This window comes from Tropicimonas sp. TH_r6, assembly GCF_033101155.1.
GTDB lineage: Bacteria > Pseudomonadota > Alphaproteobacteria > Rhodobacterales > Rhodobacteraceae > Tropicimonas.
The window spans coordinates 1-115343 of the sequence record NZ_JAWMPX010000011.1 but is presented as its reverse complement, the minus strand read 5'-3'; the positions used below and the strand labels follow the sequence as shown (position 1 = coordinate 115343).

General features: G+C 61.5%; 101 protein-coding genes and 2 pseudogenes (1 of these 103 running past the window's edge). 51 read left to right on the top strand and 52 right to left on the bottom strand.

Translation table 11 applies throughout. The features are described from left to right. Positions 1–316: the start of a response regulator transcription factor gene (locus R3X27_RS12660; RefSeq protein ID WP_317709226.1), read on the bottom strand. 350 nt of this gene lie to the left of the window's left edge; only the first 316 of its 666 coding nucleotides appear in the window; its start codon is at positions 314–316; its stop codon lies off the left edge, out of view. A 283-nt stretch (positions 317–599) separates the two neighbouring features. On the opposite strand from R3X27_RS12660, the gene R3X27_RS12655 reads away from it, so the two are divergent. Further along, on the top strand, positions 600–1478 hold the full coding sequence (locus tag R3X27_RS12655) for a hypothetical protein (RefSeq protein ID WP_317709225.1): 879 nt from the start codon (positions 600–602) through the stop codon (positions 1476–1478). Between the two features lie 67 nt (positions 1479–1545). Here R3X27_RS12655 and R3X27_RS12650 read toward each other — a convergent pair. Next, positions 1546–1665 (bottom strand): annotated as a pseudogene (locus R3X27_RS12650) (DUF2312 domain-containing protein); the annotation flags it as partial. Positions 1666–1776: 111 nt separating this feature from the next. Here R3X27_RS12650 and R3X27_RS12645 point away from each other — a divergent pair. The 6 genes from R3X27_RS12645 (at position 1777) to R3X27_RS12620 (ending at position 10388) form a co-directional block, all read left to right on the top strand. Further along, positions 1777–3159 carry a hypothetical protein gene (locus tag R3X27_RS12645; protein WP_317709224.1) on the top strand — a complete coding sequence of 461 codons (1383 nt, stop codon included), beginning with the start codon at positions 1777–1779 and terminating at the stop codon, positions 3157–3159. Beyond that, positions 3156–6608: a hypothetical protein gene (locus R3X27_RS12640; protein ID WP_317709223.1), complete on the top strand. Its 3453-nt coding sequence runs from the start codon at positions 3156–3158 to the stop codon at positions 6606–6608. Before R3X27_RS12645 ends, R3X27_RS12640 begins: the two co-directional genes overlap by 4 nt. Then, the gene (locus tag R3X27_RS12635) at positions 6596–7336 is read left to right on the top strand and encodes a hypothetical protein (protein WP_317709222.1); all 741 of its coding nucleotides are present in this window, start codon (positions 6596–6598) and stop codon (positions 7334–7336) included. The genes R3X27_RS12640 and R3X27_RS12635 overlap by 13 nt, the downstream gene beginning before the upstream one ends. Next, entirely contained in the window at positions 7333–7782 is a 450-nt protein-coding gene (locus tag R3X27_RS12630; RefSeq protein ID WP_317709221.1) for a hypothetical protein, read from the top strand. Before R3X27_RS12635 ends, R3X27_RS12630 begins: the two co-directional genes overlap by 4 nt. Continuing rightward, positions 7775–9970, top strand: coding sequence for an AAA family ATPase (locus R3X27_RS12625; protein WP_317709220.1), 2196 nt, complete (start codon positions 7775–7777; stop codon positions 9968–9970). The genes R3X27_RS12630 and R3X27_RS12625 overlap by 8 nt, the downstream gene beginning before the upstream one ends. Positions 9971–10169: 199 nt before the next feature. Beyond that, entirely contained in the window at positions 10170–10388 is a 219-nt protein-coding gene (locus R3X27_RS12620) for a hypothetical protein (RefSeq protein WP_317709219.1), read from the top strand. A gap of 78 nt (positions 10389–10466) precedes the next feature. Here R3X27_RS12620 and R3X27_RS12615 read toward each other — a convergent pair whose 3' ends face one another. Continuing rightward, positions 10467–10724, bottom strand: a complete 258-nt coding sequence (locus R3X27_RS12615) for a helix-turn-helix transcriptional regulator (protein ID WP_317709218.1) — start codon at positions 10722–10724, stop codon at positions 10467–10469. Positions 10725–10807: 83 nt separating this feature from the next. Between R3X27_RS12615 and R3X27_RS12610 the strand changes: the two genes are divergently transcribed. Beyond that, positions 10808–11425 (top strand): hypothetical protein, encoded by a 618-nt coding sequence (locus R3X27_RS12610; RefSeq protein WP_317709217.1) that lies wholly within the window; start codon positions 10808–10810, stop codon positions 11423–11425. 178 nt (positions 11426–11603) lie between these two features. On the opposite strand, the gene R3X27_RS12605 is transcribed toward R3X27_RS12610, so the two are convergent. Both R3X27_RS12605 and R3X27_RS12600 read right to left on the bottom strand, forming a co-directional pair. Next, positions 11604–12137 carry a hypothetical protein gene (locus tag R3X27_RS12605; RefSeq protein ID WP_317709216.1) on the bottom strand — a complete coding sequence of 178 codons (534 nt, stop codon included), beginning with the start codon at positions 12135–12137 and terminating at the stop codon, positions 11604–11606. Continuing rightward, positions 12092–13027, bottom strand: a complete 936-nt coding sequence (locus tag R3X27_RS12600; protein ID WP_317709215.1) for an SMODS domain-containing nucleotidyltransferase — start codon at positions 13025–13027, stop codon at positions 12092–12094. Before R3X27_RS12600 ends, R3X27_RS12605 begins: the two co-directional genes overlap by 46 nt. A 523-nt stretch (positions 13028–13550) precedes the next feature. On the opposite strand from R3X27_RS12600, the gene R3X27_RS12595 reads away from it, so the two are divergent. From R3X27_RS12595 to R3X27_RS12580, 4 genes are read left to right on the top strand one after another with little or no spacing between them, the layout of a single operon-like run. Further along, positions 13551–16781 (top strand): ATP-binding protein, encoded by a 3231-nt coding sequence (locus R3X27_RS12595; protein WP_317709214.1) that lies wholly within the window; start codon positions 13551–13553, stop codon positions 16779–16781. Beyond that, a complete protein-coding gene (locus R3X27_RS12590; protein ID WP_317709213.1) occupies positions 16778–17386 on the top strand; it encodes a hypothetical protein in 609 nt (202 codons plus the stop codon). Before R3X27_RS12595 ends, R3X27_RS12590 begins: the two co-directional genes overlap by 4 nt. Before the next feature lie 18 nt (positions 17387–17404). Then, positions 17405–20623, top strand: coding sequence for a DUF1156 domain-containing protein (locus R3X27_RS12585; protein ID WP_317709212.1), 3219 nt, complete (start codon positions 17405–17407; stop codon positions 20621–20623). After that, the gene (locus tag R3X27_RS12580) at positions 20620–24489 is read left to right on the top strand and encodes a helicase-related protein (RefSeq protein WP_317709211.1); all 3870 of its coding nucleotides are present in this window, start codon (positions 20620–20622) and stop codon (positions 24487–24489) included. The genes R3X27_RS12585 and R3X27_RS12580 overlap by 4 nt, the downstream gene beginning before the upstream one ends. Before the next feature lie 476 nt (positions 24490–24965). Here R3X27_RS12580 and R3X27_RS12575 read toward each other — a convergent pair whose 3' ends face one another. After that, complete coding sequence (locus tag R3X27_RS12575; protein WP_317709210.1) at positions 24966–25226, bottom strand: DUF2312 domain-containing protein; 261 nt, start codon at positions 25224–25226, stop codon at positions 24966–24968. A 119-nt stretch (positions 25227–25345) separates the two neighbouring features. Next, a pseudogene (locus R3X27_RS12570) lies at positions 25346–25510 on the bottom strand (DUF2312 domain-containing protein); the annotation flags it as partial. A 154-nt stretch (positions 25511–25664) separates the two neighbouring features. On the opposite strand from R3X27_RS12570, the gene R3X27_RS12565 reads away from it, so the two are divergent. Next, on the top strand, positions 25665–25880 hold the full coding sequence (locus R3X27_RS12565; RefSeq protein WP_317709209.1) for a hypothetical protein: 216 nt from the start codon (positions 25665–25667) through the stop codon (positions 25878–25880). A gap of 181 nt (positions 25881–26061) precedes the next feature. Here R3X27_RS12565 and R3X27_RS12560 read toward each other — a convergent pair whose 3' ends face one another. Both R3X27_RS12560 and R3X27_RS12555 read right to left on the bottom strand, forming a co-directional pair. After that, on the bottom strand, positions 26062–28086 hold the full coding sequence (locus R3X27_RS12560) for an enoyl-CoA hydratase-related protein (RefSeq protein ID WP_317709208.1): 2025 nt from the start codon (positions 28084–28086) through the stop codon (positions 26062–26064). An 84-nt stretch (positions 28087–28170) separates the two neighbouring features. Beyond that, positions 28171–28500 carry a TraR/DksA family transcriptional regulator gene (locus R3X27_RS12555; RefSeq protein WP_317709207.1) on the bottom strand — a complete coding sequence of 110 codons (330 nt, stop codon included), beginning with the start codon at positions 28498–28500 and terminating at the stop codon, positions 28171–28173. A 119-nt stretch (positions 28501–28619) separates the two neighbouring features. On the opposite strand from R3X27_RS12555, the gene R3X27_RS12550 reads away from it, so the two are divergent. Further along, positions 28620–29045 (top strand): TIGR01244 family sulfur transferase, encoded by a 426-nt coding sequence (locus tag R3X27_RS12550; protein ID WP_317709206.1) that lies wholly within the window; start codon positions 28620–28622, stop codon positions 29043–29045. A gap of 240 nt (positions 29046–29285) precedes the next feature. Here the strand turns inward: R3X27_RS12550 and R3X27_RS12545 are convergent, their stop codons facing one another. The 6 genes from R3X27_RS12545 to R3X27_RS12520 form a co-directional block, all read right to left on the bottom strand. After that, positions 29286–30449 carry a FliM/FliN family flagellar motor switch protein gene (locus R3X27_RS12545; protein ID WP_317709205.1) on the bottom strand — a complete coding sequence of 388 codons (1164 nt, stop codon included), beginning with the start codon at positions 30447–30449 and terminating at the stop codon, positions 29286–29288. A 109-nt stretch (positions 30450–30558) separates the two neighbouring features. Beyond that, positions 30559–33267, bottom strand: coding sequence for an ATP-binding protein (locus tag R3X27_RS12540; RefSeq protein ID WP_317709204.1), 2709 nt, complete (start codon positions 33265–33267; stop codon positions 30559–30561). Positions 33268–33271: 4 nt separating this feature from the next. Then, positions 33272–33697 (bottom strand): hypothetical protein, encoded by a 426-nt coding sequence (locus tag R3X27_RS12535; protein WP_317709203.1) that lies wholly within the window; start codon positions 33695–33697, stop codon positions 33272–33274. Continuing rightward, the gene (locus tag R3X27_RS12530) at positions 33694–34077 is read right to left on the bottom strand and encodes a response regulator (protein ID WP_317709202.1); all 384 of its coding nucleotides are present in this window, start codon (positions 34075–34077) and stop codon (positions 33694–33696) included. The genes R3X27_RS12535 and R3X27_RS12530 overlap by 4 nt, the downstream gene beginning before the upstream one ends. 183 nt (positions 34078–34260) lie before the next feature. After that, positions 34261–35844 (bottom strand): hypothetical protein, encoded by a 1584-nt coding sequence (locus R3X27_RS12525; protein ID WP_317709201.1) that lies wholly within the window; start codon positions 35842–35844, stop codon positions 34261–34263. Between the two features lie 187 nt (positions 35845–36031). Further along, positions 36032–37345 carry a short-chain fatty acyl-CoA regulator family protein gene (locus R3X27_RS12520; protein ID WP_317709200.1) on the bottom strand — a complete coding sequence of 438 codons (1314 nt, stop codon included), beginning with the start codon at positions 37343–37345 and terminating at the stop codon, positions 36032–36034. A 218-nt stretch (positions 37346–37563) separates the two neighbouring features. Here R3X27_RS12520 and R3X27_RS12515 point away from each other — a divergent pair, with 218 nt between their 5' ends. The 6 genes from R3X27_RS12515 (at position 37564) to R3X27_RS12490 (ending at position 43802) form a co-directional block, all read left to right on the top strand. Then, positions 37564–38913: a substrate-binding protein gene (locus R3X27_RS12515; RefSeq protein ID WP_317709199.1), complete on the top strand. Its 1350-nt coding sequence runs from the start codon at positions 37564–37566 to the stop codon at positions 38911–38913. Between the two features lie 111 nt (positions 38914–39024). After that, positions 39025–40047, top strand: coding sequence for a branched-chain amino acid ABC transporter permease (locus R3X27_RS12510; protein ID WP_317709198.1), 1023 nt, complete (start codon positions 39025–39027; stop codon positions 40045–40047). 4 nt (positions 40048–40051) lie between these two features. Further along, positions 40052–41284, top strand: a complete 1233-nt coding sequence (locus R3X27_RS12505) for a branched-chain amino acid ABC transporter permease (protein ID WP_317709197.1) — start codon at positions 40052–40054, stop codon at positions 41282–41284. Positions 41285–41297: 13 nt separating this feature from the next. After that, positions 41298–42053, top strand: a complete 756-nt coding sequence (locus R3X27_RS12500) for an ABC transporter ATP-binding protein (protein WP_317709196.1) — start codon at positions 41298–41300, stop codon at positions 42051–42053. 71 nt (positions 42054–42124) lie between these two features. Then, the gene (locus R3X27_RS12495; protein WP_317709195.1) at positions 42125–42880 is read left to right on the top strand and encodes an ABC transporter ATP-binding protein; all 756 of its coding nucleotides are present in this window, start codon (positions 42125–42127) and stop codon (positions 42878–42880) included. Positions 42881–43052: 172 nt separating this feature from the next. Further along, complete coding sequence (locus tag R3X27_RS12490) at positions 43053–43802, top strand: DUF4886 domain-containing protein (protein WP_317709194.1); 750 nt, start codon at positions 43053–43055, stop codon at positions 43800–43802. 102 nt (positions 43803–43904) lie between these two features. On the opposite strand, the gene R3X27_RS12485 is transcribed toward R3X27_RS12490, so the two are convergent. Beyond that, on the bottom strand, positions 43905–44795 hold the full coding sequence (locus R3X27_RS12485) for a 2-hydroxy-3-oxopropionate reductase (protein ID WP_317709193.1): 891 nt from the start codon (positions 44793–44795) through the stop codon (positions 43905–43907). 185 nt (positions 44796–44980) lie between these two features. On the opposite strand from R3X27_RS12485, the gene R3X27_RS12480 reads away from it, so the two are divergent. After that, on the top strand, positions 44981–45781 hold the full coding sequence (locus R3X27_RS12480) for a FadR/GntR family transcriptional regulator (protein WP_317709192.1): 801 nt from the start codon (positions 44981–44983) through the stop codon (positions 45779–45781). Between the two features lie 177 nt (positions 45782–45958). Further along, positions 45959–47044, top strand: coding sequence for a polyamine ABC transporter substrate-binding protein (locus R3X27_RS12475; protein WP_317709191.1), 1086 nt, complete (start codon positions 45959–45961; stop codon positions 47042–47044). Positions 47045–47062: 18 nt separating this feature from the next. Here the strand turns inward: R3X27_RS12475 and R3X27_RS12470 are convergent, their stop codons facing one another. Next, positions 47063–47653, bottom strand: coding sequence for a TetR/AcrR family transcriptional regulator (locus R3X27_RS12470; RefSeq protein ID WP_317709190.1), 591 nt, complete (start codon positions 47651–47653; stop codon positions 47063–47065). A 263-nt stretch (positions 47654–47916) separates the two neighbouring features. On the opposite strand from R3X27_RS12470, the gene R3X27_RS12465 reads away from it, so the two are divergent. The 4 genes from R3X27_RS12465 (at position 47917) to aat (ending at position 51654) form a co-directional block, all read left to right on the top strand. Then, positions 47917–48936 (top strand): alcohol dehydrogenase catalytic domain-containing protein, encoded by a 1020-nt coding sequence (locus R3X27_RS12465; protein ID WP_317709189.1) that lies wholly within the window; start codon positions 47917–47919, stop codon positions 48934–48936. A 149-nt stretch (positions 48937–49085) separates the two neighbouring features. Next, a complete protein-coding gene (gene accB, locus R3X27_RS12460) occupies positions 49086–49571 on the top strand; it encodes an acetyl-CoA carboxylase biotin carboxyl carrier protein (RefSeq protein WP_317709188.1) in 486 nt (161 codons plus the stop codon). Then, positions 49571–50917 (top strand): acetyl-CoA carboxylase biotin carboxylase subunit, encoded by a 1347-nt coding sequence (gene accC / locus R3X27_RS12455; RefSeq protein ID WP_317709187.1) that lies wholly within the window; start codon positions 49571–49573, stop codon positions 50915–50917. Before accB ends, accC begins: the two co-directional genes overlap by 1 nt. Positions 50918–51018: 101 nt before the next feature. Next, on the top strand, positions 51019–51654 hold the full coding sequence (aat, locus tag R3X27_RS12450) for a leucyl/phenylalanyl-tRNA--protein transferase (protein ID WP_317709186.1): 636 nt from the start codon (positions 51019–51021) through the stop codon (positions 51652–51654). Here the strand turns inward: aat and R3X27_RS12445 are convergent. From R3X27_RS12445 to R3X27_RS12430, 4 genes are all read right to left on the bottom strand, one after another. Beyond that, positions 51618–51980 carry a DUF2155 domain-containing protein gene (locus tag R3X27_RS12445; RefSeq protein ID WP_317709185.1) on the bottom strand — a complete coding sequence of 121 codons (363 nt, stop codon included), beginning with the start codon at positions 51978–51980 and terminating at the stop codon, positions 51618–51620. The genes aat and R3X27_RS12445 overlap by 37 nt on opposite strands. Then, complete coding sequence (gene mlaD, locus R3X27_RS12440; RefSeq protein WP_317709184.1) at positions 51980–52429, bottom strand: outer membrane lipid asymmetry maintenance protein MlaD; 450 nt, start codon at positions 52427–52429, stop codon at positions 51980–51982. The genes R3X27_RS12445 and mlaD overlap by 1 nt, the downstream gene beginning before the upstream one ends. 57 nt (positions 52430–52486) lie before the next feature. Beyond that, entirely contained in the window at positions 52487–52873 is a 387-nt protein-coding gene (locus R3X27_RS12435) for an NADH:ubiquinone oxidoreductase subunit NDUFA12 (RefSeq protein ID WP_317709183.1), read from the bottom strand. 175 nt (positions 52874–53048) lie between these two features. Further along, positions 53049–53429, bottom strand: coding sequence for a RidA family protein (locus tag R3X27_RS12430; protein ID WP_317709182.1), 381 nt, complete (start codon positions 53427–53429; stop codon positions 53049–53051). Between the two features lie 167 nt (positions 53430–53596). Between R3X27_RS12430 and R3X27_RS12425 the strand changes: the two genes are divergently transcribed. The 8 genes from R3X27_RS12425 to clpX all read left to right on the top strand — a co-directional run bounded on the left by R3X27_RS12425 (position 53597) and on the right by clpX (position 61234). Continuing rightward, a complete protein-coding gene (locus R3X27_RS12425; protein ID WP_317709181.1) occupies positions 53597–54784 on the top strand; it encodes an OmpP1/FadL family transporter in 1188 nt (395 codons plus the stop codon). A gap of 316 nt (positions 54785–55100) precedes the next feature. Next, positions 55101–56621: an AMP-binding protein gene (locus R3X27_RS12420; RefSeq protein WP_317709180.1), complete on the top strand. Its 1521-nt coding sequence runs from the start codon at positions 55101–55103 to the stop codon at positions 56619–56621. Continuing rightward, entirely contained in the window at positions 56618–57421 is an 804-nt protein-coding gene (locus tag R3X27_RS12415) for a 3-hydroxybutyrate dehydrogenase (protein ID WP_317709179.1), read from the top strand. The genes R3X27_RS12420 and R3X27_RS12415 overlap by 4 nt, the downstream gene beginning before the upstream one ends. Before the next feature lie 309 nt (positions 57422–57730). Next, a complete protein-coding gene (locus tag R3X27_RS12410) occupies positions 57731–58033 on the top strand; it encodes a hypothetical protein (RefSeq protein WP_317709178.1) in 303 nt (100 codons plus the stop codon). 14 nt (positions 58034–58047) lie between these two features. Further along, positions 58048–58683: a hypothetical protein gene (locus tag R3X27_RS12405; protein ID WP_317709177.1), complete on the top strand. Its 636-nt coding sequence runs from the start codon at positions 58048–58050 to the stop codon at positions 58681–58683. Between the two features lie 60 nt (positions 58684–58743). Continuing rightward, a complete protein-coding gene (locus tag R3X27_RS12400; protein ID WP_317709176.1) occupies positions 58744–58917 on the top strand; it encodes a hypothetical protein in 174 nt (57 codons plus the stop codon). Positions 58918–59174: 257 nt separating this feature from the next. Continuing rightward, positions 59175–59807 (top strand): ATP-dependent Clp protease proteolytic subunit, encoded by a 633-nt coding sequence (locus R3X27_RS12395; protein ID WP_317709175.1) that lies wholly within the window; start codon positions 59175–59177, stop codon positions 59805–59807. 167 nt (positions 59808–59974) lie between these two features. Next, complete coding sequence (gene clpX / locus R3X27_RS12390; RefSeq protein WP_317709174.1) at positions 59975–61234, top strand: ATP-dependent Clp protease ATP-binding subunit ClpX; 1260 nt, start codon at positions 59975–59977, stop codon at positions 61232–61234. Between the two features lie 121 nt (positions 61235–61355). Here the strand turns inward: clpX and R3X27_RS12385 are convergent, their stop codons facing one another. Further along, complete coding sequence (locus R3X27_RS12385; protein ID WP_317709173.1) at positions 61356–62120, bottom strand: AraC family transcriptional regulator; 765 nt, start codon at positions 62118–62120, stop codon at positions 61356–61358. Between the two features lie 91 nt (positions 62121–62211). Here R3X27_RS12385 and R3X27_RS12380 point away from each other — a divergent pair, with 91 nt between their 5' ends. From R3X27_RS12380 to R3X27_RS12365, 4 genes are all read left to right on the top strand, one after another. Next, positions 62212–62748, top strand: a complete 537-nt coding sequence (locus tag R3X27_RS12380; protein WP_317709172.1) for a peroxiredoxin-like family protein — start codon at positions 62212–62214, stop codon at positions 62746–62748. A 169-nt stretch (positions 62749–62917) separates the two neighbouring features. Continuing rightward, a complete protein-coding gene (gene yghX / locus R3X27_RS12375; protein ID WP_317709171.1) occupies positions 62918–63805 on the top strand; it encodes a YghX family hydrolase in 888 nt (295 codons plus the stop codon). A gap of 160 nt (positions 63806–63965) precedes the next feature. After that, a complete protein-coding gene (locus R3X27_RS12370; RefSeq protein WP_317709170.1) occupies positions 63966–64442 on the top strand; it encodes a twin-arginine translocation pathway signal in 477 nt (158 codons plus the stop codon). A 20-nt stretch (positions 64443–64462) separates the two neighbouring features. After that, positions 64463–65080: a ferric reductase-like transmembrane domain-containing protein gene (locus R3X27_RS12365; RefSeq protein WP_317709169.1), complete on the top strand. Its 618-nt coding sequence runs from the start codon at positions 64463–64465 to the stop codon at positions 65078–65080. A gap of 28 nt (positions 65081–65108) precedes the next feature. Here R3X27_RS12365 and R3X27_RS12360 read toward each other — a convergent pair whose 3' ends face one another. Continuing rightward, the gene (locus tag R3X27_RS12360; RefSeq protein ID WP_317709168.1) at positions 65109–65789 is read right to left on the bottom strand and encodes a phosphoribosyltransferase; all 681 of its coding nucleotides are present in this window, start codon (positions 65787–65789) and stop codon (positions 65109–65111) included. Between the two features lie 47 nt (positions 65790–65836). Here R3X27_RS12360 and R3X27_RS12355 point away from each other — a divergent pair, with 47 nt between their 5' ends. Further along, entirely contained in the window at positions 65837–66994 is a 1158-nt protein-coding gene (locus R3X27_RS12355) for an amidohydrolase (RefSeq protein ID WP_317709167.1), read from the top strand. Here the strand turns inward: R3X27_RS12355 and R3X27_RS12350 are convergent. From R3X27_RS12350 to R3X27_RS12305, 10 genes are all read right to left on the bottom strand, one after another. Next, the gene (locus tag R3X27_RS12350) at positions 66986–68749 is read right to left on the bottom strand and encodes an adenine deaminase (protein WP_317709166.1); all 1764 of its coding nucleotides are present in this window, start codon (positions 68747–68749) and stop codon (positions 66986–66988) included. The genes R3X27_RS12355 and R3X27_RS12350 overlap by 9 nt on opposite strands. Beyond that, a complete protein-coding gene (locus tag R3X27_RS12345; RefSeq protein WP_317709165.1) occupies positions 68746–69636 on the bottom strand; it encodes a nucleoside hydrolase in 891 nt (296 codons plus the stop codon). The genes R3X27_RS12350 and R3X27_RS12345 overlap by 4 nt, the downstream gene beginning before the upstream one ends. Further along, positions 69636–70601 carry an ABC transporter ATP-binding protein gene (locus R3X27_RS12340; RefSeq protein WP_317709164.1) on the bottom strand — a complete coding sequence of 322 codons (966 nt, stop codon included), beginning with the start codon at positions 70599–70601 and terminating at the stop codon, positions 69636–69638. Before R3X27_RS12340 ends, R3X27_RS12345 begins: the two co-directional genes overlap by 1 nt. Before the next feature lie 168 nt (positions 70602–70769). Continuing rightward, the gene (locus R3X27_RS12335) at positions 70770–71549 is read right to left on the bottom strand and encodes an ABC transporter permease (RefSeq protein WP_317709163.1); all 780 of its coding nucleotides are present in this window, start codon (positions 71547–71549) and stop codon (positions 70770–70772) included. After that, entirely contained in the window at positions 71546–72373 is an 828-nt protein-coding gene (locus tag R3X27_RS12330) for an ABC transporter permease (protein WP_317709162.1), read from the bottom strand. Before R3X27_RS12330 ends, R3X27_RS12335 begins: the two co-directional genes overlap by 4 nt. 4 nt (positions 72374–72377) lie before the next feature. Further along, positions 72378–73397 (bottom strand): ABC transporter substrate-binding protein, encoded by a 1020-nt coding sequence (locus tag R3X27_RS12325; RefSeq protein WP_317709161.1) that lies wholly within the window; start codon positions 73395–73397, stop codon positions 72378–72380. Continuing rightward, positions 73394–74398 (bottom strand): LacI family DNA-binding transcriptional regulator, encoded by a 1005-nt coding sequence (locus R3X27_RS12320; RefSeq protein WP_317709160.1) that lies wholly within the window; start codon positions 74396–74398, stop codon positions 73394–73396. Before R3X27_RS12320 ends, R3X27_RS12325 begins: the two co-directional genes overlap by 4 nt. 446 nt (positions 74399–74844) lie before the next feature. Continuing rightward, complete coding sequence (locus R3X27_RS12315; protein ID WP_317709159.1) at positions 74845–75879, bottom strand: trans-3-hydroxy-L-proline dehydratase; 1035 nt, start codon at positions 75877–75879, stop codon at positions 74845–74847. Then, the gene (locus tag R3X27_RS12310) at positions 75879–77924 is read right to left on the bottom strand and encodes an NADH:flavin oxidoreductase (protein ID WP_317709158.1); all 2046 of its coding nucleotides are present in this window, start codon (positions 77922–77924) and stop codon (positions 75879–75881) included. Before R3X27_RS12310 ends, R3X27_RS12315 begins: the two co-directional genes overlap by 1 nt. 24 nt (positions 77925–77948) lie before the next feature. Continuing rightward, a complete protein-coding gene (locus R3X27_RS12305; RefSeq protein WP_317709157.1) occupies positions 77949–79505 on the bottom strand; it encodes a trimethylamine methyltransferase family protein in 1557 nt (518 codons plus the stop codon). A gap of 117 nt (positions 79506–79622) precedes the next feature. Here R3X27_RS12305 and R3X27_RS12300 point away from each other — a divergent pair, with 117 nt between their 5' ends. Further along, complete coding sequence (locus tag R3X27_RS12300) at positions 79623–80249, top strand: TetR/AcrR family transcriptional regulator (RefSeq protein WP_317709156.1); 627 nt, start codon at positions 79623–79625, stop codon at positions 80247–80249. 152 nt (positions 80250–80401) lie between these two features. Here R3X27_RS12300 and R3X27_RS12295 read toward each other — a convergent pair whose 3' ends face one another. Then, entirely contained in the window at positions 80402–81250 is an 849-nt protein-coding gene (locus R3X27_RS12295) for a sulfite exporter TauE/SafE family protein (protein WP_317709155.1), read from the bottom strand. An 80-nt stretch (positions 81251–81330) separates the two neighbouring features. Then, positions 81331–82017 carry a fumarylacetoacetate hydrolase family protein gene (locus tag R3X27_RS12290; RefSeq protein WP_411572491.1) on the bottom strand — a complete coding sequence of 229 codons (687 nt, stop codon included), beginning with the start codon at positions 82015–82017 and terminating at the stop codon, positions 81331–81333. Positions 82018–82178: 161 nt separating this feature from the next. On the opposite strand from R3X27_RS12290, the gene R3X27_RS12285 reads away from it, so the two are divergent. Continuing rightward, positions 82179–82865: a FadR/GntR family transcriptional regulator gene (locus R3X27_RS12285; protein ID WP_317709154.1), complete on the top strand. Its 687-nt coding sequence runs from the start codon at positions 82179–82181 to the stop codon at positions 82863–82865. A 137-nt stretch (positions 82866–83002) separates the two neighbouring features. Here the strand turns inward: R3X27_RS12285 and R3X27_RS12280 are convergent, their stop codons facing one another. Next, positions 83003–84172, bottom strand: coding sequence for a pyridoxal-phosphate-dependent aminotransferase family protein (locus tag R3X27_RS12280; protein WP_317709153.1), 1170 nt, complete (start codon positions 84170–84172; stop codon positions 83003–83005). Between the two features lie 138 nt (positions 84173–84310). On the opposite strand from R3X27_RS12280, the gene R3X27_RS12275 reads away from it, so the two are divergent. Together R3X27_RS12275 and R3X27_RS12270 are read left to right on the top strand one after the other, a co-directional pair. Continuing rightward, a complete protein-coding gene (locus R3X27_RS12275; RefSeq protein WP_317709152.1) occupies positions 84311–87184 on the top strand; it encodes an FAD-binding and (Fe-S)-binding domain-containing protein in 2874 nt (957 codons plus the stop codon). A 9-nt stretch (positions 87185–87193) separates the two neighbouring features. Next, positions 87194–87889, top strand: a complete 696-nt coding sequence (locus R3X27_RS12270; protein WP_317709151.1) for a GntR family transcriptional regulator — start codon at positions 87194–87196, stop codon at positions 87887–87889. A 27-nt stretch (positions 87890–87916) separates the two neighbouring features. On the opposite strand, the gene R3X27_RS12265 is transcribed toward R3X27_RS12270, so the two are convergent. Genes R3X27_RS12265 through R3X27_RS12245 form a run of 5 tightly spaced genes read right to left on the bottom strand, consistent with a single transcriptional unit; the run spans position 87917 to position 92600 of the window. Continuing rightward, positions 87917–88993, bottom strand: coding sequence for an Ldh family oxidoreductase (locus R3X27_RS12265; RefSeq protein ID WP_317709150.1), 1077 nt, complete (start codon positions 88991–88993; stop codon positions 87917–87919). Continuing rightward, positions 88983–89849, bottom strand: coding sequence for an ABC transporter permease (locus tag R3X27_RS12260; RefSeq protein WP_317709149.1), 867 nt, complete (start codon positions 89847–89849; stop codon positions 88983–88985). Before R3X27_RS12260 ends, R3X27_RS12265 begins: the two co-directional genes overlap by 11 nt. After that, positions 89846–90655 carry an ABC transporter ATP-binding protein gene (locus R3X27_RS12255; RefSeq protein ID WP_317709148.1) on the bottom strand — a complete coding sequence of 270 codons (810 nt, stop codon included), beginning with the start codon at positions 90653–90655 and terminating at the stop codon, positions 89846–89848. Before R3X27_RS12255 ends, R3X27_RS12260 begins: the two co-directional genes overlap by 4 nt. After that, positions 90655–91680: an ABC transporter substrate-binding protein gene (locus R3X27_RS12250; protein WP_317709147.1), complete on the bottom strand. Its 1026-nt coding sequence runs from the start codon at positions 91678–91680 to the stop codon at positions 90655–90657. The genes R3X27_RS12255 and R3X27_RS12250 overlap by 1 nt, the downstream gene beginning before the upstream one ends. A gap of 59 nt (positions 91681–91739) precedes the next feature. Continuing rightward, complete coding sequence (locus R3X27_RS12245) at positions 91740–92600, bottom strand: fumarylacetoacetate hydrolase family protein (protein WP_317709146.1); 861 nt, start codon at positions 92598–92600, stop codon at positions 91740–91742. 209 nt (positions 92601–92809) lie between these two features. Between R3X27_RS12245 and R3X27_RS12240 the strand changes: the two genes are divergently transcribed. The 4 genes from R3X27_RS12240 to R3X27_RS12225 all read left to right on the top strand — a co-directional run bounded on the left by R3X27_RS12240 (position 92810) and on the right by R3X27_RS12225 (position 96331). Beyond that, a complete protein-coding gene (locus R3X27_RS12240; protein ID WP_317709145.1) occupies positions 92810–93484 on the top strand; it encodes a FadR/GntR family transcriptional regulator in 675 nt (224 codons plus the stop codon). A 141-nt stretch (positions 93485–93625) separates the two neighbouring features. Continuing rightward, positions 93626–94318: a phosphatidylserine decarboxylase gene (locus tag R3X27_RS12235; protein WP_317709144.1), complete on the top strand. Its 693-nt coding sequence runs from the start codon at positions 93626–93628 to the stop codon at positions 94316–94318. A 3-nt stretch (positions 94319–94321) separates the two neighbouring features. Continuing rightward, positions 94322–95074: a CDP-diacylglycerol--serine O-phosphatidyltransferase gene (gene pssA / locus R3X27_RS12230; protein ID WP_317709143.1), complete on the top strand. Its 753-nt coding sequence runs from the start codon at positions 94322–94324 to the stop codon at positions 95072–95074. Between the two features lie 222 nt (positions 95075–95296). Next, entirely contained in the window at positions 95297–96331 is a 1035-nt protein-coding gene (locus R3X27_RS12225) for a fatty acid desaturase (protein WP_317709142.1), read from the top strand. 135 nt (positions 96332–96466) lie between these two features. Here the strand turns inward: R3X27_RS12225 and R3X27_RS12220 are convergent, their stop codons facing one another. From R3X27_RS12220 to R3X27_RS12210, 3 genes are all read right to left on the bottom strand, one after another. Then, positions 96467–97528 carry a patatin-like phospholipase family protein gene (locus R3X27_RS12220; protein ID WP_317709141.1) on the bottom strand — a complete coding sequence of 354 codons (1062 nt, stop codon included), beginning with the start codon at positions 97526–97528 and terminating at the stop codon, positions 96467–96469. Positions 97529–97779: 251 nt separating this feature from the next. Beyond that, a complete protein-coding gene (locus R3X27_RS12215; protein ID WP_317709140.1) occupies positions 97780–99303 on the bottom strand; it encodes a phospholipase D family protein in 1524 nt (507 codons plus the stop codon). Between the two features lie 253 nt (positions 99304–99556). Continuing rightward, positions 99557–100255 carry an RraA family protein gene (locus R3X27_RS12210; RefSeq protein ID WP_317709139.1) on the bottom strand — a complete coding sequence of 233 codons (699 nt, stop codon included), beginning with the start codon at positions 100253–100255 and terminating at the stop codon, positions 99557–99559. A 28-nt stretch (positions 100256–100283) separates the two neighbouring features. On the opposite strand from R3X27_RS12210, the gene R3X27_RS12205 reads away from it, so the two are divergent. Then, positions 100284–101846, top strand: a complete 1563-nt coding sequence (locus tag R3X27_RS12205) for an efflux transporter outer membrane subunit (RefSeq protein ID WP_317709257.1) — start codon at positions 100284–100286, stop codon at positions 101844–101846. A gap of 165 nt (positions 101847–102011) precedes the next feature. Here R3X27_RS12205 and R3X27_RS12200 read toward each other — a convergent pair whose 3' ends face one another. Genes R3X27_RS12200 through R3X27_RS12175 form a run of 6 tightly spaced genes read right to left on the bottom strand, consistent with a single transcriptional unit; the run spans position 102012 to position 107263 of the window. Then, positions 102012–102674, bottom strand: a complete 663-nt coding sequence (locus tag R3X27_RS12200; protein ID WP_317709138.1) for an RraA family protein — start codon at positions 102672–102674, stop codon at positions 102012–102014. Position 102675: 1 nt separating this feature from the next. Next, on the bottom strand, positions 102676–103425 hold the full coding sequence (locus R3X27_RS12195; RefSeq protein ID WP_317709137.1) for a FadR/GntR family transcriptional regulator: 750 nt from the start codon (positions 103423–103425) through the stop codon (positions 102676–102678). Next, the gene (locus R3X27_RS12190; protein WP_317709136.1) at positions 103419–104237 is read right to left on the bottom strand and encodes an SDR family oxidoreductase; all 819 of its coding nucleotides are present in this window, start codon (positions 104235–104237) and stop codon (positions 103419–103421) included. Before R3X27_RS12190 ends, R3X27_RS12195 begins: the two co-directional genes overlap by 7 nt. A gap of 42 nt (positions 104238–104279) precedes the next feature. Continuing rightward, positions 104280–105785: a tripartite tricarboxylate transporter permease gene (locus R3X27_RS12185; RefSeq protein WP_317709135.1), complete on the bottom strand. Its 1506-nt coding sequence runs from the start codon at positions 105783–105785 to the stop codon at positions 104280–104282. Between the two features lie 17 nt (positions 105786–105802). Then, the gene (locus R3X27_RS12180; protein WP_317709134.1) at positions 105803–106273 is read right to left on the bottom strand and encodes a tripartite tricarboxylate transporter TctB family protein; all 471 of its coding nucleotides are present in this window, start codon (positions 106271–106273) and stop codon (positions 105803–105805) included. Positions 106274–106285: 12 nt separating this feature from the next. Then, entirely contained in the window at positions 106286–107263 is a 978-nt protein-coding gene (locus R3X27_RS12175; RefSeq protein ID WP_317709133.1) for a tripartite tricarboxylate transporter substrate binding protein, read from the bottom strand. Between the two features lie 612 nt (positions 107264–107875). On the opposite strand from R3X27_RS12175, the gene R3X27_RS12170 reads away from it, so the two are divergent. Both R3X27_RS12170 and R3X27_RS12165 read left to right on the top strand, forming a co-directional pair. Beyond that, positions 107876–110560 (top strand): SH3 domain-containing protein, encoded by a 2685-nt coding sequence (locus R3X27_RS12170; RefSeq protein ID WP_317709132.1) that lies wholly within the window; start codon positions 107876–107878, stop codon positions 110558–110560. A gap of 228 nt (positions 110561–110788) precedes the next feature. Next, positions 110789–111619 (top strand): ATP-grasp fold amidoligase family protein, encoded by an 831-nt coding sequence (locus R3X27_RS12165; RefSeq protein ID WP_317709131.1) that lies wholly within the window; start codon positions 110789–110791, stop codon positions 111617–111619. A gap of 206 nt (positions 111620–111825) precedes the next feature. On the opposite strand, the gene R3X27_RS12160 is transcribed toward R3X27_RS12165, so the two are convergent. Beyond that, positions 111826–113307, bottom strand: coding sequence for a DUF1254 domain-containing protein (locus R3X27_RS12160; protein WP_317709130.1), 1482 nt, complete (start codon positions 113305–113307; stop codon positions 111826–111828). Positions 113308–113812: 505 nt separating this feature from the next. On the opposite strand from R3X27_RS12160, the gene R3X27_RS12155 reads away from it, so the two are divergent. Beyond that, entirely contained in the window at positions 113813–114730 is a 918-nt protein-coding gene (locus R3X27_RS12155; RefSeq protein ID WP_317709129.1) for a LysR family transcriptional regulator, read from the top strand. Between the two features lie 164 nt (positions 114731–114894). On the opposite strand, the gene R3X27_RS12150 is transcribed toward R3X27_RS12155, so the two are convergent. Then, positions 114895–115343 (bottom strand): AraC family transcriptional regulator (locus R3X27_RS12150; protein WP_317709128.1); only part of this gene is annotated, 449 nt, incomplete at its 5' end.

Sequence of the window (115343 nt, the reverse complement as noted above, 5' to 3'; positions counted from 1 at the left end):
AGAAATCGAAGGGCTTGGTCAGGTAGTCATCGGCGCCAAGATCCAGCAGCGTGACGCGGTCGGAGACTTCCGAGCGCGCGGTCAGCACGATCACCGGCGTCTCGTCGCGGGCGTCGCGGCGTTCGTCGAGGAAGCTGCGCCCGTCGCCATCGGGCAGCATGATATCGAGCAGCACGAGGTCATATTCGGTCGTCGCGGTGAAATCGCGCGCCGATTGCAGGTCCGCGGCATGATCGACGACATGACCGTCCAGCACCAGCCGTTCGACCACTGCCGAGGCCAGCCCCAGATTGTCCTCGATCAACAGAAACCGCACACATTTCCCCCTCGCCTGAACCGCCCCACTCTGCCGGATCGCGCGGGGCAAGCGCAAGCAGCCGAGGCGTCGCATTGCAGCGGGATCGGCGGGAGGTCCGAACCAGTCAGACAGAGGCAGAGGCAGCGTCGCTGTGATCATGACCTCGCGGGACCGCGACCGAGAGTCCACAACCAACCCGGCCTTTCCTGTCCCGGCGTCATCCCGTTTGCCACCTCCTGCGGGCGTCTGTAGGGTGCCGGCAACACGAGGTCAGCTCGGATACCAAAGGCAGGCGGCGCTCATGAAGGTCGTATATCATATCGGGCTCCACTCGACGGACGAGGATCGCGCCCTGCGATGTCTGCTGCGAAATGACGAGATGCTGCAACACCGCGGAATTGTCGCTGCCCAGCCGGGCCGTTTTCGCCCCGTCCTCCGCGAAGCGATGATCCAGCTCAAGGGGCAACCGGCCAACGAGGAGATGCAGGATCATATCCTCGAGGAGATCATCGACCTCGACACGCCCGAACGGGTGATCTTCTCGAACGATTCCTTCCTCTGCGTGCCGCGCCGGGCGATCATGGGCGACACGCTTTACCCGCTGGTCGGCGAGCGCGTGCCCTGGATCCGAAATCTCTTCCCCAGCCATGTGGCCGAGTTCGCCTTCGCCCTGCGCAATCCCGCCACGATGATCCCCGCCATGCATGCGCGGTTCGCCGACCAGGAGAGCTTCGGGGAGTATATCGGCCGGATAAACCCCGAGGCGCTGTCCTGGGTCGATATGGTCACGCGCCTGCGGATCGCTGCGCCTGACAGCCCGGTCACGATCTGGTGCAACGAGGACTCGCCGCTGATCTGGCCGGAGATCCTCGAAACGCTTTCCGGCGTCGAGGATGCCATGGAACTGGACGGCATCGACGATTTCGTCTCGGAACTGATGAGCGATGAAGGCGTTCTGCGGATGAATGACTATCTCGAAGCCCATCCGCCAGCCAGCGCCGAACACCGCCGGCGCGTCGTTTCGGCTTTTCTCGACAAATATGTGTGCGAAGAAGCCGTGGAGATGGAACTGGACCTGCCGGGATGGACCGGCGCGCGCATCTCCGCGCTGACGGAGAAATACGAAGCGGAGGTCGAGCAGGTCGCCGCGATGGACGGTGTGACCCTGCTCGCGCCCTGATGCCGCTCAAGGATGGCCGACCTGCCTCCGGGGAAGCTCCGGCCTCCCCGTGGCAGCGCCCGCCCGATCACGACATCCCGAGCGCTTCCTTGTACATGTCCAGAACCGCTTCCTCTTCGGCGATATCGTCGGGCTCGCGCTTGCGCAGGGCGATGACCTTGCGCATGACCTTCGTGTCGTAGCCTTTTACCACCACTTTCATTTTGTTCCCCGAGTGCTTGACCAGTCACAAGAACGCGCATAAGTTCGATTCACCACCATAGACATAGTGTGCCTCGTGACGAACACAACATTCCCCTTGGCAGTCGAAGTGATGCTCCCAATCCATGGGGACGGTCACGACTTCCTACCGGTGATCTTCACGCAGCAAGAAAAAGACGCGACCTTGGACCTAAAGGCACTTATCTGGGCAAGGGAGTTAACCCTCGCTTATGGGCTTCCCTCAATCCAACAGCGCATCAAGACCATAACACGCTTCATGAACTTTTACGGCCTGTTTGCGGCGGGAGAACGCTTCGGAATAGAAGAGCAAACCCAAGCAATCTACGCATACCTGGATTGGCGTATCAATGGCACCAAGTCACTCCCATCACACGACAAACTTCACTTATTGGATTGGCCGCCCGTGCAGAAGGCAACGGTCAGGAACGAATTTAGACATATAGTTGAATATTTCACTTTTCTTGAAGAGGAATACAATGGCGGGCGAATGCTAAACGAGCGCAGCCTGTCCATTCCATCAAAGACAATAAAATCACTCACCCTTTCCAAAAGTACTGACTTTTTTAGCCACCTCGCAAAGTCGAGGAGATACTGGAAAGATCATCGTCCGGGGTCGTCACACGTACCGAGATGGGTACGTCCGGACTCACAGAAACCGCAGTTTCGACCATTCGCTCCGCTGGAGGAGGTCAGAGAAATTGTTTTCGCGGAGCGAAACCCAGTGTTTCGCGCAATATGGCTCGCCGCAGCATTCGGATCACACAGGATCAGCGAGCTTCTTCATGTGTGGCAGATAGACATCCTTCCAGGAAGCTATCGGAGTGAATTTTTTGGCCCAGGTCTAAAGGATGAAACAACCCTTCTACTTATGGCGCACCCCTCTGACAGTACTTACTTGGACCAATCAAACTCAACACAAAAGATCACCCGACAAACGTACCTCGATGAAAAATACAACATGACGCCTCGAAATCTGTTGCCAGAACGCCACCCAATGCGGTCAGGTTGGAAGTCAAAATTACTTCATGGCTACCAACTGACGGGAAATACCTTCTGGCTCGACCGATCGGCAGAAAGATGCTTTAGAGAGTGTGTAGAAGAAATACAGCAATTCCACCTGTCAAATCGAACCAGCCGAAGGCATCCATATTTTTTTGTTAACATGCTATCGAAAGACAACACCTTCGGGGAACCCCTAAGAATGGCAAGGATACAAAAGGCATGGGTCGCCGCTTGCCATCGCGTAGGTATAGCACCTCACGTAAGAGGCAGGAACATTCACGGCCTAAGGCATTTAGCGAAATGGATTGCGGAAACAATAATGAACCTTGGACCATCTGACATTCAAATAATACGAGGCGATAGAAGCGTCAAATCCCAAAACGACTACGCTCGATGCGCGCAGTCCGTGCACGACCACCTCGCGGAAAACCTACTCACCGACGGCAACCGATCATGACAGACGATCGATCCCTTCTCTCTACAACTGAAACAGGTCGGTTCTTTGCGAACACCACTGATCAAGTGTTCTTGCTTCAGAATATAACAACGGAGCAATTACTCGGCGAACTTGATGATCTCGAAGATGAGTACCGACGAGCCATTGCGGAAACACTGTCTCTGACACCAAGAGCCGCTTTCGAGCACCCACTGGTTCACTCAGCCATCGAACCAGACCATGACAAGTGGGAGTCCGAACATGGCAATCTGCCCCTTTTTTTCAAGGGAACGCTGGACAAGAATTCCAATGCCTACAAGTTCTTGTTCCTACGTCGCTCTCTGGTTCTAAGAAGTTGGCTCCAAGAAAATGGGCACTGGCCCCGGACTACCGACAAGGCTGGAGGCGTCATCTTTGCAAGGCGACTCAAACACCCTGCCCTGCACGAGATATTGTTTGATTTCAGTCCCCAAAACTTTTCCGACATGATGGCAGGAGTATTAGTGAACAAGGAGAGCCGAGTCGACTTAGACGACAACTGGGCAATGCCAATCCGAGCAGACTTTCCCAAAATTAGAACTTACCTGCAACAGAATCAACACCTTGATGCTCACGAGAAGCTTCAGAGGCTGCTTGAAGATCACCTGTCCGTAAAGTCCAGGAGGGCAGATGGATTTGGTGGCGACCGTCGAGCAGCACTGCTGTTCCTGATGTGGCTCTCCAAGAGAAATCTCATCCTACTGCCAATCCACATGATACAGAGAGACAAATCGGCAGTTGCAAGACTCCTTTCATCTGCATTTCGCAACACCACCCTCAAATTTCTGCTGCCCAAAGAAAGGTACGAGGAGCTGATTTCGTGCGAGAAATACGACTACTCAAGAAGCCAAACAGCCAAAACCGGACGGAAGGATCGTCGAATACAAGAAGTCGATCTTTTCACTCTGTACTTTGGGACAAACTATTGCACGTCGACGACGTTTGAGCCAACCTGCATAGACTTGGCCAGAGCCGTGTCGGCCTCGCAGGGCAAAAATGGGCTTAGAGTCTTTTTTTACGGAAGCCTTGATCACTTCGACATTCAAGGAGAAGAGCGTCGAAATTGGGAAGGCGTTTTTTCCGCAAGGAGCTCCGCAGCAACAATCTCAAAAGATCCATTCGCTCTTTTTCGGTCTCCGACCGTTACAGTTAGCCAAGCCCTCAAGGTTCAAGTTTCGAACTTTGAACGGCGATCTGGAAAGCCGTATCCTCAAGACGGGTTCGATGATGGAATTTTGGCGTGGGTCGAACTTCTCGAAAATACCATTAAATCCGTCACCTCCCGTAAACTAACCAACGAATATTACACAAGCTCTATTTGCTGGATTACGTACCTATTTACATTACCACCTGAACAACGGCCTTCAGACTTCCAAGATATCAGCCGCCAACTTCACATCCGTGATCTAAGAAGTGCGGACACTCCTACTTTTGCAAACTTTCTTAAACGACATGGATATAGGCGAAGAGGTTTTCTGCGACCGCTATATCAGCTCTTTGTGCAATGGTCGAGTGAGCATTCACCGGACATCGACAGCCCAATAAAGCCGAAGATCGATTGGGAGAATGACACAAAGGAGTACCGGACAAGACGCAAATCGATTCCCGCCCTGATTGTTGAGACTTTGATTGAGGAGAACGCCTTTGCCGCCACTGACGGAACGCCATACAAACTGTTTCAGCAACTCAAGGATGAGAGTCGATCTACCACAATTAAGAAAGTCGACGGAAGACCGGTCGACAGCGTTGTGCCGGTCCAACCGGCGGTAATTGATTGCATCCTAACATTCGGAATGCGTAGTTCATCGGCTCGCTGGCTGGACAGCGGCCAGGGTGACGAATTTCTGATTGATGTGGCATCAAAGCGTAGGATCACAAACCCATCAAACCAGGCCACCGCAGATATTCGCCAAGGGGCTATTCAGCTACTTCAGATTGGTGTCGATCACGAAGTTCTTTCGATGCGGATCCTTAAAAGCAAAACAGTCAACCAACAGGAAATTCCATACCTACCAGAACCTTTTGCCCTCCGACTTCAAGCAGTTAAAGATCTACAAGAGAGGCACAACCCAATAGAGCACCCGGTGCCAGCAATTGAGACCAAAGCCATTACAAATGATGAGAACGCCTTCCCTATAGTTTATCCTCTGTTACGCGATCCAACATCCTCAAAGGTTACTGCAGTCAGTGCGGACAAGGTAAATAGATATTGGATTTATCTACTGCGTCACTGCGAACCGATTGTGCACGCCAAGCGTCAGGACCACCTCGGAGTAGACGTTCCTAAGTATCATTTTTTTGACAAACTTGGAAATCCGATTTGGGACGTGCACTCGATACGTGTGGCAGTTATTACTGCGCTGCTTGAGTTGGGCGTGCCCCCAACTATTGTGCAACTACTTGCAGGCCATGGAAGTCCTATCATGACGCTGCATTACGAGGCCGTGGATTTTCGGAAAACCCACGAAGCAATTGCAAAGGGATTCGAAGAGCGCCGACTGGAGGCTGTTCGGGCAATGTCCCTGGCTAAGGACGAAAATGAGCTGGACGATGCAATTTCCAGGATTATGGGCGGCCTTGTGTCTGTCGGAGAGAGCGAAGCACTGGACCTGGCAACCCAAACACTTAGAACGAGTCCCAATCTGGCGAACTCAGCAGGTTCCTTTTCAGTGTTCTCTCATGGTGTTTGCCCCGGCGGAACTTGCGGTGATGGAGGAGTGAGGAAGGGATCCACACACTATGGCGTTCACCGGGACAAAGCCTGCTCACGCTGCCGATTTCGCATCACCGGACCAGCGTTTCTCAACGGTCTAATATTGAACGCGAACATCCTAATGTCGGAAATCGGCGCTTCCACCAAAAAGGAACAGGAATTGAATTCCGAGATTCGTTCCACCCGAGGTTCAGGAAGGGCGGTTGCGGTTCTTGAAGCAAGATTAAACCAAGAGCGGGACTTCCGAGATGAGTTGTGGTCAGATTGGGCCGCAGAGTATCAGACAATCCAAAAGTGCTTAGAACTGTTGAAGTTTGATGAGAACTCAGAAAACCTACCTGCCCTGCCGAGCAAGGTCTCCACTCAAATTAAAGAGGAACACCACTTCAGCCTTCTTCAACATATTATGACTGAGTCGAAGACGATCGCCGGCTCGTCGATGGATGTTCCGAGTGGCCTCAGGGAGAGTCGAAACGAAGTTCTTTGGGATATCGCCGCGAACAACGGGGATGTTGCCAAGTATCTTCTTGGATTGCCTAAGGCTCAACGAGACAGTGCCATGAACGAGTTTGGCGATCTCGTAGCTCGCTTGGAGCGTGAAAGTTCAGACGATGAAGGAATCATTCCCGGTCTGCTTGACGGCACTAAAACCCTTCCGAGTGGTCCTTGGGACCAAAATCCGGCTCGAGCATTGGAGGAAAGCAAGTGGACCAGGTAGTGACATCTAAGTTGGTTCTTGATCGACTTATGGTAGACGCTCAGCAGTTTGCAAAACCTGAGGTCCGCGTCGCTACGATTGATAGACTGGTTGCGGCCTGCGACGCCGTAGAGAACGGCGAAGCGGCAAAGGCGGTCCACAATCCAAGTAGTATGTTGCGCAGAAGAGCGATCAACGCAACCAACGTCGACAAATATATCCGAGCAATGAATTGGAGGGGACCAACCAGAACCACCATTGCAAAGGACATCGATGGCCTCCAAGCCTACGTCAAAGCCCGGGAGGAAGAACGGTCCAAACCTAAGACCAAGGGAAAGCCTCTGATCAACTCTCAAATTGAAGCACGTTTGGCAGAAATTGAATCTCTCGAGCTTCGTCAATTTTTTCGATCTGAAATCGAGAAACGACGCATTGCTGATCAAAAGTTGAAGCTGCTGGTGAGTGGCTTGCTCAAAATCCCTGGGATAGACGTACAAGTATTGCTGGAGCCAGGTAGAGATGACAGGCATAAAATTCTACCGACACCGTCCAACGAATTCGTTAGTGAAATGAATCGGTCCAAGGTGTTGAACTTCCTGAAGCGACTAAGCGATGAAGACGAATTGCGACACCTTGGGCTTCGAAAGGAAGGAGAGGATATCCTCTCACTCACCGGAGCCGACATTATACTTGGAGACGAGTTGCAAGCTCTACATGAAATCAGCCGAAGCGTGGGAGAGCAAAGGTGAGCCGACCTTTAGGCGAAAAGAATGCCGCGAGCTTTCGAGCGTGGGTTGCGGAACGTGAAGCCGAAGGCGATATGTATGAATACGTACATAACGGAGTTTTATTTCGACGGGCGATAATGGAGGAACTCGGGTTCTCAAGAAGCGTCTTTACTCAGAACCCTGATGTAAAACTACTTTTGGAGGAATGTGACCGGAAATGGGGCAACCCGAAAACTGAAAGGGGCAGTCAGTCAAATGAAGCGCGCGAGGAAGGTGCGGCGCGAGAACGTGCAGTCAGAAAGGCCCATCGGGCAGAATCTGCCAACTACGAACTTCTTGAGAGATTGGCGGTGTTAGAGGAACAGAACCGACAACTTCGTATCGAGTTAGCCAATCTAAAAGAGTTCGCGGCAGCCAAGGAGGCTTTTGACGAGACTGGCGCGGTTCTTCGGGTTCTTGATGACTGAAACGAAGCTGATCCAGATAAAGAAACGGCGCTCCAACGGCCAATTCAGCGCGAGATCCCTCTCGGAAGATGGCAGAGTCATTGATGCAGCCAAGAGTCTTGTAGTCTCTGTCCCCAAATCTCTGAGAGAACTTGCCCGCCCTGGTACCATTTGGCGTGTGGTTGGCACAGAAGGCGAGCGCCACTTCAAGGCAGGTAGCTTCGTCATCCACGAAACACATTTCGTGGCCAAGACCGCGGAGTTCATTAAGCCTTCCCCACGATTGTTTGAAGTTTGGTTGAGGCACAATATCGATCGAATTGGCGAAGTTAGAGCAGGGAGACTTGCCCGTCACCCAAAACTGATCCAGATTATTGAGGCAAGAGACGACAACGCCCTGCGAGACTTGGGTCTTCCCGATTTCGCCATCGAACAAATCTATGAGAAATTCCCGAAGGATGAACATCTTGCTGCCATCCACTGGCTCTCTGAACGTGATTTAGATGTTGGGATTTCCCACACCATTGTAAAGACATGGCAGGGAAGGACAGTTGAATTTCTGGAGGCGGACCCTTTCGTATTGCGTCAATTTGGTGTGTCATTCAGAAAATGCGCCGCGATTGCCACGGCTATAGGCATCTCGGAGGAGGATCCCGTGTACCGGGCGGCTCAGGTGGCCGACATCATAGGTACTTTCTGTAGTAGAACGGGCTCCACAGCCATGCCCAAGGCGGAATTCGTCTTGGAGGTTGAAAAGCGAGAAGTCGATCCCGACCAGGCACTTCGAGCTGCTGGCGCCCGAAAAGTCGTGGTCGAGACATCTGTTGGTTACCAGCTTGAGGGACCCTTTCTACTTGAGCACTTCGTGGCATCCAAAATTCTTGAAGCCCTGAATCGACCCGATGGATCGGGGTCAGCCTTTGCAGAATGGGAACACACGGTTTCCGATGAGAAGATTTCTCGAGGGTTAGAGCTGTTCGAAAGTTCGATTCCGTTTTCCCTGACACCGGAACAGAGAAAAGCTGTGATCGGGGCGACGACGAACAAGGTGTGTGCATTATCTGGCGGTGCGGGCGTCGGAAAGACCACGATCCTAACAGGTGTTCTGGCGCTCCTTGACCATCTAAGCAGGGACACCAAAATCGTCCTGCTTGCTTTCAGCGGCAGGGCTGCGTCACGCATGGCGGAAGCGACGGGCAGAGAGGCCCACACAATCTTCAAATTTGTTCAAGAATTGAAGAGGACGCCTTTGGCTCGCCGACCGGATCACGTCGTCGCGGTGATCGACGAGGCCAGTATGGTAGACCTCAAGTCAATGTATGATTTGCTTCGTCTGTTGCCGCCCGCGACAAGATGGATCGTCGTTGGCGACGACCAACAGCTACCGCCAATTAGCCCCGGCTTGGTCTTTCACGCCATAATGAAGAGTGTCCGCATCCCCCACTATCGGCTTACGGCTGTTAAAAGACAGAGCGAGCAAAGTGGTATTCATAAGTTTGGAAGTGCTATTCGTCGGGGCAAGAGTGTATCGATACCAACTTTTGATCAAGAACCTAATGGCGATTGCATCCTGTATCCCATTTCCAATGCTCGTGATATAGCCGACCTATATTTTGACATGGGTGGGCAAGAGCAGTGCATGGTATTATCTCCAACCGATCGAGGAGTAGGTGGCGTTCGAGAGATTAACTGGGCAATCCAATCTCTCATTGGCGTCGACCGCCCCAGGCTCGGCAGCACTGAGAATGGAGATGACTGGCAAGGGTGGATAACCGAAAAAGGCAGCCGGATCTACGAAGGTGACTGTGTAATAGTTACAAAAAACGACTATGCATTCGGCATCAGGAATGGGTTTCTGGGGCGTGTCACAAAAGCGACGACGTCACCGTGTGACGAGATCTTTGGAGTAGCCGAGATTAACGGCGAGGAGGTTTCACTTGGTAGGCCAGTACTGGAGAAACTGGAACTTGGATTTGCCGCCACAATCCACAAAGCGCAGGGTTCCCAATGGCCCAACGTGATTCTCGTTTTGCCGGAGACGGGTGCCTGCAGGCAAATGCTGGATCGAACCTTGGTCTACACCGGGTCTACTCGTGCCCAGCAAAACCTTGTGGTCTGCTGCAAGGATCTGTCCACTGTCCAGCGTGCTGTAGACCGCGGTTCGCGTTCATTGCAAAGGACCGTCAACCTACCCAGTCACTTAATGTGAGGCGCGGATGGCGAGGGCATAGGGTGCATATTGTGAAAAAACAATCATTAGGGAGTTTGGATATGGATTTTCGGGTGGTAGCGATTCAAATCACATTCTCGAATAACACGACAATCTCGCGCTGGCGGGTCCGTGATCCTCCAGGTTCGATCAACCATACCGGAAAAACGCGAATTACACAAATGAGGATGAACCAGTCATGACAGATATCGAAAACTCGATTGCGCAGGCTGCACACTATGCGCGCATGGCAAAGACCGACAATTCAATCGGTCATCCGAAATTAGCTTGGGCGTTGATCAATACTCTGAGCCTATGCACAGAAGAAATTAAAGATGAAGGCCTGTGCGATGCAGTTGAACTGGTCGAACTCCACCTCAACCGGATATATCCGCAGGGGCTCTGGGCGGTGGTTTGACCGGGCGGTATCCACGTGGGCTTGCCGCTCGACCAGTCCCGATGCGGCAGTATGGGGCTGCCCCATGTTCCGCCGACTTCAAATCGTATCATCTGCGCAAACTGCTCGTTGCACGACGTTAAGAAGCTCCACTGGGTCAGCTTTCATAGCCCGGGCCAACAGGACCAGCTCGACAACATCCAGGCGCCGATTTCCGAGTTCGATTTTCGCTATGAATGACTGCTGATACCCAAGGGATTCAGCGAACTCGGCCTGCGACATTCCCCTGGTTGTTCTGATTCTTACGATGGCGGCTCCCAAGGCAAGGAGGCCGGGGCTTCTGATTGTTTTTGGCATGCGACCTTCCGCTGTGGCTTGACAGCGGCGTACCTCACGCGCGATTTAAGCCTAAATTGGGCTTAACTGATCGAGGAAGGTTGATGTTGACGGAAAGACCAAACGACATGCTCATCGAAGCCGATAGGCGCGCTCACCGAGCGCGCTTAGACGTGTTCGAAGAGTACATTGACGATCCGGTAGGTCGTCGTGTTCTCAGCAGATTAGGAAACGATATCGTGTTCCGCTCACTGCTCGAACTTGAACTGAACGGATGCACATCCTTTCGGGGAACACAGGTCCTGAACGCCGGCGGGCTCGTGACGCTGTCGGCCTTCAAGGTACGCGCGGGTCGTTTTCGGGGGCGTGAGTGTCTCGGACAACAAGTCTCCGAGGTCGGTCGGGACTTCCTTTTTTATGAGCAGGAAGGCTTGGAAGACAGTCATTGGCTTGGATACCTCCGCGGCTCGGTGCTGGCCTACGCATGTATCGACGACGGTCATGGCGTTTGCGCGACCCGGGAATTTCTCGAGACGTCAGTAGAGATCGATGACCTTGAAATTCTAAAACGATGTGTCCACCCCTACGGCGGTGCGTACCTCTTTCCTGAAGCATGGGGCCTTTCAGGAAAAGTTAGCGATAAATCAAGAGCGTCGGCATCCAAGTGGTGGTCAGCTACCACCGGTCCCGAACGTTCCAGCGCAATCGTAGCTCTCGATTGATTTTGGGCTTGGAACCTCCGGATCCGGCCGCATCCCGAAGCCGTGTAGACCCCAAGTATCGGAACGGCATCGGGATGCTCGGCAGCTTTGCTGCCGAGAAAAGCTCTTACAGATACGCGTACCGTTTCAAGCGTCTTCACCATCTGCTGACAATCTTCCGAGCTTGCCAAACAAATGGTCAGGGATCCGGATCATAGTCGCCCGACCTAACCTTTCTTTGGGCGGCTCGGAAACACCATTCTGGGGGCGTCAGCGATGGTATTTGCGCGGTTTCGAGATCAGTAAGTGCCGTGCGCGCTTCTACCTCAAAATCTGCAAACGGTTTGTGTGACCAGACTTCAGCAGCGCGGCGAAGGCGTCCTTCCACCCTCTTGAATGCCGCCGCCGATTCTTCGTACGCTTTTATCGTCTCATCGAGCTTCAACGCCTTGATCACCCCTGGCAGAATGACGCCGAGCAGAGCCAGTCCCGCCACAATGACCTCGACGCCAGACTGTTTGGAGATCGCTGCGCTTGCCGCGGCCGTACTGGAAATCACCGCGGCTATCCAGATGCTGCCACGGATCCGTTTTAGCCAACGCAGCCAAATAAAGAAGGTTGTCGATGTGTAGACGGCGTTGCGGGATTGCTGCGCGCACTCGGAGCAAAGCGCGCCATGGGCCTCGCTTAGATCACCATGTCCGGGATAGTCTTGCCGAATATCTTCTGCCATTCATCACCTGCCGAGACGTTCATGTTTTGGCGTTCATAGTCGCAGGCATTGGATGCCCGTTCATAGGCGGACAGGGCCTTGCTCTGCCATCGATCGCTCATCGCAATCCATTCATATGTCGATCCTGCCATGAAAAAGCCACCGCCTGCGCGTCCATACATGTGAGCGAAAACATCTCGAACCAGCCAGTCAAACCAAAACTCGTCCCTCCAACCGTAGTCCAACTTGGCAAGTGCTTCACTCACCAGTTGCTCGATGTGGAAAGATTTAATTGGGACATTGCAGTAGTGTTTCCACTGCTTGAGAATGCGTGTCAGTTTTCGGACATTGCCGTTAAAGGACGCATCGACCCGATCAAGTTCGGAAATCTCGGCATCTGGCTCGACCCGTTTCCACCTCCCACCTCCATTGGTGTCGCAGGTTAGGTATCCGCCGCCCTGAGAAGGAAACGCGGGTATCACTTCGATGTCGATTGAGTTGAAGCCGACCACTACCACTTGACCGTCGCCGCGTATTCGCGTCTGCGGATAGGTGACATTCAAGGCATCGCGGACATGCTGAAGAAGCTGGGACTGCTTATTGCCGACTCGAGTGTTGAACTGATGGAAGACATCGAGCGACGGCAGAAAGAAGACATCTATGTCGCTGGGCGGTCGAATAGCAGTGTTTTTTCTCCAAGACCCGACAAGGAAGGAGTGGTCGAGCGTGCTTTCCTCGAAAAAGTGGCGGTTTAGCGATTTCACGACCCCATGCAGCTTGGTCACTCCGTCGTCGATTTCATCCTGCTGGAGGGCCAGGTCTTTTTGGAGCGCAGCAAAACGCCGCTCGACGTAGAGCCATCGAAGAGCGGGTTGGGTGTTCGCCACAGGGGTGGATTGCAGAACGCTCATGGCCGCATGGTAGCTTTCGCATATATAGCGCGCAAGCCCCGACCGACCACAAAATGTACACACGAGAGGTCCGGGCTGGCGATACCTTTCTGAACATTCCCCAGAACCGAAGTCTGGAGTAATATCATCCAGACTTGACTGACGCGCAGAGTCTGAGTCGTTGAATCTCGGTTTCCTGAAAAGCTTACTTCAGCTTGCCAGTTTCGCCCTGCGACCCCGGGCCTCTGTTCGCTACGTCGTTGGGATTGGGCAGTGAAAGTCCCGCCTCGCCGGTCGTACAGGCGCGGCTCAACTTTCCTGCGCCGCACCTTCGGTCTGATAGAGGTTCCCTTTATGCGGCAGTTGGAGGATAAACAAGCTGGCCCAAGAGCAAGGTGTTTTCCGACGTCGCACGACCTGTGCAAAAAAGTACTCCAGACCACCGCATTTCGTTCCTACCTTATGGAAATGCTGGTTCTTTTCTTGAGTGCTCCGTCTTCATGAAAACCGGCCAATATGGATGCAAGGAAAGGTGCCAACCAACATGCGACCGGTCTACGAGCAATGCACACCGCGTGCTGATATCATTTCAGGAACGTTCAACCCGGAGCTGTTTACAGCCAGCCTCAAACAGGTAATGGACAGCTATGCTGGCCGCCAGGTCGCCGATACTCCTTATACCGATGCAAAGATCTTCTTTGGAGAGGCGACATACCCGACAAGTGGGATGCGCGATCTGTTTGCGACCGTGCTTCGAAGAGTCACTGGCGATACAACAGCGAGCGCGATCACCCGGCTCGAAACCGGGTTTGGCGGCGGCAAAACTCACTCGCTTATTGGCCTCGTGCATTGCGCGAAACGAGGGCAGGATATTCAGCATCTTGTGAATCCACTGTTCCCCGACCTTCCGCTTTTGGAGCCTGATGAGGTCTGTGTCATAGCAATCGCTGGTGACGTATTGTCCGTCAACAAGCGGTCTGGAACAGCATTGATTCCTCACACATTGTGGGGAGAGCTGGCAATGCAAGTTGGTGGCGAAGGCCTTTACCGTGAGCTCAAGGGAGATGTGTCATCGGTTGCAGCCCCTGGCGATGACTTTTTTCGTCGTGTCCTTGGAGGTCGCAAGGCTATTGTTCTCATAGATGAACTTGCACAGTATGTTGCACGCTTCGAAGCAGCGCATCCGGGAATCGGTTCAACACAAGTTGCTGCATTCCTGATGGCGTTGTCTACTTTTGCACGATCCGTTCCAGGCATCTCTGTTGTGATTTCTCTTGCCAGTTCGACCGATGCCTTTGCCAAACAAAGCGAAAATCTTGGGTCTGAGCTTACGAGGATCACTGGAGCAGAGATCACTCCTGAAGAGGCCGCAAAACGCGCCGCGCTTGCGGTTGGTGAAACTGAAAGCGTGGTCGCTCGAGATGCACTTCCGATCAAGCCCGTGCCACAAAACGAGCTCTCCCGAGTGCTCGCGCGCCGGTTGTTCTCAAGCATCGACCCATCGGCGGCCAGCGAAGCAGCTGAGGCCTACGCCGCCATCTACGCTTCGTGTCCCACGGACCTGCCTTCTGAGGTAAAGCATGCTGAGTATGTCGACATTCTTCGGTCAAGCTACCCTTTCCATCCCACATTTCTTCGGTTCCTCAACGAGAAGCTCGCTTCAATCGAGACATTTCAAGGAACGAGGGGTGTCCTTCGTGTAATGACGCTGGCAATTCGCCTGATCTGGGAAAAACAACCTTACACACCGATGATCCATGTTGGGCACCTCGATTTTTCCGATCGACTTATGGCTGACGAGATTGTTGGAAGCCGTCTCAGAGCTGGTGACATGCAAATCGTCCTGAATACCGATGTCGGCGGTCCACAGTCGGACTCTTTGGCTTCCAGTAGAAGCCGCGCACAAATGCGTGACAAAAACAACCCATTGCCGTCTGGGATTTCCTACCATGAAATGACCTGGCGGACGGTCCTGGTGAACAGCCTCGTCGGTCGGTCTGGCGGCGTTGCCAGCAACTTGTTTGGCATCAATGAAGCAGATGCAATTCTGTCAGTGACCATGCCGGAACTCCCTGCCACCGCGGTCAAGACAGCTCTCGAAGCGATCCAAAAGAATGCTTATTACCTCCGCGAACAAGATGGAAAGTATTTCGCAAGTACAGATCCCACCATCAACCGAGCATTGAATGACATCCGTGAAGGCGTGAATCGTGAAGATGCACTGAAATTGATCCTTGAGGCTTCTCGAAAAGTCATCACTAACCAGAATGGTATCTTCGAAGTCCGTGAGGATGTAACCGCGCCACAGGACATGGCTGAGTCGCCCAAACGTCCCTCCCTTGGTATCGTTCGTGTAGACGCTGCCAAGATCACGATCGATGACTTCATTGAAACCGTTGGTGTCGGTCAGCCACGAATATCACAGAATCACATATCGCTCTTGATACCCAATACCGTTGCAACGGATCGCGATGCAGAGGGCATGTTCGCTGCTCAAGGGGCTCAAAGAAGTCTTGATCACCTTGTTGAGCTTGCCAGAGAGGTTCGTGCGATCGAAAAACTCCACTCCGACCCGGGGGCCTATGGACTAACACTCCGCCAGTTGGATGATGATTTCCAAAGTCGCCGAGCACGCGCACGAAATGACCTCAACGTCGCAAGCAGCAAAAGCTATACGCGCCTTGTGTATCCCGGACCAGATGGTGTCGCGATACGGGAAATCCGAGTTGCCGGAGGCGAAGGCGGCGCGGCTATCGCAGAGCAAGTCAAAGAAATCCTTCGTCGAGATGGCGAGGTGATCGAGGCCGACCGCGCGACAACCATGGAGATCGTTCGCGGGCTTTCACAGCTCTTTTTTTCATTGGGGAGCGAAACGCCGTCTCTGCAAAGTATCAGGGATGCCTTTGCCCAGCAGCGTCGTTGGCCGATCTTGGAAGAGCCCGGAGTATTGTACCGGGTGATTTCAGCCGGCGTCGAAAAGGGCGTGTGGTGCCTGTTCCGTTTTCTGGACTCTGCCGCTGATCAACCCGACGAGATCTACAACGCAGATAACCCTGCCCCACTTACGGCGGATCTCTCTTTAGACGGTTGGTCTGTAATTCAAGTCCCCAAAGCGCGTGCCCGTGGATGGATCAAGGGCGAGAAGCCCTCCGAAGACAAAATCCGCGAATGGACGGCAGATGTTGCACGCCAAGCAAGTGAAACCAAGGTTTCCGACATTGTCGAGAAGGTCCGCGAGAAGTCCGACGCAATCGAAGAGGCGGATGTCCTGAATGTGATCCCCAAGGTGATCGGGCAGGATCGATATGTTGTTCATGACGGGAGTATTGGTGCCAAGGACAAGCCCGATGGTTTCCGTGACGGCGTCGAGGCGACATTCAGGCCAGCACAGGCCGATGATGTCCTGATGACGCGCTCGGAAGCATCCAAGCGCGGATGGCTTGAACAAGTATCACGACGCCTTGAGATCGAAGAGGAAGGAATGTCCCCGAAGACGTTGATTCCTCTTATCAAACGACTTGGGCGCATTGCCGCCAGTGGTGCAAAATCCAACGTCGACGACTTCAGGATTCAGTCCCTTAGAGTACCAGGCGGCGCATCGATCGATCTCAAGATTGCAGATGCGACCCCTGAAAGCTTAAAGGTGCTCGATGAACTCTTCGAAACGCTGATGACTGTCGGAAGGGTTGATGAAAACACATTCGCGTCGATTGAGATCGAACACCCTGATGATGAGTGCGCACTGGTAGCAGAGCTCAAGAAAGGTGCTGAATGACGACCAAGAAGGGACGTTCCCTCCGCCAGGAGGAGGTCTACAAATCTTTGCATGCAGGAGCGCTCTCATCGGCTCCTTTCGCGCTGCGGGTAACGCAACATAGCGACGTTCCTCCGCCTGTCCTTGTGATAAAAGAGCGTCGTGCCCGCGAGGGAGACCAAGAGGACGCCCGTACGGGCCATCTTCAGGATCGCGGGCGCCTTTATGGCGACGCTCTCCGGCGGTTGCTTCCCCTGGTTAAGTCCATCGTTGCACAAGCTCGCAACGAAAACGACGTGCCGCTTGAGGTCGATATCTTTCTGTCCATCGATGCAATCAAAACGCAGCGAACGCTGGTTATTAATGAAGAATCCGGAGCGAAGCTCGGCATCATTTTCAAACTGCAGGAACGAATGACAGATCTCGACCGCGTAGAATTGCTGGCACGGCGTGTCGCAACGTTCTCGAGAGAAGAGGCAAGCTACTGGTTCTCGCGCATTTCGCACTATGGACCGGTTGCAAACCGATGGGCTGTGTCCGGCCTGCGGATCATGCTGTGTGGCCATGGCAAGGGCCAAGAAGGCGATGTAGAGGCAGCGCTCGAAAAGCTACGTGCACGGCAGTAATGAGATAAGGCAAACAGAATGAATGAAGTCGCTACAGATCTACGCCTCATCGAAGGCGGTTTTCCTTGCCACCAAGTAGGCGCACAAACAGTAAGAGAAACGGCATCCGGGAACCCGCAAACCCACCGTCTTCATGTTTGGTGGGCTCGCAGGCCGCTCACTGTGTCGCGTGCAGCTGTAAAGGCTTCACTGCTCAGTTCCTCGGCTGATCCCGACTCATTTGTCCGCGAGCTTGGTATCTCAAAAAAGGTCGCCATCGTCGGTGAGAAGGAATGGACGCTCGTCGGAAAAGCTCTTGCACATGTGAAGAGCGTTGGCGGTGCTGAAATTCTGCCTCTCGACGACAAGGGTCTGAAGTTGATCCAAACCGAAGCCGATCGAAGAATGAAAAACAGAGAGATCATCGAAAGACTTCTCACTCATGATCCTTCATTCGAAAAGGATCCGGTCGTTTCAAAGTGGAAAGAAGACTCCGCACCTTTCGTTGTGCCGTTTGCAGGGCTTGGCGAAAGCCTACAAATTGAAGATCACGTTGCTGATCCGGCCCAGGTCAACGACCGGTTGGCGTTCAAGAATTCCAACCGTGTGAAGGAAGCTCTCGAAGGCAAGTCTATCCAATGGGATGCCGAAGACCTCTATGGTTATGATCGGGCGTATGCGGTTGCCCCAGATTACCAAGAGACTGGTCTCACTGTCCTCGATGCTACTGCAGGTGGCGGCAGCATACCTTTCGAAGCACTACGCCTCGGACACACCGTCATCGCAAACGAACTAAATCCTGTTGCAACAACAATTCTTCATGCGACCCTTGACTTCCCAGCTCGGTTCGGACCCGATTTACTTCAGGATATTGCTCATTGGGGAGAACTTTTGGTATCGACTACTGAGAACAAAGTAGCGGACTTGTACCCCCACTCTCCATTGCCCGCATCCGAACGAATCAAGCTCGAGAAGAATATTGGGAAACATAGTGACCTAATAGAATCGTACGGAGAGTTTGAGCATTCCGCCGCGGATTTTCTTTATTGCCGAATGGTTCGTTGTCCATCGTGCGGAGGTGACGCACCACTTCTAAACAGTCTGTGGCTTTCCAAGAGCTCGGGAAATCAATGGGGTGTACGTATCGTCCCTGAGAGAGAGAAGAGCATTTCATTCGAGGTCTATGAAGCCGAAGGCGGCAAAGGACCCAATGGGGAGAACCCAGATACAGCGACCGTAACACGTGGCGTTGGCCAATGCGTGCATTGTCGGCAGGCCATTTCTGGGGATGAAATAAAAGCTCAAGCGCGTGGCGAAAGCAATCACGGGCGGTGGTGGGATCGCATATACGCGGTCTACTCAAACAGACTTCAACCCAAACTGGATTCCAATGGAAAAATTCAAAGATATGTCTCCGGTCAACGCGTTGGAGAAATCAAAACGGAGAAGGTAAAGTTTTTTCGGGCACCTACAAAGCAGGACTTGTCCGCTCTGAATAAGGCCAATGAACGGCTCTCGGAAAACTGGGACAGATGGGAAAGCGCCGACCTTGTCCCCACAGAGTCGATCCCAACAGGAGCCAAGACAAGTGAGCCGCTTCGTTATGGCATAACACGCTGGAGCGAGATGTTTGCACCACGTCAACTCGTTGGGCATCTTTTTTTGATGGAGCAGTTTCTGGCGCTGCAACCTGAGATACAAAGTGCATTGGGAAATGAACGCGGAAACGCTGTTATCACTTATCTTCAATTAATCATCGACAAATTCGTCGACTACAACAGTCGACAAACACGATGGCATTTCTCACGAGGCCTAATTGTCGGAACGTTCGGACGCCACGATTTTTCTCTGAAGTGGACCTATGCTGAAATGCCCTACACTGGTCCGTCCAGCGGATTGCGATGGGCGTTTTCTCAGGTGCATGATGCTTTCAAGGGTATTTCCGAACTTGTCTTTCCTGTCTACCAGGCAAGAGGTCCATCTCTTCCATTAAAGATCCTAAACGGTTCCGCAGGAAACATGGCAGCGGTCGCGTCGAAATCCGTCGATCTTGTATGCTTCGATCCCCCTTATTACGACAATGTCCAGTACGGAGAGCTTTCGGACTTCTACTACGTCTGGCAAAGACGAGGTCTTCGGGAGATATATCCCGAATTATTCTCAAGGCGTCATGTGAATAAATCCGAAGAAGCCGTTGCCAATCCGTCACGCGATGGTTCGGCGAAGGAGGCCAAGGCAGCCTATGAGCGCATGATGAGCGAGATTTTTTCTGAATGTCGTCGTGTCCTTAGCGATGACGGTGTGATGACGCTTATGTTTACTCATAAAAAGCAAGAGGCTTGGGAAACACTCACGCGCTCGCTGATCGAGTCCGATTGGATCATCACGGCCTGCATGCCGGTCGAGTCTGAGTCTGGGTATTCGATGCACCAGATGAATTTAGCCGCAGCCGCTTCCACCATATTTATCACTTGCCGGAAGCGATACGGAGAAGGTGACGAGCCTGCGGCTTGGCGTGGCATTGGCGGAACGGGCGTCGAAGCCAAGATTCGAAGCGCTGTTCGTGGAGGTCTTGCCGAATTCGACCGCCTTAATCTAAATCCAGTGGACGAGATGATCGCGAGCTTTGGACGTGCCCTGCAGGTGCTCTCGGAACGTTGGCCTGTGTATGACGGCGATGAGGTGGTCTCTCCTGTCAAGGCGATGACCTCGGCCAGTGCGGTCGTGGCCGCGCACCAAATTACCAGGATCACCAAGGGGCGTCTTTCCGTCGAGGATCTCGACACGGAGACAGCCATGGCACTGACAATCCTCGGCGCTTTCGGCACTGCTGAATTCGCTTTCGACGACGCCCGAAACCTCGCCAACGCTCTGAACATCTCGATCGAGGGCAAAACCGGAAACTACTCCGTCGCTGACAGAAAAATCGGCATGGCAACCCACCAAGCAGGTGCCTCCTACGCTTCACCACTGGTCAAGGCAGGCTCCAAGATTCGATTGACGGCGCCAGAGGAACGCGCTGACATTCGCCTCGAAATGCCTCAAACCGCCTGGGATCGCCTTCATGGTCTCATTGCTGCCTATAGAGAAGGCCAGGATATCAGTGTCCGCGCCTATTTCGAAAAGGAATGTGCACTCCAAGAACAACTTCAGAAAGATCTCCTTGACGTCTATCGCGCCGAGATCGGAGATGAAAAACTGCAGAAGGAAATCGACTGGATACGCTTCGCGCTTGAGAGTTTTGGAGGTACGCAGTGAATGATTCAGCCGGCGCTATAGATCTCGCGCCGGCGTCCTTCCAGGACGTCGATTGGCGGGATGAGTATCGGACTTCTGAAATCCGCCCCGGCGAACCAGCGACGGATATCCTCAAGGAATTCTACGTCCCGGCATTGGAAAGAACAGTCCGGTACGATCGTGTTGCCGGCTACTTCCGATCATCCTCCCTTGCTGTTGCCTCACAGGGCTTTACAGCATTGGCGAAAAACGGCGCAAAGGCCCGATTCCTTGTTGGTTGTGATCTCGACAAGGACGATGTCGAGGCTGCGCTGAGAGGAGCCGACGAAGGACTGGTCGAACACCTTGCATCAGCTCTGGAGAATGATGGATCCTGGAGCGATGAGACGGTTCGAGGCGTCGATCTCTTGGCCTATATGATCTCCCAAGAAATCCTGGAAGTGAAAGTGGCTTTCCGGGTGCATAGGGCTTCCGGCGACCCAATCTCAGTTGATGCCACCCTTGATGGGTATGTTCACGAGAAGTGGGCTGTTTTCGTCGACGCGTCTGGCGACGCCATCAGAATTGACGGCTCCCTGAATGAATCCAAGACCGCACTTGCTATCAATGCCGAGAACGTAACTGTCCACTGTTCTTGGTGGGACGAGAGGTCCTGCCGAAAGGCGAAAAAAGCTCTGAACGATTTTGATCATCTGTGGAAGCATGGCAGCGAAGGAATTCGAGTCATGCCTCTCCCAGACGCGGTCCAGGCCCGCCTTGTTCGAATGGGAAAAAAGGTTCTGGAGCCCAAGGAGATCGACGGAAGCGGGGCAAAGCTCCCCATCGCCGTTCCAGGCACACCCTTCGATTGCCTCGCACCGGCAGACTATCTCCGTTGGCGGCTCATCAAAGACGGACCAAGGCTTTTGGGCGGCCGGTTCGTCGGTATTGAAACAACCCCTGTCGAACCATGGCCGCATCAGGCATTCGTCGCGCGGCGACTTGTAACATCTTGGCCTTACAGCTTCTTGATGTGTGATGAGGTCGGCCTTGGGAAGACCATTGAAGCTGGTTTGGCTATTCGCTCATTGTCACTTTCCGGACTTGCTCAGCGTGTACTGATTGCAGCCCCAGCCTCTCTCACTCGCCAGTGGCATCGCGAAATGAAATCAAAGTTTCTTCTCGATTTCGCGCGCACCGCCCCCAGATCCCGCCAAATGCGACACGAAAGGTTGGACCAGGAAGGCAACACATTTGAAACATCAGAGGGCTCCCTTCTCGATCCGGACTTTGTCATTGCTTCAACAGGACTTCTAACGCATCGAACACGCCTTGGAGATGTCCGAGCCGCCAAAGGGTGGGATATTGCCCTGCTGGATGAAGCTCATTACGCTCGCGCGGTTCATAAACGCAACCGGCTGTTCTCGCTTGTGGACGATACTCTCCGAGAAAAAAGCAATTCACTTCTCCTGGCGACCGCCACGCCGCTGCAGCTTGAAATGCAAGAAGCCTTTGACTTGATGAGGCTGACACGGCGGGTTGGAAGCTTCGCTTTCGATGACGATATCACGCGTGAATACTACGACGCTGTTCAGGAGTTCGTCCGCACGAAGGGGCGTATATCTCTGGCAACTATCGATTTTCTTCGTCGCGCAGTTCACGAAATCAAACTGCTTGATCCCGGGTATTGGGATTTTGTCATGAGTGCGTACCGTTCAGCCTCAGATCGCCGGACCGTTTCACGATGGGTGGAAGACGGACGTGCATTCTCAAGGTCAGACTATAAACTGATTGCTCGCGCTCTCAGGGCAGCTGCCCCCCTCTCCAGGGTCATGCTACGTCACACGCGTGACCTGCTACGCCTTTACCGTGAAAGCGGCCAGCTCAATGCCAACTTGGCAGAAAGGCAAGTTCGCCAACTTGACCCAATTCAATTCTCCCCATCAGAGCGTTGCGTCTACGATGCCCTCGAGAGCTACTGCCGAGAGCTTGATGCTCAAGTTCGAAATGCGTCCACTCAAAACGAACAGCGACGTATCGCTGCGATGGGATTCTATCTCAGCTTCCTTCGGTTGAGGTTTTCTTCGAGCCTTCATGCGATTCACAAGACGCTTGAGCGGCGCCTGGAAAAAGTTGATGCTACTCTCCGTGCTCAGCAGCGAACGGTAAATGCGCCTACTGACGACGACTTAGAGGATGCTGTCTTTGATGCTGATGAAGAAGGCGATGACATCGCTGTAGAAGCATTGCTTGATGGTCGTTCTGAAGCGGACCTGTTGTGGGAAAGAGAGGCACTCTCTGGACTTCTCGAACGTCTCAGTCAGCTTTCTGGCATGCCGTCAAAGCTTACCAGGCTAATGGCTGAATTAAGCAGAAGAAGGTCTGGCAATAGGATCCGCCAGACAGTCGTGTTTACACGCTTCAAGGACACCCTTGACCATCTTGTCGATGAACTCAGAGCACGAATGCCAAGCGCGTTGGTCGGAACGTTTTCCGGCGCGGGTGGAAGCCAGTATGATCCGAATACCGGAACCATGATTTCCAAAACTCGCACGGCAATCACACAGAATTTCGTCAGAGAAGAAATCGACGTCTTAATCTGCACCGACGCTGCAGCTGAAGGACTGAACCTCCAAACAGCAGATCTTTTGATCAATTTCGACCTTCCGTGGAACCCAGCGAAGGTTGAGCAACGAATTGGGCGAATTGACCGTATTGGCCAAAAGTATCAGAAAATCGAAGTTGCGAATTACGCATACGCAGGATCGGCCGAAGAAAGGGTCTACGGTCGTCTTCTTTCCCGACTTGCCGAGGCTGGCCTGATCGTTGGTCCTCAACAAATCGCACTACTTCCAGTGACAGAGGCAGATTTTCGTGTACTTGAGAACCCGCATGCGACTCAAGAAGAACTTCAACGGATAGAGCTGGAGGCAGCAGAACGCCTCAAGAGGGCAAAGGCGGCAGCGCAAGCACTGGAGATACCCCCCAAGGAGCTACAAGATTTCTATCGAGCTTGGGAGCGCGATCACGATTTTTCATCACCTGTGACACTTCAAGATATCGATATTGCCCTTCAGACACTGTCGAACGTGGACCAATCACTCTTGTCACCAACGGCCAATCCGAGTGTATTTGCATTTCGACGGCAAAACGGACATGTCACGTTCCTGACCACTTCGCGCGATGTATTCAACAATCCGCCACAAGACATCCGTACAAACCTTGAGTTTGCATCATATGGAGCCGATGCTTTTGAAGAGATTCTCGAAAGTATTCCCGAGCATGCGCCTTCGTGGATGAAAAGGCTTTGTGTCTCTGACGCCATCGACGACAAAGCTCTGGAAAGAGTGGCATTTGTCATTGCGAGTTCGGAGAGTAGTAGGGAAATTTTTCGAGTTTCAGATATTAATGGCGTAGAACCAGACCTCAGTCAAACTGTCTCTGAGGGAAAGGTCGATGAAGTAAGATCGAAACTTAATGACTCTTTGCTGGCAGAGATTGCCGCCTATCAGGAAGCATCGAGAGATCAAGTCGCGAATCAAAGGGCTTCGATCCAACAGAAAACGTTGTCATACGAGGTTGGAGCTTCCTTTATCGAAAGCGCGACGGGTCCGCACGACGCAGACGATTTACACCGTAGACTTCGTGACGAACTACTGCCGAATCGTCCGGAGGGGATGATGGTAAGAATTCCAAGCAGGAACTTGGAACTGATGGCTCCAATGCTCTTGGAAACGCCGGCGCCTGGAATTTCTGGATCAGACACGAATGTTCATGTTTCGCCGCCACAATGGAATGCCGCCGAACCCAAAATCGACAAGGTAATTCGTGACATGCGGCGGCAGGGGGAGGAGATGTTCCGAGATGTCACTGCATTGCGCCTCCGTCGAAAGGCGGAGCGTTCCTGAAGACCTTTGGCCTGGCAGATCAACGTTTTTGGGCGCCACAGTCATACGTGTTAAGTTCTGATCGATTGGATTGCGGCCCTTGTGTGTGTGCGGCCCACTGTCTTCCAACCAAAGCTCATCCCAAAAGAAGAGAACAAATTCCCTTCCACATGCCCAACAAAGACTTCAGCAACGTGGGCGATATATCTCGCGGTTCACGGGCATCCCATGCGAGGGCTGTAGCCATACGACCGAACGGGCCACGCTGTATGCTCCCGCTGACATCTGTCTACATCAAGGATGCTCCGGTACCGAGCCCGCAAGCGCAAAGGATCAAGGCAAATTGCATGTTCGGTAACAGACAGAGTGATACCGTTTTTTGGGACGTCGGTATAGCTCGACACGTCGCGAGCTTTGCTTGGCATATCCGTTTCAAAAACGAAGCCCATCTTCAAAGCTTAACAATTACCGAGCAACTGGAAATCATGGATCAGCAGCTACGCCATCCCTAAAGCTTCCTTGTACATTTCCAGAACGGCCTCCTGTTCAGCCACCTCATCCTTATCTTTCTTTCTAAGACTTACAATCGCTCTCAGCGCCTTTTGATCATACCCACGTGACTTACTCTCGGCGTAGACTTCCTTGACCTGTTCGGCGATGTCCTTTTTTTCTGCCTCAAGGCGCTCAATCCTCTCGACGAACTGCCGCAACTCGTTTGCAGTGACTTTGTAGCTATCTTGGGTGGTTTCCTGATCCATTGTCAGCGATGCTCCTTCGGATTGTGTATTCTGCAGTTCCAGAGAACACTAAAGGTCACGCGTTCCTGCGTAACCCATTGTTTACTCACTCACGCAACGTTTTAGTGGTGGTAAAACAGACCGCGCGCCTTGGCTTCCGCCATCACTTCCTTCTGCTGCTCGGCAATGTCCTTCTTTTCGGCCTCAAGCCGTTCGTACCGTTCGATAAACTGACGCAGCTCGCCTGCCGCAACCTTGTAGGTCGCATCCGACGAACTGCCGGTCTCGCTGGGAATGTCGCTCATGCCTGCCCGCGCCTTTCGCTGTTGCTGAAACTTTCTTCGACAAGCCCCTGATCTATCCATCACCGCTCCCCCCCGCAAGGCCAGTTGCAACCGGTCGCGCAAGGCGATAGCGCGAGGGGATAGCAGCTGGGCCACGCGGTGAGGGAGATTGAAGATGGAAATGCTGATCTGGATCGGCGCGGCGGTGTCGCTGCTTGGCATGGCAGGGATCATCTACTGCGTCATCGCCGTGGCGCGCGCCAAACGGGAGCAGCTCGATGACGAGACCATGCGGGCAAGATTGCAGAAGGTCGTGGCCTGGAATCTCGGCTCGCTCGCGATCTCCTCGCTTGGGTTGATGATGGTGATACTGGGGATCTTCCTCGCTTAAGACGGCCCGTGTTGGGATCTTTCGACCGGAGAAAGCCGGCTCGCGACCCCAGACCGAAAAGCCGAGTGGCCCGGGCGCCGGACCGACGACGCCCCCTCTCGATCCGATGCTTGCTGTGGTCTCTATGGCCAGAATGAGATCGCCCGGATGCGCCCCCCACAGCCCGCAAAGGTCTGACCTCCTAACTAAGCATATCCGCGACGACCCGATCATATGTCTCAGGCAGGGCCCAGAAACGCGCATCCTCCTGTTCGGCCAGGGCAAGCAGGGCCGCCTTCACCGAGCCCCATCCCTCCCGGCCAGCCTCGAAGAGCGGCCCGCCCAGCCGACGCGGATAGCCCAGCCCGATCGTCGCCAGCAGATCGAATGTGCCAGCCATCTCTACCCTGCCTTCCGCCAGCATGCGGAGCCCTTCCAGCACCATCGAGAGATGACAGAGCCGAACGATTTCTTCCGCCGAGACGGAGCGCGCGGTCAGCCCGGCATCCGCCCGCGCCGCATCGATCAGGGCCTCGACACCCGCCGAGGTGACCCCCTCCGGGATACCTTCAGGATAGTCATGAAACCCGCGCCCCGCGCTCCGTCCGAGCCGCCCGGCCGCGCAGAGGCGGTCGAGCACCGTGACATAGCGCTGCCGCGGATCTCGATGTTCCGCTTCCGCCTGACGTTGCGCAAGCACGTGCCGCAGACCGATCGCATCCACTCTTCGGAACAACCCGGTCTCGTGGCCCGCCGCCTCCAGCGCGCTGTCGACCTGCCGCGGTGTCGCTCCCGCTTCCAGAAGACGTTCACCGGTTTCGAGAAACCGCACCGAAAGCCGGCCAATCAACGGACCGCCAGCCCCCGGCGTCGCCGGAACCGGCAACGATCCCATCTGCGTCAGGAGATCCGAAAGGCCCGCCAGATCCTGCGTCTTCCCCTGCGCTGGCGGCTGAATTTCGACAATCCCGCCCGCCGCACAGGGGGCGCTTGCAAAGAGCCCGACCGCTCCGGGACCAAGTTGCGCTTCAGCACTCCGGCCTGTCATCCCAAGCCCCGGCGCCAACAGGCCAACCCGCTTCAGCCGCGACAGATCGCGCGCCGACGGACGGACGTCCGCTCCGAAAAGGACAAGCTCACAGCCGCACAGCTCGGCCGGACCGCTCGCGCTGCTGAGCCGCGACAGGCAGTCATTGCGGGCCTCGGGGGAGATCTCTCCTTTTGCGACCAATGAAGCAAGCTGCAGCCCGATCTCCGACAGGCACGCCCGAAGCCGCGCCGGGTCCTCCTCCGACAAGGTCACGGAGCAGCCTGCCACAAGGAACCCGAGCGCCGCGTCCTCGATCATGACCTGATGGAGCGCGACAGATTTCGGCGGCGCGTCTCCGCGCGGCAGGACAGCGGCCTTTTCCGCCCGGCGCAGATGCTCAAGAGCCTGTGCGGCCGGCGACTGCAACAGGGCCGCCGCTGCGGCCATTTCGAATCCAACCCCCGCCTCGAACGGCATAATGAGGGCTGCTTCCACGCAATCGGCCAACTGCGCCCGCGCGCCCGCTTTCGGGCCGAGCCCCCCGTCCCGAAAGGCCCTGCAAGCCGCACGGAAGGCCGCAGGATTGGCAAGCCCCTCTGTCCGCTTTGAACTCCGGCGCGGCCCCGCGCCAGCCTCCGCCAGACGTTGGGCAAGCGAAACCGTGGCGTCGACCAGCTCCCCGGAAACGACACCATCCAGAAGTCCGGCCTCGACCGCCTCCGCCGCCGTCACAGACCGCCCGGTGCCCAGCCAGTCCAGCGTCCGCTCCGCCCCGACAACCCGGGCCAGACGCTGCGTGCCGCCGCCCCCTGCCAGGCGCTCCAACGGCACTTCCGGCCAGGCCAGCACCGCGCCCTCTTCCGCCAGCCGGAAATGGGCCGCCAGCGCAAGCTCGGCCCCAGGCCCACTGAGGTCTCCCGCCACGCCGAGAACAACCGGAATTTCCATATCTTCCAGAGCCTTGCAAGCGGCCGCCAAGCCATCATCCGCCGCAGGGTGCGCCGCGTGTTCCGGCGTGACCGAAACCGTTGAGGCAAAAAACAGCACCAATGCGCCAATCTCCGCCTCCAGCCCCTCGCCCCCCGCGAGCCGGATCAACGCTCGCCGCGCGGAGAGACCCAGTGCATGTCCGGGTCCGGTCTCGAGCACGGCAACAGCCACCGTGCCGAGTGTTTCGAGCCTGATCCCCGACAGCATTGCCCCGCCTTTCGCCTCGCCAATTCGACCGCATCAAACCGTCCCGCCAGCCGGAAGACAAGGGCGGCCCGCCGGGTAATGCGGTCAGCGCGACAGCTTGCGGGCGCAGTCGGCACAAAGCGGCGTGAATGGCAGCAGATCCAGCCGGGCCTCGGCAATATCGTCACCACACTGGACGCAGTCGCCGTAGGTGTTCTCGTCGATCCGGACCAGTGCCGCCCGGATCGCCGCCATCTCGACTTTACCCGCGCGCCCCTCGCCCTCGAGCACCTCGTCGGTCTCGCGTTCGATGGCCAGTTCCTCCCAATCGCGCGACTGGTGGCTGTCCAGTTCGGCGCCGATTTCAAAAAGTTTCTCCTCCAGCACCTTCAACCGCGCCTCCAGTTGGGCCTTGCGCTCGGACGTACCGACCATAGCCTTCTCCTCACCTTTGCTGGCCTTACAGGCTAGGCCTGCGCGACGCTTCGGTCCTTGACGCAAATCAACCCGAAAAGCCGGGTTGATTTCCGCGCGCCGGTAGCGGAAACAGGCACATGGATATTCGCGCGCTCACTGATGTATACGCTGTCTCGCCGCAGATCACGCCCGAGGACATTCCCGCGATCGCCGCGGCCGGGTTCCGACGGATCATCTGCAACCGCCCTGATGAAGAGGTCGTGGACGGTCTCCGGTCCGAACATGTCCGGCTGGCGGCGGAAGCGGCGGGCCTCGAATTCGTCGCGATTCCGTTGGCGCAGGGAGACAGCTTTTCCAGCGACATCATCCGACAACGTGATGCGATCGCGGATGCGGAGGGGCCGGTCCTGGCGTATTGCGCCTCCGGAACGCGTTCCACCATCGTCTGGATGTTTCTCTCGGCACGCAGCCAGCCGGTGGGAGATCTGCTGGAATGCGCAAACCGCGCAGGCTATCCGCTCGCGGCCCTGCGCCCTCAACTCGAGGCCGCTGCGGCCGGCTGATCCCTTTGACGCGCACCGTCTCAGGGACGGGGGCCATGCCCTTCCGGAGCGACCTCAATCGATTTTCTGCACGCCACTGGCAAGAAATGCGGCGTTTTGCGAACGAGGTCTGCCCGGTCCGGAATTCTTTGGAATGCAGCCCCTGCGCGGCCGCTTCAGAACACGGGCATCGAACGCTGTCCACGCTGCACTATCTCTGAGATTTGTCCACCGGACGTGCCCCGATTGCGCAGCAGGCCCCTAACCCAGGCCGATATCTGGCAATCCGTCATCGTCGCCAATCGCCCCGATGGCCATCGGTTGACCCAGTCCGCCGCCGATATCGGGCAGGCCTCCACCGCTGATATCGGGCAGCCCTCCTCCGCCAAGATCCGGAAGCCCATCCTCTGGCTGACCCAGTCCCGGAAGGTCCGGCAGCGAGGGAAGCCCGTCTGCATGGCCATCATCGAAACCGGAAGGCGCTAGCGCAGCGCTGTGCACGAGCGACGGGCCTCTTGCACCAGCACCTGCACCATCGGCGCCGAGCCGCAGGGCCCGGAAGCCCTGGCTGCTGCCCAAGCGGCACCGACCGAGCGGGATGCGCTCGGCTCCGGACAGACGGACATTGTCGATCGCGGTGAGCGGGATCGGAATCTCGTCCCCGGGTTTCAACTCGCTGATGGCAGAGATCGGAAGGTGGAACCTGTGCAGAACGGCGTCGAGTTGCACCTCTCCCTCCAGCACGCGCAATTGCAGGCTCGGCGACCAGAACGGATCCGAGTCGACAGCGTCTCCAAACATCTCGTCCTGAGGCATCTGCACCGTGCCGCGGCCCTCCGCGGGCAGGGCAAGGAGGATCTCGCCGGTCCTGGTCCCCATCTCGAAATCGAGGGACAGGCCGAAGATCCGATAGTCGATCTCTTCCAGCAACAGGCCAAGCGGGCGCAGATCTTCGACATGGCTGGAATAGCCGAATCCGCTTGCCCAACGGGACTCGTCCCGCCCGGCAAGAGCCTGCTCGAAGCGCTGCAGCACCGCATCGATCAGATCCGCCGCGAGCGCGGCATCGGTCCGCGTTGCCCTGCGCGACGGCGGCAGGGACGTCCCGACAGCCCCGGTCATCTGCTTCTCGATCACCGCCGAAAGCGCGTTGAAATCGAAGGCCATCAAGCCCTGGCCATCTTCCGGACCTTCCAGAACGGCCAGCAGACCGTTCTCCGGCAGCCGTTCGAGAAGATCCGGAAGAGAGGCGATTCGTTCCGATGAACTCGTCGCCGAGATTGCCAGCTCCATCGAGGCCTCCGCCGCCTTGCTCAATGCGGTCGAGAGCGCCCTGGCTGGCAGCACGGCACGATTGGCGGGGGCGGACTCGCGCCCCGCCTCCACCTTTCGTCTCAATACTCTCTTGCGGGCCGCATCGGCCATTCGACAAATTCCCGTCTTGCGCACACCCTCGGCGCACAGGTCACTTTGCTGCAGATTGACCAGAACTCCCTTGGGAAATGGTTAACTTCCGGCGATTTGGAGGGAAAAGCTAACCTGCCGTTCCGGCAGCGCCACGCGCCTCGGCCAGCGGCAGGCTGACACGGAAGGCCGCGCCCCCCTGCCCCGGCAGATATTCGATATTGCCGCCCAGACGCGCCATGATCTCTCGGCAGATCGCCAGACCCAACCCCGCCCCGCCGGCCGCGGACTGGTCCGAAAGCCGGGAGAACTTCTCGAAGATGATATCCTGGCTGCGCGCCGGAATCCCGGATCCGTTGTCGATAAAGTCCACCACGGCACGAGCGTCGGCCTTGCGGACACGGATTTTCAGCTTCGGGTCAGCGGCATCGCAGTATTTTCGCGCATTGCCGATGAGGTTGATGAAAACCTGTGTCAGCCGGTCGGCATCGGTCATCAGACCGATCTCTTCGCGCGTCTTGTCCCGGCTGATTGCCAGCGCACCGTCAGGACGAACCTCGCTCATTTCGCCCGTCGCAGCGATGGCGCGGTCGAGCAAGTCCGACAGGCGCGCCGGCCCGACGCTGAGGCTGACCTGCGCGTTTTCGAGCACAGACAGCTCCAGCAAATCGTCGAGCAACCGGGTCAGGCGAATCGCCTCGTCATGGATGATCCCGGCGAACCGGCCGCTTTCGGACGCATCCATCTCGCCCTCGCGCAGGATCTCCGAGAAGGCGCGGATCGAGGTCATCGGCGTGCGCAGCTCATGGCTGATCTGGCTCAGGAAGGCGTCTTTCTGGATCGACAGCTCGGTGAGTTTCTGGTTGGCGTCGCGCAGCTGGCGCGCGGTGCGTTCAAGCTCGGCCGACTGCGTTTCGAGCTGGTTGGAATATTCGAGGATCTGCTGGGCCTCGTCGGCCACCCGGATCAGGTCCTCGACCAGGATCGAGGAGGAGCCGGCGATCTGGCCGACCATCGCATGGGCCGTCGCCGCACCGACAGAAGCGGAAAGCTCGCGCTCCAGGCTGTCGAGAAATTCCGGCGTGGTCTCTGGCAGGTAGCCGGACTTGCCTTGCCGCGCGGCCTCGGCGTGAAACAGGGCCTGCGCCTCGCTCGCGCCGAGGATGCGCTGCGCCATGGTCAGCAGGTCCTCGGCCTCGGCGGAGCCACGCGTCCAGCCCCGCGCACCCAGCGTGTGCTCGAACACATTGACCACCTGCGCGCCCTGCAACCGCTCCAGCGGCGTCGGGAAAGAGACAATGGAGACCCAGCAATAGGCCACGGTGTTCAGCAGCATCGACCAGAAGAGCGTGTGGATCAGCGGGTCCATCCCCTCGACGCCGAAGAGCGATTGCGGCCGCAACCAGGATAGGCCGAAGGGACCGTTCTCCATTATCCCGACGCTGAACGGGCCGCCCGGGCCGAAGCTCGGCAGGAAGAGCGTATAGGCCCAGAGGACGAAGCCCACGATCAGGCCGGCAGCCGCGCCGGCGCTGGTGCCGCCGCGCCAGAACAGCCCGCCCAGCAGCGCCGGCAGGACCTGTGCCACGCCGAGAAAGGAGATCAGGCCGATCGAGGCCAGCGCCGCCGATCCACCGGAATAGCGGTAGTAGAGATAGCCGAGCGTGAGCACGCCGGCGATGGAGAAGCGGCGGGCCTGCAGCGCCACCCTGCGCATGTCGCCGGCCATGGTCGCGCCCTCGGTGCGCGAGCGCAGGTAGACCGGCATGACGATATGGTTTGACACCATGGTGGCCAGAGCCAGTGCCGCGACGATGACCATGGACGTCGCCGAGGAAAAACCGCCGAGGAAGGCGAAAGTGGCCAACCCGTGCCACTCCTCCTTGAGCGGCAGCGAGAGGACGAAGAGATCCGGATTGGCGGTGTCGGGAAGGGTTTCGAGCCCGACCACGGCGATGGGCACGACGAAGAGGCTCATCAGGCAGAGATAGAGCGGGAAAGCCCAGGAGGCGACGGCGAGATGGGCCTCGTCGTCATTCTCGACCACGATGACCTGGAACATGCGCGGCAGGCAGAGGATGGCGGCGGCGGAGGTGAAGATCAGCCCGGCCCAGCGGGTGGGCACGATGTCCCAGTCGGCAATATGGGAGCGGTCGATACGGGCAAGTATGTCTGCCGGACCGTCCGCCATGCCCCAGACGACGAAGATGCCGACGCCGAGCAAGGCCGCCAGCTTGACCACCGCCTCGACGGCGATGGCCATGACGACGCCGTGGTGACGCTCATTGGCGTTGAGGTTGCGGGTGCCGAAAATGATGGTGAAAAGCGCCAGCCCGGCGGCAACCCAGAGCCCGGTCGAGGCCGGGTTGGCCGGGTCCCAGAACTCGGAATCCGGCTCGGCGAAGACCCCGAAGGAGAGCGTGACAGACTGGAGCTGGAGCGCGATATAGGGTGTCGTGCCGATGACGGCGAGCAGGGTGACGAGCACGCCGAGCCCGCCGGACTTGCCGTAGCGCGACGAGATCATGTCGGCAATGGAGGTGATCCGCTGCGAGCGCCCGACCCGCACCAGCTTGCGCAGAAGCAGCCACCAGCCGGTGAAGACCAGCGTCGGGCCGAGATAGATGGTGATGAATTCCAGCCCCGAGCGGGCGGCATAGCCGACCGCGCCGTAGAAGGTCCAGGCGGTGCAATAGACCGAGAGCGAGAGCGTGTAGACCAACGGCGAGCGCAGCCAGGCGCCGCCGACGCGCCGACTCCGTCGCTCTGCATAGGCAGCCACGGCAAAGAGGAAGGCCACATAGGCCAGCGACACGGTGACCAGCAGGTTGAAGGACATGCGCCTAGCCCTCTCCGCCCGTGCCGGGCCGGGCTTCAGGCTTACCTTCCGGTCGTGTCCCCTGCCCCCCGTCTTCCCCCGGACCTGCACTCGGCATCGCCTTGTCACGCAGCGGTTCGGAGAGGCGGCGGGACAGGAAGGCAGCGACGAGGATCAAGCCGAACCAGATCAGGAATGTGTAGACCGCGCCGGCGGCCGTACCGTGGTCATTTGCCCAGAGCATCGGCAGCAGCAGCAGCGCGGTGCCGAAGGCCGGCAGAAGCCGCGCGGCATCCATGATCCGGCGACGACGATAGATCTCGCGGCCGAGAAAGACCGGCAATCGTGTCCGCTCGTCACCTTCCAGCGGCAGTTCGGCCCAGTCATCCCAACCGTCGGGCAGTCGACCGGAGACCGCCCCCTCCGGCGGTTCCACCGGCCCGCGGGTCAAGCCGCCCCCGTTGCGCCCTCGAACAGCGCGTTCACGGTCTCGAGGACTTCGGAATTGGCGAAGGGCTTGGTCATGAAGCTGTTGACGCCGTAGCGCTCGGCCTGTTCGCGGTCACGCAGCTGGCCCTTGGCGGTCAGCATGAGCACTGGCAGACCCTCCGTCGCCGGCGCCGCGCGCAGCTCTCGCAGGATGTCGAAACCGGACTTTCCCGGCAGCATCACATCAAGAACGAGAACATCCGGCGGCGCGGCCAGAACCGCGTCAACCGCGGTCGCGCCATCGGAATGGGTTTCGACCGCCCAGCCGTCACGCGACAGGATGAATCGGATTGCCTCGATGATGTTTGGTTCATCCTCGACCAGCAAAACGCGCTTGCCCATTCAGTTCCCCCCCGATCAGGCAGATTGCCGGAATACCTGGCCCTGCCCCGCGCTACTATCGCCGCTTCAACCTCCGGTGTCAAAACGCCTCTTTCAGCTCGAAACCCTGGCCGCGACCGACGGTTCGCGACACCTCCACCCACCGCGCAGAGCCGTCCTGACGCCGCCACAAGGCATCGTCGGTCAGCCATCCCGGTTGGCAGGGGCCGCCTGCATGGAGCATCCCTCCCCGACCCGGGCGCCAAGTTTCAGCAGATGCGGCTCCGGTCCGTAGAGGTAGCCGGTCGTTTGCAGCCCCATCCAATCCATCTCCGTCGCGAATAACAGCGGCGCATCGTCAGCGATGTCGTCGCGCTTGCGCCCCAGATCCTCGACGAAACTTCCTGTCCGGCTGAAGTCGAGCTGTTGCATGTAATGGGCCGAAAGAACGGATTCCGGCATCATGACACCGCATCCATGCCGGTACGAGACCAGCGACTCATAGACGTAGAAGTCAGGCAGCCAATAGCCCGTCCCCCCCGTGCGCAAATAGATCCGCGGCTGCCCTTGATGGCCGGTGGCGCTCCAATGCGCCGCGATCTCAAGAGCATCGTCCTTCAGCATGTCCATGAACGCGCCATATCTGGAGGGCGTGATGAACTCGTATTCGGTATAGGCCCGGTCCAGCCCCGGCAGTCGTGTCAGCGGCGCGGGGTTCACACCGACGCCCGCAACGATGGCGACCATGACCCCCTGCCACCCCAGAAGGAGCGCCGACAGGGTTTTGCGTGGTGTGGCCAATGCCAGCGCGCAGACGAGGCTGACCCCCATCAGGTAGGGCATGAAAAGGCGGTAGCCGAACATCATGTGCTGGCCGGACGCCCGGCTCGCATAGAGGAGAAAGAGAACGGCGCTGATGGCTGCCCCGCGCAGGATCGCCTTTCTCAGCGGTGCCTGATGGTTCAGCGCGGCGGGCTTCACAAGGAAAGCGATCAGGAGCAGGCCCGACAGGACAGCGAAATTGAGAAGCGCCGAAAGGCTGTCTATGGGCGCACGCCCGCCAAGCGCGAACTTGATGTAGAAGGAGGTCGGAAAGATATCGCCATAGTAGAGCGCCGCGAATAACAGCCAACTCGCCACCAATGCGAGGCACAGAGCCGCCCCGACCCAGAGTCTGGCGCGGCGAAACTCGACCACGAGAATCGCGAGCAGGATCGGCGCCGTGACAAGAACGCTGTCATACCGGGTCAGGAACATCAGGGCGGCCAGCAGGCCAAGCCAGCTGTAGCTGTACCGGCCAGCCTGACCAGCCCGCGCCAGCACAACCAGGCGCGAGACGAACAATGTCGCCAGACAGGACAACAGGGCCGTCTCCAACCCGCCAACCGTCCAGAGCGCAAGGAATGGCGAAAACAGCGACAGGGCCGTGAACAGCAGCAGCCGCGGCCCCTCCAGCCCCACCCGGCGCAGCGCGACATACCAACCGGCAAGCACCGACAGAGGCGCGAGGACCCGGTAGCTCCTGACCGGATCGAGCCCGACCGAGGCCAGGGCCGTCTCCAGCAGCGCATGCAATGGCGAAGTCAGGGCCGACACCTGTTCGCCGAGATTGTAGACAAGCCCATGCCCGGCGGCTGCGTTGCGCGCATATCGGCCAACGATATAGGCATCATCCGCAACAAAGCCCCAGAACAGGGCGCAGAGGGCAAGAAAGACCAAAGAGCTGGCAACGATAATCGCGCGATCACTATTTTTCGGGCGGTGCAATTCGGGATCAGTAGAAATCATTCAAGGACTGTCGCTTGCGTTTCTGGCAGCAAGATGGCGGCCGCCGGTTGAAAGGGGGAACAGTAGGTCGTCGCCAGAAAAACAAGGCAGTTCCGGCAAAGACTCTGGCGTTTCCACGGGCCGATCGTCCAGCCAGAGAATCTGCGGCCAGCATCGTGGAAAGGCCGCGACCGGCCCGTCCGGAACACTAGAGAACTTCCGCCATGATCGACGGCTCCCGCCGCGCGGCACAGCCACTGCGCGGACAGATCCGGCAAGAGGTCCCAACCTCCCGCGGGGGCTCGGCTACCTGCAGATCCGCCAGTTCTTCCGGCAGGATCAGCATCGCCGCCTCCAGCACCTGCGGCCCGTCGAACCCGCCCGGCTGCGAGGGTTGGCAGACCGCATAGCAGACGAAGCCGCGCGGGGACCGTCCGCCCATCTCGACCCGGTTGCGCACTGGCGCCATCGGTCGCGACAGCGCGCTGTAAAGCGGCCAGAGCGGACAGGCCGCCGAATAACGCGGCAGCGGAAAGCCCTCGACCGGCTTGCGGAAGGTCAATGTGCCTGAGCCGTCACAGACCACCAGCCCGATTTCACCCCCAACCGTCTCGACAGACAGCGTCGCCAACCGGCGGAACACAGCGCCGAGATCGACACCGAACCGGGCCGAAAGCGCCGCCGGGTCATAGGACATCGCGCGCGCGGCCTCCTGGAAAGCGGCAAGCGGCATATGCTCGGCATCCTGCCGGTAGCGGCGCAGGTAGTCCTGCGCCATCTGTCGCGCCGCCGCACTTGTCAGCCCGGTGCTGCGCTTGACCAGCGTCTCCGGATCGGGCGGCAGGTGTCGTTCCAGCTCGACAACATGGAAGCCCTGCGTCCGCAGCCAGCCATCGAGCTCTTCCTGCGGGGTCGAGCCAGCGAATTCGGTCGAGCTGGCCTCGTCGAGATAGCGCACCAGCGCCTCGGCGCTCTCGGCCAGGCGGGCACTCTCCTCGGCCATGTTGCGATGGAAACGGTCGCGCCATTCGGGGTCGATATCGCGGGTTTCGGCAAGGATCGTCGCTGTCGAGCGGATCGCTGTCACCGTCGAGATCACCTCGTGCAACGATGCCGACAGGAACGGGTCATGGGTCATCCGGTCCGACAGCACCTCGACCGAATGCTCCAGTTCCCGCGCGCGGCGTCGCGTGTCCGACAGCAGACGCGCCCAGCCGGGGAAGCGGCCGACGAATTCCTCCAGCCGCGGCAAATCCTCGGCCGCGCTCTCGTGATCTGCCGCCGCTTCGCGCAGCGTGTTCAGCAGCTCGACCTCGGCGCCCTCGGTCAGCGCCGAGGCGTCCACGCCCAATTCCCGCGCAATATCCATAATGAGTTTGCCGCCGATTCTTCGCCGATTGTGCTCGATCAGGTTCAGATATGACGGAGAAATACCGACCGAACGCGCCAGGTCGGCCTGCTTGCGGCCCTGCATGGTGCGTCTTTCGCGAATACGGGAGCCTGTCAGCGTGGATCGTGCCATTAACTTTTTACTGCCTTCCCAAGGGCTTTCTGCACTGCGGTGAGGATTAATTTACAACATGGGCGGCTTGAGTGTCTATATCTTTACAAAAAAATTCAATATTACAAAGGATTTGTTGCAAGAGTTAACAAGCGCCCCCGATACTGTGAACACCCGCTAGACGGGAAGCGCCGGCGAGGAGGACACCCGGCGCGACAAGAAAACATTGGGAGGACTACATGACCAAACTGGATTTCACCCGTCGGGGTGTACTCAAGACCACCGCCGCTGCTGGCGCAGGTCTGGCGCTGCCGACGATGTTCACCTCGTCGGCACACGCCGTCACCAACGACCCGATGGGCTCCAGCGTTACCCTCGGTTTCAACGTGCCGCAGACCGGCCCCTACGCCGATGAGGGCGCCGACGAGCTGCGCGCTTACGAACTGGCCGTTGAGCACCTGAACGGTGGCGGCGATGGCGGCATGCTGAACACCTTCTCCTCGAAGGTTCTCGACGGCACCGGCATCCTCGGCAAGAAGGTCGAGTATGTGACCGGCGACACGCAGACCAAGTCTGACGCCGCCCGCGCATCGGCCAAGTCGATGATCGAAAAAGACGGCGCGATCATGATCACCGGCGGCTCGTCCTCCGGCGTTGCGATCGCCGTGCAGGGTCTCTGCCAAGAAGCCGGCGTCATCTTCATGGCCGGCCTGACCCACTCCAACGACACCACCGGCAAGGACCGCAAGGCCAACGGTTTCCGTCACTTCTTCAACGGTTACATGTCCGGCGCAGCCCTCGCCCCGGTGCTCAAGAACCTCTATGGCGACGACCGCAAGGCCTATCACCTGACCGCGGACTACACCTGGGGCTGGACTCAGCAGGAATCCATCGCCGCCGCCACCGAGGCGCTCGGCTGGGAGACCGTCAACAACGTGCTGACGCCGCTCGCGTCCACGGACTTCTCCTCCTACATCGCCCCGGTCCTGAACTCCGGCGCCGACGTTCTGGTGCTGAACCACTACGGCGGCAACATGGTCAACTCGCTGACCAACGCGGTTCAGTTCGGCCTGCGTGAAAAGGAAGTGAACGGCAAGAACTTCGAGATCGTCGTTCCGCTCTTCTCCCGCCTGATGGCACGCGGTGCCGGCGAGAACATCAAGGGTATCGTTGGCTCCACCAACTGGCACTGGTCGCTGCAGGATGAGGGCTCCAAGGCCTTCGTGAAGTCCTTCGGTGAGAAGTACGGTTTCCCGCCGAGCCAGGCTGCGCATACCTGCTACGTGCAGACCCTGCTCTATGCGGACGCCGTCACGCGCGCCAAGTCCTTCGCGCCTTGCGATGTTGCCGCTGCTCTCGAAGGCTTCGAGTTCGACGGCATGGGCAACGGCAAGACGCTCTACCGCGCCGAAGATCACCAGTGCTTCAAGGACGTGCTGGTCGTTAAGGGTAAGGAGAACCCGCAGTCCGAATTCGACCTCCTCGAGGTTGTCGAAGTCACCCCGGCTGCTCAGGTCACCTACGAGCCGAACCACCCGATGTTCGGCGGCGACGACGCCTCGCTCGGCGAGTGCAACAACGGCGCGTAATCCACTCACGCAACACTGCCCGGCCGCTCGCATCGCGCGCGGCCGGATTCGCTTGACGCCCGGGGGCAACCTCCCCGCCGGCGCACCGGAACCTTTTTACAGGTGGGGACAATGGACGCCTTTTTCCTCCAGATCCTGAACGGGCTCGACAAGGGCTCCGCCTATGCGCTGATCGCGCTCGGGCTCACACTCATTTTCGGCACGCTCGGCGTCGTGAACTTCGCCCATGGTGCGCTGTTCATGCTCGGCGCCTTCTGTGCTGTCACCCTTCAGCGTATTCTCTCGCTCTCCTACGAGACGATCGACGAGACCAAGCTGGACTTCCTCGGCAAACCGCTGAAGGTCAAGACGCCCTACGTGGAAGGCTGGTTCGGCCCCGAGATGGGCGGCGCTATCATCGACTGGGCGGTCCCGCTCTCGATCCTGATCGCCATCCCCTTCATGATCGGCGTCGGCTACGTGATGGAACGCGGCCTGATCAAGCACTTCTACAAGCGCCCGCATGCCGACCAGATCCTCGTGACCTTCGGCCTCGCGATCGTGCTGCAGGAAGTCATCAAGTATTTCTTCGGCGCCAACCCGATCCAGACCCCGCCGCCCGACGCGCTGATGGGCGTCGTCAATATCGGCGCGCCGCTCGGACTTGAGCTGGCCTACCCGATCTGGCGGATGGTCTATTTCCTCTTCGCCGTGGGCATCATCGGCGGTGTCTTCAGCTTCCTGCAATTCACCACCTTCGGCATGGTGGTCCGCGCCGGCATGGCCGACCGCGAGACCGTCGGCCTGCTCGGCATCGATATCGACCGCCGTTTCACCTTCATGTTCGGCCTCGCCGCCGGCGTGGCAGGGCTTGCGGGTGTGATGTACGGACCGATCAACCCACCGAATTACCACATGGGAATGGACTTCCTCGTCCTCTCCTTCGTCGTGGTCGTGGTCGGCGGCATGGGCTCCCTGCCCGGCGCCGTGCTCGCGGGCTTCATGCTCGGCATCCTGGAGAGCTTCGCCTCTACCACCTGGGCCACCACCACCATTCCCGGCATCAACCAGATCATCATCTACCTGGTCGCCATCATCGTTCTGCTGACCCGTCCGAGGGGCCTTATGGGCCGCAAGGGCGTGATGGAGGATTAATCCCATGGGTCTCAACAAGAGTGATATGACGCTGCTCGTCGTCGTCGCCATCCTGGCGCTCGGAGCACCGTTCATCCTGAACCCCTTCCCTGTCGACAGCGGCATGGCGCAGTTCAACGCCGGCTATCCGGACCTGATGCAGCGTTTCGTGATCTTCGGCATCCTCGCCATCGGCTTCAACATCCTGTTCGGCCTCACCGGCTACCTCTCCTTCGGCCATGCGGCCTTCCTTGGAGTGGGCTCCTACGCCGCGGTCTGGATGTTCAAGCTGCTGAGCTACAACGTCCTTCCCGCCATCGCGCTTTCGGTGGTCGTGGCCGGGCTCTTCTCGGTGCTGATCGGCTATGTCTCGCTGCGCCGGTCGGGGATCTACTTCTCGATCCTGACACTGGCCTTCGCCCAGATGTCCTTCGCCCTCGCCTACTCGGTCCTGTCGAACCCCAAGTTCAACCTGACCAATGGTGAGACGGGCCTCCAGGTCTATGCCGGCGATCCGCAGATCTTCCACCGCGAAGGCCTGCCGGACGTGCCCCATCTCTTCGGAATCGCCATGCGCGACAATTTCCTCGAGCTGAAAATGGGCGGCTGGGAATTCACCTTCAACAATGGCTACTATCTCTGCGCCATCATCATGCTGGCCGTGTTCTACCTCTCCATCCGCCTCTTCCGCTCGCCGTTCGGGCTGATGCTGCGCGCGGTGAAGTCGAACCAGAACCGGCTGAACTACACCGGCCTGAACCCCAAGCCCTACACGCTCGCCGCCTTCATCATCTCGGGCATGTATGCCGGCCTGGCCGGTGGCCTGCTCGCCTCGATGGACCCGCTTGCCGGCGCCGAGCGCATGCAGTGGACCGCCTCTGGTGAAATCGTCCTGATGACCATCCTCGGTGGTGCCGGAACCCTGATCGGCCCGGTGCTCGGCGCAGGCTTCATCAAGTATTTCGAGAACATCTTCTCGAAGATCAACGACAACGTCCTGCACCAGTGGTTCGCCTTCATGCCCGACGGAATGGAAGACTTCATGGTCTTCATCGTGCATCCCTTTGTCGGCAAGGGCTGGCATCTCACGCTCGGCATCCTCTTCATGCTCGTCGTGACCTTCCTGCCCGGCGGCCTCGTCGAGGGTGGCCAGCGCGTCATCAATTTCTTCCGCAAGCGCGGCAAGAAAAACGATGATGACAGCTACAAGCCCGACCCCGAGCATCATCCCAAAGAAACGCCCCATGTGGCCGAATAAGGAGACCTGAGAAATGGGAATTCTTGAAGTCAAAGGGGTGAACAAACGCTTCGGCGGCCTGCAAGCCCTGGGCGACGTGAACCTCTCCGTGGAAGAAAACATCGTCCACGCGATCATCGGCCCCAATGGCGCCGGCAAGTCCACGCTGCTCAACTGCCTCGTCGGCAAGCTCATTCCCGACACCGGCTCGGTCACCTTCGACGGCCAGTCGGTGCTGGGACGCACGCCCTACGAGATCAACCAGATGGGCATTTCCCGGGTGTTCCAGACGCCCGAGATCTTCGGCGACCTGACCGTGTTCGAGAACATGGTCATCCCCGCCTTCGCCCGGCGCGACGGGGCTTTCCGGCTCCACGCGATCGAAAGCGTGGCCGCCGAGAAGGAGATCTGCATGAAGGCCGAGCAGATGCTGGTCGAGGTGAACATGCAGGACAAGCTGCACATGCATGCCGCCTCGCTCTCGCGCGGTGACAAGCGGCGGCTGGAGATGGCGATGTGCCTGCTCCAGGAGCCGCGCCTGCTGCTGCTGGACGAACCCACCGCCGGTATGGCGCGGGCCGATACCAACAACACGATCGACCTGCTCAAGGAGATCAAGGACCAGCGCGACATCACCATCGCCATCATCGAACACGACATGCATGTCGTGTTCTCGCTGGCCGACCGGATCACGGTTCTCGCCCAGGGCACGCCCCTGGTCGAAGACAGCCCGGAGAATATCCGCGGCAATCCGAAGGTCCGCGAAGCCTATCTCGGCGAAGCAGCGTAAGGAGATCCGTCACTCATCCCGAAAAGTGGCAACCGGTTTTCGGACAAGATGAGTGAGGAAAGGAAAAAACTATGAACGTCAAACCGGACTTTTCCAAGAACGCCAACCTGGCGTCCACTGCCCCGGCCTTCCTGTCGATCTACGACATGCATGCCTATTACGGCGAGAGCTACATCATCCAGGGGATCTCCTTCAACGTCCACGAAGGCGAGATCCTGGCGCTGCTCGGCCGCAACGGCGCCGGCAAGACCACCACGCTGCGCGGCATCGCGCGGATGGATGACCCGCAGGTCACCCATGGCGAGATCTGGCTCGATCACCAGCATCTGCACACGATGAAAAGCCACCAGGCCGCCAAATGCGGCATCGGGCTCGTGCCGGAAGATCGCTCGATCATCGCCGGCCTGACGGTGGAAGAGAACCTGCAACTGGCCCAGATCGTCGAACCCATCGGCTGGAGCATCGACCGTCTCTACGACCTCTTCCCCCGGCTCGGCGAGCGCCGCAAGCAGGAGGGCATCACCCTCTCGGGCGGCGAACAGCAGATGCTGGCCATTGCCCGCGCCCTCGGCCGGGACATCAAGGTGCTGCTGCTGGACGAGCCCTACGAGGGCCTCGCCCCGGTCATCGTCGACGAGATCGAGAAGACGCTCATCCACATCAAGGAACAGGGCATCACCACGGTCATCGTCGAGCAGAACGCGGTGCGCGCGCTGGAACTGGCCGACCGCGCGGTCATCCTCGACACCGGATCCATCGTCTTTGACGGTGCGGCCTCCGAGGTGCTTGAAAACGCGGAACTCAGGGCCGAGTACCTGGCCATCTGAGCGCATTCCCCGAAAGGGCGGCGCAGACCGCCCCATCGGTTTCCTTGCCGGGTCCATTGCGACCCGGCTTTTTTATCTCTGCGAACCAGTTTCGTTTCCCAGCGTGGCGGCCCAAAAATCACCAAAATGGACGACTACCCCGCCGTACAGTTTTAAGACGGGCGACAGGCAGATGATCAGAGTATTTTCGGTTGCGATTATGGGATTGGCCCTGTTTATCGCCTTTGGTCTGTCCCCTGCCCCGACAAAACGGATTCTCTTCATCGGGAACTCCTTCACCTACGGCGGCGATATCCCGGCGCAAGTCGGGAACATCGCCGCGACAGGTCGCCCCTCGGTTCGATATCACGTCGAGATGGTCGTTCGCGGCGGGACGACTCTGGATCAGCATCTCGCGGAAACGGACGCCCTTGAGCGACTCCGGAGAACTCAGTGGGATGTGGTGATCCTGCAGGATGCCAGCGAGATGTCCTTCCGTCCCGAATGGGTCATGCGCATGGCCACGGCCGCATCGGTCTTTTCCAGGGTCGCACAGGAGCAGGGCGCAGACATCCTGTATTTCGCCCATTGGGCGCCGGAGAGCCGGTCCGATGACAGGCCGGACGCCATTCGCACCATCGAGGAGACCTATGAATGGCTGGCCCGCGAGACGGGTGGACGTGTCGCGCGCGCCGGGCGGCTGTGGCAGCTCGCCGATGAGGCTGGCATGGACGGTCTCTATTCAGAGGATGCCCATCATGCGTCCCTGAAAGGGGCCTATGCCGCAGCCCTCGCCATTGCTGTCGCGCTTGGGGATGTCGACGTTACGCGCTCGAGTTGGGCCCCCGAGGCTGTGTCGCCGGCGGATCAGGACTGGTTGCGGCACGCCGCGCAGTCCTTGTCCAATGAAGATGGCACACGCGCGACCGACAGCGCGTTCTGAAAACCGTCTCCGCGGAACAGCGCCGTCCCGGGCCTGAACCGGGGCCTGGGGAGCGCCGCGACCCCGAGAGAGACGGTTCGCGGCGATCTGTCCAGGCGAGGATCAGGCTTCGTCGCCGATCTCGAACCCCGTCATGGCTTCCAGCGCCTTGACCACCGCCGAGTGATCCCAGGCGCGCCCGCCGGCGCCCACACAGGCATTCCACAGCGCATGGGTCGTCGCGGTGTTGGGCAGCGGCACGCCAAGCGCATAGGCTTCGGCAAGGGCAAGGTTGAGATCCTTGCGGTGCAGCTCGATCCGGCCACCGGGCTCGAAATTGCGCTCGATCATGCGCATCCCGTGGTTCTGGAAGATCAGCGAGTCGGCCCAGCCTCCGGCCAGCGCCTTATGCACCTTGCGCGGATCGGCACCGGCTTTCGCCGCCAGCAGCAGCGCCTCGGCCACGGCCTCTATCGTGTTGCCGACGATGATCTGGTTGCAGATCTTGGTCATCTGGCCAATCCCGTTCGGGCCAACCAGCGTCACGTTCTTGCCCATGCATTCGATCGCCGGCCTGGCGCGGTCGAACGCCTCCTGATTGCCGCCGCACATGATCGCGAGCGTCCCCGCCTGTGCGCCGACATCGCCGCCCGAGACCGGCGCGTCGATATATTCGCAGCCCATCTCGTTGATCTTCGCCGCGTATTCGCGCGTCTCCTTCGGCGCGATGGAGCTGTGATCGATGACGATCTTGCCGGGCGTCAGCCCCTCGGCCACACCGTTCTCGCCGAAGAGCACCTTGCCGACATCCGGCGTATTCGGCAGCATCGTGAAGACCATCTCTGCCGTCTCGGCCACTTCCTTCGGCGTCGCGCAGACCACCGCGCCGCCTTGGATCAGGTCGTCCGGAACCTTCGTCACATCACAGACAAAGAGCTCGTGCCCACCCTTTTGCAGATTGGCGGCCATCGGCCCACCCATGATTCCAACACCGATAAAACCCAGCTTGCTCATCGAATCCTCCTCTATCATCGCGAGCGACGGACAATTCGTACTACTATGTCTGACAATTTCAAGTCACAAAAAATATACCCCGCCCCTCCTCAAGCCCTTCAGTCGATTTGACACAGCCACCGTGCCTCGTATTGTCAGACAACCCGCCTGTATGCAGACCCGGGATCGGGGCGCGAGGAGACGCGATGAAACAGTCGATATCGGCCAACAAGGACCAGCCGCTGGGCGATCAGATCGCCGAAGCGCTGGGACACGAGCTGCTTTCGGGCACCTATCGGCCAGGCGATGCGCTGCCGACGGAGATGGAGCTTGTCGAGAGCTTCGGCGTGAGCCGCGCATCGGTGCGCAGCGGGCTGCAGGCGCTGGCCTCGCGCGGCATTATCGAAAGATTTGTCGGACAAGGCACGATCGCGCAGGATTTTCGCGACTGGAACATCCTTGATCCGATGGTGACCGGCCTGCTCGCGGACCACGCAAGCCCGCATCCCGACCTCGTGCGCAGCATTTTCGAGTTTCGCTATTCCGCCGAGCCTCTGGTGGCGGCGCTGGCGGCACGCAATGCGCGGGCGCGGGACCTGGTGGCGATGGAGGACGCGATCGACGACATGGCGCGGTGCAGCTCGAGGGACGTGGCCGCGGATGACAGTTTCACCGAACATGATGTCAGCTTCCATGTCGCGATTTACCGGGGCACGCATAACGCGATCTGGAGGCATCTTGCGCATATCCTGCGGCCGGCGATCACGCTCGTGGTACGGCGCAGCAACGAGACGACCGAGGAACTGCGCGAGACCCTCGCCCGGCACCGGGCGCTGATGGAAGCGATCCGGATGCGCGACCCCGCGGCTGCCTATGACGCGGCACTCGCGGTCATGCGGCTCACGGCCGGCGAACTGGACATCGCGCCGGGAACGACTGGCGCACCGGAGATCCCCGATCCGATGGGCGCGCTCTTCCGCGCCGGTGGCACGGGAGCGGCCCGCTAGGCAGGCGAGACTTCCAGGACGGGCCGGTCAGCCCGACACTGGCCACCCGGTCCGCACGCATCGCCGCGCTGCGCCGCACCATTCCTCTGGCTCTGCTTCCAGTCGGGATGCTACTGACACGAAGCCCGTCCAGATTGCCGGGACGACGCTGACTCCCATATCCCGAAAGGACCCCTGATGAAGGCACAGATCCTCGCCCTCGCCGCTTCCCTCTCATCTGTGGCGGCCCTGGCCGCAGCCGAAGAGCTGCATGTCTATAACTGGTCCGACTATATCGCCGACGGCCTGTTGGAGAAGTTCGAGGCCGAGACCGGCATCAAGGTCATCTATGACGTCTTCGATTCCAACGAGATGCTGGAGACCAAGCTCCTTGCGGGGCAGTCGGGCTACGATGTCGTCGTCCCCTCCGACAGCTTCCTGCGCCGGCAGATCCAGGCCGGGGCCTTCATGCCGCTGGACCAGTCCAAACTGTCAAATGCCGGCAACCAGTGGGAGGCGATCACCGCCCGCACTGCCGATTTCGACCCCGACAATGCCTTTTCGATCAATTATCTCTGGGGCACGACGGGCATTGGCGTGAATGTCGCCAAGGTGACCGAAGCGCTTGGCCCGGACGCGCCGATAGACAGCCTCGCGCTGGTCTTCGACCCGGCAAACATGGAAAAGCTTCAGGGCTGCGGCGTGCATTTCCTCGACGCGCCGGTCGAGATGATCCCGGCGGCGATGAACTATGCCGGATTCGACCCGAATTCGCAGGAGAAGGACGCTTTCGAAGCGGCTGGCACGGTGCTGGAGGCGGTGCGCCCCTATGTGCGCAAATTCCACTCCTCCGAATACATCACCGCGCTCGCCAATGGCGATATCTGCGTCGCGGTCGGCTGGTCCGGCGATATCCTGCAGGCGCGCGACCGGGCCGACGATGCGGAGAACGGCGTCGAGATCGCCTATCACGCCTTCCGCGAAGGTTCGGCCATGTGGTTCGACCAGATGGCAATCCCGGCCGATGCGCAGAACCCGGATGGCGCGCATAAGTTCCTGAATTTCATGCTGGATCCGGAGAATATCGCCGCTGTCTCCAACTATGTCTACTACGCCAATGGCAACCTGCCCTCGCAGGAGCTGCTGGAAGCCGATGTGATCGGGGATCCGGCGATCTATCCGCCCGAGGCCACGGTCGAAACGCTCTGGGTGTTCCAGGGCTGGCCGTCCAAGGTGCTGCGCACCGGCACCCGGCTCTGGACCAAGGTCAAGTCCGGCACCTGACCCGAACAGGCGCCGCGCTCAGGCCACGCCGACAGCGCGGCGCGTCATCTCCCAGTAGATCTCCTCGATATCGGCCCGGCCCAGCCGACCGGTCTCGCGGAACCAGGTGCTGACCCCGGTCAGCATCGCGATCAGTCCCATCGTGGCGACGCGCGCGTCGGCGATGGTAAACAGCCCCGCCGCGCTGCCCTCTTGCAGAATCCGCTCCAGCTCGCCCTCGTAGCGCCGGCGCAGCGCTTCCAGTTCGGCGAAATTCTCCGGCGAGAGATTGCGCAGTTCCATATAGGAAATGAAGACCTCGTCCGGACGGTCGAGATGGTAGCGAATATGAAAGCGGGTGAAGCTTTCGAGACGGGCCAGCGGTTCCGAGGTTGCACTCTCCGCGCGCCAGCTCTCAAGAAGGTGTTCCATATGGCTTTCCAACAGGTGGAAGAGCAACGCCTGCTTGTCGTCGATATACGCATAGAGCGCCCCGGCCTGAACACCGACCTCCGCCGCGATCTGGCGCATGGAAACGGCAGCGTAGCCATGTTGCGCAAAGAGATGCAGCGCCGCTTCGCGGATTTTCGGGCCGGTGATTTCGGCATGAGAGCCTGTCTTGCGTGCCATTGTCCGACATTCCATTGAACGAGCGTTCAATTCAAGAGGATAATGTGCTGGCCTTCCAGCCTGTGACGACGCTTCCGGGACAGTGGGGCGTTCCCTTTTTGCCATGAGGCCCCGGACGCAGACCCGGAAGGGCCGTGCCGATTTTAGCGCCGGGACGGCTGTTCCGCGTGACATCCCCCTAAGCGGCGCGAGGTCATTGCGCCACCGGCCTTGACCTTCCGGGCCAGCAACACGATCTCAGGTCGACCCAACAGGAGTACACCATGGACATCCCCACCACGATGCAGGGCCTCGTCCTGCTCCATGACGGCTATTCAACCGCACCGGCGACGCAGGAGCTGGACGATCTGTCGCCCTTCGTTGCCTTTCGAGAAATGGATGTGCCGCAGCCCGGCCCCGGATTTGCGCTGATCAAGGTGGCGCGCGCGGCGGTGAACCCCTCCGATATCGCCTTCATCAAGGGCGTTTACGGGCAGGCGCGGGTGGCCGGACACGCGGCGGGTTTCGAGGGCACGGGAACGGTCGTGGCCGGCGACACGCCGCTTCTGGGCCAGCGCGTGAGCTTCTTCGCCGCCGGATCGGGGAGCTGGGCGGACTACTGCCTCGCGCCGATCCAGATGTTGATCCCGCTGCGCCCGGATCTGCGCGACGAGGACGCGGCCGGGCTGATCGTCAACCCGCTGACCGCGGTCGCCATGTTCGACATCGTGCGCGAGGACGGCGCGGACAGTTTCGTCGTCACCGCCGCCGCCTCGCAGCTCGGCAAGTTCCTGATGGGGCTCGGCAAGGATCACGGGATCGGCGCATTGGCGGTGATCCGGCGTGGTGGACAAACCGACACACTGCGCGAACTGGGCGCTGCCGATGTGCTGGTGACTGAGGGAGACGGGCTGGCGGCACGGATCGCCGCGCTCTTCGAATCACACGCGCCGCGCGTCTTGCTCGATGCGGTGGGCGACCAGATCTCGGCGGATCTGTTCTTCGCCATGCCGGAGCGGGCGCGCTGGATTTCTTATGGTCGGCTCGCGCCCAAGCCGCCGGTGCTGACGCAGTTGCCGCAGTTTATCTTCAAGCAGAAGCGGATCGAGGGTTTCTGGCTCGCCGCCTGGCTGCGCGAAACCGCACCCGAGAAGATCGGCGCGGTCATCCAGGAAGTGCAGGCGCGCTTTGCCGAGGGCAAATGGCACACCGATGTCACCGCCTCGCTGCCGTTGGGCGACGTCATGGAGGCGCTGCCGGCGGCCTATGCGGAGAAGGACTCCAAGGTGCTGATCCAGCCCTGAGGCGCCCTGCCCGTCCGCGTTCTGCGCGGGCGGGCGCGACGACCTGTCCAACCGCGATCCGCCAAATGCCGTAACGTCTCTTTAAACCGTCCCCCGCTTCGTCTAAATGCAAGGCAGTTTTCGAAGCACAAAAGAAAGGCATGGGCCCAATGACCAGGACGAGTCAGGACGCGGATGTCGCCTTCATCGAGGCGCTCGCGGAATTGCTGCGGGCGAATGATCTGACCGAGGTTGAGGTCATGCGTAAGTATGGCGACAATGACAGCCTGAATGTGCGCGTCAGCCGGCAGGTCGCCGCCGCCCCGGTCGCCGTCGCCGCCCCCGTCGTGGCAACGGCTGCCGCGCCGGTCGCCGAGGCTGCCCCTGCCGCCGCCGCCCCGGTCGAAGATCCAGCCCAGCTTCCGGGCGCCGTGACTTCGCCGATGGTCGGCACGGTCTATCTTGCCTCCGAGCCCGGCGCGCCGGACTTCGTCTCCGTGGGCGACACGGTCTCCGAGGGCCAGACGATCCTGATCGTCGAGGCGATGAAGACGATGAACCAGATCCCCGCACCCAAGGGCGGGAAGGTCAAGCGTATCCTGGTCGAAAACGGCGCCCCGGTGGAATTTGGCGCCCCGCTGATGATCATCGAGTGATGTTCCAGAAGATCCTGATTGCAAACCGGGGCGAGATTGCCCTGCGAGTCATCCGCGCCTGTGCCGAAATGGGCATCAAGTCGGTCGCGGTCCATTCAACGGCGGATGCGGACGCCATGCATGTCCGCCTTGCCGACGAGAGCGTCTGCATTGGCCCGCCCTCCTCCATGCAGAGTTATCTCTCCTTCCCGGCCATCATCTCGGCGGCCGAGATCACCGGGGCGGATGCGATCCATCCCGGCTATGGCTTCCTCTCCGAGAATGCCGCCTTCGTGCAGATCGTCGAGGATCACGGGCTGAGCTTCATCGGTCCGACCGCCGAACATATCCGCATCATGGGTGACAAGATCACCGCCAAGGAGACGATGAAGAACCTTGGCGTGCCCTGCGTTCCCGGCTCCGATGGCGGCGTGCCCGACTACGAGACCGCGATACAGGTCTGCGAGGAGATCGGCTATCCGGTCATCATCAAGGCCACCGCCGGCGGCGGCGGGCGCGGCATGAAGCTCGCCACGAAGCCCGAGGAGTTGGAAACAGCGTTCCGCACGGCGCGCTCCGAGGGCAAGGCAGCCTTTGGCAATGACGAGGTCTATATCGAGAAATATCTCGGCAAACCGCGCCATATCGAGGTTCAGGTCTTCGGCGATGGCAAGGGCCACGCGGTCCATCTGGGCGAGCGGGATTGCTCGCTGCAGCGGCGTCACCAGAAGGTGCTGGAAGAGGCTCCCGGCCCGGCAATCGATGCCGAAACGCGCGAGCGGATCGGCAAGACCTGTGCCGATGCTGTGGCACGGATCAACTATATCGGCGCCGGCACGATCGAATTCCTGTTCGAGGATGGTGAGTTCTTCTTCATCGAGATGAACACCCGGCTACAGGTCGAACATCCCGTGACGGAAGGGATCTTCGGCGTCGATCTCGTGCGCGAACAGATCCGGGTCGCGCAAGGGCTGCCGCTCTCCTTCACGCAGGACGATCTGCAGGTGAACGGGCATTCCATCGAGGTGCGGATCAACGCCGAGAAGCTGCCGAACTTCACCCCCTCCCCCGGAACGATCGGCATGTATCACGCGCCGGGCGGGCTGGGTGTGCGGATGGATTCGGCGCTCTATGGCGGCTATTCGATCCCGCCTTACTACGACAGCCTGATCGGAAAGCTCATCGTGCATGGGCGCGACCGCGACGAGGCGCTCTCGCGGCTGTCTCGCGCGCTTGGCGAGATCGTGATCGAGGGGATCGACACCACCCTGCCGCTCTTCGATGCGCTGCTGGCAGAGGAGGATATTCTCACCGGCAATTACGACATCCACTGGCTGGAGAAATGGCTCGCCGCGCATAACGGCTGAGCCGGGTATCGGCCCGTTCTTCGGCGTCCCTTGTGGCGCCGAAGGAAGCTCTCCTCCGGCGGGGATATGGTTGGGACAGAAGAAGCCTGAGGCTTTCGCAGATGGACATCACGCCGCAACTGCTTCTGCGCGCCTATGCATCGGGCATCTTTCCCATGGCGGAAGCGCGGGAGAGCACGGAGATCTTCTGGCTTAACCCGGAGGAGCGGGGCGTGTTTCCGCTGGACGAGTTCCGCATTTCGCGCTCGCTGCGCAAGCGGATCCGGCAAGGCGGCTACGCGATCACCGTGAATCAGGATTTCGAAGGTGTTGTCGCGGGCTGCGCAGACCGGCCCGAGACCTGGATCAACGCGGAGATCTTCGCACTTTACCGGCAACTGCACCGGGCAGGTTTCGCGCATTCGCTGGAGGTCCGGGAGGGGGAAGCGCTGATCGGCGGCGTCTATGGCGTGACGCTGGGCGGAGGTTTTTTCGGCGAGTCGATGTTCTCCCGCCGACGGGATGCCTCCAAAATCGCGCTGGCCTTTCTTGTGGACCGGCTCCGGCTCGCCGGGTTCACCCTGTTTGACACGCAATACCTGACCGATCACCTGGCCAGCCTCGGCGCGGTCGAGATCAGCCGGGAAGACTATCACCAGAAGTTACGGGAAGCCCTTGAGATACAGGCAGATTTCCTGGCGCCCGGACCGGCGCCGGATCCTCACTCGTTGTTACAGCGCAGCACCCAGACATCGTAGCGCGGGTGTTCCATCGGGTTGAGCGCCGGCGAGGACGCGACCATCCAGCCGGAGAAGGCTGCGCCATCCATGGAATTGTCGCGGATCTCAAGCCAGGCAAAGGCGTCCGAGTTCGGGTTGTTGGTCGGGTAGCGGCAATCACCGAGCACGATTTCGAGGCGCCCGAAAAGCTTGGTCTGGCTGCGCGCTATGTTGATGTCGGTTGCTTCGCCGGAAATCTTGTCCAGCACGCGGATGGTCGCCGAGCCGGCGCTTGTCGCCTGCTGTTGAGCGGCGGCAGGCAAAGCCATCAGTGCCGCAAGGAACAGGATCGCCAGCCCGCGCATCAGTCGCCCTCGCTCGCGGAGACGAATTTCGCCAGCAGGCCGAGCAGGCTCAGCGCGCCTTGCGTGTCCTGGATCTCCTCGCCGGACGCGAGGTTGAAGGGCGAGCCGCCCGGGACCAGCTCAACGAAATTGCCGCCGAGAAGCCCTTCCGACGAGATCGCGATCGAGCTGTCTTCCGGCACGTCCAGCGCATCGTTCAGCGCGAAGGTAACGTCGGCGCGAAAGGTCTCTGCATTGAGTTCGAGCTCTGTCACGGAACCGATCTTGACCCCCGCCATACGCACATCCGTGCCCACCGAGATCCCCTGCACCGATCGGAAGCTGGCAGTCAGCTCGAATCCGTCCTGCGGCGCGGTCATGCCGGCGCCCTGCGCGGCATAGACAAGGAAACCGACCGCAACCGCCAGCGTGGCACCGCCTGCGATGATTTCTCCGGGGCTCTCAGACATGACTTCCTCCGTCCCGCAGGCGCGGGGCTGTCAGTGCATCCGCAATGGCCGCGAGGCTCATTCGGGCGCCCACGCCTCGTAATCGGAACGTTCAACCGGGGTCGCGCGACGCAACGAGCCCGTGGGCTTGTAGGACAGCACGGGATCCGCCGTCACGTTTTCCAGATGCGGCTTTTCCCAATCCTTGTGGGGCAGCGGAGACTCCGAAGGCGGCGCATCATAGAGCTTGTGCAGCCAGCCATGCCAGTCCGGCGGGATGCGGGTCGCTTCGACCTCACCATCGAAGATGACCCAGCGCTTGGAATCGTCTTCGTTGCGATAGTAGACATTGCCCTCTGCGTCTTCACCGACCTTCTCGCCATGGCGAGAGGTGAAGAGTTGGGTGCCGTAGGTCTGACCGTCCCACCAGATGATGGCCCGCAGAACCGAATTCAGGATGCCCATGGATGCCTCCGGATGCGTATTGGCCTTCCGTATGGACCAAAGCCGCGCAGAGGTCCAGAGACAGGGCGGCGCAGGCTGGGTGTTCCAAGCGGACACTGGCCGGCACGCGGGCCGTTGAAGATGGTGCGAAACGCCTTCAACGCCGGAATCGTGGCCGAAGCCCGTCCTGCCGCCGTCACCCCGGCAATCGCGCGGTCACCTCGATCTCGATCTTCATTTCCGGTTCCTGCAATCCGGCGACAATCATCGTCGCGGCTGGGCGCGCATGTGCAAAGGCGGCCCGGGTCGCTGGCCAACAGGCCGGCCAGTCCGCCTTGTCGGGCAAGATATAGCGAACACGCACCGCATCATCGAGGCTGGCGCCCACCTCTTCCAACGCCCGCGCGATCGTGCTCAGCGCGTTGGTGCATTGCGCTGCCACGCCTTCCGGCATCTCCATCGTCGCGTAGTCATACCCGGTCGTGCCCGCCACGAAGACCCATCCATCGCAGCAGATTGCCCGCGAATAGCCGATCTCGGCCTCGAAGGGCGACCCTGAACTGATTCTCTTGCGCATCCCGCCCACTCGCTCCCTTGCCGTTCCAATTGCTTGTTTGACCCAAGGTCATAGCTGCCCAGGGGCGACATTTCTTCCTCACGACCCCGGCTCCGGGCGCTCGGTTAATCGCGCGTCAACCTTGAGCCACTAGGCGGGAATCGTACAGAACGTCGAAGAGAACCGCCATGATTTCCCGCCTGCTTGGCACGGCACTCCTGCCCTGCCTCCTCACCCTTCCCGCACTTGCTGGCGGGTTGGACCGCACCGGTCAGCGTATCGATGTCCTGTTCGAGGATGGTGGCAAAAGCGGCGGACATCTGCGGCTCGACTTCGCCCGCGCCTGGCCGGAGGTTACCGGGGAAGGTGCCGGGATCGCCCCCTTTGTCGCCCCCGGCTACCAATATGGAAACACCGCCGCGATGATTTCCGCGCCATCGGCCGCACTCAAACTGGAGGTCGACGACTCGCTCTCAGGCGCACTGATCGCCGAGGAGCCCTATGGCTCGGACCTGCTCTACCCCGGCGACGGCATGACGAGCGAGCTCGGAAACACGCGGGCCTGGGCCGAGACCTCCTCCCTGACCGCGCTTCTGCGGTATCGCCTGAACGAGACCTGGTCTGTCCATGGCGGGGTGCGGCTGCAACAGATCGAGGGCGATATCCGCCTGAGCGGCTGGGCCTACGGCGCGCCGCGCGAGTTCGGCCTGCCAACTGCCAATGGATACGAGGTCTCTCTCGGACAGGACAGCGCGCTCGGCTATGTGCTGGGCGCGAGCTACGAGATTCCGGAAATCGCCCTGCGTGCCTCGCTGACCTATAACTCGACCATCACCCATGAGATGGACACGGTCGAAACCGGCAACCCCAACCCGGCTCTGGACGGGCGCTCGACCACCGAGGTCAAGACACCGCAATCGCTCAATCTCGACCTGCAAACAGGAATTGCTCCCGACACACTTCTCTATGGCTCGGTCCGCTGGGTGAAATGGAGCGAGTTCCGGATCGACCCGGCCGGGTTCAGCAAGCCACTCGAGCAGGGCGGCGGTGGCGTTGGGCTGGTCGAGCTGGACGACACGGTGACCTACACGGTCGGTCTTGCACGCCAGTTCAACGACGTCTGGGCCGGATCTGCCGACTTGTTCTATGAGCCGCGCGAAGACGGAGTCGTCGCCCCACTCTTTCCCTCTGTTGGTTTCTGGGGGGCCGGGGTCGGGGTGCAGCGTCGCTTCGGCGATCTGAGCCTCGCCCTCTCAGCACAATACACCGAGCTTGGGGATGGCATCGTCGAGACCCTCCCCGTCGGCACCACCCGCGCCGATTTCGATGATGGTGAAGTCTGGGCATTCGGGCTTCGGGTCGGGTACGACTTCTGAGGAACCGCCCGGACCGCGGCCATGGATAGCCGTGCTCTCTCGGTGATCTGTTGCAGGCGCTGATCGTCGGTGGCCGCCCCGATCTTTCCGGCATCGGCTCCCCCTCGACAGGTCAGCCTGGCGACCGTCTCGATACGCCCGCCCGTTCCCGCGCGCCCGGGCTTCGCCTCAGCTCACGTCCCTCGACGCCTCACGAAGACGCACCGCCGCTTCAGCTCACCCAGGCGACAGGGACTGCCCGCGCCAAGCCCCGCGAGAGTTGATTCAAAGGCGCCTCGCGTGCTTCCATGTAGCGGGGAGAACAGGGAGGACAGCCATGAACCTGGCGCTGTGGCTGGAGCGAACGGCACGGGTACACGGCGACCGCCCTGCCCTTCTGGACGGAACTCGTATTCTGGCCGACTATCGGAGCTTCCACGCGCAATCCGCGTCGCTCGGCGCCGCCCTGTCCGCTCGCGGAATTCCTCCCGGTGCGCGTATCGCGCTCTTCATGGCAAACTGCCCCGACTATCTCGTGGCGATGAACGCGGTCTGGATCGCCGGCGCCGCCGTGGTTCCGATCAACGCAAAACTGCACCCACGCGAGGCGGCCTGGATTCTCGAGGATTCCGGCGCCGCGCTGTGCCTGGCCACGCCCGGTCTTGCCCAGGCGTTGCGGGAGGTCGCGGAGACGGAGGTGATCGACACCGGCGCCCCCGATTTTGCTGCCGCCTGCACCGGTCCGGGGCGCGATTGCGAGCCGCGTGCGGAGGACGATCTCGCGTGGCTTTTCTACACCTCCGGCACGACCGGGCGCCCCAAGGGCGTGCGCATGACCCATGCGATGCTGATGGCGATGTCGATGTCGATGTCCTATCAGGCCGATGGGGACAGCATCTCCCCGGAGGACGGTGTCCTCTATGGCGCCCCGATGAGCCATGGTGCCGGCATCTACTCGATGATGCATATCCTGCATGGGTGCCGCCATATCTGCCCGCCCTCGCGGGGCTTCGACGCGGCGGAGGTGCTCGCCCTGGCCGCCGAACTTGGCCCCATCCACATGTTCATGGCCCCAACCATGGTCCGCCGTCTGACCGATGTCGGGAAACGAACAGGCCAACGTGGCGACGGGCTGCGCAGCATCGTCTATGCGGGCGGGCCGATGTACCTGGCCGATATCGTGGAAGCGGTCGACTGGTTCGGGCCGCGATTTCTGCAGATCTACGGGCAAGGCGAATGCCCCATGGCGATCACGGCGCTGCCGCGCGCCGACGTGGCGGATCGTTCGCATCCGCGCTGGCGCGAGCGGCTGGCCTCGGTGGGCCGCGCGCAAAGCCTCGTCGAGCTGCGGGTGGCTGGACCAACCGGCGCGCCGCTTGCCACCGGCGAGACCGGCGAGATCCTTGTGCAGGGCGCGCCGGTCATGCCGGGCTACTGGCGCAACGAGGCGACAACGGCGAAGACGCTGATCGATGGCTGGCTCTGGACCGGCGATATGGGGCGGCTCGACGCGGATGGCTACCTGACGCTTCAGGACCGCTCCAAGGACATGATCATCTCGGGCGGCAGCAATATCTATCCGCGCGAGGTCGAGGAGGCGCTGCTGCAACACCCGGATCTGAGGGAGGTTGCGGTGGTCGGGCGGGCTTCGGCGGAATGGGGCGAGGAGGTCGTCGCTTTTGTCGTCGCCCACGACCCCGCACCGGAGGCAGGCGCGCTCGACGCGCTCTGTCTGGAACGGATCGCGCGGTTCAAGCGGCCGAAAGCCTACCGCTTCCTCCCCGAACTGCCGAAGAACAATTACGGCAAGGTTCTCAAGACAGAGCTGCGCCGGTTGCTGGAGGAGGAAGAGACATGACCGAGCTTGCAGGGAAAACGGCGTTGGTGACGGGATCGGTTCAGGGAATTGGCCTCGCGATTGCCACCGAGCTGGCGCGGGCCGGTGCACGGATCGCGGTACATGGCATCGCGGGAGATCTCCAGGTGCACGAGGTCTGCACGGCGCTTCGTGAGGCGGGATCGCCCCAGGCGGAGTTCTTCCAGGGCGACCTGCGCGAGCCCGAGCGGATCGCCGAGTTGATGGCGGCGGTCGCGGCCTGGGGCGGGGCGGACATTCTTGTGAACAATGCCGGCATCCAGCACACAGCGCCGCTGGCCGAGATGCCGGGCGAGAAATGGGATGCGATCCTCGCTGTCAATCTCTCCGCCGCCTTCCACCTGATGCAGGCCGCAATGCCACTCATGGCCACGCGCGGCTATGGGCGGGTGATCAATATCGCCTCGGTCCACGGGCTCGTCGCTTCGAAGGACAAGGCCCCCTATGTCGCCGCGAAACACGGGCTGATCGGGCTCAGCAAGGTGGCGGCGCTGGAATATGCCAATGCGGGCAAGACCGGGCTCGGTGGTGTGACGGTCAATTGTATTTGCCCCGGCTGGACAGAGACCGCGATCATCGAACCGCAGATCGTCGCCCGGGCGGCGTTGCATGGCGGCGACAGGGATCTCGGCATCGCGGAGTTGCTGGCAGAGAAACAACCGACGCAGCGCGTGTCGGACCCTGCCGAGATCGGCGCGCTGGCCCGATGGCTCTGCGCCCCCATCGCCCACAACGTCACCGGCATCTCGATCCCGATCGACGGCGGCTGGACGGCACAATAGATCTCGCCCCCGTGCGCCGCGGAAGGTCCGGGGAAGGACCGCCCAGAATCCTTTGCAGGCTTCGACGCATCGCCGAAAACCCCGGCGAACGGCTTGCTCACTATTGTCTCGCACCCGAACTCGGGCCTGTCGGTTTACCGGCAAATGATCCGTCCCCTATTTGCCTTTCGGCGCATTCTACCTATCGTTGAGTTGCGGGCCGGGGCGGAGGTCTTGTTTGACACCGACACTGACACTGACACTGACACTGACAGAAGAATGGTGGAGGCACCTCCGAAATCCATGCGGCGACCAAGAGGGAAACAATTCATGGCATTCAGATATTCCGCCTTGCTCATCCTTGCGCTGCCTCTGGCAGCGTGTGTCGAGGACAATGGGAGCAAGGCGGCGACAGCGACGCCAACGGTCGGCAGTTCCTCCGATCTGTCCTCCTTCGAAGGGGCCCGCGCCGGTCAGGCCGAGATGGGCATCCAGACACTCGGCTTCGACCTGATCCGCTCCGAAGGCCTGACCTCCTGGTGGTTCAATCTCTCGACCGGCGCCTGTGCCCGGATAACCACCTCAAACGGCGTCTATTCCGGGGTCACCATGCTGCCTGCGGGCGACTGCTGATTGGGAGAAAACACATGAAACATCTCGGCAAACCTATCCTCCTCGCGACCGTCCTTGTGGCCCCGGGGGCAACGCTTGCGATGAGCGACGCGGACAACGCCTGTATCGATGCGTTGCGCGCAACCGGCACACCGGACGCGCAGGGCGGACAAATCCTCGAGTCCAGCTTCTCCGAGGCCGGAACGCTTGTCATGATGAAGGATGCAGGCGGAACGACCTGGCGCTGCATCGCCTACAAGGACGGGGCGATCGGGGAACTGACCGCCGTCGACGCGATGGATGATGGCAATGGCGCGATGGCCAGCGCGTCGGAGGACGTGTTGACAGCCCCGAATACGGAGCGGCGCGTCCAGTTCGATCCGGGGACCACGGGCACGTCGCTCACGGCCAATCTCGGCTCCGGCGCCGCGATGACCTATATTTTAGGGGCGGCGGAAGGTCAGTTTCTGAATGTTTCCATGCAGGCAAGCGCGCCGAATACCTATTTCATGATCACGGTGCCGGGCGGCGACATCCTCTACGAGAGTGCGCAAGCCGGGAACAGCTATCGCGGGCAGTTATACCTGAGCGGCGATCATCTCGTAAACGTGTTCTACAATGGCGATCCCGGAACAAATTCCGCGACAGTTCTGGACATCTCAATCGAATGATATGGCTGGGCGGGACGACATGTTCGTCCCGCCATGCGAAACACTGCCGGGAAATCGACCATGCATCTTGACCTGTTCCACGCGATTGTCACCGTTGCCCTGATCTTTCTCACGACCTGGGCGCTCGACAAGACGGGGTTCGTGACTCGCGAGGAGCGCCGGAAGGGCTTCAGCTGGAAATATGCTGGCGCGCTGGCCCTTGTGATCTTCGTTTTCAACCTTATCTGGCCATGACACCGTCGCCCGGTCGCCGCGCCCGGCGGACCGCCCCCCCTCCAGTGGGAAAACTTCCAGATAGAAACCTTTCGTAAAGGAAGACTCAGGATAGCTGCGGCGCGTGCCGTGCGGAGGCGTGGCGAGCCACCACCCGGGGCACCGCCGGGCGTGCGCGCCGCCTTGCCCTTGCAACCCCCCCGGGTCGACACTACGACTCATTGACGAATTTGAAGCGGCCAGCGCACCCGCGGTCGCCCCGAAGCGAGGCAGTATCCATGCAAGATCCCCGTGAGACCTATATGAACCTCGTCCCGATGGTCGTCGAGCAGACCAGCCGCGGCGAGCGCGCCTATGACATTTTCTCCCGCCTGCTCAAGGAGCGGATCATCTTTGTCAACGGCCCCGTCCATGATGGCATGAGCCAGCTTATCGTCGCCCAGTTGCTGCACCTTGAGGCGGAGAACCCGTCCAAGGAAATCTCCATGTATATCAACAGCCCCGGCGGTGTCGTGACCTCCGGTCTCTCGATCTACGACACGATGCAGTATATCCGGCCCAAGGTCTCGACACTGGTCGTGGGCCAGGCGGCGTCGATGGGATCGGTGCTCTCGATTGGCGGCGAAAAGGGGATGCGTTTCGCGCTGCCCAACAGCCGGATCATGGTCCACCAGCCCTCCGGCGGGTACCAGGGCCAGGCAACCGACATCATGATTCACGCCGCCGAGACGCAGAAGATCAAGAACACGATCAATGCCATCTATGTGAAGCATAGCGGCAAGGCGCTCGAAGAGGTTGAAGCGGCGCTGGAACGGGACAATTTCATGTCCGCAGAGGAAGCCAAGGATTGGGGCCATATCGACGAGATCGTCGAGAGCCGCAAGACTGTCGAAGACAAGGCCGAGAGCTGACGAAACGAGACGAACGGCGGGCCGCACGTATGCCGCCCGCCGACATTTGGGCATTGTGCCTCGGAAGGGGCTGCCATAATCTTGCTTGGACGGGGTGGCGCGGAACGCCCCGCAAGCGGGCCGGGAGACCGGTCGCAACAATGGGCGCGGGCCCCTAGAGGATTGGCATGGCGAATACATCCGGTAGCGACAGCAAGAACACGCTCTACTGCTCTTTCTGCGGAAAGAGCCAGCACGAGGTGCGCAAGCTGATCGCCGGCCCGACGGTGTTCATCTGCGATGAATGCGTCGAGCTCTGCATGGACATCATCCGCGAGGAGACCAAGACGTCCGGGCTCAAGGCCTCCGACGGCGTGCCGACGCCGAAGGAGATCTGCGAAGTCCTCGACGATTACGTGATCGGTCAGGGCCGCGCCAAACGCGTGCTCTCGGTCGCGGTGCATAACCACTACAAGCGGCTCAACCACGCGGCGAAGAACAGCGAAATCGAGTTGCAGAAGTCGAATATCCTGCTGATCGGTCCGACGGGCTGCGGCAAGACCTATCTCGCGCAGACCCTTGCGCGGATTCTCGACGTGCCGTTCACCATGGCCGACGCGACCACGCTGACCGAAGCCGGTTACGTGGGTGAGGATGTCGAGAACATCATCCTCAAGCTGCTGCAGGCCTCCGAATACAATGTCGAGCGGGCGCAGCGCGGCATCGTCTATATTGACGAGGTCGACAAGATCACCCGCAAGTCGGACAACCCCTCGATCACGCGGGACGTCTCCGGCGAAGGCGTGCAGCAGGCGCTGCTCAAGATCATGGAAGGCACCGTTGCGAGCGTGCCCCCGCAAGGCGGGCGCAAGCATCCGCAGCAGGAATTCCTGCAGGTGGACACGACCAATATCCTCTTCATCTGCGGCGGCGCCTTTGCGGGCCTCGACAAGATCATCGCCCAGAGGGGCAAGGGTTCGGCCATCGGCTTCGGCGCCGATGTGAAGGATGACAGCAACCAGGATGTGGGCGAACTGTTCAAGGAGCTGGAGCCGGAAGACCTGCTGAAATTCGGCCTTATCCCGGAATTCGTCGGCCGCCTGCCCGTCATCGCAACGCTGGAAAACCTCGACGAGGATGCACTGGTCACGATCCTGACCCTGCCGAAAAACGCCATCGTCAAGCAATACCAGCGGCTCTTCGAGTTGGAAGATGCCGAACTGAACTTCACCGAGGACGCGCTGCGGGCCATCGCCCGCCGGGCCATCGATCGCAAGACCGGCGCGCGCGGGCTGCGCTCGATCATGGAGGACATCCTGCTCGACACGATGTTCGATCTCCCGGGCCTTGAAGCGGTCGAGGAAGTGGTGGTCAACGAAGAGGCCGTGACCTCCGACGCCCAGCCGCTGCTGATCTATTCCGAGAATCGGGACGCCACGGCCGGCTGATCCGCCCCCCGGCGCGACAAACGAAACGCCGCTGCAACCGCAGCGGCGTTTTTCGTTCCCCCCTGCCCCGAACCGCCCCGTCCCGGCGCGGATTAAGCGGTTTCCCCCATGAGGGGTCCGATCAGGAGGAATGCGGCTGCGCATCCGTTGCGGAGGGTCTGCGCAAGGCGCGCGGCTGTTGGCCGAACTGCCGCTTGAAAGCGCGCGAAAACCCCTCTGCCGAGCGAAACCCGTATCGATGCGCCACCCGTTCCACCCGTGCCCCGAGCACGAGATCCTGGCGCGCAAGCGTCAGCCGCCAGCGCCGCAAATAGGCCGCGGGCGTTTCTCCGACCCGGGTCTGGAACAGCTCCACGAAACGGCTCAGCGAAAGCCCAGCGACTTGCGCAAGGTCTTCATTGGTCCAGAGACGTTCCGGATGATCATGGATCGCGACGATGCTGCGGCTCAATCTGGGATCGGACAGTCCGGCCAGCAACCCAGTCTCGACCGCCCCGGATTCAATCTGGCCCCGCAACAGGCGCACCAGCAGCACCTCGGTCAGCCGCCCGATCACCGAGTCCGCCCCACAACGCGACGCGCGGATCTCCAGATCGATCAGCGACAGCAGCTGCCGCGTGCCCTCATCCGCCGACAGGTCATGCACCATGAGCTCCGGCAGGGCTTGAAAGAGCGGGTTCGCATCGCTCCCCCAATCGACCCGCGCCGCCACCACGATCTCCGCCTCGGCCAGATCGATCTCCACCGGCACGGCACCAAGAAACAACCGCCCCGGATCGTCCTTTCCGGGACGGGTCGCGATCAGGGTTGCCTCGCCCAGCGGCGCGGCGCGCGCGCTCAGGCGGAAGCGGGACATGAGGGTCGAAAGCCGGTCAATCTTTTCCATTCCGGTGTTTTGGTCTGTTTTTTGAAGTTTTTCAAACGGTAAATTCTGCCACCTTGCAGAAACACTCAGAGACATCCCCAGGAGACCAGACATGTTACTTCCCCGCCAAAAAACGCCCGAGCTCAAATTGCCGACGCTCTCGCATGGTGACTTCGACCTTTCGACCGAACAGTCCGAGCGCGGCGTCATCCTCTGCTTCTATCGCGGCCTGCATTGCCCGATCTGCGCCAACTATCTGGGCGAGTTGCAGAAACAGACATCGGCCTTCGCCGAACGCGGCGTGACCACGCTGGCGATCAGCTCCGACAATCAGGAACGCGCCCAGGCGATGGCCGACAAGATCGAGGCCGACGCGCTCCGCATCGCCTATGACCTGCCGCTGAGCGTGGCCCGCGACTGGGGCCTTTATATCTCGACCTCGCGTGGCACGACCTCCATCGGCATCGAGGAGCCGGCGCTCTTCTCCGAGCCCGGGCTCTTCATGGTGACGCCGCAGCAGACGCTCTATTACGGCTCGGTCCAGACCATGCCCTTCTCGCGTCCGCATTTCTCCGAACTGGTCGGCGCGCTCGATTTCGCCATCAAGAACGATTATCCGGCGCGCGGCGAATATACCGGCGCGGTGTGATCCCGGACGGGAGCGGTCACGGCGACGTGATGAGGCCGCTCGGCCGTTCCCGGCCATACTGACGGCGAAGACAGTCGGGGCCCCGCCCGGCCACGGAAGACGCGCCAGTGCCGCCAGCCTGGACATGGCGTGAAGACCCATCCTTCATTTCTCGACAGGGAGAGTTTCAATGCAGCGCAAGACGGCATCCGATTTCCATCCCCGGATTCTCGAACTTTATGATGGCTACGTGCATGGGAAGATGACCAAGCGCGAATTCCTTCGCAATTCGGGCCAATACCTCGCTGCGGGCGTGACCGCCACCGTGATGCTGGAGAGCCTCCAGCCGAATTACGCCCTCGCACAGCAGGTCGCTCCGGACGATCCGGACATCGAGACGATGATCGCCGAATATGACAGCCCCAAGGGGCATGGCACGATGAAGGGGCTGATGGCGAAGCCCGCCGGGGCGACGGGCAAGCTTCCCGCCGTGCTGGTGATCCATGAGAACCGGGGCCTCAACCCCTATATCGAAGACGTCGTGCGGCGCACGGCCAAGGCCGGCTATCTCGCCTTCGGGCCGGATGGGCTGACCCCGGCAGGCGGTTATCCCGGCAATGACGATGACGGGCGCGCGCTGCAGAAGACGCTCGACCGCGTCAAGCTGATGGAGGATTTCTTCGCCGCCTTTGAGTTCCTCGTCGGGCATGAGGGCTCGACCGGCAAGGTCGGCGCGGTCGGGTTCTGCTATGGCGGCGGGGTCTGCAACGCGCTGGCGGTTGCCTATCCGAACATGGCCGCGTCGGTGCCCTTCTATGGCCGTCAGCCCGAGGCAGCGGATGTGCCGGCGATCGAGGCACCGCTTCTGCTGCAATATGGCGGGCTGGACGAGCGTGTGAATGCGGGCTGGCCGACCTATGAGGCTGCACTCAAGGAGAATGGCAAGGACTACCAGGCCCATATCTACCAGGGCGCAAACCACGGTTTCCACAACGACACCACGCCGCGCTATGACGAAGCCGCCGCCAAGCTCGCCTGGGAGCGCACCCTCGCGCATTTCGAGACACATCTGAGCTGATCTGGGCGCGGCTCGAACGGGCCGGCTCACGAAGCTTTGAGGGGATTTGGACGGGCGCAGCGCCCGTCCAAACTCGGAATCCTGCGGCACCGTGCTATCATCTGCCCCAGGTCCGGCAAGGATCGACCCGCAGGATCACGAAAACGGAGCCCGAAGGATCATGATCACCCGCCGCTCGCTTCTCACCGCTGGCAGCACCACCCTGGCAACCGGCCTGCTGGGTTTCTCAGTTCCGGCCCGGGCGAAGGGGCTGGCCCCGACGCCCACGATGCGCGGCGGGGCCAACAATTACCGCCCCGGCGCGCCCATCGTCGAGCGGATCGGCGGCGGCGGTTTCTGGATGTCCGGCACCGTGCGGCGGGCGGGCGATGGCGCGCCGCTGGCCGGTCAACGCATCCAGATCTGGGCCCATACAACCGAAGGGCATGAACGCGACCAGCGCAGCCATGGCGCGACGCTGACCGATGCCAACGGGGTGTTTCGCCTCGAAATGCCGCAGATCGTCCCCGCGTTTGGACAGGCGCACGGGCATCTCGCCTATGACAGCGACGCGTTCGAGACCGTCTTCCTGCGTCCGGTTATGCGCAGCTCGAAGGACAGCGCCCTCGAAGCGCATTTCGTCCTGCAACCGGCCTGAAACCGGACAGGACCAGAACGATGCGCCGGACCCGCCCGATCCTCGTCTGGGGCGCCATGGCCGCAGCACTCGTCGTGCCCGTCGCCCTGGCCGCTTCCAGCCCGCTGCTTGCCTGGCGCGACCCGGTCTATATCGCGGCGGGTTTCGCCGGCATCGCCGCCATGGCGCTTCTCCTTGTGCAACCACTTCTCGCGGGGGGCGTCCTGCCCGGCCTGCCGCTGGCGCGCGCGCGGCGCATCCATCGCTGGACCGGCATCGCGCTGGTCGCCGTCATCCTGTTCCATGTCGCAGCACTCTGGATCACCAGCCCGCCCGACGTGATCGACGCTCTGCTTTTTCGCTCACCGACCCCTTTTTCCGCATGGGGCGTGATCGCCATGTGGGCAGGTCTCGGCGCCGCGACGCTGGCCGCGTTCCGGCGCAAGCTCGGGGTGCCGTGGCGCATCTGGCGCGGCGGTCATCTCGGCCTCGCGGCGGTGACAATCGCCGGCAGCGTCGTCCATGCCATGTTGATCGAAGGCACGATGGAACTGTTGTCCAAAGCCCTCCTGTGTGGGCTTGTCCTCGTCGTATCCGCCCGGACGCTGGCCGACCTTGTCGGCTCGGAGCTCCGCAGGCACCGCCGCAAGAGATCATAGGCTTCCCCGGTCTGGTCCCGACACACCGTCAGACGGGCACCGCGACCCAGCCATCCGGCGTTGACCGCAGCAGCGGGGTCTGGAACACGCCGCGAATGCGCTCCGGTTCGACCGCGCGCGCCGTGCAGAGCGTGTCTTGCCAACGGGAGGTCTGCAGCATGGCGGTGCCGATCGCCTCCGGTCGATGCCCAATCAGGTCTAGCAGGTCGAGACCGGCTGCAATCGAGGTTCCCGTGCTGATCGCGTCATCGATCAGCGCGATGCGGGCCCCGTCAAGCAGTGGGAGCAGGCGCGGGTCGAGATAGAGGCGCTTGCTAGTGCCGGGGCTGGTGATCGAGGTGAGCGGGACGGACAGCTCATCGCGATACCAGAATTTCCGCGACGTCCCGAGTGGCACATAGCGCGCATGGCCAAGCCGCTCGGCCACATCCCGCGCGAGCGACAGGCCCAGTGTCGGCAGGCCCACGACGACGTCGAGATCCAACGGGGAGAGGCGCGCGGCGAGATGGTCGGCCAGCGCCGTTTCGACCGCAAATCCCGCCTGGTTGAGGATCAGCGAGGCAATGCCCTTGCCGCCGTCGCCCAAGGGGCGGATCGGCAGGAACAGGATCTTCCCATCGGGCAGCTCTGCCGGGAAACGATCCTTCCACGGCGGCGGCACGGCATCCTCGGCCGGATGGATTTCCTGCCAGAAGTCATGCGGTTCCATGCTGTGCATCCTGTTCAAACCGGTTGGAGATGGCTACCAATAGCGCCATGACTGATCCCGCGTCCATCGACCTTTCCCGTCTGACCGAAATCCGGCGTGATCTGCACGCACATCCGGAACTCGGTTTCGAAGAAACACGCACAGCGGCGATTGTTGCCGCTTTCTTGCGCGACCTTGGATTAGAGGTCACGGAGGGGATCGCAGGGACCGGCGTCGTCGGCAGCATGCGCGGCGGCGGCCAGAGGTCGGTCGGGCTGCGGGCGGATATGGATGCGCTGGCAATGCCGGAGACGGGAACGCCGCCCTGGGTCTCGACCATGCCGGGAAAGATGCATGCCTGCGGGCATGACGGGCACACGACGATGCTGCTCGGCGCGGCGGCAAGGCTGGTGGCAGCCCCGCCGAAGGGCGACGTGCATTTCATTTTCCAACCAGCCGAGGAAGGGCGTGGCGGCGCGCGGCGGATGGTCGAAGCCGGGCTGTTCGAGAGGTTCCCGTGCGACATGGTCTTCGGGTTGCACAATATGCCGGGTCTGGCGGTGGACGAGATGGCCGTGGTCGCCGGGCCGCAGCTTGCCTCCTCGGACAGCTGGCGCGTGCGGTTTCGCGGCGTCGGCACCCATGGGGCCAAGCCGCATCTGGGGCGCGACCCGGTGACGGCGTCCGGACATTTCCTCGCCGCGTTGCAGAGCATTCCCGGCCGGGTGATCGATCCGTTGCAGCCGGCCGTGGTCAGTGCCTGTTCCATCGCAGGGGGCGATCCGGAGGCGCTGAACGTGATCCCGGATTTCGTCGATATCGGCGGCACCGCCCGAGCCTATACGCCCGAAGTGCGCGACCAGCTGGAGACAGAAATCGGGCGATTGGCGACCGGGATCGCGCAGGCCATGGGGGTCGAGGCAGACTACACCTTCATTCGCCGCATTCCGCCGGTCGTCAACGATCCGGCGGCAACCGCCGTGGCGCTGGCCGCAGCTCAGGCCGTTTCGGACGGTGGTGTGCGCATGGAGTTTCCGCCCTCCACTGCCGGGGACGATTTCGCCTTCTTCGGACAAGAGGCCCCGGGCGCATATGTCTGGCTCGGCAACGGGCCGGCGCGGGATGGCGCGCTACACCACAATACCGGTTATGATTTCAACGATGACGCCATCGCGACCGGTGTCGCCTTCTGGGCCGAGGTCGCGCGTCGCGCCCTGTCAGCCTGACCCTTCGGACAGGATCGGCGAGGCCAGCAGGATCCCCGCATGGGAGTCCGCGATGCCGAGATCGGTCTGGTGCGGGCCGGCATTGCAGGCCAGCGTCGCGCCGACCAATGCCTTGAAGGTGAGATAGGGCGGGTCCCACTCCACGACCTCATCCATCGCGACGCGAAGGGCCGCGAGAGCCGCTGCAACCTCAGGCAAGGGAGCGTCCGAGACCAGCCCCGCCACGGGCAGCGGGAGCACGGCAACGGACTTTCCGCCCCGCGCAACGGCCATGCCGCCGCGCGCCGCGATCACCGCATTGGCCGCCGCGGCCATGTCCTCGGGACGCTTGCCGAAGACGGTCAGGTTGTGGCTGTCATGGCTGACCGTTGTCGCGAAGGCGCCGTCCCATTCGCCCCAGCCTTGCAGGAAACCGAGCTTGGGCGCCGGGTCGCCGCCATGGCGGTTGATCACCGCAATCATCGTGGTCCCATCGGGCGGGATGACAGCCCCGTCCACAATGTCGGCGGTCACGTCACCCCATTCGGTGAAACGCGGGCGGGAGATCGTGGCGAGCCGCACGGTCGCCCCGTCGGCCCGGAGGACAAAATCCTCGGCGAGGACGGCCGGAAGCGCACAAGTCTCCAGGAAGGCGTCGGGGAAGCGCGAACCCGTCCCGATTGCCTCGACAGGGGCGCCATCGCGCAGGACGTGGCGAACGTGGAAACTCACCAGATCGTCGAGCAGGACGATATCGGCGCGTTTTCCCGGGCCGATCAGGCCGAGATCCTGCCTGTCGAGCCGGATCGCCGCGTTCAGGGTCGCCGCTTGCAGCGCGCGCATCGGGTCCAGACCATGGGCGATCATCCGGCGCAACATCTCGTCGACGGCGCCGGTTTCGAGAAGGTCGTCGGGGAAGACATCGTCGGAACAGAAGCTCACGGTCGGCGGCATCTGCGGCAGCGATTGCAGCGCCTTGGCGAAACCCGGGAGAAGGTAGGGATGTGAGCCACGCAGCTCGATGGACAACCCGGCGCGGATCTTCTCCAGCAGGTCATCGGCAGAGGTGATCTCGTGATCCGAGCTGATACCGGCGGCGACATAGGCTTGCAGCTCCGGGCCGGTCAGGCTGCGGGCATGTCCGCAGACAAGCTTGCCCGAGTGCAGCCCAGCCTGCACGATCCCGCGCATCCGCTCGGCGCGCGAAGTCACCGCGCGCATGTCCATCAGCTCGGCGAGCCCGTGAATTCCGGGCCGGTCGAGCAGGCTGGCGATCACTTCCGGGCCGAAATCGGCGCCCGTGCTCTCATATCCCGGCGCCGATGGGACACAGGACGGGGCAAGCGGCAGGATGCGCAGCGCGGATCGGGCCGCGCTTGTCAGCGCATAGTCGACCCCGGCCAGACCCGCGACATTGCCGAATTCATGCGGGTCCCAGACGATGGTCGTGACCCCTCGGGGCAGGACGGCACCGGCATAGGTCTCCGGTGTGACCATGGAGCTCTCGACATGCATATGCGTGTCGATCAGCCCCGGCACGGCGATCAGGCCGGTAGCGTCGATGATCTCCGTCGCGTCGTCACGTTGGCCCGTAGGGTGCACCGAGGCGATAAGCGGTCCGACAAGGCCGATATCAGCCGGACGCAGCTCGCCGGTTGCCATATCGGCCAGTGTCGCGCCCCGGATCAGCCGGTCGAAAGGCGCATCGCCCCGCGCCGCCGCAACCGCGCGGTCGCGCAGGTCCGGGTCGTTCAGGTCCTGTGGTTCGGAGATCATGCACGCGGCTCCAGGGCAGACAGGCAGAGATCCCGGACGGGCCCGCTCTGCAAATCGGCAACGATCTGCGCATTTGCCCGGTCCGGGCGACGCTGGTCAACGATTGTCCGGCCGCGACTATGGGTTCCGGCGAGTTCGGTGGTGATCTGAGCAGGCGCGGTCTCGAACAGGTGCGGGGCGACGAGAAGAGCGGCGGCGACGGGATCGTAGAGCGCCATGGCGGGCCGGCCCCGGCTCAAGGCGATGTCGAGATAGCCACCAAGCAGGTCGCGCAGCAACGGGGTGGTGTCCGCCCCGGCAACATCGGCCTCGGTGATCTCGACCCGTCGGCAGGCGTCAAGGTCCACCATCGTCAGCGGCACGTTGCGAGCAAGCAGGATGGCGAGCGCTTCGGGATCGGCGGCGGCGTTGAACTCGGCGGAGGCGGTGTGATTGCCGCGCCCGACCGCCCCGCCCATCCAGATGACGCGACCGATCCGGTCGAGAAGGTCCGGCCGGGCAAGCGCAAGAATCGCGAGATTGGAGAGAGGGCCGAGAGCGAGAATCTCGGCCAGGGTCTCGGCTTCGAGCCAGGCTATGAGCGCTGGCAGGGCCGGGTCATGCTTGGGCCGGGCGACAGGCAGGGTCTGGCCGCGCGTCGGGATGCCCGCGTCTCCGAGGATAGTCTGGGCGGTGGTCACCTCTCCGAGGATCGAGCGCTCGGCGCCTGCATGGATCGGCATGGTCCAGCCAAAGGCCTCGGCGGCCCCGGCGGCATTGGCGCGGACCTGTGGCAGCGGCGCGTTGCCAAAGCTCAGCGAGATGCCGTCGATCGGCCGATTGCGGGCGGCGAGCAGGATCGCGAAGATATCGTCCGCCCCCATATCCGTGTCGATCCAGATCCCCATCAGTCGATCCGCGCCAGTTCGACGGCGGTTTCGCGCGGCAGGTCGAAGGCGAGCGTCTGGCCGATCTCGAACCGGCTCTCGGAGACGGGCACATCCGCCTTGATCGTTCCGAGCGCGCTTTCGAGCACATATTCGCGGCGCTCGCCGGCGAAAGACGCGCCGCGGATCTCGCCCTCATGCGGGCCGTCACCCAGCACGACAGCGCCCGGCCGCCAGGCCAGTCCGCCACCCTCGCCGTCCGGAAGGATGGTCTCGAACCCCATGAAATCGGCGGCAAATCCGGAGACGGGCGCGTTGTAGATCTCTTCCGCCGTGCCGATTTGCTCGATGGCGCCGTCTCGCATGAGCACGATCCGGTCGGCCAGTGCCAGCGCTTCGGCCTGGTCATGGGTCACGAAGACCATGGTGATCCCCGTCTCCCGCTGTACGCGTTGCAGCTCGGTCCGCATTTCGAGGCGCAGGCGGGCGTCGAGATTGGAGAGCGGCTCGTCCAGCAGAAGCACCTTGGGATGCATCACCAGCGAGCGGGCCAGCGACACGCGCTGTTGCTGGCCACCCGAGAGATCGGCCGGCTGGCGTTTTGCGAAATCGGTCAGCCCGACGGTCTCCAGCCCCGCCATAACCTTTGCGTCGAGATCGGGTTCGTGCCGGAGTCGCAGGCCGAAAGCGACATTCTCGAAGACGCTCAGATGCGGGAAGAGCGCGTAGGACTGAAAGACCAACCCGACCTCCCGGCGACTGGGCGGCAGGCGGGTAACGTCCCGTCCATCGATATGGACGGAACCGCCGCGCGGGGTCAGCAGCCCGGCAATGGCGCGCATGGTCGTGGTCTTGCCGCAGCCCGAGGGGCCGAGCAGCGCGATCAGTTCGCCCTTGTGGATATCGAGGTTGAGCCGGTCGACGGCGATGGTCTTGTCATAGGCCAGCGTGAGGTCCCGGAGGGAGACGAAATCTTGATCGGTCATGCGCTTGGAGTTCCAGCCGTCAGGGAGAGGGGCAGCGTGCGAAGGGCGGCTCTGGGCCGCGAATTGGGAGGCAGCCTCCGCCGAGGGAGGGGGGCGGAGGCTGCCAGCCTCGACGGCCACGCGCGAGGGAGAGACGCGCAGGGGACGGCCAAGGATGCGGATACGGGATCAGACATAGCGGGACAGTCCGATGAAGCGTTCGGCGGCGAAGACAATGCCCATCGACATGAAGGCCAGAAGCGCAGAAAGGGCGGCGACGGAGGGGTCATAGTTGATCTCCATATAGGCGATCATGTCGATCGGCAGCGTGCGCAGGCCCGGCCCGGAGAGGAAGAGCGAGACCGGGACCTGGTTGAAGGAGGTCACGAAGCCGAGGATGAAGGCCGCGAGCACGCCGCCCTTGATATTTGGCAGCACGATGCGGCGGAAGGCGCCGAACCGGGTGCAGCCGAGCATCAGCGCGGCCTCCTCCATGTCAACGCGCAGGTTCTGCATCGAGGCTGAGACCACGCGCACCGCGTAGGGAAGGATCAGCGCGGTATGGGCGAGAAACAGCGCCGGGCCGATGCCGACACCGAGCGGGATGACGAGATATTGCAGCAGCGCGAGGCCGACGATGATGCCCGGCACGATGATCGGCGAGGAGACGATGAGACGGACCGTCTCTGCGCCCGGCACCTTGAAGCGCGCCATGGCATAGGCCGCCGGGATGCCCAGCACGAGAGCCGCCAGCGTGCCGAAGATCGCGAGGAACATCGAGACGCCGAAGCTGGCGCGGAAGCTCTCGACCTCGAAGACCTTGAGGTACCATTTGAGCGACAGACCCTGCGGCGGGAAGGCGAGATTGTTGCCGGCAGAGAGGGCGGCAGCGATGATGATCAGGAAGGGGCCAATCAGGAAGGTGAGCGTGAGCCCGAGGATGATCCAGGTGCTGAGGCGGCTGTTCATCGCGACTTCCTCGCCGTTGCGAGCCGCTTGAGCAGCAGGTTGGCCGAGAAGCTCATGACGATCAGGATCATGGCGATCACCGAGGCCGAGACGAAGTCATTGGCGACGGTCACGCGCTGGTAGAGCAGCGTTTCCAGCATCAGTACCTTGGATCCGCCGAGGATGGCCGGGGTGATATAGGCGGTCATCGAGCCGGTGAAGACCAACGTACCGCCGATCACCAGCCCTTCGCGGGTCAGCGGCAGGATCACCCGCCAGAAGACCTGGAACCAGTTGGCGCCGAGTATGCGGGCGGCGGGCACCGCGTCCCGTGGCATGTTTTCCATCGCCGAGACCAGCGAGATGATCATCAGCGGCAGGAAGAGCTGCAGCAGGCCGATGAAGACGGCAGTCTCCGTGAAGAGGATGCGCAGCGGCGTGTCGATGATGCCGATATCGACCAGCATCTTGTTGACGAAGCCCGTGCGCCCGAGGATCACCAGCCAGGCATAGGTCCGCGCCACGGGCGAGATCATCAGCGGCAGCGTGACCAGCCCGAACATGCGCCCGCGCGAGGTTGCCGGCAGGTTGACGATGGCGAAGGCAGCGGCATAGCCGATCACGGCGGAGGTGCCGGCGACCAGCGTGGCCAGCTTCAGCGTGCGGAAGAATACTGTCTGGTTGCGGGGTGAGGCGAAGAACTCGCCATAGGCCGACACCGACCAGCCCGTTTCGGTCTGGAAAGCTTCGGAGAGGAGGATGCCGACCGGTAGCAGGAAAAGCGCCGCGGCGAAAATCGCCGCGGGCAGGACCAGGGCCAGACCGATTGCCCGGTTTTCAAACATCGGATTACTTCACGACCTTCGTGTTCCACTGTTCCAGCCAGCTCTCGCGCTTGTCGAGAATGGTGGCCGGATCGATCAGGTCGAGCTGTCCGACGGTCTCCGCGCCATAGGTCAGGTTGGCGGCGATCTCGTCGGAGAGTTCAACCTCGGCATTGGCCGGGCTGTCGACAAGGCCATTGGCCAGCGCGGACTGGATCTCGGTCGAGAGCCAGAAATCCATGAACTGCGTCGCCAGCTCTTCATTGCCGTTATTCGCGGTCATGACCATGACGTTCATGCCGCCGGTCTGGCCTTCCTTGGGCTCGGCCCATTCCATCGGCAAGCCATTGTCCTTGAAGCGGCCCCAGGCGAAGCGACCTACCGGCGCGGCCCAGATCTCTTCCTGCTGCATAAGCTGCGCGAGCTGCGAGGAGCGGACATAGAAGGTGACGATATCGTCGGCCTTCTCGCCGACAGCATCCATTGGCGCGGTCAGCGATGTGTCGGTATCCCCGAGCGCCTTGCCGATCATGTAGAGCGCCGGCGGGCCCTGGTTGGTGGTCACGTCCGGAAGCGCGACATTGCCAGCCAGTTCGGGCGAGAGCAGATCGGCCCAGCTTTCCACGGTCACCTTGTCGGACCGATAGACGATCGAGGTCGAATAGAAGGTGTAACCGACACCCATATTGTCGCCGAGCGGGTCCTTGGCGATGTCGTAGAGCTTGTCGTAATTGGAGAGCTTGGCGACGTCGATCGGCTGCAGCAGGCCCTTGCGCGCCGCACCGAGCGCGTCATGCGTGGAGAGCACGGCCATGTCGATCACGGGCGCGTCCTTGTTGGCTTCGATCTTGGCCATCCGCTCGATGGAATTGCCGGTCTCGACCACGATTTCGCAGCCGCAGATCTCCTCGAAGGGCTCGTAGACCAGCTCCTTGAATTCGTCCTGCGAGAAGGAATAGACCGAGATGGTCAGGGTCTTGTCGGCGGCCATCGCGGCGGCTGAGAGCGCCAGCGTCGAAGCGCCAGCCAGTACCAGGGTCTTCATGGGGTCAGGTCTCCTTGTTGGGGGATGGGTCGGTCTTGCGGGGGAATGGTTTTCAGGACGGGGCCGGTGGATCCGCGAATTCGCAACGCCATCGGAACGATCCGCGCGGCGGGAACGGGCGCGCCGTCGAGTTGCTGCATCAGATGTGCAACCGCTGCGCTGGCAATCTCCGGCATGTCCTGCGCGAGCGTCGTCAGGCCTGGCGCGATACGGGCCGAAAAGCTGAGATCGTCAAATCCGATCACGCTGACATCCTCGGGCACGGTGAGGCCGGCGCTTTGAAGGCAGGTGAGCGCGGTGAGCGCATGCAGGTCCGAGGTCGCAATGACAGCAGTTGCACCGCGACGCGCCAGAGCGGCGAAATCCGGGAGACCATCCTCGAGCCAGACCACATCGGCGCGGGCATCGACGGACAGGGCCGCCTGCATGCCGTCGATCCGGTCCGATTGCACCGTGGACCGCCGGCTCTGTCCGAGAAAGACCATCTTTCGATGTCCGAGTTCCAGCAGATGCTCTACCGCGAGGCGCCCGCCCCCGTGATGGTCGGAACAAACGCAATTGCCGGGCGTCGAGGCCGCATCGATGATCGTCGCGGCCAGGGGCAGATCGCTGACCTGGGTTCCGCGGCAGGGCACGATCACGATGCCATCGGCTCCCCTCTGGATCATGCGCTGCATGGCGTCGGTTTGCGCCGATGGATCGCCATGCGAATCCGCGATCAGCACTCCGAAGCCGGAACTGGCTGCCGCCGCCTCGATGGCCTGCGCGAAGGCGGGAAAGAGCGGGTTCGAGATGTCTGGCAGCACCAGTCCGAGCACACCGCTTCGCCCCGTCCGCAATGCGCGCCCGGGTCCTCCGGGGCGATAGCCAAGCTCGCTGACCTTCTCGTTGACCAGCCGCCGTGTCTCGTCCGAAACCCGCCCCTTGCCTGACAGAACATTGGAAACGGTCGCGGTCGAGACACCGAGTTCCCTGGCGATATCTTTCAGCTTCGGCTGCATTGGTCTTTGCGGAATCGCTTTTGGAGGCAGGTGAGTAATCGTTTAATCAGCGTAAACGCGTTTGTCTTCACGTCAACTTTTCCTATGCGAGGAAACACCCGGTCCCGCCGGGAACAAGTATCAGGATTCCGAGATTTTCAAGAATTGAATCAGTCCAATACAGGCATTGGGCACGCTGCGGCACGGCGTTCGCCGGATCTGGAGGTTTTTCGCCGCCCACAGATTTGCCCATTCTTTGAGCACCAATTGCACTCCTTGCCGTCTCGATGGGCGACCTCAAGCGGCACCCGGCGCAATGCAAAAGATGCATGCGGAGGCGTCATTGCTCCTCCTGCCCTCACGCGCGCGCGCCAAATCCGGCTCGAGATAAAAAGCGACGCCGCCAAGCCTACGCCGGAGCGACGGGGACGGGGACGGACACAGCCCGCCCGACCTCGCCCACGCGGTCAATCAAGGGCCTGCCCCCAGGTGTCCGGAAGACGATAGCCCCCCGGCCAGGGATCGGATGGGTCGAGCATGTGCTGATGTGTTCCGGTGATCCAGGCCCGTCCGGTGATCTCGGGAATGATGGCGGGGAGCGCGCCGACCTGCGTCGTGCCTGCATGTCGTCCGATGAATTCGGAGCCGATGATGGATCGGCATCGCAGGGTCTGGCCTTCGCCGAGGAGGCCCCGCGCGGCCAGCACGGCCATGCGGGCAGAGATGCCGGTGCCGGTGGGGGAGCGGTCGATCTTGCCGGGTTGAATGCAGACGGCGGAGCGCGAGGCGAACCCGCCCTCTACCGCCTCCAGCGGCGCGGCGAAACTGCAAAAGGAGATGTGGCGCCAGTCCGGGTTCTCCGGATGGTGGAACCCAAGTTGCTCATTGGCCGCCTGCGTGATCCTGACCCCAAGCCGGGCGAGATCGCGCGCTTCGTCCGACCGGATCTCGACACCCAGTTCTCCGGCATCGACGATAACAAAACTGTCGCCGCCAAAGGCCGTATCGACATTCAGTGTTCCCAGCCCTTCGACCTCCAGCACGGCATCGAGGCGCGCGGCGAAGGACGGCAGGTTGGTCAGGGTGATCCGTTCGGCCTTGCCGTCCTGGCAGTCGGCGCGGATCTGGACGAGGCCGCCCGGCACCTCCAGCGTGAGAACGGTCTCCGGCTCCGTCATCGGCAGGATTCCGGTGTCAAGCAGGACCGTGGCAACGCAAATCGTGTTGGACCCGGACATGGGCGGCGTGTCCTCGGGTTCCATGATGATGAAAGCGGCATCGGCGCGCGGATCTTTTGGCGGCACCAGCAGGTTCACATGCCGGAAGACGCCGCCGCGCGGCTCGTTGAGCAGGAAGTTGCGAAGGGTCCCTTCCTCGGCAATGAAACGGCGCTGCTCCCAGAGCGTCTCCCCGGGAGGCGGCGCGACGCCGCCGGTGATGACATCCCCGACCTCGCCTTCCGCATGGGCGGACACGACGTGGATTATGCGGCTTGTGCGCATCAGAGATCCTTGACCAGCCGCAGCGCGTCATAGATCGCCGCATGGGTGTTGCGGGCCGAGACGGCGTCGCCGATGCGGAAGAGCTGGAAGGCGCCGTCGGGATTGCGGATGATCTCCTGCTTGCGCCCTTCTATCAGCGCCTCCGGGTCGACCGCGCCCCCGTTGCGCGAGAGCGGTTTGAGGTCGAAATAGAGGTCGGCCAGTGGAAATGTGCCGTAATTGACCACGATCTGATCGTATTTCTTTAGCGTTTTCAAGTCGCTGTAATCCGTTCCGATTGTGGCTTCGAGCTGGTTTCCCGCCCGCTTGATGCCGAGAAGACGGCGGGTGACAGTGAAGGTTACATCCTTGTCCTGCAGCGCGCGCATATAGGGGACGAGATTCATCGCCATGATCTCCGGGGCAAAGATACGATCCGGCGTCATGATCTCGACCTCTGCGCCGGAATTGGCCGCGATTTCAGCGGCCTGCACGGCGGCATGGTCGCCGGATTCATCATAGATCAGCACCGATTTGCCCGGTTTCACATCGCCGGAAATCAGGTCCCAGCTGGTGATGGCCAGCTCCTGCTCGCCGCGCGTCTCCAGCAGCTCCGTGTTCGGCATCCCACCGGTTGCGACAATGACAACATCCGGATTTTCCGCTGTAATATCTGATTCTTCCGCCCATGAGTTGAAGCGAAATCCGACATCGCGCGCGGCGCATTGGGCCATGCGCCAATCGATAATGGAGATCATTTCGCGGCGACGTTCGGATTGCGAGGTCAGGCGGATCTGTCCGCCCGGATCGGCCGCAGCCTCAAAGACAAGCACGTCATGGCCGCGCTCGGCAGCGACGCGGGCCGCCTCAAGTCCGGCGGGCCCGGCGCCGACGATGACAACGCGCTTGCGCTCCGTCGCCGGGGGGATGTCATGCGGCATGGTCAGTTCGCGCCCGGTCGCCGCGTTGTGCAGGCAGAGTGCGTCTCCAGCTTGATAAATCCTGTCCAGGCAATAGGTTGCGCCAACACAGGGACGGATGTCGTCTTCTCGGCCTTCCATGATCTTGCGCACGATATGCGGGTCCGCCATATGGGCGCGGGTCATGCCGACCATGTCCAGCAGGCCCGCCGAGACGGCGTGGCGGGCCGTGGCGACGTCGGGGATCTTGGAGGCGTGGAAGGTCGGCATGCCGGTCGCGGCACGCACGGTGCCGGCGAAGTCGAGATGCGGCGCATTGGCCATGCCCTGCACCGGGATAACATCGGTGAGCGCGGGGTCGGTATGGATGCGGCCCCGGATCACGTTGAGGAAATCGACCTGACCGCTGGCCTGGAACCGCCTGGCCATCTCCAGCCCCTCGGCCGGACTGATGCCGCCGGATTGAGTCTCGTCGGCCGTGTAGCGGATGCCGACGATGAATGCGTCTCCGACTCGTTTTCGAATTGCATCAATGACATCGAGGCCGAACCTCATCCGGCTTTCGAGGCTGCCTCCGCCATAGTCTCCTTCAAGGACATTGGTCAGCGGCGAGAAGAACTGGTCGATCAGGTGGCCATAGGCCTCCAACTCGATCCCATCCATGCCGCCCTCCTTCATCCGCTCTGCGGCATCAGCGAAATCGGAGATGATGCGCTCGATATCCCAATCCTCGATCAACTTGGGAAAGGCGCGATGGGACGGCTCGCGATGTGGACCGGGGGAGACGGAGGGCAGCCAGTCGCCCTTGTTCCAGCCCGTGCGGCGCCCGAGATGGGTGAGCTGGATCATCACCGCGCAGCCATGCTCATGGCAGGCATCGGTGAGATTGCGGATCCAGGGCACGACCTCGTCTTTGTAAGCGAGGATATTGTTGAAAACCGGCGGGCTGTCCTTCGAGACGGCGGCCGAGCCGGCGGTCATGGTCAGCGCCACGCCCGCCTTTGCCCGCTCGGCGTGATAGGCGGTGTAGCGGTCCTTGGGCATGCCGTCTTCGGGATAGGCCGGTTCATGGCTCGTGGTCATGATCCGGTTGCGCAGGCTCAGGTGCTTGAGCTGATAAGGCTGGAGGAGCGGGTCTTTCGACATGGGCGGTCTCTCTGGCGAGTGGGGTCAGTACCAGGCGTCGGGCATGGACGCTTTCTTGCGGGCGATGAAGTCCTTGAGGGCGCCATCCGTGCCCGGATCGAGCGGTGGGGCCTCGTATTCCGCGAGGAGCGCCTTCCAACGACGGTTGGCGCGGGTCATCATGTCCTCGCCGCCCATCTCATGCCAGGTCTCCCAGGGACGGTCGTCGTTCAACTCGCTGTCATGGAAGGCGGTCTTGTAGTGGCGCAGCGTGTGCTGGGTGGAAAAGAGATGCTGGCCGGGTCCAAGCTCGGCCAAAGCGTCGAAGCCGAGCGCGTCCTCGCTGGTGTCGAGCCCCTTGAGATAGGCATGAAGCGCGCCACAGAGATCGGTGTCGAGGACGAATTTCTCGTAGGACATCGAGAGCAGCCCGTCGAGGAAACCGGCCGAATGCAGCACGTAATTGGCGCCGCAATGGATCGCCGACATCATGGACATCATCGATTGCTGCATGGCCTGTGCATCGGGCAGCTTGGAGGTGGAGAAGTTGCCGGCGCAGCGCAGGGGCAGCTTCCAGCGCCGGGCGATCTGACCAAGCGCGAGGGAGGCGAGGGCTGGCTCGGGCGTGCCGAAAGTCGGCGAGCCGGAGCGCATGGCCATCGAGGCGAGGAAGCCCGCAAGAACGGTCGGCGCACCGGGGCGCACGAGCTGGGTCAGTGCGCAGGAGGTGGCGCTTTCGGCCAGGCATTGGGCGACGGCCCCTGCCCCGGTCAGCGGTGCGACGGCGCCGCCAAGCAGGAACGGCAGGTGGATCGAGGCCTGTCCGGCGGCAGCATAGGCGCGGATGCCTCTGGTGCTGACGCCGTCGAGGACCAGCGGCGAGGTGGTATTGAAATTGCCCATGATGACGCAGTTTTCATCGGCGAAGCCCTCTCCGAAGAGGATGCGGGCCATGGCAATGCTGTCCTCGGCGCGCTCAGGTGCCGTGATCGAGCCGAGAAAGGCGCGGTCCGAGTAGCGGATATGGGCATAGACCATATCGAGGTGGCGCTTGTTGACCGGGACGTCGGTCGGTTCGCAGATCGTGCCGCCGGAATGGTGCAGCCAGGGCGAGGATTGGCCGAGTTTGACCAGGTTTTCGAAATCCTGAAGCGAGCCATAGCGGCGGCCCCGGTCGAGATCCATGACGAAAGGCGAGCCGTAAGACGGGGCAAAGACGACGCTGTCGCCGCCGATCTCGACGCTGTTGGAAGGGGTGCGCGCATGCTGGGTGAAGCGCTCTGGAGCGGTGGCGAGGATCTCGCGGATCATCCCCGGCTCGAAGCGGATATTCCAGGACGACTCGCTCAGCCCGGTCACTTGACCGCCAGCGGCGCGGAACAGGGCGACGGTTTCGGGGTCGTCGCGGAACTCGATGCCGATCTCGGCGAGGATACGCTCGGCTGTCGCCTCGATCTTCGACAGGCTCTCCTCGTTCAGGATGTCGTAGGTCGGGATTCCGCGGGTGATGAACGGCACCCGGAGATGGTCGTTGGGCAGGGTTTCCGCCCGCACGTTCCGGCGGCGGCGGGTCTTGGGACGGGCTGCGGCGGCTGTCGTCATGGGCTGTCCTCGGAGCTGATGGCGGCGACGAGTCGTCGATGGATCAATCCGGACATACACTCGACACTTGTGTCAAGAATATTGTCATGAGTGTCGGGGACTGCTACGGATCTGCTCATGAAGGATGCATCGCCAAACCGACAGCGTGGCTCCGAAGAGCTCTGGCTCGATGCCGGGCTGGAGCTATTGAAGGACGGCGGCGTAGAGGCCGTGAAGGTGATGCCGCTGGCACGGCGGCTGAAACTGTCACGGACGGGATTCTACTGGTATTTCAAGGATCGAGACGCGCTTCTTGAAGCGATGGTCGACCGCTGGGAGGCACGGAATACCGGCAATCTGGAGGCCCGCTGTTCGGCCTATGCGGAGACGATCTGCGAGGCGATGTTCAATCTGTGCGATTGCTGGCTGCTGCCGGAGCTGTTCGACGCCCGTCTCGACCTCGCGATCCGCAACTGGGCGCGGCACGAACCTGCGTTGCAAGGGCGGATCGAGACTGCGGACCGTCGCCGGCGCGAGGCCATCGAAGGCATATTCCTGCGCTTCGGTTATTCCGAGCGGGAAGCGGAGGTGCGGGCGTTGACGGTGCTTTACACGCAGGTCGGCTATGTCTCGATGCGGATCGAGGAGAGCGCAGAGGCGCGGATTGCGCGGATCCCGGAATATGCCGCGGTCTTCACCGGAAAGCAGGCCACGGAGGCCGAATTCGAGCGCTTCCGGGCCCGTCACCTCCCTGCCCCCCTCTAGCTCGGTGCCTCTGACGGGGCCGCATCCCCCGACAGCAACGCCTGATGCGGCGAATGCCCACCTCCTGCGAGCGTCCTGCGGCGCGGATCAAAGCACGTCCGGCAGCAGGTTCTCGCCGTTGTTAGATCCAGCCTGTCCCCGGCAACGGCGCTTCACGCGCCCATGGCTGTGAGCTGGGTCCAGAGGTCTGCGAACATCCGGGCCGACGTCAGCGCGAGGAACACCCCGAATGCCAATCTCAGCGCCCGCCGGGGAATGGAATGCGCGATGGCCACGCCCACCCGCGCAAACACCATGGTGAGGGGCACGATAACGGCTGCGGCCAGAAGGTTCACATAGCCCAGCGAGAAGGGCATCAGCCCCTCCGCGCCCCAGCCCGTGATGATATAGACGATCGCTCCGGGCAGGCCGATAATGAAGCCAATAGCGGCCGATGTTCCGACGGCCCGGCGAATGTCATAGCCGAGGAAGTTCAACAGCGGCACGCAGACGGTCCCCCCTCCGATGCCCATCATCGCCGAAACAGCCCCCGCAACCACGCCGAGGCCAGCCCAGACCGGTCGCGAGAACGAGCGCGGGGCAGTCTCCTCCCGAGGCTTCCGCAGGATCATGTCCATAGCCACCAGGGCCGCGACCATCGCGAAGACCGCGACCAGGATAAGACCGCTCACGATCCCGCCGAGCACGGCGCCAATGAGGACGCCGACGAGGATCGACGGACCCCAGAGCTTCAGCAACCCATAGTCGACGGCCCCCTTCTTGTGATGCCCCATCGCGGATGAAAGGGATGTGAACACGATGGTGGCCAGTGACGTTCCCACGGCGACCTGCATCGTGATTGCCGGATCCATTCCCACGACCGACATCGCGAGATAGAGGGCCGGGACGATGACGATTCCCCCGCCGACACCCAACAATCCTGCGAGCACGCCGCCGAAGACACCCGCGCCGACCGCGACGCTGGCAAGCGTCGCAAGCTGGCCTGTGTCGAGACCTTCCATGTGCTGTCCCTTCTACGACGGTGTGTTCCGGCGCCGGCGCGGATATTTCCACGCCGGCCCCTGTCAAGCGCAGGTAGACTTCAGATGACGCGCACCGTCAACGCACCCAACCCGTCTACATGTGCGACCATCTCGTCACCTTTCTCCACCGGCCCGACGCCCGCGGGGGTGCCCGACTGGATCACATCGCCCGGTGCGAGCTCGAAGTATTCCGACAGGTAAGAGATCATCTCAGGGACCTTCCAGATCATCTGGTTCAGGTCGCCCTCCTGGCGGATCTCACCGTTGACCTTCAGCTCGACGCGGCCCTCGCTGAGGTGGCCGACGCTTTCGACCGTGTGGATCGGTCCGATCGGCGCCGAACGTTCGAACGCTTTGCCGATCTCCCAGGGGCGACCCATCTTTTTCTGCGCGCCCTGCAGGTCGCGCCGGGTCATGTCGAGCGAAACGGCATAGCCATAGACATGGTCGAGCGCGTCCTCGACCGCGATATTGGTGCCGCCGGATTTCAGAACAACCGCCATTTCGATTTCGTGGTGCACGTCCGAGCTGTGCGGCGGGTATGGGAAATCGCCCGAAGGGTCGAGATTATTGGGGTTCTTCTGGAAGAAGAACGGCGGCTCGCGGTCCGGGTCATGCCCCATCTCGACCGCATGAGCCGCGTAATTGCGACCAATGCAATAGACGCGACGCACCGGGAAGGCGTCATCTGTGCCCAGAATGGGCAGGCCCACGGGTTTTGGCGGGGCTATGGCGAAGTTTGTCACGGGTGTCCTCCTCTGTATGTCGATGGTTCTAACGAGAGGATGCCGGCAAATCAATCCAAACCAATCTAGCCAATTCGACTTTGGTTCGGTTTGATCAGCGATGTTTTGAAATTGGTCGCGGCTTGTGCAACACTCCGCCCGAACGCGCAAGGGGCAGACATATGCAAGAACCAGCCGAAACAAGACACGCCGAAGCGCTGGCCCGCCTGCAGGCGTATATCCGGGACGGCAAGTATGGGCGCGGCGACCGGATACCGCCAGAACGGCAATTGATGGAGCAGCTGGGCATGAGCCGCGCGACCCTGCGCCAGGCCCTCGAGGCGCTTGAACGGTCTGGGGCGATCTGGCGCCATGTGGGCAAGGGCACTTTTGTCGGCGACGGTCCGGCGGGCCTGACGGTAGGCGATGATTCGTTGGCCGATCTGGGCCGTCAGCTCACGCCGATGCGGATGATGCACGCACGTCTCTGTCTCGAACCGGCATTGGCACGCGAGGCTGCGGTGCACGCGACCGGAGAAGCGATGACAGCCATCAGCCGGACGACGAAGCGGGCCCGGGCCGCGGCCACATGGGCGGAATACGAAACGCAGGACGACCACTTCCATCGCGCCATTGCGCAGGCGTCTGACAACGTGCTGCTGCTGTCCTTCTTCGACCAGCTCAACCGGGCGCGGCGGGTTGTTACATGGGGCACTGTCGAGCGGCGCAATGTGAAACCACCCGAAGACCATTCCAGCTTCGAGGAACATGACGCGATCGTGCAGGCCATTGCGGATCGTGACGGCGACCGCGCGTGGAGCGCAATGCGCGATCACCTCAAATTGGTCTCTACCCGCCTGTTTCCGTGACGGCGATGACGGCCGAAAGCCGCGACTCGTGGACCGGGAACCGGACCACCACGCAAAGCGACCGCGTGGCGATCCAAAGTCCTCAACCTTGAAAGGCGGGGGCGGCGTCCGGCATTTCAGCCCCCGCTGTGGAAATGCTATCCACCCGTGCCTTTGAGACATTCCATGGCAGCCTGCGCCCCACCTGACTGGTGCGGGATCCCGGCCTTGGCCAGCCCCATCTCCACCCCCGAGAGCGTCGCCATCAGCATCAGGTCGTTGAAATCACCCAGATGGCCTATGCGGAACACCTTGTCCGCAAGTTTGGACAGGCCGTTGCCGAGCGAAATGTCATAATGCTTCAACGTCGTCGCCCGGAACGCATCGGCCGAATGCCCTTCCGGTACAACAACCGCGGTGAGCACATCCGACTCCTGCCCCTGTCGCGCGCAGAGTACCTCCAGCCCCCAGGTCTGCACCGCCGTGCGCGTCGCTGCGCCGTGACGGGCATGGCGGGCGAAGACGTTGTCCAGCCCCTCTTCATGGAGCATGTCGATGGCTTCGTTCAGGCCGTATAGCAGGTTGGTCGCGGGCGTGTACGGGAAGTATCCGGTGCCGTTCGGCCCGACCATGTCCTGCCAGTCCCAATAGCTTCGCGGCGTGGTGACCGCTTTCGAATACTCGAGCGCGCGCGCGCTCACGGCGTTGAAGCTCAGGCCGGGCGGCAGCATCAGTCCTTTTTGCGAGCCAGAGACGCAGACATCGACGCCCCATTCGTCGAACCGGACATCGATCGACGCGAGGCCCGAGATTGAATCGACCATCAGCAGGGCGGGATGCCCTGCGGCATCGATCGCGCTGCGGATCTCGGCAATCGGCGAAACCGATCCGGTCGAGGTCTCGTTATGGACGACACAGACCGCCTTGATCTCATGCGCGACGTCTTCCCGCAGCCGGGCCTCGATGCGGTCCGGCTCCGCGCCGCCGCGCCAGTCGCCCTCAATCACCTCCGGCTCGAAGCCAATCTTGCGCGCCATCTTGCTCCACATGGATGCAAAATGCCCGGTCTCGAACATCACCACCCTGTCACCCGGAGACAGCGTGTTCACCAGCGCCGCCTCCCATCCGCCGGTTCCGGACGAGGGAAAGATGAAGACATGCTGTTTGGTCTTGAAGATCGACTTCATGCCCTCGAGCGCCTTCTGTCCCACCTCGGCGAAATCCGGGCCACGGTGGTCGATTGTCTGTTGGCCGATGGCCTTCAGAATTCGGTCGGGCACCGAGCTTGGCCCCGGGATTTGCAGGAAATGTCGACCGGCCTGACGCATCTTTTCTCTTCCTCCCCAAGCGCCAGAAAGGTGGCGCCCATCGCTGTTGCATAAACGTAATTATGAATTCATAATTCACTTTGAGGCAAGAGTCGACACGCCTCAACGGAGCGGACACCGAGCGGAAGGCACGAAGGCATGCAGAGTAATGAACGCCTTTTCAGCAAGTTATCCTCAAAAATCGCGGGAGACGTCCTGACGGATTCCGCATCGCGCGGGCGCTATTCTACCGACGCGTCGATCTACCAGATGCGCCCCGAAGCCGTTGTCATTCCAAAATCCATCGAAGATATCGAGACGGCGATGGGCATTGCGCGCGACGAGGACACCCCTGTTCTTCCGCGCGGCGGTGGCACGTCGCAATGCGGCCAGACCGTGAATCGCGCGATCGTGCTGGACACGACGCGGCACCTGAATCGGATCCTCGACATTGACCCCGACGCCTTCACGGCGCGGGTTCAGCCGGGCCTCGTGCTGGATGAGTTGAACCGGGCGCTGAAACCGCATGGCCTGTGGTTCCCGGTCGATCCCTCGACGGCCTCGCGCTGCACGCTGGGCGGCATGGCGGCCAACAACTCTTCGGGGGGCAAATCCCTGCGCTACGGCATCATGCGCGACAACGTGCGGGCAATCTCGGCCCTGCTGCCGGATGGCACGCGGGCACGGTTCGAAACCACGGAACCCGAACCGGGCCCCTATTGCGACCTCGTCTCGGATATGCGCGCCCTCGGCCGGCGCGAGGCCGACGAGATCGAGGCCCGGTTTCCAAAGGTGCAGCGCCGGGTCGGAGGCTACAATATCGATGCCCTGACCGGCCCCGACGTGAACATGGCGCATCTGTTGGTCGGGTCCGAGGGCACGCTGGCCTGTTTCACGGAACTGGAGCTGAGTCTCGCCCCTCTTCCGGGCGAGAAGGTCACCGGGATCTGTCACTTCCCGAATTTCTACGCCGCGATGGATGCCGCGCAGCATCTGGTCACCCTGACCCCGCAGGCGGTGGAGCTGGTCGACGCCACGATGATCGCGCTCGGCCGCGACATCCCGCTTTTCCGCAAGACGATCGACGCCTTTGTCGAAGGGGACCCGGCCGCGTTGCTGCTGGTCGAGTTTGCCGAGGGCAGCGCGGAGGCAAATGCCGCCAAGCTCGCGGCGCTGTCGCAACTGATGGGCGATCTCGGCTTTGCCTTCACGGAGACGGGGGACAGGTGGGGCGGTGTCCGTCCGGTCACCGACAATGCCCTGCAAGGCGCCATCGCCGAGTTCCGCAAGTCGGGGCTCAATGTCATGATGTCGATGAAGGAGGCCGGCAAACCGATCTCCTTTGTCGAGGATTGCGCCGTCGCCCTGCCCGATCTCGCCGAGTACACCCAGGGCCTGACCGAGATTTTCACCCGCCACGGCACGACGGGCACATGGTATGCCCATGCGTCTGTCGGCTGTCTGCATGTGCGCCCCGTTCTCAACATGCGGCAGGACAAGGACGTCAAGACCATGCGGGCGATCGCCGAGGAGGCGTTCGACCTCGTCAAACGCTACAAGGGCTCGCATTCGGGCGAGCATGGCGACGGGATCGTTCGGTCGGAATTCCATGAGAAGATGTACGGTCCACGCATCGTCACGGCGTTCGAGGAGGTAAAGGCCCGCTTCGATCCCACGGGGGTGATGAACCCCGGCAAGATCGTGCACGCCCCCGCCATGGATGACCGCCGCTACTTCCGCTACGGGCCGGATTACGCGGTGCCCGAGTTCGAAACCGCGCTGGACTGGTCCGCCTGGCCCGGATCGGGCGGCGGGTTTCAGGGCGCGGTCGAGATGTGCAACAACAACGGGGCCTGCCGAAAACTGAAGGGCGGCGTGATGTGTCCGTCTTTCCGCGCCACGCGCACCGAACGCGACGCGACGCGCGGGCGGGCCAACACGCTGCGCCTTGCCATCAGCGGCCAACTGCCCGGCGGGCTGACCTCCGACGCGATGGCGGAGACGATGCGGTACTGCGTGTCCTGCAAGGCATGCAGCCGGGAATGCCCAACCGGCGTCGACATGGCGCGCATGAAGATCGAGGTGCTGGCGGCGCGGCGCAAGACAAACGGGCTGACGCTGGCGGACAGGATCGTGGGATACCTGCCGCGATATGCCCCGAAGGCGGCCCGGTTCGCCGGGGTGATGAACCTGCGCAACAAGATCGGACCGGTTCGCAGATTGACCGAGCAGCTGACCGGCGTGTCGCATCGCCGCGACCTGCCGATCTGGTCGTCCAACCCGTTTGGCGACGGCGAGGCGCAGGACGGCGACCCTCAGGTTCTGCTCTTTGCCGATGTCTTCAACCGCTATTTCGACCCCGAGAACCTGCGCGCGGCGCTCCGCGTCCTGCGCGCCGCGGGACTGCGCGTCGCTGTCGCGCAAGACGGTTCCGGCAAGTCTCTGGAGTGCGGACGCACCTTTCTGGCGATTGGCTGCGTGGAAGAGGCGCGCGCCGAGGCCCGCCGCGTGATCGACGCGACCCGCGATGCGGTCGCGCGGGGCGTGCCGGTCGTCGGGCTCGAACCGTCCTCGATCCTGACCTTTCGCGACGAGTTCCTGGCGCTCTGCCCCGGTCCCGAGGCCGAGGCCCTGGCCCTGGCGACCCGGACCTTCGAGGAGTTCCTGTCCGAACAGGCCGATCTCCCGTTGAAGCCCCTCGCTTCGCCGATCTATGTCCACGGGCATTGCCACCAGAAAGCACAGGACGCCGTGACCCCGACACTTGACCTGCTCAAGCGCATTCCCGGCGCGCAAGTCTTCCTGATAGAGAGCGGCTGCTGCGGGATGGCGGGCGCATTCGGCTATGCGCCGGACACGATCGACATCTCGCTGAAAATGGCCGAACTCGACCTCTTTCCCGCGCTTGCGGCCGCCCCGGAGGACGCCATTGTCGTGGCCGACGGGACCTCCTGCCGCCACCAGATCGCGGATGGCACGCCGCGCCGCGCGCTGCACGTCGCGCGCTTGCTGGATCTGGCCCTTGATGGATAGGAAACGGACATGAGCCTCACCGACCCCATCAGACGCCCGTCCCTGCACGAGGAGCTGGTTGAACGGCTGCGCAGCCTCATTGTCGAGGACGCGTTGAAACCCGGGGAAAAGGTGCCGGAGAAAGCGCTCTGCGCATCGTTTGGGGTGTCGCGCACGCCGCTGCGCGAGGCGCTCAAGGTGCTCGCCTCCGAAGGCTTCGTCATCCTGACCGCCAACCGGGGCGCGACGGTCGCAAAGGTCACTCGCGCGGAGCTGGACAACAGCTTCCCGGTGATTGCGGCGCTGGAACAACTGGCCGGGGAACTGGCCTGTCAAAACCTTGATGCGGCGGGCATCGCGTGGATCGAGACCCGTCATGCCGCGATGCTGACCGCATTCGCATCGCGGGATCGCAAAGCGTATTTCCAGGCCAATCAGGATATCCACCAGGCCCTGGTCCGGGGCGCGGGAAACGAGGTTCTCGAAGAGCAGCACAGGCTGTTGGCAGCGCGCATCCAACGTGCCCGCTTCATGGCCAACCTGTCCGATGACCGTTGGGCGCAGGCAATCGACGAGCATGAAGCCATGATGGACAGGCTTCGCGGGCGCGACGGAGAGGGGCTTGGTCAGCTCATGAAACGGCACATGATGAACAAGCATGCAGCCCTTGTCCGGGCACTTGATGCCGAGAGCCTCGGGGAGGAGACGGCCGGGCCGAGCGATTGACGCCCCCTGCCCCGACCGCCTGCCATTTCAGCCCGTCGCATCCGCCGCAAACGGGGCAGCCAGCCCACAATCGGCGGCCAGAGCGTTCAGATCGCGCCGCAGGGCCGGATTGAGCGGCACCCCGCCGCTGCGGCGTGCCTCGGCGGCGGCGGTCTTGCCATCCCCCGGCAAGCGCACCGGGTCGTGCCCCGGCAACGGGTCCGAGGCCCGCATCTCGTCGAAGACGCGCGCTGCGGCCTCCGCAAAGCCGTCGCCCATGCCAAAAGCGGCAGGATCGAGCGCCATGACGAACTGTCCGGTATTGGTCGAGGAGGTTGTGTCCTTGGTGAAATCGACCACGTCCGAGCCAAAGGCCGCGCCGTTCAGAACCCCGGCCATCAGGCCGATGGCGACCGACAGACCGAACCCTTTCGGTCCGCCGATCGGCAGGAGGAACCCTTCGGATTTCCGGGCCGGGTCGGTCAGCGGCTCGCCATCCCGCCCGACCATCCAGCCCTCCGGCATTGGTTGCCCCTGTTGCAGCAATGTCTTGATCTTGCCCATCGCGGCGACGGTCGTGGCCATGTCGAACACGAACGGGTCGGGTCCTTTGGCCGGGGCCGAAAAAGCGATGGGATTGGTGCCCAGAAGCAGGTCCGAGCCACCATAGGGCGGGACGTGGTTGGCGCTGCCCACGGAAGCGGCCATGCCGAGCATCCCGGCCTCGGCCTGCGGGCGGACATAGAGCGCAAGGGGGCCGGCATGGTTGCCCCTGCGCACGCCGACCCAGCCGATACCGGCCGCGCGCGCCTTCTCGATGGCAAGATCGCGCGCGGCGACCATGGCGAGATGTCCGAGACCATCATCGCCATCGATGACAGCGGTGGCGACAGTCTCATGGGCGACGGTGATGGAGGGTGTCGGGTTGCACCCTCCCCCGGCCAGCCGCGCCAGATATTGCCGCAGGCGAAACACGCCATGCGTGCCATAGCCAAAGATATCGGCCTCGACCATGAGGGAGGCGACGCTGGCCGCATCCCCCTCGGGCACACCCTGTGATCCGAGCGCCCGCGCCACGAAATCGCGCAGGACGTCGGTCGAGATGGTGTCTGGTTCAGTGGTCATCGCCACCCACCCGTTCCTTGTGCCAGAACACGACCTTGCGTTGGGTCCAGGTCACAGAGGCGAAGACCGCGAGGCCAACGAGGCTGAGATAGAGGATCAACGAAAACACGCGCGGGGTGTTGAGCTGCGAGGCCGCAACCCGGATCAACTCGCCAAAGCCCTTGCCGCCACCGAGGAACTCGCCGGTGATCGCGCCCGCCATGACGCCGACGGCCCCGATCTTGAGCCCGGTGAAGATCTGCGGAAGGCCGGTCGGCAGCTTCATCTTGAACAATGTCTGCATCCGGCTGGCGCCCATGGTCTTGAAGAGCATCCGGGCGTTCGAATCCGCGGCGTGAAGCCCCGCAGCTGTCCCCACAACGATCGGGAAGGTTGCGATGAAGGCGGCAAGCGCCACCTTGGATTCGATCCCGAAGCCCAGCCAGGCAACGAAAAGCGGCGCGAAGGCCACTTTCGGCATGGTGTCGATGGCCACGAGATAGGGCATCACGGCCTTTTCGCCGAAGGCTGTCTCGCCGACGAGGACGCCGAGAGAGAACCCGAGCGCTATGGCGAGGGCGAAGCCGTAAATCACCTCCTTGAACGTGATCCAGAGCGCTCCGAGCATGTAGCCCCCGGTCAGGAGGTTCTTGCCGACGAAGATCATGTCTTCCAGGGTTTCCCAGGGCGTCGGCAGGATGATCGGCGACACGAGGCCGAAGCTCGTCACCAGTTGCCAGGTGCCGATAAACACGAAGAAGACGAACCACATGGCGATCCATCGGGGCACGGAGTCGATGAAGTGAACGTCCTGTGTCCAGACAGTGTCCTGCAGCGGTTCCTCCTTGGCAGGATCATTGGCATGAATGTCGGTCACATGTCTTCTCCCTTGTCCAGAAGGCCACGGATGTGGTCGACGATCTCGCCGAATTTCGGCGTTGTCATCATGTCCAGCGTGCGTGGCCGCGGCAGGTCAACCTCGATGATCTCGGCCAGGCGGCCGGGGCGCGGCTTCATGACAACAATGTCGTCCGACAGGATCACGGCCTCCTGGATCGAATGGGTGACCAGGAAGGCGGTCGCATGCTGTTCCCGGCAGATCCGCTGCAGCTCCATGTTCATCATGTCACGCGACAGCTCGTCGAGCGCGCTGAACGGTTCGTCCAGCAAGAGAACGGCCGGTTCCGTGATGAGCATCCGACAGATCGCGGCACGCTGTGCCATGCCCCCCGAAAGCTCGTTCGGATAGACATTCTCGAAGCCCTCGAGCCCCACCATCTCGAGAAGGTCATGCGCAGACTCGATGGCCTTCTTCGCGGCCGCCTTGCCGTCGCGGATCTCGATCGGCAGGACGATGTTTTCCGCCGCAGTCTTCCACGGGAACAGCGTTGCCTGCTGAAACATCATCCCGATGTCGTGACGGGGGCCGGTCACCGGCTTGCCCTGTAGCACCACCCGCCCCTTCGTGGGAGGGATGAGACCAGCCATGATCTTGAGCAGCGTCGATTTCCCGCAACCGCTCGACCCGATGACGGAGGTGAAGCTTCCCTTTCTCAAGGTCAGGCTGACATCCTCCAGCGCAACAACGAGGTTGCGCGCATAGGTCTTGCTGACATTCGTCAACTCGTAGACCGGCGCGCCTACAGGCGCGCCGGCGTAGTCATGGGCAGGGGCCGCGGTCATTATTGGACCGCCTCGTTGCCGCTGGCGGCAAACTCGTTGGTCCAGGCCGCGCCCAGATCGTCGAGCGGTGCGGAAATCTCTCCGCCTGCGACAAGCGCGTCCTGCCATTCCTGCCAGACTTCAGCCGGATACCAACCGGGATGCTCAGCCTCGTCAGTCGGGATGGTTTTCGAGCGCACGGCGTCAAACAACGCCGACTGGAACTCCTTGTCCTCGCCTTCCTGCGGGTTGCCGTCCGCCAGGTGCTTGAGCACGGCCTCGCGGTTCGCGTCATCAAGCGCGAAGGCGTGGCCGCGTGCGAAGGCACGGCTCCAGCCTTCGACCAGCTCGCGATCATTGGCGATCGTGTCGGCCATGGTTGCGATGCCGTTGCCGAAGAAGCGGCCAAACTCCGCGGGCGTGATGTCACGCACAGGCATGCCGCGCTGGTTCAGGATGGCGGTGTCGGCTGTGGAGGCAGAATAGGCGTCGATCTCGCCATTCAGGAAGGCAGCGGTCGCCGGTCCACCGTCGCCGACGGTCAGGAATTCGAAATCCTCGCCTGCGGTCATGCCGACGCTGGACATCACGTTGCGGGCAAAGCCGACTTCCGCGCCATCTGCCGTACCGGTGCCGATGACCTTGCCCTTGAGCTCCTCAACGCTCTGGATCTCGGACTCCTCCTGCACCGCAACCCCGAAGTTGCTGCGTGCGGCCACGTTATAGATGTGGACGGCATCCACACCGCGCGACCGCGCGGCGATCAGCGGGCCGGGACCCGGACGACCGAATTCCGCCTGTCCCGCCGACAGTGCCTGCAGCACCGCGCCCGAACCGTTGATCGCCTCGACGGTGACCTTGAGACCCTCTTCCTCGAAATATCCTTCGCCGATCGCGACGAAGACGGGGAACGAGTTGATGGCAGAGGGGCTCGGCTGCACGAATGTGATTTCGCGCATGTCCTGCGCGAACGCGACTGTTCCCATCAGACCTGCGGCCGGAATCGCCGCGAGTACCGATGCGGTGAATGCTCTTCTGTTAAACATGATCGTGTCTCCTCCCTGGTGTATTGGACCTTTGCCGCGCTCCTCCACGCGGCGGCCCTTTAAACAGCGCGCACGGTGTTTTCGAGCGTGCCGATCTCGGATATTTCGCAAACCACCCTGTCGCCGTCCTTCAGGTAACGGGGCGGGTCCATGGCGTAGCCGACGCCGGATGGGGTGCCGGTGGCGATCATGTCGCCGGGCTCCAGCGTCAGGCCTTCGGACACCGAGGCAATCAGCGTCGGAATGTCGAAGATCATATCCGCCGTGTTGCCATTTTGGCGTTGTTCGCCATTGACCTTGGTGCCAATCGACAGGCCATGCGGATTGCTGATCGCATCGGCCGTGACGATACACGGGCCAATGGGACAGGACCCGTCCAGGCCCTTGCCCTTGAAATACTGGCCGCCATGGCGCCGTTGAATGTCGCGGGCCGTGATGTCGTTCAGGATAGTATAGCCGAAAACATGTTCCATGGCATCGGCACTGGAGATGTTGCGGCCGGGCTTGCCGATCACGACGGTCAACTCGACCTCGTAGTCGATCGCTTCGGAAACCTCGGGGAACAGCAGCACGTCGCCGTCCGGGGCCACGATCGCGGTGGGCGGCTTGGTGAAGAAAACCGGGTGCTCGGTGACGCCGACTTTCTGTTTCTGCGCCCGGTCACCCTCTGCGATATGTTCGGCATAGTTGCGACCGACGCAGAAGACGTTCTTGTGGGGATCCGGGATCGGCGCGAGCAGCGACGCATCCGCCGGGGCCAGCACGCCGGCATGTTTGCCATCCTCGGCCTCGGCCAGAAGGCCGCGCACCAGGTCCAATGCCTCGGGTCCGCTGGCAATCAGCTGTTGCATGGTCTTTGCGTTCAGTGCGCCTCGGGCCGGGTCGGGCAGATCCGCCGCGGCCTTTGCAATATCCAGCATGGCGCCGTTCTTCAGAATGGCGACGCAAGCAGGCCGCCCATTCAGGGAAATCGTAGCAAGTCGCACTCGGTGCTCCTCCCTCGTGCTTGGGTTTCTCGTCGGCCGAAACCTCCCAGATTTCGGGGTATTTCTGATCATTCTCCCTTTTCATCGATTTTTTACTGACATAGAGTTTCAATCAACCAACCAATGGCTGAATTGGGTGATCCATGACGAAGGCGATCGACCTTGCGAAGAAGCTGCGCGATCTGATCGAGACGGCCGGATACCGGCACAATGACCGTCTGCCGCCAGAGCGGGAGCTGTGCGAGATTCTCGGAACAACGCGCAACAAGCTGCGCGGCGCCCTAGCCGAACTCGAAGCGGATGGCCGGATCTGGCGCCATGTCGGACGGGGAACCTTTGTCGGGGCGCGGCCCGTCCTGAACCTCAAGGACGTCACCTATCTCCGCGATCAGATCAAACCGGCCCAGGTCGTGGCGGTCCGGCTGACCGTCGAACCCGAGTTGAGCCGGTTGGCCGCGCGCCACGCCACCAAATCGGATCGCGACCAGATGAGGCTCTGTGCTGATCGATGCCGAGCGTCCAAGGACTGGCGTTCCTATGAGGCATGGGACAACAACCTGCATCAGGCCATCGCGCGCGCCACGCATAACCAGTTATTCCTGTATTTCTTCGAAACGCTGAATTCGGTCCGACGGTCCATTGTCTGGGGACAGCCCCGCATGACGCGCAAGCCGGCGAGCGACTATTCCAGCTTTCGCGAACATGATGCCATCGTCGCGGCCATCACGGCGGGAGACAGCGAACTCGCCGCGCGCACGATGGTCGATCATCTGGAATCGGTCTATTCCCGCGTCTTGCCTGAAGGCATTCCGGCTTAGGGCAGCGTCATGGTTCCGTGAACACTCTCAGGTCCGGTCCCTCCACGTCCCTCTTGCCGCCACGCTCACCCGGGTTGTGTTTTGCTTCCCGATGCGATTGGTCTATGTATCTACGGCACTTGAAAGACTGGTAGCCCCTCGATGAAAATGCGCGATACGTTCCTGAAGCCGATGCATCCGGAAGGGCGGAAATTTGTCGCGATCTTCGCGGCCATTACCGCCGTCCTGTTCCTGCTCTCCGCCTTTCTGGGCTGGATCGGGGTTGGGCTGACGGTCTGGTGCTACTATTTCTTCCGTGATCCGGTGCGGGCGACGCCAACGCGAGAGGGCCTGATTGTCAGCCCCGCTGACGGCGTCGTGTCCCTTATCGAGAAGGCCGTACCGCCGGCCGAGCTTGGCATGTCGGACGAGGCGCTGACCCGCGTGAGCGTCTTCATGAGCGTCTTCAATTGCCATGTGAACCGCGCCCCGATTGCGGGCCGGATCGCAGCGATCGCCTATCGTCCGGGCAAATTCTTCAATGCGTCGCTGGACAAGGCGAGTGCCGACAATGAACGCAACAGCCTGTGTATCGAAATGCCGGATGGGCGTCAGATCGCGGTTGTTCAGATCGCGGGCCTGGTCGCGCGGCGAATCGTCTGTTTTTCCTCCGAGGGGGACGGGCTGGAAACCGGCGAGCGATTTGGGTTGATCCGCTTCGGGTCGCGTCTAGATGTCTATCTGCCGGACGGTGTGCATCCGATGGTGAGCCTGGGGCAAACCATGGTCGCCGGGGAGTCGATTATCGCCGACCTGACCTCCGGGGAACCCGCGCGTTCGGCTCGGGTGGACTGAGCGATGCCCGACAACGCGACGGACAAGAAAAAAGACGTTCCCATCTTCCAGCTGCTGCCGAACCTGCTGACCATCATGGCGATTTGCGCAGGCCTGACGGCGATCCGGTTCGGCTATGAGGGAAACTATGAAATGGCTGTCCGCCTGATCGTGGCGGCCTGCGTTCTCGACGGGTTGGACGGTGGTCTGGCGCGCATGATGAAGGCCGAATCTCCGATCGGCGCGGAGCTCGATTCCCTCGCCGATTTTCTGAACTTCGGCGTGGCGCCCGTCCTGATCCTGCACAGTTGGACGCTTCAGGATTTCCGCGGCGCTGGTTGGCTGGCTGTCCTCACCTACAGCATTTGCTGCGTCTTGCGACTGGCCCGCTTCAATGTCAGCAGCCGACTGGAAACCGGCGCCCCACCGTCCGACTTCTTCGTCGGCGTGCCGGCGCCGGCCGGTGCGCTGCTTGTATTGCTGCCCATGGTGCTCTCCTTCGCCGTGTCCGATCTTGCCCTTGCCCCGCCCACCATCATCGCCGCCTATGTCTGCGTTGTCGGCTTGTTGATGATCAGTCGCATCCCGACATATTCCTTCAAGAATGCCGTCGTGGACCGCCGGAACACGAAATTCGTTCTCCTGGGCACCGTGCTCCTGACGGCGGCGCTGCTGACATATCTGTGGGCGACCCTGACCCTGCTGACATTCGCCTATATCGGCTGCATCATCTGGGGGCTCACATCTGTGCGCAGGTCACGGAAAGCCCAGCGGTGACGGAGTTTTGCCGGTAAAGGGCTGCAAATCCCCCGCCATCCGGACGCGCTTGGAAGGCGGCCCCTCAGAGCGAAACAGACGCCGCCGGTCTTCGCGTCAAAGACGCCAGCCCCCCCGTTTCGGCGCCTCAGGTTTTCGATTGGCGTGACCCGACAGCTAGATTTTGCTTGTCATGCGGCGTCGATAGTTTATCCGCGTCCTGAACAACAGAGCAGTAGGTGCATGACAGGAACTTCGGGCTGTAGGGGGGCGCAGCCCAGTCCCCAAAAAGCGAGCGACTGGGTCAGGATTCTGGCGAAGTACCGTGAGCCGAGCAATCGCCGTAGCACGTTTGAACTGGCGATTACCGCCATTCCATTCGTCCTTCTGTGGGGACTCGCCTGGTACGCGCTGTCGATCAGCAACTGGCTCGCGCTGGCGATCTCCCTTCTTGTCGCGCCATTCCTGCTACGCCTGTTTGCGATCCAGCACGATTGCGGGCACGGATCCTTCTTCAAGAACCGGGCTCTCAGCGACTGGGCCGGGCGCTGCATCGGTGTGCTCACCCTGACCCCTTACGACGTCTGGCGGCGGTCACACGCGATTCACCATAGCTCTGCCGGCAATCTGGGCCGCCGGGGAATGGGCGACATCCTGACCCTGACGGTCGAGGAATATGCCGCCCTGACGCCCTTTGGCCGGCTGAAATACCGTCTCTACCGCCACCCGATCGTTCTGTTCGGTTTTGGTCCGGGCTACCTGTTCCTGCTGGAGAACCGACTGCCGCTGGGGCTGATGGACGGCGCGAAATACTGGGTCAGCTCGATGGGCACCAATCTCGCCATCCTTCTGGCCGTTGCGCTGATCTGGTATCTCGGCGGGACGATGCCGCTTCTGCTGATCTTCCTGCCCTCGACCCTGATCGCTGCCACTGCGGGCGTTTGGCTCTTCTACGTGCAACACCAGTTCGAGCACACACAGTGGGAAGCGGAAGGCGACTGGCAGCTTCACGAGTCGGCACTGCACGGCAGCTCGCACTACGTCTTGCCGTCGCCGCTGCAATGGGTCTCCGCCAATATCGGGATCCACCATGTGCACCATCTCTACAGCCGCATTCCGTTCTATCGCCTGCCGGAAGTCCTGCGCGATCACGGCGAGCTGGCCGACAGCAACCGGATGACCATTCGCGAAAGCTTCTCAACGGTCGGCCTGAAACTCTGGGACGCCGAGACACGGCGGCTCGTCTCATTCTCCGAGGCCCACGCCCAACATGGGTGATGCCGGGACAGGGTCCTGAAGTGCTCCTGTTTGCGATGTGACCGTGGTCTAGTCCGGGGAACGCCCCCGGACGGCCCGGAGCCCTCCTCCCGGCCCTGCTCAACGGGTTGCCCCCTGGCACCACCCTGCCCCGAGCTATGGCGACGGCGTGGTGTATGCCGCCGGGATCGATCCGGTCCAGACCTCGTCATTCAACGTTCTGTCAAACGCAAACTCGAAGACCTCTTCCATGCGCAAAGGGTCAAAACTCAGGACATTTTCGGCCTCGGGCCATCCCTCGCGGATATAGGCCAGGTTGAAGCGATACCCCGCTTGCCGCGATCTCGCATGCGCCTTGGTGAGTTCCGAATAGGCGGCGGATTTGAACACCGAGCCGATGGCCTGCTTGGACAGGTCCGTGGCGCGGCCGGAACTGAGCTTGAACTCCGGCTCCAGTGAGATGTTCATCACGGCCCAGACTGTTCCGGCCCGCCCCGTCGCGTTCCGGACGAGGACCGGGTCCGGGATCCAGACCTGCGCGATTGTCCCGGCATCGACATGCAGCTCGGTCAACTCCCTCCCGTTCGATCTTGTTCGGATCGGTTGCGCCGGGAAGGCTGCGGGGATCGACGCCGCCGCAACGATGATGTCGACAATCGTTTCACGCGCGGTGTCCGAGCCTGAGGCGGCAATCGCGCCGATATCCCAGATTGCCATCCTTTGAGCATCGATATTTGCTGTCGCGACATACAATCTGCGTCCGTCGAGATGGGCGGCGGCGATCTCGTCAACCACGTCCTGCGTCACCACCTGGCGAACGAAGGCCTCGACCTTTCTCGCGCTGAACACGCCACTCACACCGGCCAGCGAGGTCGGGCTGACCGCAAGCCTGAAGCCGTCAGCATCCGCCTTGGAGAGCGCGGCCAACATGGGGTCGTAGCGTGACCCGAGAAATGCGATCGGGGCAATGACCGCCCCGATGCTCACCCCGGTCACGATTTCCGGAACCGGGCGTGTGCCGGTTTTCGTCCAGCCACTCAGAAGGCCCGCGCCGAATGCCCCGTCTGGTCCGCCTCCGGACAGCGCGAGGATGTCGATGCGCCCATCGGTGCCGGGCGTGACGTCGCTGAAGGCGCGTGCCTGGACCTCCGCCGGGCTGTCGGCCCAGAACCGTGCGGCGGGCGCCGATAACGGGCCGGCCGCATCGAGATCCTGCAAGGTGTAGGGGGCACGCTCGGGAGGACCACAAGCAGAGAGCCCAAACGCCAGCACACATGACGACAGGACCGCCAGGGAGACGCGCCGTGCGCAGGGCGCCGTGGGGTCCGCACGCCCGGATCGCCCCGGGACAGGGCGGCCGAAGCACCTGGAGATCACCTTGAGAGCCGATACCACCCGGGCCCTCGCATCCATCCGTCCCGGAGCGTCAGGGATGTGCGATCGTCGGATGTCCTTTCCCGCGCGCCACCTCACAATTGCCCCTCGACGGGCAGAAGCCCGGTCAATGTCGCAACGAATTTCCTCCAGGCACTTGCCCCCGGGTCGCTGAACTCGACCTCCCTGCGCGCGCCGTCATCGTAGACCCATGCAAGATTTCCCGCGCTCGTCGGCCGAACCACGTAGGTCAGCGGTGGAAGGGCCTTGATCAATGACCGCTGGAACTCTCCGCCAAGGGTCGGATCGTCGATGAAGATGCCGAATTCCGAGTTGATCTTGATCGAACGCGGGTCGAAATTCAGCGATCCGACAAAGAGTTTTCGACCGTCCACGAGCGCGAGCTTCGTGTGCATCGTGACCTTGGCGGCAGTGTCGTCGCCCGTGGAGACGGCAAGCGCATCCGCACGGATCTCGTAGAGCTCGACGCCCGCTGCGAGAAAATCCTTGCGGTGTCGCTTGTACCCTGCATGCACATAGGCATGATTGGTCGAGGCAAGGGAATTGGTGACGATCCGCACCCGGACCCCGCGCGCCGCCAGATCCGTGAAGAACCGCGCGCCCCAGTCCTCCGGGACGAAATAGGGCGTTACAAGCAGCACTTCCTCGCGCGCGCCCGCCATCGCGTTCAGGAGATCCTGGGCGAGAATCCGTTCTCCCTCGGCAACCGGGACCTTCAGCTTGTCCGGCATGTCGTTGCTCACGCGAATATCGGCAAAAAACGGTCGGTGTTTGCCGGCGCGCAGGTCGGCGAGATAGCGGGAGTTGGTCGCACGCCGGTACAGCCCGGCCAGGGCCTCGGCCTCGCGGGCCTCGAGATCCTGCTGGATCTGACCAAGCTTCGGCGCCTCCTTGGCCGCAAACGCGCCCAAGGGAACAGAGAGCGGATCGTTCCAGTAGATGTCGAACTGATCGGCGATATCCTGCACAGCAGGGCCGGCCACGAACATGTCGAAATCCGTGAACTCCGCCGTCGCATCAACCTGATAATACTCGTCGGCCAGGTTGCGCCCGCCGACGATCCCCATACTGCGATCGACCGTCATCGACTTGTTGTGCATGCGTCGGTTGACGCGGCCAAAGTCGACCAGGAAATTCCAGACTTTCATACTGTTGCGGGACAGAGGGTTCACCAGCCGGACGTCGACATCGGGGTGGGCATCCAACAAGGCGAGTTGGCGATCGCTGGCTGTCGTGAACACGTCGTCCAGCAAGACCCGAACCCGAACGCCGCGCTCGGCCGCCTCCAGCAGCGCCAAGGTGATCAGCGCGCCAGCAAGGTCCGGTTTGAGCAGGAAATACTGCATGTCGATGGAATGCACCGCGGCATCGATTATCCGCAGCCGCGCTCCGAGCGCGTCGTTCCCGTCCACCAGCGGAACGAGGGCTGATTGACCGGGATGTGCTGCGATCTCGCGCTGGATCTGCGTCCCGACATGCCGGGAGACCGGAAGATCCGTGGAGAGAGACCTCTCGCGCGGCGCATCGAACGGAACATTGGTGCAGCCGAACAGCAAGCCGCATGCGAGTGCACTGGACAATACCCGACCGATACGCATTCCGAGTGCCCTCTTCCTTTGATCCCACGCCATGCAAGGCCGTGAACGCCCCGGTTGCGCCGGGGCCAGGGTGGTTGATGTCAGGTGACCATATTCATGTTTTCTTCTCGATCATAGGCTCCGCTGGCGCAACCTGTCTCGGTGGTGCCGAGACGCCATCCTGCAGTGATCCAGTCCCATGACACGTCCCCTGCCCGCTCGACAGCCAGTGACAGCGCTGACCGAGATGACCGCGGCCTGCCCCGCCAACCACTCACTCCCTGAACGCGACCTCATCACTTGCCAACAAGTGCTCGACCCATTCCGGAACGCGCATCCCATCGACGACTTTCTGATCCTGTGCGAGCTCTGCCGCCTTGATGCGTTCGAGCTGTTCAATCACCTCATCGAGGCGCTCGAACGGCACGACAACCACACCATCCCGATCGGCCACGATCATGTCACCGGTTTCAACCTCCTGAGCGCCAATCTGGATAGGAAATCCAACGGCGCCGGGCCCGGACATATGAGGCGACGCGGGCGTAATTCCGGTACACCAGACTGGCAACCCGACCGAAACCAGCCCGGGATAATCTCGCAGCGGACCGTCGGTGACAAACCCCGCCGCGCCGCAGTTCTTCATCATTCCGACCAGACCATCTCCGCCCGCCGCACAGCCAGAATGGGCCGCGAACGAAGACACGACCACGTCCCCCGGCCGAATGAACTTCAACGACGCGAAGACGGCAAGAACGTCACCGGCCCCACATTCCGCTGTCAGCGCCGTACCTGCGGCATTGCAGTCGAGATCCTGACCACCGCCCAGGGGTTGGATGTTGAGAGAAAGCGCCCCCGCGCCAAACATGGCATCAACAACAAACCCGGTCGCGACCCCTTGAAAAGCCGCAATCTGGGCTTCGGACGGACGGCGGAGATCTTTTCGAATTGTCAGCTTTGGGGGGGCCTCGATCACGTGGACATCCTTTTTCTACTTGTCGCGGATGACGGGTCTTGCGCGTTCGGCCACGTTAGATGACAGGCTGGGCGTTGTCGACGTGCGCTCGGCGGTGAAATCGGATCGAGGTCCGAACCCGATCCGGTCCTGCGCTGCGTTTCAAAGCGCGTTCCGGCGGCAACACAGGCCGCGCGATCTTCCTTTGGGATTGAGGCGGCATTCCTTGGCCTGCTACTGGATCTATATGTTGTTGTCGCGAAGAGAAACACTACTCGGGTTGGCCTGCGCAAGCCTTTCAGCCTGCACGGTCGGTCCCGATTTCGAGCAACCGGAGATGGAGTTTCCCGCCCGTTTTCCGTCCAGCGCCGAGACGGCATCACGCAGCCGTGGATCTCAAGCCTGGTGGACCGCGTTCGAGGATGATGCAATCGACCAGATCGTCGAGCTCGGCTTGCGACAGAACCTGGACGTTCGGGCCGCGCTCAAACGGATCGAACAAGCCCGGGCCATCGCTGCCGGCGCTGGATACCCGGTCAGCGGGTCCGCGCGTGTTTCGGAGGGCAAGATCGCCGACAGCAGCGATGGGCAGACCCAATCCGCATTCGGCCGGGTCGAAGCCACATGGAAGCTCGACCTGTTCGGCGAGCTTCGCCGGGAACGGGAGGCGGCCGGCTACAAACTTGACGCCGCCTATGCCGATGCAGACGTCGCGCGGCTCGTTTTGATTGAAGAAGTGATCACGGCCTATGTCGATCTGCGGTTCGCGCAGGAACTCATACGTACCAACCTTACAGAGACCAAATCTCGCGAGAAAACCCTTGAAGCGACGCAGAACCTGTCAGGCGAAGGCGGCGCAAGCGAACTCGAGACCGCGCAAGCGCAGGCCCTGCTGGACAACACGCGCGCACAGAAACCGGAATTCAGGATCCTGTTTCATACGTCGATGAATCGGATCATCGCCCTTCTTGGAGAAATGCCTCAACTGCCTCGACCCAGTCTGGATCGCAAGGCGCCTCAACCGGTTGCCAGGACCAATCTCGTGCAGACCGGTGTGCCCGCTGATCTGATCAGGAACCGGCCGGATGTTCGCAAGGCAGAACGGGACTACGCGGAGGCGCTCGCGCTTGCCGGTGTCGCCGAGGCACAGATCTATCCAGATCTGTTTCTGAGCGGCAATGTGCAGGTCAATTACGACCTGCTTCTTGGCACCGACCTTCCGTCGCGGTTCATCCGGGCCGGACTGGACGTTCCGCTGTTCGACCTTCCGGAGCGAAATGCCCGGGCGCGGGCGGCGCTTGCACGGGCCGAAGAACTGCTGGAGGTCTGGAAGAAAAAGGTCGTGAACGGGGTCGAAGACGTCCAGAATGCCCTGTTCGGGATGAAGAACCACGAAGATGCGGTCGCGGCCACGGAACGGGCGTCAATATCTCAGACGCGCGTGCTGGAGCTGGCCCGTGAAGGCTACATCAAGGGACAAACCGATTTCCTTCAGGTGCTCGACGCGGAACGCGCCGCGCTCTCGGCGGAGAACCGGCTTGCGGAAGACCGCAGAAATCTTGCGCTGGATTTCGTGAACCTGAATGTCGCCCTCGGAGGACGTTTTAGCTGAAACGTAGACCGGCAACGTCCCGCTTGCGTTGCCAACAAGAGAAAACGCCCTGGCCTCCAATCACGGCCACCCCGGCGTCGTTCCCCCTGTATCCTGCCCCGGAAGGCAGCCATCGAGGTTGACCCGACACCGCCGGGCACACCTCTTGCTCCCGATTGGCTCCTGTCAGGCCGCCGGCCAGACCGATTGCAGCTTCTCCCCCGCGAGCAGCCGGTCGCGGCAGGCGGCTTCGTCCTTACCGAGGGCTTCAGCCGCCTCGACCACGGATAGGAGTTTGTCCTTCGCAATGACCAGGACACCGTCGATATCGGCGAAGATCACGTCGCCCGGGCGGATCGTGACGCCGCCGATGGTGATCGGGACCTGGCTTTCCCTCGGTTCCTTCTTGCCGGTGACCCCGACCGGGCTGAGACCCGCCGCAAAGAGCGGATATCCCATCTCGCGGACCTCGGCGATGTCACGGACGGTGCTGTTGACGATGGTCGCGACCAGTCCGCGGGTCTTGGCGCCGGTGGACATCAGCCCGCCCGTACAGGACCCCGCGGCGCAGGATGCCTCGACCACCATGATCCCGCCTTCGGGCGCGCAATCGATGGCATTGTGATAGACATCTTGCGGCATGCCGCGCCGCTGAGACGGGCCAAACAGCACCGTCACGGCCGGCCCGCAGACCACGGCGCCGGGTTCCAGCGCGCCAAAAAGCGAAAGGCCCGGCAGGTAGCCCCAGAGGCCGAGGCTCTCCATGCTGTCATGCACATCGCCCGAATACCATTTCTTCAGGCGCTCGATGGCGTCCCAGTCGGTGTCCGAGTAGTCGAACTTTTCCATCTCAGTCGTCCTTTTCCTGCGGCTGCCTGAGTGCGATTTCGAGATAGGCGGCGCTGTTGTCGATATGCTCGCGCACCGCGTCTGCGGCGGCGGCGGGATCGCGCGAAGCGATCCGGTCGTGGATGCGGGCGTGTTCTTCGTAAGCCCGCTCCAGGGATTTGCTCGGCACCCGGCTGGACACCCGAATGACGCTGATGATCAGATCGAAGAGATGGCGATAGAGCTCGGTCAGAATGGCATTATCAGCCGACGCCACGAGCGCGGCATGAAAATCCGCGTCGCGTTCGGCGAAGAGCTCGTGATCGTCGGAATCGGCGGCCGCGCGAAGCTCGGCCAGCGCTCGGGAGAATGCTGGCCCGATCGGTTCCTCTCGATGGGCAAGGCTCTCGGCAACCTCCACCTCGATCATCCGCCGCACATCCATGAGCTGACGCAGATAACCCGGATCGGAGGCGAAAAGCTGGTGCAGGCTGGTCGCCAGAGTGCCAAGAAACTGCGACACGTCATTGCGCACGACCACCGTGCGCTCACCATGCCGGCGCCGCACAAGGCCCTTGGTCTCCAGCACCTGTATCGCCTCCCGCACCGACCTGGTCGAGACGCCGAAGGATTGCGCAATCGCACTTTCGGCGGGAAGCCTGTCACCGACGGAAAGCTCGCCCGCGAGTATCTGTTCTTCCAACTCCTCGGCGACGGACGCGTGCAGACGCTCCCGTGCCGGCGGCTTGCGCAAGTCCTTCGGTGTCACCACGCCGTGAATCCTCCATCAAGTACGAGATTGGCTCCCGTCATATAGCTCGAAGCCTCGGAGCCAAGAAACTGCACGATCGGCCCGAATTCCTCAATCTCGGCCTGCCGCCCCATCGGAACGCGTTCGAGGAAGGCATCGATGAACTCCTTGTCGAAACTGCCGGTCTTGACGCCGCCGAAGGTCACGAGGTTCACCCGGACGCCTTTTTTCGCCCAGTAGGTCGCGAGATAGCGGGTCATGTTCACAAGGCCGGATTTCGAGGCCGCATAGGAGATTGCCTTGATGAAGGGTTCTCCGTCACGCTCTTCGCGATAGGCGTAGAGCGCCTGGTTGGGCGAGACCATGCCATACATCGAACCCACCATGATGATCGACCCGCGACCGGCTTCGGCCATTTTCGAGCCGACGACCTGCGTTGTCAGCATGACGCCGGTCAGGTTGGTGTCGATGATTTCGTCCCAGAATTTCTGCGGATAGACCTCGAAGGGCGCGTTCTGCTCGGCGCCGCCATCGGGCTTGGAATCGATGCCTGCATTGTTGACGAGGATATGCGGCACGCCCCAATCGGCGATAAGCTGTTCCGTCGCCGCTTCCAGCGCCGCCTTGTCGCGCACACTGGCCTCGTAGACCCGGACGCTGTCGGCCATGTCGCCATATTTCTCCGCGATCTGTTCGCGAGAGAAGGGGCGGCGGGAGAAGATCGCCACCTTGGCGCCGGCCTCGACAAGCGAGGTGGTGAATTGCGTGCCGAGCTGGCCGAGGCCCCCGGTAACGATGGCAACCTTGTCTTTGACGCTGAACGGATTTTCCATGATCGTCTCGCTTTCCTTGTATCTTGAGAAGCCCTTGGAGCTTCAGGAGGCATTCGCCGCACGGCCACGCCAGCGCACCAGCCCGCGCAGGAGCGGCAGAAGCAGCAGCAGGCAGACCACCACGCCGAGCACGGCGGCAATTGGGCGTTCGAAGAAGCCGAGAAGATTGCCGTCGGCGATCTGCATCGACATGATGAAGTTGCGCTCCAGCACCGGCCCGAGCACCAGCCCGAGGATGATGGGCGCGATGGGGAAGCCATTCTCTTCCAGAAGGTACCCGGCGAGGCCCGCGGCGAGCATGACACCGACGCCGAACATCGTGTTGTTGATGGCGAAGCTGCCGACGATGGAGAAAATCAGGATGATCGGCACGATCACCGCGCGCGGCACGGCCAGGATGTGGCGGGCGGAGCGGATGGCGAGATAGCCCAGCGGGATGAGCAGCAGGTTTGCCAGGAAGAAGGTCATGATGATCGCGGTCGGCATCGAGGGGTTCTCGGCGAAGAGACGCGGGCCGGGGTTCAGGCCTTTCATGAAGAGCACGCCGACGGCGATGGCGGTCACGGCGTCGCCGGGGATGCCGAAGACAAGCGCGGGGATCCAGGCCGAGGAGAGGCCCGCATTGTTGCAGGAGGTCGCTTCCACGAGACCTTCCTCGTGCCCGGTTCCGTATTTCTCAGGCGTCTTGGAGAAACGGCGGGACATGCCATAGGCGATCCAGGCGCCAACATCGCCGCCAACCCCGGGCAGTGCGCCGACGGATGTGCCAAGCGTCACGCCGCGCAGGAAGCTGAACGGGTAGCGCTTGAACAACCTGCCGATGCCCTTGTAGGGCCGCGCTGCGCCGAGCTTGGGAGGTGGCGGAAGGGTCGCATTGGAGGAATATCCGCGCAGGATCTCGGCGAAGGCGAACATGCCGATCATCACGGGAATGAAGCTCACCCCGCCCATGAGTTCGACCGAGCCGAATGTGAAACGCGGCTGGCCGGAGGTCACGTCGAGCCCCACGGTGGCGATCAGCAGGCCGATGAGCAGCGAGATGAAGCCGCGCGCCGGGTCGCGCGAGGAGACCAGCGCCGAGGTCATCAACCCCAGCATGGCCAGCCAGAAGAATTCGAAACTGGAGAAGTTGAGCGCGATGCGCGCCAGCGCCGGGCCGATGACGAGCAGCGCCAGCGCCCCCACGAGGCCGCCGCACGCAGAGAAGAAGATCGAGATCGACATGGCCAGTTCGGCCTTGCCCTTGAGGGTCAGCGCATAGGCTTCGTCGACATAGGCCGCCGAGGCGGGCGTGCCGGGGATGCGCAGCAGCGCGCCGGGGATATCGCCCGCGGTGATCGCCATCGCGGTCGTGGCCACGATGGTGGCGATTGCGGGAACCGGCGCCATGTAGAAGGTCACGGGCACCAGAAGCGCGGTCGCCATTGTGGCGGTCAGACCCGGGACCGCGCCGATGAAGAGGCCGTAGATCGCACCGCCGGCAACGGCCAGCAGGACGTCGGCCTGCATCACGATGCCGAGGGCGGTCAGGAACGTGTCAGCGTCCATTGGGGGGCACCTCTATTTCACCAGGGAAGCGGGATCAGGCCGGCCGGTAGCGGCACATGCAGCATTTCGCCGAAGACGAACTGCGCGACGAGGACCGTTCCCAACACGGCAGGGACGGCGACGATGAGGCGCGCTCGGGCGAGGATCATCAGCGGCAGGCAGAAGAGCAGCCCGTAGAGCGGCAGGCCGAGCGTGTCCAGCAACGGGATGGAGGCGGCCACGCCCAGGATGGTCCAGACCGCACTGAGGACGCCGCGTGTGCGGCCATTCCAGGCGCTCAGGTCGATCCAGGGGGCGGTGCCGGCAGCGGCCACGCCCGCCCAGAGGATCTTGAGGCCGAAGCCCATCATGCCAAGCCCGATCAGGATTGGCATGAGATCCGGCCCATAGGTCGTGCCCGGGACGGAGGAAAGGCGCCGCGCGGCGAGGATCGTCGCCAGGCCGAGAAGCGAAAAGAACAGCCCGACAAGCCTGTCATCGATACGCACGGCGCCCTCCCGTCACTTCTCTTCGACGGCCAGGCCGACGGCCTTCATCGCCTCGACCAGCCCGGTGCGGGAGGTCATGACGGTGTCCGTGAAGGTGGCGGCGTCCTGGTAGGCGACCGAGAAGCCGCGCGAGGCCATGAACTCCTTGAAGTCCGGATCGGCCGTGATCTCCGCCAGCGCGCTCGACAGCGTCGAGGTCACTTCCTCGGGCAGATCAGCGGGACCGGCGAGGCCGCGGAACGGCAACGGCGACCATTTGATGCCGAAGACCTCGTCGGTCGTCGGAAGGTCGGGGAAGACTTCGGTCCGTTCACCGGAGATCACCGCAAGTGTCTTGGCTTCGCCGGCCTCGACCAATGTACGCGCCTCGGCGGGCGAGGTGGAAACGACGTCGATGGCGCCAGCGGCGAGCTGTTGCATCGCGGGAGAGGAACCTGCGGATGCGACCCAGGGGCTGGCCTCGGTGTCGCTTCCCAGTTCCTTGAGCAACCCGACCCAGGCTAGGTGCGAGAGACCACCGCGATTGGCGCCGGACGCCTTGATCTCGCCGGGATTGGCCTTCACGTATTCGACAAGATCCTCGACCGTCTCGTAGGGCGCGTCGGCGCGGACATTGATGCCGATCGGATCGGCGTTGAAGCGACCGATCAGGGTGTAGTTTTCAGGTTCTGCGCCGGGGATGCCCTGCGCCTTGTACATCGTCGTCTCGATGGTGATGACGCCCAGCGTGTAGCCGTCGGCCGGGGCGTTGGCGATAGTGATATGGCCCACAAGGCCGCCGCCGCCGGTGCGGTTGACGACGTTGAAGGGCTGGCCGAAGCGCTCTTCGAGCTGTTGGGCCAGGGTGCGTGCCGTTGCGTCGGTTCCGCCGCCCGCGGACCATGGAACAACGATCGTGACGGCCCGTTCGGGCCATTCTGCCTGTGCCGCACCGGCCAGGCCACAGAGTGCGAATACGCCCGCCGAGACGGCGACGATTGCATTTTTCATGTTGGGTTCCTCCGTTAGCCGGCTCCTCCCGCCGGCAAAGTCGCTCTGGAAAGCGCAGGAGTCTTATCTTATGACATAAGTCATATGTCAAGAGATGGCATGTCGCCAACCATAGGCCCGGATGACGCACCCCGCCCCACACGACCCCGTCTTATTCAGGACAGACGTCATGGTCCTCCCCCCCGTGCAAGGGGCACGCCGGGAGCCAGCATTGTCGTTGAATTCGAGAAGACGCTCGATCTCCCGCACTGGCTCAATTCGGGACGGATGATCGGCCCGCAAATGGCGAGCGCCGCTCTGGCACAGTCAAGGCCCGCCACCGGGTCGCTGCGCGACAGGACCGGTGTTTCAACCGGCTGTGGAGCTGGGGCTATCAAGATCGAGTTGCCGCACTGCGTGCCGAGTGGTCGACATGATGACGTGCCCGATTGGAAATATCTGCACTTGTTTTTTAAGCCGAAGGCGGGTGATGTGATTTCAAAGGCCATTTCAGGACCTGTGGGCGCGACGACTCGCGCCGACCGGGCCCATCCTGAACAGGGCCCCGGCGACTCTTTCGGAGCCGAACCACCGGAGGCCTTTCGTGCCTTCAAAGCCCAGAAAGGACAATTCGTGCAGAGATTTGTTGCTTCCGGAATGATTGTCGTCCTGACAACAACGTCGGTGTTCTCGCAGCCCGCATTCACCACCGCGAACGTCAATTTTCGCTCCGGACCCGGCACATCCTACGGGACAATCGGAACCATCCCGGAGGGCGCAGAGGTCGACCTGTCCGATTGTGACGAGTCCGGAAGCTGGTGCGCGGTCGAATTCGAGGGCCAGACAGGCTTTTCCAGTGGCAAATACCTGCAATTGGCCGAGGCGGAAGACGACCTTGGCTGGCCGCGCGCGTTTGACCTGTCCGATGGCAGCTTCATCGTCCTGCACGAGCCGCAATATTCCGAATGGGACTCGGTCGAGAATCTCGAAGCTCTGATCGCGGCCGAGTATTACCGTTCGGCCGAGGCGGAACCCGTCTTCGGCGTCATCGGGCTTGCCGTCAAACTGCGCCGCACCGACGATCCGGATGCCGTTGCCATGTCCGACCCGACCATTTCGCGGGTGGATTTCGGCACCTTGGGCCGAGAGGCAGTGAGCGCCCTGTCTGTCGATGTGGGCGACCTTCTGCCAACAGGCGAGATCCTTGTGCCAACCGAACGGGTCGCGGCGAAACTGGCGGATATCGATGAACAGACGGATGTTGATGGCCTGACCTTCGATGCCCCGACCGTCTTCATCTCCGACGGTCCGTCGCGGTTGCTGATGACCGATGGCGAGCCCGTCTTCGCACCGGTTGGCGGCACATCGACGGCGGAATTCGTCGTCAATACCAACTGGGACCTGTTTCGCACCGACGGCACGCTCTATCTCCGCGACGAAACACATTGGCTCACGGCCGCCGAGATCACAGGCCCCTGGGAGGCGACGCAAGAGCTTCCCGAGGCCCTGTCCGCGCTGCCGGATGACGGCTCCTGGGACGACGCGAAGGCGGCCGTGCCGGGCACCCCCTATGACGACGCCACCCCGGAGGTGTTCTATGCCGATGCGCCGGCCGAACTGATCAACAGCGATGGCCCGCCGGTTTACGAAGATGTCCCGGGCGGAGATCTGGAATGGATGTCAAACTCGGAATCGGACGTGTTCCGGCTCAAGTCCTCGGGCGTGTATTACTACCTTGTCTCCGGGCGCTGGTTCAGCGCGCCGTCACTGGATGGGCCATGGACTTTCGCGACCGAAGACCTCCCGGCGGACTTCCTCGCTATTCCGGATGACGTTCCGTATTACTCCGTGCGCGCCTCCGTTCCCGATACGTCGGAGGCCAAGGAGGCAAGGCTGCGGGCGTCCATCCCGGAGGTGGTCGAAGTCAGCCGCGACATGATCGAGATGCCGACGGTTGTCTATGATGGCGAGCCGGTCTTCGAGCCGATCGAAGAAACCGATCTCAAGCTTGCGGCCAACACCGAAAGCCAGGTGATACAGGTCGGTGCGGCCTATTTCCTGATCCTCGACGGCATCTGGTTCACGTCCAGCTCGCCGGAAGGACCGTGGGAGATCGCCGAGAGCGTGCCCGAGGCAATCTACGAGATTCCGCCCAGCTCCTCGGCCTACAACACCACCTATGTCCGCATCTACGAGAGCAGCCCGATGCGCGTCTACTACCGCTACCATCCGGGGTACTGGTGGTCCTTCCTCGCCTGGGGCGTTCTGGTCTACGGCACCGGCTGGCGCTATCGTCCGTACTACCGGTACAGCCGCTATCCCGTGTATTACCCGCGCCCGATCACGTTCGGCTCGCGCGCCTATTACAACCCGGCCCGGGGCGCATATGGTCGATACGGCTATGGCTACGGCCCCTATCGCGGACTGGCCGCAACGTCGGTCTTCAACCCGACCAATGGAAACTACGCACGCGGCGCACGCGCCTGGGGCGATAACGGCCAGCGTGGCTTCATCGCTGCGGGCTCTCCGGCGAACAAGGCCGGCGTGGTCGCGCGGGGCGGCAACGGCGCTTATGGAAGCTGGGGATCGGCCGTCATTCGCAAGGGTCCGGAGGTCGGAAAGATCTCCGGCGGATCGACGGACAAGGGCCGTGGCGTGAAGTGGGACAGCACCAAGGGGACCGGTTTCGCGGTCTCCGGTCGCCGTGGAAACGTGCTCGCCGGAAACGACGGCAGCGTCTACCGCAAATCCGGGGACGAATGGCAGAAATGGGATGGTGACGGCTGGGGTGGAGTCGCTCCGCCCGAACGGAGCGAAATCCGTGGATCGGACCGCGCCTCGGCCCTTCAGGACCGCGCAGGTGGTGCATCTGCCCTGCAGGACCGCGCAGGCGGTGCGGCTGCAGCGGGGGCCGCGGCTGGCGTGGCTGCTGGCGCCATTCAAAACAGGCCTGCAGGATCCCGACCGAACCAACCCGCGGCTGGCACAAACCGCCCTGCGGCTGGCGCAGACCGCCCCGCAACCGGCGCAAATCGCCCGGCGACCGGGAATACACCGACCCGAAAACCATCCAACCTTCCGCAGGTGAACCGACCTTCGACGCAACCCGCAGCGAAAGCGCCTGCACGCACGCAGCAAAGCAGGCCACAAACCAAACAACGGGCGCCGTCCAACGTGCAGCGGGACAGCCAGGCACGCCAAAAGGCGAACCAGCGATCGATGCAGAAATCCGCCCCAAGGAAGGCCAGCCCGCAGCGGTCGCGCCCGTCTGGAAGCAGGCCGAGCGGCGGCGGCAGAGGTGGCGGGCTGCGGAGATAGGAGGCCCCGGCGTGCAACTTGCGGAGGTCGCGGATGCCCTGTCAAGAGAGAGGGGGTCGCCGGAATCGGACCAGGAGGTTGCGTGGATCGCAGCCTTTGGATGACGTTGACAGCCGTTTGCGGCAAATGGCAAGCCGCCCTTGGAACGCCGTGAAAAAGGGTTCAAAAACAATCCAATGCTGTTAAAGAAACGGCCCAACGACCTGCGGGATGTGACAAGGATCTTCAATGCCCGAGCTAAAGCTGTCCGACCAAATTCAGTCCATACGGGAACTGAGGAGAAGAACTCCGCAGAACTGGATGAAGCCATTCTTCAACAAGGAAGCTGGCCGCCAATTTGTTTCCAAGTTCGGCCTGCAGGGACCAGAGGTGTATTTCAGGTTCGATTCTATCGACGACCTGCCCGAAGTTGAAGACCTCCCACGTTCCTGTGTTGTCAAACCCGTCAATGGCAATGGGAACCGCGGTGTTTTCTGTATCAAGGATGGTTGGGAAATTCTGGACAACCAACCGGTCACCCGGAAGCAGATTCTAGAAAGCTTTGTGAAGCATGAAGTGATCACCAACTCCAAGGTTATCGTGGAGGAGCTTGTCACCGATTATTCCAACAGGAGGGGGCTTCCGCGTGATTTCAAGTTTTACAACTTCGGCAGCCGGTGTGCCTTCATCCATATCGTCGAACGGAATCACAGGAAAGATCAGACCAAGAATAGACACTGGTTTTTGAAGGAAGATCGCAGCCCGTTCGAATATCGGTTCATCTCCACTCAAAGGCACTGCAAGGAAGAAATTGAACTGCCTTCATACTTTGATGAGATGTTGCGCATGGCGAAGAAGATTTCAGCCCATATGAACTCCTTTGTGCGTGTGGATTTATACGCATCGACCGATGGCCCTGTTTTTGGAGAACTCACTGCATTTCCGCATGGTGGCAACGGATACATGGAAGACGCCGATGTCTTTCTGGGTCAACAATGGCGTGGGTATTACGGGGGATCTCATTTGGATTTCGTGAAGTACTTCAGGGAGTACATCAAAGCTCGGCTGCATGTGCGGTGACGTGCGTGTGGCATCGGCAACCGCCGGTTTGCCTCATGATGGCCCCTGTGCTCGCGCCGTCCCTCGGAAGGAGCTCGCGAGCAATAGAACTGCCGTAATCCCCCCCGGCTAGAGAGCGGGCGCTCGGCAGAAAATGCACGAACGCCCGATCCAAGGTTTCAGAAGGGCTTGGAGCCGCCCGAGGCCGCTCCAAACGATTTTGTCGATCACTGCTTGGCTTCGGCGCCACCACAGTTGCACTCGTCCCCGCTGCTCGCAAAGCTCATCAGTTCGATATCGCCCGGGCGCCAGGTCTGATCGAACCAGGGCTCAAGCGGACCATAGAGCCGGAAGATCGTGTTCCAGCCCTTTCCCGGCACTGTCTGAACCCAGTTGCTTTCCTTGCCTTCCGGAGCTTCGGGCGCGAAATAGATATCGTAGGATCCATCCTCGTTCTGGACCACGTCGCTGTCATTGCTGCCAATGGCCGGGAATTGATCATCGGTCTGCAGCATCGACCGGGTCTGGTTGTCGTAGAGCGTGAAGGACCAGAAATCCTCGGCCGGGACATCGGCGGGGACGTTCACCTTGTAGGTCTTGCCACCATCCAGCGGATTTCCGTTCGAATCCCGATAGGTGAAGGCGTATTGCGACCCCTTGCCAACCGCTTTCAACGCCATCGCCGGTGTCACGCCGGTTGCATAGAAATGGAAGGCCGCCCGGATATCATGGACCGTCACACCGTCGATCTCCCAGGTATAGGCACCGCCGGGAAAGGCCGTCTGCCAGTAGCTTTCGCCGGGATACCAGTAGAAGCGCTCATCGCGCGGTTTCGAAATGATGGTCTTGACGGTCACGGCCCCTGCGGCGGCGGCGGCTTCCAGGATCGGCTGCATCCGCGAATCCGGCGCAAACTCCTGCCCTTTGACGATGCCGATGGCCGCGAGATGGCCCAACAGCTCCGGACGTTCCCCCATCAGCGGCTCACGCTGGACCACTGCGTTGATCTCGTCGAAGATCTCCACATCCATCCGGTGGATCGTGTTGAAGAGCTTGCCCGAGACATTGACGAAGGTCATCTCCGGCGGGTTCTCGGCCTGCGAAAGCGGATAGATCTTGAAGCGCTCCTTGGTCTGGGAAACGGCCTTGTCTGTCGTTCCATCCTCCTGGTAGCCGCGCCACAGGACCCAGTTCCCATAGGTGTTCGTCTGCGCGACATGATAGCCCTCCGGCACGTCGCCCTCATGTCCCGGCGGCAGGATCAGGAACTTGCCCCCCTGCCCTTCATCCGGTCCGAGATTTCCGAAGTCGGTCACATAACGGAACCAGGCGTCATTGAGAAAACCGAGAACATTCGGCGGCGTCTCGATGACCATCGGTTCATCGCCGAGTTCGAGCCAGGACATCATGTAGACGCTGGTGGTGTTGGCGGTGAGGAACAGCGCGCGCGAATCCATCAGGCCTTCGAACAGGATGGCCGTGGTGTTGGCGGGTCCGAACTCGAGGATACCCGTGCGCAGGCCTTCCATCGACGCGATCTTGGTCCCGTCGAGAACCGTCTGATAGGCGTGGGTGAAGTCCAGAAGGTTGTAGATCTTCTGCGCGGATTCCGTATCCGGGACACCGTCGAAGAAGTTCAGTTCCCCGACCCGCGTTTGGATATTGTCCGGCGTGGTGATCCCTTCCGGGAACTCCGTCGTCATTTCCATCCTTGGTACATCCTGCGCCGAGGCAAGACCTGCGACACAGACCGCTGCTGCCAGCGCTGTCGCTCGCGAAAGTTTCCAGATCACGTTTTTTTCTCCTCCCGATGGGCCTGCAATGCGCAACCCCTGATGACTGTAACTCAAAACAACCGAAGGGCGAGTGCCCGCCGGTCGGCAAGCGCATTTTTCTTCAGATTTCGACACCCGACTTTCCATCGAGGCCGTATCGATCGCCGCGCAAGATCCGAGCGCTGGCGGGAATGACAGCCCGATGGGACCGTGCGGCCCTCCGTCCGGTGGCGCCAAATTCAGTTCAATCCCTTTGTGACATCCGCGTTTTCACCCGCCAAACGAGACAACACTGACACTGTGTTCTCGGGCCGCCGCCCCCGGAACGCTCGAAGCCCGATTGCCATTCGATGCCGACATGCGGAGAAAACGTCCCATCATCGGCTTCGACCCTAGCCCCCCTTTGCCACGGTGCAATCGATGGGTATCGATAGTGGATATGAAAAACATCGATTTCGCGTCGCTTGACTGGCAGCTGCTCAACACGTTCCTGAAGATCCATGAGGAGTGCTCGGTCTCAGGGGCCGCCTTGCGGCTTGGGTTGCAGCAATCCACGGTGAGCCATGCTCTCGGCCGTCTCCGAGCCATCTTCGACGACCCGCTCTTCGTTCGCTCCGGTCAGAAGATGGTGCCGACGGAGCGCGCCCTGGCTCTGCAACCCAGGGTTCGGACGATCCTCGACGACCTGCAGGGCCTCGCCGATCTGAGGCCGTTCGACCCGCGAGAAGAGGAAATGTCATTTATCGTCGCCGCAAACGATCTGCAGCGCGACCTGATCTTTCCCAGTCTGCTGCGCGACCTGACGCAGGAGGGAATCAGCGTCGCGTTCGAGTTCATTCCTTCCGGCCACCCGGCGCCGGGCATGATGCGCGACGCAAGATGTCACCTCGCCCTGACCCCGTTTCCACCTGATACCACCGACATCCTGCAAAAGGCGATCCTGCATGGTCGCATGATGTGCTTCTATGACGGCTCGATACGAAAGCCACCGAGAACCTGGGAGGAGTACTGCGCCGCAGACCGCCTGACGGTTCGTTTTCCGGATGGCGGAACCTCCCTGCGGGCGCTGACCGGAATCGACACGTCCCGGATCCGGGACGCCCATGTCTCCGTGCCAAACTTCAATGCGATGCCGGCCTTCCTCAGGGGCACGAATTTGCTGGCAACAGAAATAGATCTCATGAAACGCGCCGCGCTGGCCGAATTCGACATGGCGCCACTTCCCAAACCCTCAGATCCCGTGACGATTTTCATGACATGGCATCAACGGAGCACGAACGACCCCGCCCATATCTGGCTGCGAGATCGGATCGAGGAAACAGCAAGGCGGGTCATGGCTGCCAATCCGGAGCCCTGAAAGAGCGATCGGATGGATCGGGAATAGCTTCTGATCCTCTCAACCTGGATCGAAATCGCCCCGGAACCCCATGGATCTGTCTCTGTCTCGCAGCGTGAAGCACAGCGGAGTGTCCCGTCCTAATGTGGTCGTCCCGAACCGACCTGCAGCTCTTGAAAGACCCGTCACCGTGTCTGCGCCGAATGGCCGTCGCGGTCCTTCGTATCTGACATGCTGCGTCTGTATTCCGACGGGGACAGGCCCACTTCCTTCCTGAACGCCTTGCAGAAATAGTTCGCGTCGTTGAAGGAGAGGTCGAGTGCGATATTACCGATTGGCAGGTCACTGCTGGCCAAAAGGTCCTTGGCCCGCGTGATGCGCCGTTCCCGTATGTAGGAGACGAAGTTCGCGTCCATCTCCTTACGGAACAGACGGCTCAGGTAGCAGGGGCTGATATGGGCAAAATCGGCGGCCCTTTCCAACGTGACGCGCTTGTGCAGGTTCCTCTCGATGAAGTTCAGCACGTCCTGAACATGATCCGAGCTCCGCGTGCCACCCTGCCCCTTCGCCTCGAACAGAAGGTCGACAACCTGGAACACTAGCTCCTGCACCTGGAAGTGACTGGAATGCCCCC

Coding starts and splice junctions, on each gene's coding strand:
- R3X27_RS12655 (WP_317709225.1), top strand. CDS start 600: ATGAAGGTCGTATATCATATCGGGCTCCACTCGACGGACGAGGATCGC.
- R3X27_RS12640 (WP_317709223.1), top strand. CDS start 3,156: ATGACAGACGATCGATCCCTTCTCTCTACAACTGAAACAGGTCGGTTC.
- R3X27_RS12625 (WP_317709220.1), top strand. CDS start 7,775: ATGACTGAAACGAAGCTGATCCAGATAAAGAAACGGCGCTCCAACGGC.
- R3X27_RS12620 (WP_317709219.1), top strand. CDS start 10,170: ATGACAGATATCGAAAACTCGATTGCGCAGGCTGCACACTATGCGCGC.
- R3X27_RS12615 (WP_317709218.1), bottom strand. CDS start 10,724: ATGCCAAAAACAATCAGAAGCCCCGGCCTCCTTGCCTTGGGAGCCGCC.
- R3X27_RS12610 (WP_317709217.1), top strand. CDS start 10,808: ATGTTGACGGAAAGACCAAACGACATGCTCATCGAAGCCGATAGGCGC.
- R3X27_RS12605 (WP_317709216.1), bottom strand. CDS start 12,137: ATGGCAGAAGATATTCGGCAAGACTATCCCGGACATGGTGATCTAAGC.
- R3X27_RS12600 (WP_317709215.1), bottom strand. CDS start 13,027: ATGAGCGTTCTGCAATCCACCCCTGTGGCGAACACCCAACCCGCTCTT.
- R3X27_RS12595 (WP_317709214.1), top strand. CDS start 13,551: ATGCGACCGGTCTACGAGCAATGCACACCGCGTGCTGATATCATTTCA.
- R3X27_RS12590 (WP_317709213.1), top strand. CDS start 16,778: ATGACGACCAAGAAGGGACGTTCCCTCCGCCAGGAGGAGGTCTACAAA.
- R3X27_RS12585 (WP_317709212.1), top strand. CDS start 17,405: ATGAATGAAGTCGCTACAGATCTACGCCTCATCGAAGGCGGTTTTCCT.
- R3X27_RS12575 (WP_317709210.1), bottom strand. CDS start 25,226: ATGGATCAGGAAACCACCCAAGATAGCTACAAAGTCACTGCAAACGAG.
- R3X27_RS12565 (WP_317709209.1), top strand. CDS start 25,665: ATGGAAATGCTGATCTGGATCGGCGCGGCGGTGTCGCTGCTTGGCATG.
- R3X27_RS12560 (WP_317709208.1), bottom strand. CDS start 28,086: ATGCTGTCGGGGATCAGGCTCGAAACACTCGGCACGGTGGCTGTTGCC.
- R3X27_RS12555 (WP_317709207.1), bottom strand. CDS start 28,500: ATGGTCGGTACGTCCGAGCGCAAGGCCCAACTGGAGGCGCGGTTGAAG.
- R3X27_RS12550 (WP_317709206.1), top strand. CDS start 28,620: ATGGATATTCGCGCGCTCACTGATGTATACGCTGTCTCGCCGCAGATC.
- R3X27_RS12545 (WP_317709205.1), bottom strand. CDS start 30,449: ATGGCCGATGCGGCCCGCAAGAGAGTATTGAGACGAAAGGTGGAGGCG.
- R3X27_RS12540 (WP_317709204.1), bottom strand. CDS start 33,267: ATGTCCTTCAACCTGCTGGTCACCGTGTCGCTGGCCTATGTGGCCTTC.
- R3X27_RS12530 (WP_317709202.1), bottom strand. CDS start 34,077: ATGGGCAAGCGCGTTTTGCTGGTCGAGGATGAACCAAACATCATCGAG.
- R3X27_RS12525 (WP_317709201.1), bottom strand. CDS start 35,844: ATGATTTCTACTGATCCCGAATTGCACCGCCCGAAAAATAGTGATCGC.
- R3X27_RS12520 (WP_317709200.1), bottom strand. CDS start 37,345: ATGGCACGATCCACGCTGACAGGCTCCCGTATTCGCGAAAGACGCACC.
- R3X27_RS12515 (WP_317709199.1), top strand. CDS start 37,564: ATGACCAAACTGGATTTCACCCGTCGGGGTGTACTCAAGACCACCGCC.
- R3X27_RS12510 (WP_317709198.1), top strand. CDS start 39,025: ATGGACGCCTTTTTCCTCCAGATCCTGAACGGGCTCGACAAGGGCTCC.
- R3X27_RS12505 (WP_317709197.1), top strand. CDS start 40,052: ATGGGTCTCAACAAGAGTGATATGACGCTGCTCGTCGTCGTCGCCATC.
- R3X27_RS12500 (WP_317709196.1), top strand. CDS start 41,298: ATGGGAATTCTTGAAGTCAAAGGGGTGAACAAACGCTTCGGCGGCCTG.
- R3X27_RS12495 (WP_317709195.1), top strand. CDS start 42,125: ATGAACGTCAAACCGGACTTTTCCAAGAACGCCAACCTGGCGTCCACT.
- R3X27_RS12490 (WP_317709194.1), top strand. CDS start 43,053: ATGATCAGAGTATTTTCGGTTGCGATTATGGGATTGGCCCTGTTTATC.
- R3X27_RS12485 (WP_317709193.1), bottom strand. CDS start 44,795: ATGAGCAAGCTGGGTTTTATCGGTGTTGGAATCATGGGTGGGCCGATG.
- R3X27_RS12480 (WP_317709192.1), top strand. CDS start 44,981: ATGAAACAGTCGATATCGGCCAACAAGGACCAGCCGCTGGGCGATCAG.
- R3X27_RS12475 (WP_317709191.1), top strand. CDS start 45,959: ATGAAGGCACAGATCCTCGCCCTCGCCGCTTCCCTCTCATCTGTGGCG.
- R3X27_RS12470 (WP_317709190.1), bottom strand. CDS start 47,653: ATGGCACGCAAGACAGGCTCTCATGCCGAAATCACCGGCCCGAAAATC.
- R3X27_RS12465 (WP_317709189.1), top strand. CDS start 47,917: ATGGACATCCCCACCACGATGCAGGGCCTCGTCCTGCTCCATGACGGC.
- accB (WP_317709188.1), top strand. CDS start 49,086: ATGACCAGGACGAGTCAGGACGCGGATGTCGCCTTCATCGAGGCGCTC.
- accC (WP_317709187.1), top strand. CDS start 49,571: ATGTTCCAGAAGATCCTGATTGCAAACCGGGGCGAGATTGCCCTGCGA.
- aat (WP_317709186.1), top strand. CDS start 51,019: ATGGACATCACGCCGCAACTGCTTCTGCGCGCCTATGCATCGGGCATC.
- R3X27_RS12445 (WP_317709185.1), bottom strand. CDS start 51,980: ATGCGCGGGCTGGCGATCCTGTTCCTTGCGGCACTGATGGCTTTGCCT.
- mlaD (WP_317709184.1), bottom strand. CDS start 52,429: ATGTCTGAGAGCCCCGGAGAAATCATCGCAGGCGGTGCCACGCTGGCG.
- R3X27_RS12435 (WP_317709183.1), bottom strand. CDS start 52,873: ATGGGCATCCTGAATTCGGTTCTGCGGGCCATCATCTGGTGGGACGGT.
- R3X27_RS12430 (WP_317709182.1), bottom strand. CDS start 53,429: ATGCGCAAGAGAATCAGTTCAGGGTCGCCCTTCGAGGCCGAGATCGGC.
- R3X27_RS12425 (WP_317709181.1), top strand. CDS start 53,597: ATGATTTCCCGCCTGCTTGGCACGGCACTCCTGCCCTGCCTCCTCACC.
- R3X27_RS12420 (WP_317709180.1), top strand. CDS start 55,101: ATGAACCTGGCGCTGTGGCTGGAGCGAACGGCACGGGTACACGGCGAC.
- R3X27_RS12415 (WP_317709179.1), top strand. CDS start 56,618: ATGACCGAGCTTGCAGGGAAAACGGCGTTGGTGACGGGATCGGTTCAG.
- R3X27_RS12410 (WP_317709178.1), top strand. CDS start 57,731: ATGGCATTCAGATATTCCGCCTTGCTCATCCTTGCGCTGCCTCTGGCA.
- R3X27_RS12405 (WP_317709177.1), top strand. CDS start 58,048: ATGAAACATCTCGGCAAACCTATCCTCCTCGCGACCGTCCTTGTGGCC.
- R3X27_RS12400 (WP_317709176.1), top strand. CDS start 58,744: ATGCATCTTGACCTGTTCCACGCGATTGTCACCGTTGCCCTGATCTTT.
- R3X27_RS12395 (WP_317709175.1), top strand. CDS start 59,175: ATGCAAGATCCCCGTGAGACCTATATGAACCTCGTCCCGATGGTCGTC.
- clpX (WP_317709174.1), top strand. CDS start 59,975: ATGGCGAATACATCCGGTAGCGACAGCAAGAACACGCTCTACTGCTCT.
- R3X27_RS12385 (WP_317709173.1), bottom strand. CDS start 62,120: ATGGAAAAGATTGACCGGCTTTCGACCCTCATGTCCCGCTTCCGCCTG.
- R3X27_RS12380 (WP_317709172.1), top strand. CDS start 62,212: ATGTTACTTCCCCGCCAAAAAACGCCCGAGCTCAAATTGCCGACGCTC.
- yghX (WP_317709171.1), top strand. CDS start 62,918: ATGCAGCGCAAGACGGCATCCGATTTCCATCCCCGGATTCTCGAACTT.
- R3X27_RS12370 (WP_317709170.1), top strand. CDS start 63,966: ATGATCACCCGCCGCTCGCTTCTCACCGCTGGCAGCACCACCCTGGCA.
- R3X27_RS12365 (WP_317709169.1), top strand. CDS start 64,463: ATGCGCCGGACCCGCCCGATCCTCGTCTGGGGCGCCATGGCCGCAGCA.
- R3X27_RS12360 (WP_317709168.1), bottom strand. CDS start 65,789: ATGGAACCGCATGACTTCTGGCAGGAAATCCATCCGGCCGAGGATGCC.
- R3X27_RS12355 (WP_317709167.1), top strand. CDS start 65,837: ATGACTGATCCCGCGTCCATCGACCTTTCCCGTCTGACCGAAATCCGG.
- R3X27_RS12350 (WP_317709166.1), bottom strand. CDS start 68,749: ATGATCTCCGAACCACAGGACCTGAACGACCCGGACCTGCGCGACCGC.
- R3X27_RS12345 (WP_317709165.1), bottom strand. CDS start 69,636: ATGGGGATCTGGATCGACACGGATATGGGGGCGGACGATATCTTCGCG.
- R3X27_RS12340 (WP_317709164.1), bottom strand. CDS start 70,601: ATGACCGATCAAGATTTCGTCTCCCTCCGGGACCTCACGCTGGCCTAT.
- R3X27_RS12335 (WP_317709163.1), bottom strand. CDS start 71,549: ATGAACAGCCGCCTCAGCACCTGGATCATCCTCGGGCTCACGCTCACC.
- R3X27_RS12330 (WP_317709162.1), bottom strand. CDS start 72,373: ATGTTTGAAAACCGGGCAATCGGTCTGGCCCTGGTCCTGCCCGCGGCG.
- R3X27_RS12325 (WP_317709161.1), bottom strand. CDS start 73,397: ATGAAGACCCTGGTACTGGCTGGCGCTTCGACGCTGGCGCTCTCAGCC.
- R3X27_RS12320 (WP_317709160.1), bottom strand. CDS start 74,398: ATGCAGCCGAAGCTGAAAGATATCGCCAGGGAACTCGGTGTCTCGACC.
- R3X27_RS12315 (WP_317709159.1), bottom strand. CDS start 75,879: ATGCGCACAAGCCGCATAATCCACGTCGTGTCCGCCCATGCGGAAGGC.
- R3X27_RS12310 (WP_317709158.1), bottom strand. CDS start 77,924: ATGTCGAAAGACCCGCTCCTCCAGCCTTATCAGCTCAAGCACCTGAGC.
- R3X27_RS12305 (WP_317709157.1), bottom strand. CDS start 79,505: ATGACGACAGCCGCCGCAGCCCGTCCCAAGACCCGCCGCCGCCGGAAC.
- R3X27_RS12300 (WP_317709156.1), top strand. CDS start 79,623: ATGAAGGATGCATCGCCAAACCGACAGCGTGGCTCCGAAGAGCTCTGG.
- R3X27_RS12295 (WP_317709155.1), bottom strand. CDS start 81,250: ATGGAAGGTCTCGACACAGGCCAGCTTGCGACGCTTGCCAGCGTCGCG.
- R3X27_RS12285 (WP_317709154.1), top strand. CDS start 82,179: ATGCAAGAACCAGCCGAAACAAGACACGCCGAAGCGCTGGCCCGCCTG.
- R3X27_RS12280 (WP_317709153.1), bottom strand. CDS start 84,172: ATGCGTCAGGCCGGTCGACATTTCCTGCAAATCCCGGGGCCAAGCTCG.
- R3X27_RS12275 (WP_317709152.1), top strand. CDS start 84,311: ATGCAGAGTAATGAACGCCTTTTCAGCAAGTTATCCTCAAAAATCGCG.
- R3X27_RS12270 (WP_317709151.1), top strand. CDS start 87,194: ATGAGCCTCACCGACCCCATCAGACGCCCGTCCCTGCACGAGGAGCTG.
- R3X27_RS12265 (WP_317709150.1), bottom strand. CDS start 88,993: ATGACCACTGAACCAGACACCATCTCGACCGACGTCCTGCGCGATTTC.
- R3X27_RS12255 (WP_317709148.1), bottom strand. CDS start 90,655: ATGACCGCGGCCCCTGCCCATGACTACGCCGGCGCGCCTGTAGGCGCG.
- R3X27_RS12250 (WP_317709147.1), bottom strand. CDS start 91,680: ATGTTTAACAGAAGAGCATTCACCGCATCGGTACTCGCGGCGATTCCG.
- R3X27_RS12245 (WP_317709146.1), bottom strand. CDS start 92,600: ATGCTGGATATTGCAAAGGCCGCGGCGGATCTGCCCGACCCGGCCCGA.
- R3X27_RS12240 (WP_317709145.1), top strand. CDS start 92,810: ATGACGAAGGCGATCGACCTTGCGAAGAAGCTGCGCGATCTGATCGAG.
- R3X27_RS12235 (WP_317709144.1), top strand. CDS start 93,626: ATGAAAATGCGCGATACGTTCCTGAAGCCGATGCATCCGGAAGGGCGG.
- pssA (WP_317709143.1), top strand. CDS start 94,322: ATGCCCGACAACGCGACGGACAAGAAAAAAGACGTTCCCATCTTCCAG.
- R3X27_RS12225 (WP_317709142.1), top strand. CDS start 95,297: ATGACAGGAACTTCGGGCTGTAGGGGGGCGCAGCCCAGTCCCCAAAAA.
- R3X27_RS12215 (WP_317709140.1), bottom strand. CDS start 99,303: ATGCGTATCGGTCGGGTATTGTCCAGTGCACTCGCATGCGGCTTGCTG.
- R3X27_RS12205 (WP_317709257.1), top strand. CDS start 100,284: ATGACGGGTCTTGCGCGTTCGGCCACGTTAGATGACAGGCTGGGCGTT.
- R3X27_RS12200 (WP_317709138.1), bottom strand. CDS start 102,674: ATGGAAAAGTTCGACTACTCGGACACCGACTGGGACGCCATCGAGCGC.
- R3X27_RS12190 (WP_317709136.1), bottom strand. CDS start 104,237: ATGGAAAATCCGTTCAGCGTCAAAGACAAGGTTGCCATCGTTACCGGG.
- R3X27_RS12185 (WP_317709135.1), bottom strand. CDS start 105,785: ATGGACGCTGACACGTTCCTGACCGCCCTCGGCATCGTGATGCAGGCC.
- R3X27_RS12175 (WP_317709133.1), bottom strand. CDS start 107,263: ATGAAAAATGCAATCGTCGCCGTCTCGGCGGGCGTATTCGCACTCTGT.
- R3X27_RS12165 (WP_317709131.1), top strand. CDS start 110,789: ATGCCCGAGCTAAAGCTGTCCGACCAAATTCAGTCCATACGGGAACTG.
- R3X27_RS12160 (WP_317709130.1), bottom strand. CDS start 113,307: ATGGAAATGACGACGGAGTTCCCGGAAGGGATCACCACGCCGGACAAT.
- R3X27_RS12155 (WP_317709129.1), top strand. CDS start 113,813: ATGAAAAACATCGATTTCGCGTCGCTTGACTGGCAGCTGCTCAACACG.